Origin of the sequence: Nocardiopsis mangrovi (genome assembly GCF_042653925.1) — a bacterium.
GTDB classification, from domain to species: Bacteria; Actinomycetota; Actinomycetes; order Streptosporangiales; family Streptosporangiaceae; genus Nocardiopsis_B; species Nocardiopsis_B mangrovi.
The window spans coordinates 1-87,407 of record NZ_JBHSFQ010000032.1; the positions used below are offsets into that span (position 1 = coordinate 1).

Sequence of the window (87,407 nt, forward strand, 5' to 3'; positions counted from 1 at the left end):
CTGACAAGGTCTTCTTGGTCGTTGACCCGTCTACCGGAGGCTTCACTCATCTGCGGGGTGACACGCCCGACTATGCCGTTGTGATGCCGTTCATCCCTACATGACCCGGTTTCCAGACACGCCCTAGCACCCAGCAGATCGAGGACCGACTGCTCGCGTTCGTGCGCCTCGATCTTGGCCACGGCGATCATCTCGGCGGTGACCCTCTGCATCCGCCCGAAATCGCTGTCCCACTGCTGGTCGGGCGGCAGCGCCTTGAACCGATCGGGTATGAGTGTCATCAGGCGACGGGGTCCATCCGGCCCCATCCATTCACCGAGGCACTTCCAGTCGGAGTCAGGCAAAGAGGTCATCGACCGCCTCCGCCGTGATGGCGCGACGCATCCACTCGTTGAGCTGGTCGACGTCGCCGCAGGCGTTGTTCCGCGCGCGCTGGACCTCGATGATGATCGCCATCTCGCGGTCCTTGTTGCTGACGCTGATGGCCATGTCGGCCCGGTACTCGGTGGGTCGGACGTCGGTCAGGTCGACGTTCTCGACGTCGGTCTTGGTGTGGTCGGGAACATCGACTCCGAGGATGCCGGACAGCACCTCCGGGGCCAGCTCCGGTTCTTGGCGGAAGAGGTCGATGAGGACCTCATGCTCGTATGAGGGCATGCGCCGCAGGCTACCGAGGGTCACCGACAGAACATTCAGCGTGACGCAATGAGCGATTAGGCCACCAGATGAGAGGTTCATGGTTGATTCGCGCCGGGTGTCGCTGGCATCCCGCTCTACTGGGTAGTAACATCGAATTGTTACCAGTCAGTAGATCGCGTGTGCCCCGGGCACAGCGGACAGGAGACGGCGGAGCGCGCCATGACGCATTACAAGAGCAACCTCCGTGACCTCGAATTCAACCTGTTTGAGGTGTTCAGGCGCCAGGACGTGCTGGGTGAGGGCCCGTTCGAGGAGCTGGACGAGGACACGGCCCGCACGATTCTCGACGAGGTCGACCGGCTCGCCACCGGGGTCGTCGCCGCGTCGTTCGAGGACGCCGACCGCAACCCGCCGGTCTACGACCCGGCCACCCGGACCGTCGCCCTCCCCGAGAGCCTGAAGAAGTCCTACCGCGCCTACATGGACGCCGGCTGGTTCAACCTGGACCTCCTCCCGGAGCTGGGCGGCATGGGCGCGCCGCGGTCGCTGGCCTGGGCGACCGCCGAACTCATCCTCGGCGCCAACCCCGCCGTGCACATGTACGCGGCCGGCCCCGGGTTCGCCAACGTCCTCTACCGCGAGGGCAACGACGCCCAGAAGCGGTTCGCCCGGCAGGCCGTCGACAACGGCTGGGGCGCCACCATGGTGCTCACCGAGCCCGACGCGGGCTCCGACGTCGGCGCGGGCCGCACGAAGGCGGTCGACCAGGGCGACGGCACCTGGCACATCGACGGCGTCAAGCGGTTCATCACGTCCGGCGAGCAGGACATGACCGAGAACATCTTCCACCTGGTGCTCGCGCGCCCCGAGGGCGCCAAGCCGGGCACCAAGGGGCTGTCGCTGTTCCTGGTGCCGAAGTTCCTGGTGAACGAGGACGGGTCGCTCGGCGAGCGCAACGGCGCCTACGTCACCAACGTCGAGCACAAGATGGGCCTCAAGGCGTCGACCACCTGCGAGCTGACGTTCGGCGCCGAGCACCCCGCGATCGGCTACCTGGTCGGCGACAAGCACGACGGCATCCGGCAGATGTTCCTCGTCATCGAGAACGCCCGGATGATGGTCGGCACGAAGGCCATCGCCACGCTGTCGACCGGCTACCTCAACGCCCTGGAGTACGCCAAGGAGCGCAAGCAGGGCGCCGACCTCACGCAGATGGCCGACAAGACGGCACCCCGCGTGGCCATCACGCGCCACCCCGATGTGCGCCGCAGCCTCATGACGCAGAAGGCGTACGCCGAGGCGCTGCGCGCCCTGGTCGTCTACACCGCCACCCAGCAGGACGCGGTGCAGATCGCCGAGCACGGCGGCACGGACCACTCCGCCGCCGACGCCCTCAACGACCTGCTGCTGCCGATCGTCAAAGGGGTGGGATCGGAGCGCTCCTACGCGCTGCTCGCGGAGTCGCTCCAGACCCTCGGCGGGTCCGGGTACCTCCAGGACTACCCGATCGAGCAGTACATCCGCGACGCCAAGATCGACACCCTCTACGAGGGCACCACGGCGATCCAGGCGCAGGACTTCTTCTTCCGCAAGATCGTGCGCAACAACGGCCAGGCGTTCGGCGCGCTGATGGGCGAGATCAAGGGGTTCGCCGGGGGCGAGGCCGGGAACGGGCGCCTGAAGGAGGAGCGCGCCGCGCTGGCCGACGCCGCCGCCGACGTCGAGAAGATCGTCGAGATCATGGTCGGGCACGCGCTCGGCTCCGCCGAAGACCCCCGGGAGCTGTACAAGGTCGGGCTGAACACGACCCGGCTGCTCATGGCGGTGGGCGACGTGGTGCTGGGCTGGCTGCTGCTGCGCCAGGCCGAGGTCGCCCTGGCCGCCATCGACGGCGCCGGACCGGCCGACGCCGACTTCTACACGGGCAAGATCGCCGCGGCGCGGTTCTTCGCCGACCAGGTCCTGCCCCGTGTCGCGGCCGAGCGCGCGATCGCGGAGAACACCGCGCTGGACCTGATGGACGTCCCCGAGTCGGCCTTCTGACCCGCCGTACCCCTGCCCCACCAGGGGTGCGCTCCACGGGCCGGGGGCGAGGGCGCCGACCGACCGCCCACGCCTCCGGCCCCTCGGCTCCGCCACCGACACCGCCCCGTTGCGCGCCGTGATCCGGACGCGCAACGGGGTAAGCCAAGAGGGAAGCGCGCTACTCGCCACCCCCCAGCGGAGGCAGCAGATGGGAATCGGGCTCGGAATCTTCCTGATCGTCGTCGGGGCGGTACTGAGGTACGGCATCACCGCCGACATCGCCGCGTTGGACCTCGGGGCCATCGGCGTGATCTTCATGCTCGCCGGTGCCGCCGTCATCGTCCTCACCCTCGTGGTGATGGTGACGCGCGGACGCGACGAGGAGCGTCCGCGCCCGCGGAGCGATACCGACCTGCTGTGACCGTCAGGGCCTGGGGTAGCGCCACAGCATCGCGACGGTGACCGCCGCGGAGACCACCGTGGTGGCGGCGACCGGGATGAACGCCGCCTGGAAGCCCCCGCCCGCCTGGAGGATCACCCCGGCGCTGACGGTCGCGACCACTGTTGTGGTGAACCCGCTCATGTTCACCAGTCCCGACGCCACGCCGGTGCGGTGCGCGGGCAGGCCGTCGCGTGCGAAGTCGAAGGACAGCGCGGGCGCCATGACCTGGCCGGCGGCGCTGACCACGAGGACGGCGACGACCACCCCGGTGGGCGGCAGGCCGCCCGGCCAGGCCACCAGGAGCGTCCAAGCGACGGCGAACAGGGCCACCAGCGCCATGGCGAACGGCCGCCGGATCCCGGGTGTCCTGCCGACCAGGGCGCCCAGCAGGGGCGAGAGCCACAGCACCCCCATCCCCAGGCCCGACAGCAGCAGCCCGGCCGTCGAGGGCGCGATCCCCACGCCCTCGACCAGGAACGGGTACCCCCAGAGCACCGCGAGCATGGTGTAGGGCGCCATGACCGCGGCGTGGTGGGCCATGCCGACCCGCGGCCCGCGCGCCTTCAGCGCCTCGGTGATGCTCGTCCACGCCTTCACCGGGGCGTGGGCGGGCGCACCGCCCCTCCCGTACGGGTGGTCGCGGACGGCCAGCAGCACCAGCACCATCATCACCAGGCTGACCGCCGACGCGCCGAGGAACGCCCACGTCCAGCCCAGGCCGTGGAGGGCCGCGGACAACGGGGCGACGCTGGCGACCTGGCCGATACCGCCGACCAGCCCGGTGAGCGAGCTGACCAGGGCGTAGCGCGCGCGGGGGAACCACAGGGCGCCGATCCGGATGACGTTGAGGAACGTCACCGCGTCGCCGAGGCCGATGAGCACCCGCCCGGCGATCGCGACCCGGATGTCGGGGGCGATCGCGAACATGGCGACGCCCGCCGCCATCGCGGCCAGCCCCATCAGCAGCGACGCCCGGGGCCCGATGCGGTCGGCCATGAGCCCCGCGGGGACCTGGAGCACGACGTAGACCAGGAGCTGCACCATCGGCAGCATGGAGAGCAGGGCCGGGCCCACGTCGAAGCGCTGCTGCGTCTCCAGCGCGGCCACGGCCATCCCGTTGCGGTGGAACATGGCCAGGAAGTAGACGCCGACCGCGATCCCCCATACCAGCCAGGCGCGCGCACCGCCCGGGGGTTCGGCCGGGCGGGCGGGGGCCGTGTTGGCGGGGGAAGAGGAAGAAGGCGTCACCCCATCACCGGATGACCGGCCCCGTAACCGTTCCCCCGTTGCATCGGCGCTCACCGGCGGGCTCCCAGCAGGCGCGCCGCGGCGTCCATGTGCGCCTGGACGGCGCCGCGGGCGGCGGCGGGGTCGCCGTCGCGGACGGCGGCCAGGATCACGCCGTGCTCCTCGATGTTGGCGCGCATGCGGGCCACCGTGCGGGTCCCCTCTTCCATCATCCGCAGCTGCCGGTCGCGCAGTGAGTCGTAGAGCGTCACGAAGATCTCGTTGCCGGCGGCCGCCACGATCGCCCGGTGGAAGTCGCGGTCGGCGACGATGAACGCCCGGCGGTCCGCCTCCGCCTCGACGCGCATCCGGTCGAGGAGCCCGCTGAGGAGTCCGGCGAGCGCCGCGCGCTCTTGGGGCTCCGCGGCGGCCGCGCGCTCGGCGGTGTAGCCCTCGATGAGCCGGCGGGTCTCGATGACGTCGTCGATCTCGGCCTGCGACACGGGCACGATCAGCGCGCCGCGCTTGGGGTAGAGGCGGACGAGCCCTTCGGCCTCGAGGCGCAGCAGCGCCTCGCGGACGGGCGTGCGCGAGACCCCCACGCCATCGGCGATGGCGCCCTCGCTCACGAGTTCGCCGCCCGCGTACCTGCGGGTGAGGATGGCGTCCTTGGTGTACCGATAGGCCCGATCGGTGGCGGATGGCGTTGTATGCATGTTGTATCTATGTTAGCCCCGCCTTGTCGCCATACGTCCGGCCGGGTCGCGACCGGCCCGGAGCGCCCCTCACCGACGTCCCACCCGGCGCTCACCCCGCTCTCGCATCCGCGCGGGAAAACCTGTGCCAAGGGCCGGGCAGTTCTCGCCATCGGGCAGGGAGCGGCCCCGGGACCGCAGCGGCGGCGTGTGACGATGACGCGATCGGGCGGCCCCGGCCCGCGGCCGGGCCCGCCCGCGCCGCCGAGCGGACAGGGAAGAGGGGGTGGCCGTGCAGGCGCCGCACACGCCGGCCGCCGCCCGTGCGCAACGGGCCTGGCCGAAGATCTTCCTGACCGGATTCGCGCTGTGGATCGCGACCGTGCTGGTCACCTTCCTCACCGCCAACACCACGCCGCTCCCCACGATCGTGCTCCTCGGCAGCTTCCTGGTGCCGGTGACGTTCGTCGCCTGGGCCCATGAGCACGACACCGGCGCGCACGTCACCGTCGAACTGCTGTTCTCCGCCTTCGTCATCGGCGGCGTGCTCGGCGTCCTGGGCGCGTCACTGCTGGAGACCTACCTGCTGTCGCCCTCGCCCCTCCGGTACGTCGGGGTGGGGGTGATCGAGGAGACGGTGAAGCTGCTCGCACTCGTGTTCGTCGCGCGCGGCATGGCCCGCCGCACGCCGCGCGACGGTCTGGTCCTGGGCGCCGCCGTCGGGTTCGGGTTCGCGGCGTTCGAAAGCGCGGGCTACGCCCTGAACTCCCTGGTGACCAACCGGGGGTTCGACCTGCTGTCGCTGGTGGAGACCGAGGTGCTGCGGGGCCTGCTCACACCCGTGGGCCACGGGCTGTGGACGGCCGTCGTCGGCGGGGTGCTGTTCGCCGCCTCACCCGGGCGGCGGTGGCACGTCACGGGCGGCGTCCTCGCGACGCTGGTGGGCGTGGCCCTGCTGCACGCCCTCTGGGACTCCGTGCACGGGCTGGCGATCATCGCGACCCTCGTCCTCACCGGGCTGCCGTGGCAGGAGTACCTGCCGCACGCGGGACGGATGCCCGACGCCACACCGGGGCAGGCCGCCCTCATCCTCATCCTCGACGTCCTGGGCCTCCTCGCGGTCGCGGCCGTGGGGATCGCGTGGCTGTGGGCCCTGGTGGCGCGGACCCGGCCGCCGGGCGGCCGTCGCCCCGGCGGGCCGGCCGCGAACGGGCCCGAGGACACGGACGGGCCGGGCGATCCCCCGGGCCCCCTCCCCCCGCGGCGGGACGGCGGCACGTCGGGCACGTTCTGAGCGGCCGGCCGGACCCGCCCCTATGGGACGGATCCGGCGCGCCGCGGCGAGTGCGCGCACACATGTGCCACCGCACCGGAACGACCCCGCTCCCGCCGGACGGCCGATGGCGCTCCGTCACTATCAGTGACGAATCCCGCCGCGTTCCGCCGCGCCGCGACCCGCCGGCCGAGGGGCGCGGACGGCCGCGGCGGCGCCGTCGCGGCAAAGGGGCTCCGACACCCTCCGAACAGGCCGTAGCCGTCGGCGACGACCCTGTCGCAGAGCGCTCCGCCCGCCACCCGCGGGCCTTTATCACTTCGGGGATATCACCGGATAACCCGACACGCCGGACACTTGGGTCATATCTTCGAATCATGGGCCGTGAGCTGCGAAAACATCTCCCCCACCCCGGCCGGCCAACCCTGTTTCATGTGACATGGACCACAATTCTCGGGGTCGACCCCTAGGGGTCTCTTCCTGCTACTATCCGGAGCGCGAAGAATAACCGGGAGGTAACGACAACCTCAGTTGCCGCCCAACTTCGTGGAGATCACAGGTTTGCACCTATGGTCCGGCCGCGCGCGAGTGGCCGCATCGATGGAGCGGCACCCCCGTCCGCGGTACCCGATCACTTCAGGAGACGTCGCTTTGAGTCACTGGCGTTTGAACAATCCCCGGGCCGACCGCGTCAAATCGGCTCTGGCGAACAGGGTCAAGCACAGACCACGGCACGCCTTCTGCGCCGAGCGCGCCATCACGGCGCTCTGGTACGAGCTGGTGGCGGTCGCCGCCCGGCCCATGTACCGCGCGGGCACCAGCGAACTCGCCGTCATCTCGGTCATGCGCGGCATCAACGTCTGGTGCCGCGACGGCAAGTTCGTCTGGAACGACACGCTCGGGGCCACCATCACCCACCCCGCGAGCGACCCCGCCGGCGCCGCCGCGCTGCTCAACCCCTACCCGCGCCGCCGCACGTTCCAGCGCGGACGCCACCACGCGGCGCTCACCGCCGCCTGATCCGCACTCCCCGCGGTCCTCTTCCGCCGGCGCGCTCCCGGCGCCCGGCGGCGCCCTCGCGCCCGACGGCCTCCCGGGTCACTCCGGCGCACCGGCGGACCGCGCGGCCCTGCTCCGGATGATCTCCTCGATGCCGTCGAGCAGGCGCTGGAGGCCGAATTCGAAGATCTCCTCGGGTCCCGGCATGCCGGACGCCATGGTCGCCCCGGCCAGGTGCGGATAGCGCGAGAAGTCGACGTGCCGCGCGAGGAATCCGTCGGTCAGCGACGTCCACGTACCCTCCGACACCCCGGACCGGCGTTCCGCCTCGGAGGCGTCCAGTGAGGTGCGCGCCAGCCCGCGCACATACCCGTCGACGACCTCGACCACCGTGGCCTTCTCCGGGCCGGTCAGGCCGGTCCCGTCGAGCGTGCGCACCGCGGAGTCGAACCAGGCGAGCGTGTTCGGGCCCGGGACGGGCCGGTCGGACGCGAGCCGCAGCACCCAGGGGTGCTCCCGGAAGTCCCGCCAGTCCTCGCGCGCCTGCCTCTCGAACCGCTCACGCCAGTCGCCCGGGAGGGTGTGCGGCAGCGCGCCCGAGCCGACGATCTTGTCGAGCATGAGCGCGTACAGCTCGGTCTTGCCCGGCACATAGGTGTAGAGGGTCGCGGTCCCGACCTCCAGCCGGGCGGCGACCTTGCGCATCGACAGGGCGGCCAGGCCGTCGGAGTCGGCGATCGCGATCGCCGCGTCGACGATCCGGTCGAGGGTGAGCCCCTGGCGCGGTCCGCGGCTCGGCCGCTCGCGCGTGCCCCACAGCAGCTCAAGGGCGCGGGTCGGGTCGGTGCCGGTGTTCTCGTCGCTGATCATCTTGCCTCATCCTAAAACTCCGTATAGCGTTCGGAGTACATCGAACGATGTTCGGAGTAGGCGGTCGTCCGGCCCGTGCCCCGGCCCCCGGACGGTCCCGGTATCCGCCCAGCGCCATCTCGCAGAGGAGAACGAACCCCCATGACCGACGAACCCGCCGTCCCACCCCTGCGACGGCCGCAGCGCGGCTCCGTGCGCTCCGGCGAACGCGTACTCGCCCCCGACGTCGCCCGCGGGCTGATGCTCCTGCTGATCGTGCTCTCCAACACCGGTTTCCACCTCTACGCCGCACAGCACGGCCCCAGCGGCTGGCACCCGGTGGACGGATCGGCACTCGACCGCGTCGCGCAGTTCGCCATGATCACCGCCCTCGACATGCGCACCTATCCCCTGTTCGCCTTCCTGTTCGGCTACGGGATGATGCAGCTGTTCCGCCGCCAGACGGCGGCCGGGACCTCCGAGCGGGGGGCCGCCGCACTCCTGCGCCGGCGCGGCGTGTGGCTGATCGTCTTCGGCTTCGCACACGCCGCCCTGCTGATGGCCGGGGACATCCTGGGCGCCTACGGTGTCGCGAGCCTGGTCGCCGGCATGCTCTTCCTCCGCCGCACCGACCGCACGATGCTCGTGGGCGCCGGCGTGCTGTTCCTGCTCCTGATCGTGACCAGCGCCCTCGGCGCCTACGGCACGGTGCCGGGTGACCCGGACGGGTCCGGCGTCGTCCCCTCCACCGTCTACTACGCCTCGAACGAGCCCGACGCGCTCGCCGCCGTGGGGACCCGGCTGTCCACCTGGCTGTTCGTCGCGTTCGGCGGCGGCCTGCTCGGCTTCTCCTTCCACACCGTCATGCTTCTCGGCTTCTGGGCGGCACGGAACCGGGTGCTGGAGGAGCCGGAGCGGCACCTCACGCTCCTGCGCACGACCGCCGTGGCCGGCGTCGCCGTGGGCTGGGCTGGCGGCCTTCCCCAAGCCCTCGCGCACGTCGGCGCCATCGACGTCCCGGCCGCGATGATCGTCGAAGCGGGCCCGTTCGCCGCGATCCAGACCGTGACCGGCGTGTTCGGCGGTCTCGGCTACGTCGCCGCGGTGGTGCTGGCGTGCCGCGCCCTGCCGGTACGGCTGCGGCAGGGCACCGCCGTCACGGCGGTGGCCGCGGTGGGCAGGCGGTCGCTGTCCTGCTATCTCGCCCATTCGCTGGTGTTCGCACCGGTGCTCGCGGCGTGGGGGCTCGGCCTCGGCGCGGTCATGGGCAGCGCCACCGTGGCCCTCTTCGCCTTCGGCGTGTGGCTGCTGACCGTTGCCGGCGCCTACGCCCTGGAACGCAAGGGGTGGCGCGGTCCCGCCGAGGCCGTCCTGCGCCGGCTCGTCTACGGCCGCGTGGAACGCCCCCACGAGCCCGCACCGGTGCCCGCGGAGCCGCGGCCATGATCGACGCCCCGAACCCGCCCCTGGACCCGTGGGAGCCCCTTCCGCCCGCGGAGGCGGCCGCGCTCTTCGGCCGCCTCACGGTCCCCGGGTGGGTGGCGGGGGGAATCGCCATCGAGATGGCCGTGGGCCGCCCGCTGCGCTCCCACGGCGACCTCGACGTCCGGCTGCCGCCCCGCGGCCGGTCGGCCGTGCGGCACGCGCTCCGCGGCTGGGAGCCGTGGGCCGCCGATCCCCCCGGCCGGCTGCGGCCGCGGCCGCCGGCCTGAACGCCGCGCGTGCAGAAGGGCCGCCCCCGGAGGGGCGGCCCGATGGTGCGCTCAACGGAGCCGGGGTCGGACGGGCTCAGCTCCAGATGAGGGCCGTCGTCTTGGGGTCCTCCAGCATCGCGCCGACGTCGCGCAGCACCTTGGACCCCAGCTCTCCGTCGACCAGGCGGTGGTCGAAGGAGAGCGACAGGGTGGTCACCTTGCGCACCGCGAGCTCCCCCTTGTGCACCCAGGGCAGGTCGCGGATCTGCCCGAAGGCGAGGATGGCCGCCTCGCCCGGGTTGATGATGGGGGTCCCCGCGTCGACACCGAACACGCCGACGTTGGTGACGGTGATGGTGCCGCCGCTCATGTCGGCCGGAGCCGTCCTGCCCGCGCGGGCGGTGGCCGTGAGCTCCTGGAGGTCGGCGGCGAGTTGCGGGAGCGCCTTGGTGTGGGCGTCCTTGATGTTGGGGACGACCAGGCCGCGCTCCGTAGCCGCCGCGATCCCCAGGTTGACGTAGCGCTTGACGACGATCTCCTGTGCGTCGTCGTCCCACGAGGCGTTGACCTCGGGGTACCTGCGCACGGCGGTGAGCAGCGCGCGGGCCACGAGCAGCAGCGGCGAGACCTTGAGCCCGTCGAACTCCGGGCGTTCGCGCAGCTTGCGCACCGTCTTCATCGTCTTGGTGACGTCGACCTGGAGGAATTCGGTGACGTGCGGAGCGGTGAAGGCGCTGCGCACCATCGCGGCCGCGGTGTGCTTGCGCACCCCCTTGACGGGGATGCGCTCCTCGCGGGCCCCCGCGCCCGCGGCCCCCGCCGGTTCGGGCGCGGCCGGGGACTCCGCGGCGGCCGGCGCGGCCGGCTCCGCGGCCCGCTGGACGTCGTCGCGGGTGATGATCCCGTCCTTGCCCGTCGGGGCGACCGACCGGAGGTCCACCCCGAGATCCTTGGCGAGCTTGCGCACCGGCGGCTTGGCGAGCACCGCCACGGCACCCCCGTTGAGCGCCGCCGGGGCCGGTGCCACCGGTGCGGCGGGCGCCTCGGGAACGGACCGCGGCACCGGAGCGGGCGCCGGCGAGGCGGCGACGGCGGCGCGTTCCGCGCCGCCCGGCGCGGGGCGCCGGCGCGGACGCCGCCGGGTCGAGGCGGCCTTCTCGCCGTAGCCCACGAGCGGCTTCTCGCGGACCTCCTCGGGCCCGTCCGCCGCGTCGCCCCCCGTGCCGTCGTCGACGGCGATGATCGGGGTGCCGACGTCGACCGTCCGCCCGGCCTCGACCAGCACCGCGTGCACCGTCCCCGCGTAGGGGCTGGGCAGCTCCACCGCGGCTTTGGCGGTCTCGATCTCGCAGATCACCTGGTTGACGGTGACCTCGTCGCCGGGTTGCACGAACCATTGCAGGATCTCCGCGTCGACCAGGCCCTCGCCGACGTCGGGCAACCGGAATTCCCGCACACCTCGCTGAACCGTGTTCACCTGTCGCCTGCCTCTCTGAATCCCGGTTGCCTAGAACGCGAACGCGCGGTCGACGCCGTCGAGCACCCGGTCCAGGTCCGGCAGGTAGTGCTCCTCCAGCCGGGACTGCGGGTAGGGGGTGTCGAACGCGCCGACCCTGATGACGGGTGCCTCCAGGTGGTAGAAGCAGGACTCGGTGATCCGGGCGGCGATCTCGGCGCCCACGCCGTGGCTGACGGGCGCCTCGTGGGTGACCACCAGCCGGCCGGTGCGGCGCACGGACTCCTCGACGGTGTCGTAGTCGACGGGCGCCAGCGAGCGCAGGTCGATGACCTCGATGTCGTGGTCGGTGTCGGCCTCGGCGGCCTGCAGGGCGGTCTTGACCATGGGGCCGTAGGCGAGCAGCGTGATGTCGGTGCCCGAGCGGGCGACGCGCGCCGCACCCATGGGCGCGGCCGACCCGAGGCCGGCCTCCGTGTCGATGTCGGCCTTGTCGTAGTAGCGCCGCTTGGGCTCGAAGAACACCACGGGGTCGTCGGAGACGATCGCCTGCTGGATCATCCAGTAGGCGTCCACGGCGTTGGCGACGGTGATGACCCGCAGCCCGGCCGTGTGGGCGAAGTAGGCCTCGGGGGACTCGCTGTGGTGCTCGACCGCGCCGATCCCGCCGCCGTAGGGGATGCGCACGACGACCGGGACCCGCAGGGCGCCTTCGGAGCGGCGCCGCAACTTGGCGAGCTGGGTGAAGGTCTGGTTGGTGGCGGGGAAGAAGAAGCCGTCGAACTGGATCTCGCACACCGGGCGGTAGCCGCGCAGGGCCAGCCCGATGGCGGTGCCGATGATGCCCGACTCCGCGAGGGGGGTGTCGATGACGCGGTCGGCGCCGAAGTCCTTGTAGAGCTGGTCGGTCACGCGGAACACGCCGCCGAGCTTGCCGACGTCCTCGCCCATGACCAGGACCTTGGGGTCGTTCTCCATGGCGCGGCGCAGGCCCGCGTTGATCGCCTTGCCGATCGTGAGGGTGGTCGTCATGGCTTACCGGGCCCCTTCCGCGGCGGCGTCCTCGAAGGAGGCCAGGTAGTCGGCGAACTCCGCGCGCTGGCGGTCGATGTGGACGTTGGGCTCCGCGTAGACCTCGCGGAAGATGTCCAGCGGCTCGGGGTCGGGCAGTGCGCGGCAGTCGCGGCGCAGGTCCTCGCCGATCCGGTCGGCCTCCTCGTCGATCGACGCGAAGAACGCGTCGTCGGCGAGCCCTTCGCCGTCGAGGTAGGCGCGCACCCGCGCGATGGGGTCCTTGGCCTTCCATTCCTCCAGCTCCGCCGAGACGCGGTAGCGGGTGGGGTCGTCGTTTGTGGTGTGGGCGCCCATGCGGTAGGTGAACGCCTCGACCAGCATCGGGCCCTGCCCCTCGCGGGCGTGCTGGAGGGCGGCGCGGGTGACCGCCAGCGAGGCGAAGACGTCGTTGCCGTCGATGCGCACGCCGGGGAAGCCGAAACCGGCGGCGCGCCGGTACAGCGGCACCCGGGCCTGGCGCTCGCTGGGCTCGGAGATGGCCCACTGGTTGTTCTGGCAGAAGAAGACGACGGGGGCGTTGTTGACCGCGGCGAAGTTGAACGCCTCGTTGGTGTCGCCCTGGCTGGTGGCGCCGTCGCCGAAGTAGGCGATGACCGCGGTGCCGTCCTCGCCGACCGCGCCGTCGCGCTGCACGCCCATGGCGTAGCCGGTGGCGTGCAGGGTCTGGGCCCCGATGACGATCGTGTAGAGGTGGAAGTTGTGCTCGTGGGGGTCCCACCCGCCGTTGGTGGTGCCGCGCCAGGTGCTGAGCAGGGCCCGCGGTGCGACGCCGCGGCACCAGGCCACGCCGTGCTCGCGGTAGGAGGGGAAGACCACGTCGTCGGGGCGCAGGGCGCGCCCGGAGCCGATCTGCGCCGCCTCCTGGCCCAGCAGTGAGGCCCACAGGCCCAGTTCGCCCTGGCGCTGGAGCGCCACCGCCTCGGTGTCGATGCGGCGCACGAGCACGAGGTCGCGGTAGAGGGCGCGGACGTCTTCGGCGCTGATGTCGAGCGGGTAGTCGGGGTGGTCCTTCAGCTTCCCTTCGGGGGTCAGGAGCTGGACGAGCTCCGGTTCCTCCTGCGCGGTGTTGTTCGACACCTGTCGCTCCTCGGGTTCTCAGGGCCGACTTCGCGGGGTGCCGCTGGTCGGCCGGATCTCTGCCCGATCACCCGGGGTAACGGGTATGGACGGGCAGCCCTACCGACATCGTGACAGAACTCACCACGTGCGGCGCAAGCCCTCAGCGGCACCTTTTCGGCTGTCGCCTCATGATCCCCGAGAACCCTGAAAGCGCAACTACCAGGACTTCCAACCATTTTCAAGGCCGTCCGAAGAAAAAATCGGACGACCGACGAACGGCGGACGGGCGCGGGGGCGCACCTGGGAAAGGTGACGGAGCAACGGGGGGAATGTCACTCTACGTAGTTGATTTCTCGGGCGCGGACGGCCGGCCGGTCGGCCCGGCCCACCCGCGGGGCGGGGGTCAGCACCGCCCCCTGCGGGGCGGGCGGCCTCAGGCCGCCACGGCGAACCCGCGCTCCCGGGCGTAGTCCGCGAGCTGCTCGCGCAGCTGCCTGCGGGCGCGGTGCAGGCGCGACATCACGGTGCCCAGCGGCGTGCCCATGCGGGCCGCCACCTCCTTGTAGGAGTAGCCCTCGATGTCGATGAGGTAGACGACGAGCCGGAACTCCTCCGGCAGCTGCGCCAGCGCCTGGCGGATGGCGAAGTCCGGCAGGTGGTCGAGCACCTCGGTCTCGGCCGAGCGCGACCCGGAGGACGCGTGCGTGTCGGCCGCCGCGAGCTGCCAGTCCTTGATCTCGTCGGTGGAGTCCTGGCGCGGCTCGCGCTGCTTCTTGCGGTAGCCGTTGATGAAGGTGTTGGTGAGGATCCGGTACAGCCAGGCCCGCAGGTTGGTCCCGGCCCGGAACTGGTGGAAGTTCGCGAACGCCTTGGCGAAGGTCTCCTGGACCAGGTCCTCGGCGTCGGCGGTGTTGCGGGTCATGCGCAGCGCGGTCGGGTAGAGCTGGTCCGCGTACGGCGTGACCGCCGTGACGAAGTCCAGGTCCTGGGTGTTCTCCGCGCTCTCGGTGCGCTGTCGTTCGATGGTCGCCAAATTTCCCCCTTAGGGACGACCTGATGATGCGCTTCTCTCTGATAGACGTATGGAAAGCCGCCCAATGATGACATCGACCTACGTGATGAGTGTCACCAAACGCCGAATCCTGCCTCCGGACACGTGAAGGTGCGGTAAAGAACCCCCCGCGATCCCCGTCGGGCGGCGGCATGTATGCAGGTGTCGTACGCTTTCCCTGCCCCTTCCCCCGTGTGCGGAAGGCGTCAGCCCGTGGCAGTGAAGTGCGGCACAACTGTGGAGGACCCCGTGGCCCGCGTCGTCGTTGACGTCATGCTCAAGCCGGAGATCCTGGACCCCCAGGGCCAGGCGATCGTGGGGGCCTGCGGGCGCCTCGGTTTCGACGGTATCGACCAGGTCCGCCAGGGCAAGCGCTTCGAGGTCGAGGTCGACGGCGACATCGACGACGCCAAGCTGGCCGACATCCGGCGCCTGGCCGAGACCTTGCTCGCCAACCCCGTGATCGAGGACTTCGACCTCCGCGTCGAATAGCCCCTCACCGGCCCCTACCTGCCCCCACCTGCCCCATGTCCACTTCAGGACGGTTTCACCGATCCGTCCTCGGGAACTCTCCCACAGAGAGAAGAATCGCTCGTGGGGGACTCTTGCCAATGGACGTGAGATTCGAGATCGCACTCCCACGCGAGGCCTACACCGTCGCCGTCATGCGGGACTTCCTCGGCGAGGCGCTTCGCGCGAACGGGATCTGCGACGACTGCGCATTCAAAATCCAGCTGGCGGCGTCGGAGGCGTGCAGCAACGCCGTCGACCACGGTGCTCCCGCCCGGGAGTACACCGTCACCACACACCTCGACTCCAGGTCGTGCGTCCTGGAGGTCAGCCATAGCGGGCCCGCGTTCAGCGCGGCCACCGTGCCCCTGCCGGCACTCGATTCCGAGTCGGGCAGGGGCATTCTCATGATGCGGGAGCTGGTCGACGAGGTCGCCTTCCACGGCGCGGGCGACGGCCGCACCACCGTGCGGCTGAGCACGCACCTGCGGCACGGCCTCGAACCCGCGCAGCAGGACCGCCCGACGGTCGTCCTCTGCTGAGACGCCGGCCCCGGGTGCCGCCCGCCGCATCCGCGTGGCGGGCGGGACCCGTGCGCCCGCGCCCGCGGGCCCCTCCGCGGGTCCGCACCTCGCGGCGCCGGGAGGCGAGGTCAGCGGGTAACCTCGTGTGCGGAAGCGCCGGTCGCGACGGCCGCCTCCGCCCGAGACTCCCGCCGACTTACTTCGGAGAGTGCCCATGACAGCCCGTGTGGGCGTCGTCACCTTCCCCGGTTCCCTCGACGACAGGGACGCCGCACGCGCGGTCCGCATCGCCGGAGCCGAACCGGTCGCGCTCTGGCACGACGACGCCGACCTCAAGGGCGTCGACGCCGTCGTCCTGCCCGGCGGCTTCTCCTACGGCGACTACCTCCGCTGCGGCGCCATCGCGCGGTTCGCGCCCATCATGACCGAGCTGGTGCCGGCCGCCGCGTCCGGCAACCTGCCCGTCCTGGGGATCTGCAACGGCTTCCAGATCCTGTGCGAGAGCCACCTGCTGCCCGGCGCGCTCACCCGCAACCGGTCGCTGCACTTCATCAACCGCGACCAGGTGCTGCGCATCGAGGCCGCCGGCACCGCGTGGACCAACCGCTACACCCCCGGCCAGGAGATCCTGGTCGTCCTCAAGAGCGGCGAGGGCAACTACGTCGCCGACCCCGCCACCCTGGACGAACTCGAGGCCACCGGCCGGATCGTGGCCCGCTACGCCGGCGCCGCCCCCAACGGATCGCAGCGCGACATCGCGGGGGTCGCCAACGAGCACGGCAACGTCGTCGGGCTCATGCCGCACCCCGAGCACGCCGTCGAGGCGCTGACCGGCCCCTCGACCGACGGCCTGGGGTTCTTCACCTCACTCCTGGCCCACCTGGCCGAGGGCTCCCCACTGGCGGGCGCCCCGACCGGCTGACCCACCCGACCCCGCGACACCCCTGGGGGGCGTTCCCACGATGCTGGCCCTGCTGCGCTCACGGGCGACCATGTACATCACGGCCGCCCTGGTGACCCTCGGCCTCGTGGCAACGGGGGCGGTCGGCCTGTTCAACGCGTTGAACGCCCCTCCGCAGCCCGATGCCGCCCCCGGCGCCGGCGCGACCCCGTCCGGGCCGCCCGCGCCGCCGCTCGACGCCATCGGCGAGGCGCCCGGCGGCGCCGCCTACGCCGACCTCGGCGAGCAGTGCCAGAACGGCGAGTGCTTCCGGCTCGTGGGGATCACCGCCGACGACGAATCCGCCGACGGCACCGAGGTCATCGACACCGTCTACGGCCACCTGCTCGACGAGGGGTGGGCGCGGGTCCCGCCGCCGGGAGTGGACGACCCCGACGACGCGCCGATGGCCGACAGCTACCTGACCGACGGCAGCGTCATGCTCCAGGGCAGCACCGAGCCCTTCGCCCCCGGCTCCACGGCGGGGCTGATGCTCGGCCACGCCCAGGAACCCGTGCCGTGACCCGCCGGGTACCGGCAGGCCCCGCCGGGCCCCGCACCGCCGGCCACCGCACCCCGGACCACCGCGCATGATCAGCACCAGCACCCCGAACGGACACCGCATGCCCGAAACAGCACGGCTCGACACGGTCAGGACGGCCGAGAGCACACCGGAGACCCCGCAGCCCTACGCCGAACTCGGCATGGCCGATGACGAGTACGCGCGGGTCCGCGAGATCCTGGGCCGCCGCCCCACGTCCGCGGAGCTGGCCATCTACTCGGTCATGTGGAGCGAGCACTGCTCCTACAAGAGCTCCAAGGTGCACCTGCGCCAGTTCGGCGAGAAGGCGCCCGAGAACGACGCCCTGCTCGTCGGCATGGGCGAGAACGCCGGGGTGGTCGACGTCGGCGACGGCCACGCCGTGACCTTCAAGATCGAATCGCACAACCACCCCTCCTACGTCGAACCGCACCAGGGCGCGGCCACCGGGGTCGGCGGCATCGTCCGCGACATCCTCACCATGGGCGCCCGGCCCATCGCCGTCATGGACGCGCTGCGCTTCGGCCCCATCGACGCCCCCGACACCCGCCGGGTGCTGCCGGGCGTGGTCTCGGGCATCTCGTTCTACGGCAACTGCCTGGGCCTGCCCAACATCGGCGGGGAGCTGGGCTTCGGCGCCGGCTACGCCGGAAACCCGCTGGTCAACGCGTTGTGCGTGGGCGTGCTGAAGCACGAGGACATCAAGCTCGCCCAGGCCCCCGGCCCCGGCAACAAGGTCGTGCTCTTCGGCTCCACCACGGGCCCCGACGGAATCGGCGGCGCCTCCGTGCTGGCCAGCGCCACCTTCGACGACGAGAGCCAGGCCAAGCGGCCCAGCGTCCAGGTCGGCGACCCGTTCATGGAGAAGCTCCTCATCGAATGCAGCCTGGAGCTGTTCGCCGAGGACCTCGTGGTCGGCATCCAGGACCTCGGCGCCGCGGGCGTCTCCTGCGCCACCACCGAGCTGGCGGCGGGCGGTACCGGGGGGATGCGCATCGAGCTGGACCGGGTGCCGCTGCGCGACTCCCGGCTCACGCCCGAGGAGATCCTGATGAGCGAGTCGCAGGAGCGCATGATGGCGATCGTGGAGCCGGGCCGGCTCGACGACTTCATGGCCACCTGCGGCAAGTGGAACATCCTGGCCACCGTGATCGGCGAGGTCACCGACGTCACCGCCGAGGAGGCCGCCCGTGGCGGCCGGCTGGTCATGACCTGGCACGGCGAGACCGTGGTCGACCTGCCGCCGCGCACCGCCTCCGACGAGGGCCCGGTCTACCAGCGCCCCTATGCGCGCCCGGCCCACCAGGACGACCTCCAGGCCGACGGCCCCGGCCGGCTCGACCGGCCCAAGACAGACGACGAGCTGCGCGAACAGGTCCTGCGGGTGCTGGCCGCGCCCGGTGTCTGCGACGCGACGTGGGTCACCCAGCAGTACGACCGCTACGTCATGGGCAACACCGTGCTGGCCACCCCGCACGACGGCGGGATGGTGCGGATCCGCGAGGACGCCGACCGGGGGATCGCGCTGGCCACCGACGGCAACGGCCGCTACACCCGGCTCGACCCCTACACCGGCACCCGGCTGGCCTTCGCCGAGGCCTACCGCAACGTCGCCGCCACCGGTGCCCGCCCGCTCGCGGTGACCAACTGCCTGAACTTCGGGTCCCCGGAGGACCCCGCGGTGATGTGGCAGTTCGCCGAGTCCACCCGCGGCCTGGCCGACGCCTGCCAGGAGCTGGGCACCCCGGTCACGGGCGGCAACGTCAGCTTCTACAACCAGACGGGCGACGTCGCGATCAACCCGACCCCGGTGATCGGCGTCCTGGGTGTGATCGACGACGTCAACGACCGGCTGGCCACCGCGTTCACCCCCGACACCGACGGCGCCAAGATCTTCCTGCTCGGCACCACGCGCGACGAGCTGGGCGGCTCGGTGTGGGCCGAGACCGTGCACGGCCACCTCGGCGGGCTGCCCCCCGAGGTGGACCTCCCGGCAGAGGCCGCGCTGGGCGAGGTGCTGGCCGGGGCCGCCGAGTACGGCGTGGCCGCGGCGGCGCACGACCTGTCCGACGGCGGGCTCGCCGTGGCCCTGGCGGAATCGGCGATGCGCGGGGGGACCGGCTGCTCGGTGCGGGTCGACGACCCGTTCGTCGCCCTGTTCAGCGAGTCCGCGGGGCGCGCCGTCGTGGCCGTCCGCCCCGACGCCGAGGCGGCCTTCACCGAGCTGTGCCGGCGCCACGGCGTCCCGGCCGCGGAGATCGGCACGGTCGGCGGGCGGGCACTGTCGGTGCGGCACCCCGACGGCGGGTTCGACATCGAGCTGGCCGACCTGCGCACCGCCTACGAGTCGACCCTGCCGTCGGTGTTCGACGCCGACTAGGCACCCGCTCCCGCACGGACGACGCGGACGACGCGGACGGCCGTGGCCCGGACCCTGATGGGTCCGGGCCACGGCCGTCCGTCGTCCCGGGGCAGGGGCGGGGCAGCGGGGTCACTCGTCGTCGCGGCGGGCCTCGGGGTCGGTGGCGGGGCGGCCGTCGTCGTCCACCATCGGCTCGCTCTCCAGCTCCTCGTGCATGCGCGTGGGCCGGTTGGCCTGCTGGACGCTCTTGAACTCCTTGCGCATGTCGTCGTCGACCTTGGCGCTGTGCTTGTCGCTTCCGCGTTCCATCGCTCGGTCCCCCTTCGATGATCTGCGGCGGTCCTTGGGGACCGCGCGCTACCCGGGGGGACCGCATTCGAAACACCACTGCGCCGCGGCGAGCCGACGAGCGAGCGCAGGCGGCCCTGCCCCGCCGAAGCCCCCGCGGGGCCGCCGAAGCCGAGCGAGAAGGCGAGCGCGGCCAAGGAAACACCACGGCGAGCCGACGAGCGAGCGCAGGCGGCGCCGCCCAGGCCGAAGGCCCCACCCGCCGGGCCGCCGAAACCGAGCGAGGAGGCGGGCGCGGTCGAGCCGACTCACGGCGAGCCGACGGGCAGCCCCAAGTGGTGGCGCGGGCGGGGCCGTGCGGTGTCTCGGGGCGCGAACGGCGGCGGGCCCGGCCGCATGGGGCGCGCCGTCGCGGGCAGTAGGGATCCAAGGGGCGTATGAGGCACCAGGGAGGTGAGCCGGGCCGCCCGACGCGGGCGGGCCCGCACGCCATGGAGCTCGGATTCCTCGAACCGCTGTACCGCGCGGCCGACCCGGTCGCCACCGTCTACCTCGACACCACGCGCGGCTCGGCCGACGCCACGCACGGGATCGGCCGGCGCTGGCGGGCGCTGCGCGCGGGGCTGGAGGGGCACGGCGCCGACGAGGCGACGCTCAGGGCGCTCGACGGCGCCGTGGGCGGCGCGACCGGGGTGCCCGGACCCCAGGGCGAGGCGCTGTTCGCCTCCGGTGGCGAGTTGATCGCGGCCTACACGCTGTCGAGGCCCCCGGCGGAGGACCGCGCGTCGTGGTGGCCGGTCGCCGACCCGATCGAGCTGGTCGCCGACCTCGACGACACGCTCGCCTACGTGTTCGTCGCCGCCGACCGCTCGGGAGCCGACATCCACGCCTACCCGGAGAACGGCGGCCCCTCCGGCGAGCGGCACTTCAACGGGGCCACACTGCACATCAGCAAGGTCCGCGGAGGCGGCCGGCGGCACGAGTACGACCGGCGCGGCACCGAAGGGGTGTGGTCGGACGACGCCGCCCAGACGGTCCGCGAGGTCGAGAGGGCGGTGGACGAGATCGGCGCCGGCGTGGTCTTCCTCGGCGGCGACGAGCGCGCGGCCGGCATGATCCGCGACCGCTTCTCCGAACGCACGCGGCGGATCCTGGTCGAGGTGCGGGCGGGCGGCCGCGGCGACCGCGGCGCGATGGTCGAGCTGCGCAGCGCGGTGGAGCAGGGCCTGCGGGAGACCGCCGTGGCACTGCGCGCGGGGGTGGTCCTCGACTTCCTCGGGGACCTGGAGCACCCGGGCCTCGCCGTCCAGGGGTTCGCCGACACCGCGGCGGCCCTGCGGTCGGGCGGGGTGGGCCGGCTGCTGCTGAGCGCCGGCCGGCGCGACGAGCCCACCCTGTGGGCGTCGACCTCCGATCCGCTGGAGCTGGCCCGGACCCGCGCGGAGCTGACCGAGCCCGGCGAAGCGCTGGAGGCCCCGGCGAGCGCCCTCCTGCTGCGCGCCGCCCAGGCCACCCGCTCGGCGTTCACCCTGCTGCCCGAATCGGCCGACGCCACCAACGGCGCGGGCGCGCTCCTGCGCTTCTCCCCGGTCAGGGGATGAGTTCGCCATGGGCCGCTCCGTCGAGCGGGCCGCCGAGGGAGGACGGTGCCGCCCGGCGGTCCCCTATGGCCGGGGGACACCGGCGGAGGCCGGCCGGAGGCGCGTACGACCGGGGAACGCGGGGGCTTCGCGGAGCCCGGGGAACGGCGGTCCAGCCTGGCGAGTCGGCGGGGCCGGCGGACCGCCCCCGTCCGGCGGTGCGGCACCGCCGGGCTCTACGATGGCCGCGCCGCAGTGGGTGCGGACGCGGGGACGATGGACACGGACGAGCCCGGGAGGGGACATGCGTCGCGGACGGCTGAAGGGGCCTTTGGGCAGCCACGAGCGCCCGGCCAGCCCGTTGGGGTTCCGGGTGGTCCTGGCCGTGTTCGGGATGGTGGTCCTGTTCGCGGGCACGGTGCTGGCGATCGTGTGGGCGCATTCGGTGCCGCTCGCCGTCGTTCTGGCCGCGGGCTTCGTCGCGGCCTGCCTGAACGTGTACTGGGTCGGCCAGCGGCTGCGCCACGAGCGCTGATCCGCTCGGTCCGCCGGCCGGGTCTCCCCGTCTGCGGTCTCGCGCGCTCGCCGTCACAGTCGAGTGGATGAGCTGTCGACGAACTCCTGCGTCCGCTGAAGAAGAGGGCGTCGAGTGCGGCCTGCCGAGCGACCGGCGATCCGCTGCCGGCGCGGCTTCGCCGCTCCCGACGACCCTCACGGACCCGGCCGCGGTGCACACCCACGCCCTCGACGGTGCGGCCGCCCGTCACCCGGGAGTTCACCGGCCGGGAGGCCCACGGGCACGGCGGTTCCGGCGTGGATCCGTCCCCGGCGCCGGGGACGCGCGCGCTCCTGCGGTTCATCCGGGGAGCCCGCGGTGCGCCGACCGGTCCGGAGGTTCCGCCGGACCGCGGCGGCCGGCGCGAGCCCTGCGCCCGTGCACGTCGAAAACCGACGAGGGCGTCCCGCCGCGCCGGGTCGAAGATCGCGCCGAAACGTACCCAGGGCAGGCCCGCGCCGGCCCGCACGCCCATGGCAGCGGCGCGGCCCGCGCATCGCGCGCCGCGCCGCTGTGTCCGGATCACCGGCGTTCTCGGATCGCCCTCCCTCTCGCCTCGCGACTCCGGTCCCGGGGCGCGGCCCCGGGACCGGAGCGGCGCCGGCCACGCTCTCGCGCCGCCTCGGCGTGCGCGTTCCGTGCCCGGCCGCCGGTCGGCGGTGCCGCGCCGGCACCCGCTGTTCCTGCCCAGAACGGGGATGTGCAGGAACCTCGGTACCCGGCCGCGCCGCCGTCGGCCCCGGCGGTCGCCGTGCCTTGAGGCGCCGAGCGGCGATCAGAGCGATATCAGTTCGTCCACCCCTTCCATGATGCGGTCGACCGCCTCCGGCCAGGTCTCCTCGCCGTCCCCAGTGGGAGCGAACGGATCCTGTTCCTCCGCCGGGGGGAACGCCTCCTGTTGCCGATCCCAGGGATCGTCGACGTCATTCGCCGCTTCACCGGATTCGCATTCCGCGTCGCCTCGGAGGGGGCAGAAGACGGAGTCGACGAACGACGCCGCCTGCTGCGGAAGGCCCAGGCCCACCGCAGCGACCACCACCACCATGAACAGCACGAATTTAAGCTGGAATCCGCCCGAATCGGCGCGCCGCACCCGTCGCACGCCTTGTCCTCCCTGCTACATGGGTCACGCCATAAAGGCCCTACTCCACATCCTGGGTGCGGCCCGAGGGGGTGCACAGGGCCCCCGGGCCCAATTCCGGGCTCACATTCGCCCAGGCACGTGTACGCCCGGCTCCCCGTGGGAAGGCGGGCCGCGCGCGGGCCGCGCGCGGTACGCACCCGTCCCTCTCCGCAGCCGGCCCGGCGCCACCACGCCGGGCCGCCGAGCCACCGGGGCAGGTCAGGCCGGGTCAGCGGGGAAGGTACTTGGCCGACGCTTCGGCATGGCGTTCGCGCAGGCCGGGTGTTGGCGGCGCCTCGTAGGACTCCGCGGCGCCGGCGGGATCGGCCCACTGCGGCGGCGCGTCCGCGCCGCCCAGAACCCAGGCGGCCTGCCGGGCGGCGCCGTCGGCGACGCGCTCGCCGGGCGCCGGCACCAGCACCGGGACGCCGAACACCGCGGGGGCGATCCGGCGCACCGCCTCCGACCGGGCCGCGCCGCCGATCAGCCGCACGCCCGTCGCGTGCACCCCTTGGCCGGCGAGCGCCGCCAGGCCGACCGCGAGCCCGCCGAGCATGCCCTCGACCGCGGCCCGGGCCAGGTTCTCCCGGGTGGAGTTGGCGAGGGTGAGGCCGTGCAGCGCGCCGGTGGCATCGGGCAGGTCGGGGGTGCGCTCGCCCTCCAGGTAGGGGACGAGGGTGAGCCCGTCGGCCCCGGGCGGCGCGGCGAGGGCGAGGTCGCTCAGTTCGCCCAGGCCCACCCCCAGCATCCGGGCGGCGGCGTCGAGGACCCGGGCGGCGTTGAGCGTGCAGACCAGGGGCAGGAACGCGCCGGTCGCGTCGGAGAACCCCGCCACCACGCCGGTCGGGTCGGCGGCGCGGTGCTCGGAGCGCGCGAACACGGTTCCGGACGTGCCCAGCGACACCACCACGTCCCCGCCCGCGTCCAGGCCGAGCGATGCCGCCGCGTTGTCGCCGGCCCCCGGGCCGATGAGGATGCCGTCCGGGCCCGGACGGGCGGCCGCGGGCGCCGCCACCTCGGGCAGCAGCGCGTCGTGGCCGAGGGCGCGGACGAGCAGGTCGCGGCGGTAGGTGTTCGAGCGGCCGTCGAAGTAGCCGGTGCCCGACGCGTCGGACCGGTCGGTGACCAGGTCGGCGAGGTCGGTCGACCCCGAGAGTTTCCAGGTCAGCCAGTCGTGCGGCAGGCAGACGGCCGCGGTGCGCGCGGCGTTGCCGGGCTCGTGCTCGGCGAGCCAGCGCAGCTTGGTGGCGGTGAACGAGGCCACCGGTACCACGCCGACGGCGTCGGCCCAGTGGTCGGCGCCGAGTTCGGCGACGAGGTCGGCCGCGGCTCCCGCCGAGCGGGTGTCGTTCCACAGCAGTGCCGGCCGGACGACGGCGCCGTCCTCGTCCAGGCAGACCATGCCGTGCTGCTGGCCGGCGATGCTGATCGCGTCGACCCCGTCGAGCCCGCCGGCCTCGTGCAGGGCCTTCTGGAGCGCCGCCCACCAGTGGGCGGGATCGGTCTCGGTCCCGTCGGGGTGGTCGGCCCGCCCGCTGCGCACCAGCCGTCCCGTATCACCGTCCCGGATGACGACCTTGCACGACTGGGTCGAGGAGTCCACACCGGCGACAAGTCCCATGGCCGTCCGCCACCAATCCGCTGTCCGTGTCCGCTCACGCCACGACCGGGTCCCGGCAGCCGGTTCCCCGGCGAGATCCGGTCCGGCACCGGGCGCGTCTCGTGATGTTCCACCGCAGAGAGGACGAATCGGTCCGGTGCCGACATGTGCATTGGAGCACACCGCGACGCCGTCCGCACCCTCGCCCCCCGGGGCGCGATCAGCCCGGCGCCAGTGCCTGCGCCGCGGCGGCATCGGTCACCAGCGTGGAGATCAGGCCGGTCTTGAGGGCGACGCCGATCGCCTCCGCCTTGTGTGCTCCCCCGGCGACGGCGATGACCTCGGGGACCTTGCGCAACTGGTCCGCGCTGACGCTGAGCACCCGCTCGTCGAGCTCGGTGCGGACCCGGGCGCCGTCGGCGTCGAAGAACTGCGCCGAGATCTCCGCGCGCACCCCCAGTTCGGCGCAGCGCTCGCGGACCTCGGGGTCGAGGCTCTCGAAGACGGTCGACGACCGGTCGTCCCAGCCGCCGATGGCGACGACCGCCGTGGTCAACCGGTCGAAGTGGGCGAACGCGGCGGCGATGCCGGGGTCGGCGCGCAGGGTGCGCGCGGTCGCGGCGTCGGGGAGGATCAGCGGGGCGTAGACGGGGTAGGCGGGGCCGCCGGAGAGCCGGGCGGCGCGGCGCACGGTCTCGACCGAGCCGGCGGTGTCGGAGCGCGCGGACAGGACGCCGTTGAGCTGCACGGTGGTACAGCGGGCCAGCCGGGTCAGCTCCGCCCCCATGACCTGGAGGGTCCGCCCCCAGGCCAGGCCGAGGACGTCGTCGTCCGTGACGATCTCGCCGAGCAGGTCGGCCGCCACCGCTCCGAGCTGCTGCCGGCTGTGAACGGGGTCGTCCGACGCCGACACCACGATGGCGCGGCGCAGCCCGTAGGCGTCGCGCAGCCGGTCGGAGAGCTCGGCGTCGAGCCGGGCGGGCAGCCTGATGTCGATGCGCACGATGCCGCTCTCGCGCGCGGTCTCCAGCGCCCGCGCGACCTTGAAGCGGCTCAGCCCGAACTCCTCGCCGATCTCGACCTTGGAGCGCCCGTCGACGTAGAAGCGCCGGGCGATCGCCGAGACGAGCACCAGCTCCGCGGGGCCCTTGACCATGGGCTTCTCGGCGCCCGCCGGCGACCTGGCCCCGTCGTCGGAGGGACCGCCCGCGGGACCGCTCATGTGAGTCCAATCATGCTCATCCGTGAATCATACGTTGACATTCGGCTTCCCGCAGGTTTTCAATGAGCTGAATCACAAGTGTGATCCCCATCGCTCATATGAGCGGTCACCAGGTGGTGGTGGGGCCCCGGACCATGACATGAGGAGCCGCCGTGCGCGCAGCGATCATCGAGACGCCCGGACAGATCGGCGTCGGAGAGCGCCCCGACCCCGAACCCGCCGCCGACGGCGTGGTGGTCCAGGTGGGCGCGTGCGGGATCTGCGGCACCGACCTGCACATCGCCGACGGCGAGTTCCCGCCCAGCCCCTATCCGCTGGTGCCCGGCCACGAGTTCGCCGGCGAGATCGTCGCGGTCGGCTCCGCCGCCCCCGGCGGCCTCCGGGTGGGCGACCGGGTCGCCGTCGACCCGTCGCTCTTCTGCGGCCACTGCTCGTTCTGCCGGGCCGGCCGCGGGAACCTGTGCGCCAACTGGGGCGCGATCGGCGACACCGTCGACGGCGCGTTCGCCGAGTACGTCGCCGCCCCCGCGGTCAACTGCCACCGGATGCCCGACGGCATGACCTTCCGCGAGGCCGCGATCGTGGAGCCGCTCTCCTGCGCGGTGCACGGCGTGCGGCGCATCGGGGTCTCGGTCGGCGAGCGCTTCCTGCTCATCGGCGCCGGCACCATGGGCCTGCTGCTCCTCCAGTTGCTCCAGAGAGGCGGCGCCGACGTCACCGTGGTCGACCGCAACACCGAGCGGCTCAAGATCGCCGCCGCGCTCGGCGCGGCGACGACGGCCACCGACGTCGCCGAACTGGACGGCGAGCGGTTCGACGCCGCCGCCGACGCCACGGGCCACCCGCGGGCCATCGAGGCGGCGTTCGGCGCGCTGCGCCGCGGCGGCCGGCTCCTCGTCTTCGGCGTCGCCGCCGCCGAGGACCGCGTGGACCTGTCCCCGTTCCGCATCTACAACGACGAGATCACCGTGGTCGGCTCCATGGCCGTCCTCAACAGCTACGGCGCCGCCCTGGACCTGATCGGATCGGGCGCGGTCCAGACGGAGCAGCTGCTGACCCACGCCGCCCCGCTCGCCGACTTCCCCGCGGCTCTGGACCTGATGAGGTCCGGGGCGGGCGTGAAGATCCAGGTCGTGCCCTCGGGCGACACCTTCCGGTAAGGGGCGCCCCCATGAACCCCCGAGGAGGACCGACCAGATGCGCACCCTGATGCGTCCGGCCGCGGCGCTGGGATCGGCCGCATTGCTGCTGACCGGCTGCGCCGGCGCGGGCGCCCTCTCCGGCGCCGGCGACGGCACCCGCCTGGTCATCGCCATCGTCGCCAACCCGCAGATGCAGGACGCCATCTCGCTCCAGTCGGAGTTCACAGCTGAGAACCCCGGCATCGAGGTCGATTTCGTCGCCCTGCCCGAGAACGAGGCCCGCGCCAAGATCACCACCTCCATCGCCACGGGCGGCGGCGAGTTCGACGCGGTCATGATCAGCAACTACGAGACCCGGCAGTGGGCCGAGTACGGCTGGCTGGAGAACCTCCAGCCCTACATCGACGCCACCGAGGGCTACGACGACGCCGACTTCATCCCCTCCATCCGCGAGGACCTGTCCTACGAGGGCGACATGTACTCGGTCCCGTTCTACGGGGAGTCGTCGTTCGTCGCCTACCGCCGCGACCTGTTCGAGCAGGCCGGGGTGGAGATGCCGCAGAACCCCACCTGGGACGAGATCGCGCGGCTCGCGGCGGAGCTCGACGACCCCGAGGGCGGGGTCTCCGGCATCTGCCTGCGCGGGCTCGCCGGATGGGGCGAGGTCCTGAGCCCGTTCAACAGCGTGCTCAACACCTTCGGCGGGCGCTGGTACGACGAGGACTGGAACGCGCAGCTGGAGTCCCCCGAGTTCCGGGCGGCGGCCGAGTTCTACGTCGACCTGGTCCGCGAGCACGGCCAGCCCGGCGCCGCCACCAGCGGGTTCGGCGACTGCCTGAACCACTACAGCCAGGGCGGCGCCGCCATGTTCTACGACTCCACCGCCATGGTCAGCACCACCGAGGACCCCGACTCCAGCACGGTCGTCGGCGACAGCGGCTACGTGGCCGCGCCGGTCGCCGAGAGCGACTACGGGGGCTGGCTCTACACGTGGTCCCTGGGCATCCCCGCGACCTCCGAGAACAAGGACGAGGCGTGGCGGTTCCTGTCCTGGATGACCGACAAGGACTACATCCGCACCGTGGGCGAGACCTACGGCTGGCAGCGGGTCCCGCCCGGCAACCGGCAGTCGACCTTCGAGATCGATGACTACGCGCGGGCCGCGGAGTCCTACTCCGCGCCGATGCTGGCGGGCATCGAGGACGCCGACCCCGAGAACCCCTCGGTGCAACCGGTCCCCTACACCGGTATCGGCTTCCTCGCCATCCCCGAGTTCCAGGACCTGGGCACCCGGGTGAGCCAGCAGCTCAGCGCCGCCATCGCCGGGCAGATCAGCGTCGACGAGGCCCTGGAGCAGAGCCAGCGCTACGCCCAGAGCGTCGGCGACACCTACGCGGAGGAGGGCCGATGACCGGCGCGACGACCATCGCGAAACCGCGGCGGGCCGCCGCGAAGGCCGGGCGCACCGGCGACTGGTCCCGGCGCGCCCCGCTGCTGCCGGCGCTGGTGTTCATGCTGGTCGTGACCCAGCTGCCGTTCCTGTTCACGGTCTTCTACTCGGTGCAGTCGTGGAACCTGCTGCGACCGGGCTCCCGGTCGTTCGTGGGCCTGGCCAACTACCTGGCGGTGTTCACCGACGCCCAGTTCCTCTCCGCGGCCCTCAACACGATCGTCATCACCGCGTCCTGCGTCCTGGTGGCGATGCTGCTGGGGATCGGCCTGGCGATGCTGCTGGACCGCAGGTTCCTGGGCCGGGGCATCGTGCGCACCCTGCTCATCACCCCCTTCCTGGTGCTGCCGGTGGCCACCGCGCTGCTGTGGAAGAACATCATGTTCGACCCGGTGTTCGGCCTGATCGGCTTCCTGCTCACCCCGTTCGGACTGGGCGGCACCGACTGGATCTCGCAGTACCCGGTGGTGTCCGTGGTGACGGCGCTGGTCTGGCAGTGGACCCCGTTCATGATGCTGCTGGTGCTGGCGGGGCTCCAGAGCCAGGGCCGCGACGTCATCGAGGCCGGCCAGGTCGACGGCGCCGGCCGCTGGCAGATGTTCGTCTCGATCACCCTGCCGCACCTGCGCCGCTACATCGAGCTGGGCGTACTGCTGGGGTCGATCTACGTGGTCAACACGTTCGACGCCATCTACATGATGACCCAGGGCGGCCCCGGGACGGCCAGCGCGAACCTGCCGTTCTACATCTACCAGCGGGCCTTCCTGGGCTTCGACATCGGCCAGTCCGCCGCGATGGGGGTCGTGGTCGTCGTGGGCACGATCATCGTGGCCACCCTCGCGCTGCGCCTCATCTTCCGCTCGTTCATGTCCGCCCAGGAGGGGATCTCGTGACCACCGCAGCCCCCGCACGCGCGGCCGCCCGGACCGGGCCCGCGCCGCACCGGACATCGGGATCCGCTCGGCGCCGCGGCAACGGCGGCGCCCGCGGGACCGCGCTCACCGTGCTCACCTGGGCGATCGGCCTGCTGTTCGTCTCGCCGGCGCTGTGGCTGGTCATGACGGCGTTCAAGCAGGAGAGCGACGCCGTGACGACCCCGCCGCAGGTGCTCTTCGCGCCCACGCTGGACCAGTTCCGCGCGGTGATCGGCGCCGACTTCCTGCCCTACCTGGGCAATTCCGCGATCGCCACGCTGGTCTCCACCGGGCTGGTGCTGGCCTTGGGCGTGCCGGCCGCCTACGCGCTGTCGATCCGCCCGATCCGGCGCACCCGCGACGCGCTGTTCTTCTTCATCTCCACCAAGATGCTGCCGGTGGTGGCGGTGGTCGTCCCGCTGTACGTGGCCGCCGCCCAGGTCGCGATGCTGGACAACATCTGGACGCTGGTCATCCTCTACACCGCCATGAACCTGCCGATCGCGGTGTGGATGCTGCGCTCGTTCTTCCTGGAGGTGCCGAAGGGGGTGATCGAGGCCGCGCAGATGGAGGGCGCCGGCCTGGCCCGGGTCCTGTGGTCGGTGATGCTGCCGATCATGGCCCCCGGCATCGCCGCCACCGCTCTGATCTGCATGATCTTCTCCTGGAACGAGTTCTTCTTCGCTGTGAACCTGACCGCCGCGCAGGCCGCGACGGTCCCGGTGTTCATGGTCGGCTTCATGACCAGCGAGGGCCTCTTCCTGGCCCGGCTGTCGGCCGCCGCCACCCTGGTGTCGCTGCCGATCGTCATCGTCGGCTGGATCGCACAGCGGCAGCTCGTCCGCGGCCTGTCCATGGGCGCGGTGAAATAGGCCCTCCCGGGCCGCCCCGCGGCCCCCGTGGAACGGACCGGAGGAGCGCCTGCGCGGCGCTCCTCCGCCTCCGCGGGACGCACCCCTAGCGGTCGACGCTGGCCGGGAGCCAAGGGCGCCACGCATCGGGGTTGGCCTCCACCCAGGCCGCGGCGGCGTCCTGGGGGTCCATCCCCTGGTCGGCGATCATCTTCGCGACCGCGTTCTGGTCGGCGTTGGACCACTGCCAGTTCTTCAGCAGCTCGTAGGCCGGGCCGCCCTCCTCCGCGAAACCGGTGCGGAAGATCTTGTTGAGGTCGTAGGCCGGGTAGTCGCACGCCACGTCGTCGAGGTCGGCGTCGCAGCCGTCGGTGTACTCGGGGAACTCCACGTGCACGAGGTCGAGCTCCTCGAAGAGCCACTGGGGCTCGTAGAAGTAGAAGAGCACGGGCTCCTCGGCGGCGTAGCGCTGCCGCACCTCGGTGATCTGCGCGGCCTCCGATCCGGCGTAGACGACCTCCAGGTCGAGCCCGAAATGGTTGATCATGCCCTGGTCCTGGGTGACGAACGCCGGGTCGCCCGCGAGGAACTGCCCGGTCTCGCCGCCGGTCTCGGGGGTCGCGAAGATGCCGGCGTGCTCCTTCACCCCCTCCACGGTGTCGATCCCGGGATAGTCCTCCACCAGGTACCGCGGCACGTACCAGCCGAGCGTCCCGTCGTTGCCGGTGGACCCGCCGTCGACGACGGTGCCGTTGCCCTCGGGGCCGTACAGCTCCATCAGGTCCTCGTGGCCCCAGTTCTCCACGACCATGTCGACCTCGCCCTGGTCCATGGCCTGCCACGACGGCTGCTCGTCGACCCGCACGAGCTGCACCTGGTAGCCCAGCTCGTCCTCCAGCAGCGTCTGGAGCACCGCGGCGCTGGCCTCATAGCCCACCCACCCGTTGAGGGCGATGCGGACGGTGCCGGGGTCGCGCAGCACCGACGTCGTGCGCACGGCGCACGACGACACGAGGGCGACCGCGAGCGCCACCGCGGTGGCGCGCACCAGCGCGGAGCGGAGCCGCCTCTTCCGCCGCGGCGCCGGCCGCGCGCGGCCGGCGGCGGGGGGCGCGCTCATCGGCGTCGCGTCATCCATGGCTCCTCCGTCCCTGGGTCACCCGGTCGAGGGCCAGGCCGAGGCAGACGATCGCCAGCCCTGAGGTCAGGCCGAGCCCGAGTTGGTTCTGTTTGAGGCCGAACACGACGTCGTAGCCGAGCGATCCGGCGCCGACCAGGGCGCCCATGACCACCATCGCGAGGACCATCATGATCCCCTGGTTCACCGCAAGCAGCAGCGACGAGCGCGCCAGCGGAAGCCGCACCTTGGTCAGGAGCTGGGCACCGGTGGAGCCCTGCGACACCGCCGCCTCCACCGCACCGGCGGGCACCCCGCGGATCCCGTCGTTCACCAGCCGGATCACCGGGGGCAGCGCGAAGATGACCGCGGCCGCCAGCGCGGGAACCCGGCCGATGCCGAACAGGGCGACCGCGGGGATCAGGTAGACGAAGGGCGGCAGGGTCTGCATCGCGTCCAGGACCGGCCGCAGAACGGCGGCGAGCACGTCGCTGCGCGCCGCGAGGATACCGATGAGCACGCCGATCGCGATCGTCACGGCGGCGGCCACGAGCACCTGGGAGAGGGTGTCCATGCTGTTGTCCCAGACCCCCAGCAGCCCGGTGGCCGCGATCGCGGCGCCGGAGGCGACCGCGGCGCGCCACCCGGCGAAGACCGCGCCGAACCCGGCCGCGGCCAGCACCACCAGCCACCACGGCGACCCGGTGAGGACGGCGCTGAGCGGGTTGAGCACCCATTGCAGCAGCAGGTCGCCCGATGCGGCGGTGGCGCCGCCGATCGCCGCCTGCACGGCGTCGTTCGCGGCGTTGACGGGAGCCGCCACGGTCACCGACCACCCGTCGGGCCAGGCCGTCGCGTCGAGCGCGTGCGCCGCCGCGGTGGCCGCGGCGACGGCGGCCAGGCCGGCCGCGGGCACCAGCAGCCGCCGTCGGCCCGGCGCCGTGCCCGTCCCCTCGCCGTTCCCGGCCGCGCCGGTGACCCGGTCCAGGGCGATGGCCAGCAGGACGATCGCCAGGCCCGCCTCGACCGCCTGGCCGACGTTGACCTTGGACAGCGCCTGGTAGATCGCGTCGCCCAGGCCGCCGGCGCCGATGACCGAGGCGATGACCACCATGGACACCGCCAGCATGATCGTCTGGTTGACCCCCAGGAGGATGGTGCGCCGGGCCAGCGGCAGCTGCACCTTGGTCAGGAGCTGCCAGGGGGTGGAGCCCAGCGAGGTGGTGGCCTCGACCGCGCCGGCGTCCACCCCGCGGATCGCCAGCGCGGTGATGCGCACCGCGGGCGGGATCGCGTAGACCGCGGTGGCCACCGCCGCCGCCGGGTTGCCGATCCCGAACAGCAGGACCATCGGCATGAGGTAGGCGAAGGCGGGCATGATCTGCATGAAGTCCAGCACCGGCCGCATGAGCCGGTCGAACCCGTCGCTGCGGCCGGCGAGGATGCCCAGCGGGACCCCGGCCACCAGAGCGATCAGCACCGACGTGATGATCAGGGCGAGCGTGGTCATCGCCTCGGCCCACAGCCCGGCCAGCCCGAAGACGGCGAAGGCGGCGAGGACGACCGGCACCGTCCGCCACCCGGCCGCCCGCCAGGTGGCCAGGGTCCCCAGGACGACCACGCCGGGCCAGGCGAGGAACGTGAGCGCCTGGTTGACCAGGACGACGGCCGATCCCAGGCCCACGGAGACGTAGTTGAAGCCGTACAGGAACAGAGGGCTCGTGTTGCGGTTGGCGACGATCCACGCGTAGACGCCGTCGAGGCGCGCGATGAGCCACTGGCCGGCGGTGTCGGGGAATGGGCCGAGCCAGGCGGACGGCCCCAGCACGCGGGCGGCGGCGAACCCGGCGAGGAGCACGGCGGCCACGGCGAGCGCCTGGACGGGGCGGCTGCGCGCCAGGGCGGCGGCGCCCGAGGGCCCCGCGGCCTTCGCGGGCGGGGCGGCCGCCGGCGGCGCCGGCGCGGGAGCGGGGCGGGCGGAGGTCGCGGACATCGTCACGCCTCCGCCGGCGGGCGGGCGGGCGCACCGGCGGGGCCCGCCGGGCCGGCGGCGGAGCCGCCTCCGCTCGCCGTGACGTCGGCCAGGTCGTCGGCGATGGCGCCCAGCACGTCCTCGCGGCCCACCACGCCCAGCAGCCGGTCGCCGTCCATGACCCGCACGGGGGCGGTGCTGTGCGACAGCACCCGCACCACGTCGCGGACGACGGTGCGGGGTTCGGCCGCCGGCCCGTCCAGGGGCTCGCCGTCGCGGGGCGGGCGCATCAGCCAGCGCACCGTGAGCACGTCGGTGCGGTTGACGTCCTTGACGAAATCGCGGACGTAGTCGTCGGCCGGCCGGCCGACGAGTTCCTCCGCGGTACCCAGCTGCACGAGCGCGCCGTCGCGCATGATCGCGATGCGGTCGCCGAGCTTGAGCGCCTCGGACAGGTCGTGGGTGATGAAGACGGCGGTCTTCTTCAGCTCGCGCTGGAGCCGCAGCACCTCCTGCTGCATGTCGCGGCGGATCAGCGGGTCGAGCGCGCTGAACGGCTCGTCGAACAGCAGGACCCGCGGGTCCACCGCGAGGGCGCGGGCCAGCCCGACCCGCTGCTGCATCCCGCCGCTGAGCTGGCCGGGCCGCGCGTCCTCGTAGCCCGTCAGGCCGACCATGTCGATCATCTCGCGGGCCCGGGCGTAGCGCTCGGCCCTGCCCGCTCCGCGCACCTCCAGCCCGTAGGCGACGTTGTCGACGACCCTGCGGTGCGGGAGCAGCCCGAAGTGCTGGAAGACCATCGCCATCTCGTAGCGGCGCAGCTCGCGCAGGCGCTGCGGACCGCACGCGCCGATGTCGGCGCCGTCCAGCAGCACTTGGCCGGCCGTGGGCTCGATCAGCCGGGTCATGCAGCGGACGAGCGTGGACTTTCCGGACCCCGACAATCCCATGACGACGAAGATCTCGCCGGGATGGACGTCGAAGGACATGTCGCGGACGGCGACGGTGCACCCGGTCCGCTCGCGGATCGTGTCGCGGTCGAGGTGTTCGGCGTCGCCCCCGATGATCGTGTGGGCGTTCTTGCCGAAGACCTTCCACAGGTTGCGGACGGAGATCCGGGGCTCCCCGGTGTTCTCGCCGCCGGGCGGCCGCTCGGCCGCCGGTGCTGGGGTGGGCATCGTCAGGTTCTCCTCCGGCCGCCCCGGGTCGGGGATCGGGGCGGCCCTTCGTCGGAAGGCGGAAGCCGGGCGGGGCGCCCTAGCGGTCCGCGCGGATGAGGTCGGCGGCGCGCTCGCCGATCGCGAGGACGGTGACCATCGGGTTGGGCGACGGCATGGTCGGGAACACCGACGCGTCGGCGACGCGCAGCCCGGACAGGCCGCGCACCCGCAGCGCCGGGTCGACGACGGCCATGGGGTCGCCGTCGGCACCGATCCTGCAGGTGCCCGCAGGGTGGTAGACGGTGTGCGCGGCGCGGCGGCCGTACTCCGACAGCTCCTCGTCGGTGGTGACCGCGGGGCCGGGTGCGACCTCGCGCTTGATCCAGGACTTGAACGGCTCGGTCGCGGCGATCTCCCGGGCGATCTTGAGGCCGTCCACGATCGTGGTGGCGTCGTAGTCGTCGGGGTCGGTGAAGTAGCGGAAGTCGAGGGCCGGCTTGACCGCGGGGTCGGAGCTGGTGAGCCAGAGCTTCCCGCGGGACCGCGACCGCGGGATGTTCGGCGTCATGCAGATGGCGTTGCGGGGCCCCGGCGAGTCGTAGCCGAGCCGGGCCGTGTTGTCGTCGAAGGGGATCTGGTAGATGTGGAACATCAGGTCCGGGCGCGGGTCGGTGGTGTCGCGCCGGATGAACAGGCCGCCGTCGGAGTCCATGACCGTGTTCTCCGGCACCGGCCGCACGGTCTCCCACATGATGATCGACTCCGGGTGGTCGAGCAGGTTCTCCCCCACCCCCGGCAGGTCGTGCCGCACGCCGATGCCGACCTCCCGCAGGTCCGCCGCCGGCCCCACCCCCGACAGCAGGAGCAGGCGCGGGGTGTCGATCGCCCCGGCGCACAGGATCACCTCGCGATCCGCGCGCACCGTGCGGCGCTCGCCGTCCGCGGTGGTGACCTCGACCCCGGCCGCGCGGTCGCCGTCGAACACGATCCGGTCCGCCCAGGTCTCCAGCATCAGGGTGAGGTTGCCGCGCCGGCCGAGCACGGGGTGCAGGTAGGCGACCGACGCCGATGACCGGTGCCCGGTGTGGGGGTCGTAGGCGATCGACAGGAAGCCGACCCCGTCGGCGAAGCCGCCGCCGTGGGAGGTCGCGGCGTTGAAGTCCTCGATCACCGGGACCCCGGTGGCCTTGGCGGACGCGTCGATCCAGTCCCGCACGATCTCGTTGCGGTCCTTGGCGGCCACCGGGGTGATGTTGCACTTGATCCGGTCGGCGTAGGACTGGACGGTCGCGTTGTCCCAGCCGTCGGCGCCGGCGGCGACCCAGTCGTCGAGGTCGCGGGCGAAAGGGCGGAAGCTGATGAGCGTGTTGTGCGAGGAGCAGCCGCCCAGCACCCGGGCGCGCGAGTGCACGATGTGGGAGTTGCCGCGGGGCTGCTCGACGGTGGTGTACCCGTAGTCGAGGTCGCCGCCCAGGAGGCCCAGCCAGTCGCGCAGCTTGAGCACGCGCTCCAGGCCGACGTCGGAGGGCCCGCCCTCGATGACGCAGACGCTGGTCCCGGGGTCCTCGGTGAGGCGAGCGGCGATCACCGAGCCCGCGGTGCCCCCGCCGACGATCACGTAATCGTAGGCGGACGCGGGTGGCGGGGATGCTGACACGTGCGGCTCCTTGTCGTGCGGGGGTGCGGCCGGGGTGCGCGGCGGGCCGGACGGCGCCGGCCGCGGGTCACCGCCTTACGGGAACCAGCGCTGCGGGACGGGGTTCAGGTTGCGGTAGACGTGCTTGGCCTCCCGGTACTCGTCGAGCCCGGCCTGGCCGAGTTCGCGGCCGATCCCGGAGCGCTTGAAGCCGCCCCATTCGGCGCCCGGGAAGTAGGGGCCGAAGTCGTTGATCCACACGGTGCCATGCCGCAGCGCCGCGGCCACGCGCTCCCCGCGCCCGGTATCGGCGGTCCACACGGCGCCGGAGAGGCCGTAGTCGGTGTCGTTGCCGAGTTCGACCGCCTCGGCCTCGGTGCGGAAGGTCTCGACGGTGGCCACGGGGCCGAACACCTCGGTCTGCACGATGTCCATGCCGCGGTGGCAGCCGGTGAACACGGTGGGGCGGTAGAAGAAGCCCTTGGCGAGACCGGGGTCGTCGGGCCGGGCGCCGCCCGCGACGACGGCGGCCCCTTCGGCGATGCCCCGGGCCACGGCGGCCTCGACCTTGTCGCGGTGCTCGGCGGAGACCAGCGGGCCGCACCGCACGCCTTCGTCCTGGCCTCGGCCCAGGCGGACGCGGTCGGCGCGGCGGGCCAGCTCCGCGGTGAAGGCGTCGTGGATCTCCTCGTGCACGATGATGCGGGAGCCGGCGGAGCACACCTGGCCGGAGTGGAAGAACGCCGCGGTCATCGCGTAGTCGACGGCGGTGTCGAGGTCGACGTCGGGGAAGATGATGTTCGGGTTCTTCCCGCCCAGTTCGAGGGCGACCTTCTTCACGGTCGCGGCGGCCGAGGCCATGATGCGCCGGCCGGTGGCCAGGCCGCCGGTGAAGGACACGAGGTCGACGTCGGGGCTTTCCACCAGCGCGGCGCCCGCGCCCGGACCGGCGCCCAGGACCAGGTTGGCCACGCCGGAGGGTACGCCGGCCTCGGCGCACAGCTCGAACAGCTTGCACGTGGTGACCGGGGTGATCTCGCTGGGCTTGACGACCATGGTCGCGCCGGCCGCGATGGCGGGGGCCATCTTCCACGAGAGCTGGAGCAGCGGGTAGTTCCAGGGGGTGATCATGGCGCAGACGCCCACGGGCTCGTAGACGACGCGGCTGGAGACGCCTTCGGGGGCGGCGATGACGCGGCCGGCGTCCTTGTCGGCGAGGCCCGCGTAGTAGCGGAAGACGGCGGTGACGTCGTCGACGTCGATACCGCCCTCTTCCAGGGTCTTCCCGGTGTCCAGCGATTCCATCAGCGCGATCTCGGCGCGGTCGCGCTGGAGCAGGTCGGCGATGCGGCCCAGGATCTCCCCGCGCTCCGCCGCCGGGCGGCGGCGCCAGCCGCCGTCGTCGAACGCGCGCCGGGCGGCGGCGACCGCGGCGCCGGCGTCGGCCGGGCCGCCCTCGCTGACCACGGACAGTACCGAGGCGTCGTAGGGGTTGACGACGTCGCGCACGGCGCCGTCGGCGGCGGCGGTCCAGACGCCGTCGACGTACAGGCTCACAGCCGATTCCGAACCGGGCGCAGACAGGTACGGCTTATCCGGCAGGGTTACGTAGGGTCGCATCACGGAACCGTCTTCCCCAGGAAACTTCCCCACAAACAGCCCGTTTACCTTCTTTACCGTCACGAGACAGCTCCGAGCACCGCCATGACCTGCATCGACCAACCGTTTCCGATGGCGGTGCAGTACCGCGGTCCGCCCACTTCGCGGGCATGGATATCACGCAGCGTGAGGACTCCAGGGTCGCGCCCGCGCGATCGAGTCGCGGTGCCGCGCGCCCGGTCTCGGAGAGGGTGGTGTTGCACACAGCGGGCGCCCGGGGCCGCACCCCTCCGGCTCCCCCGCGTTCCCCGGCCGGCCCGCGGGACGCCTGCGCGGCCCGGCTGCTCCGGCCCGCCCGGCGCTCGCCGGCCGGCTCGCGGGGGTGCCCGGGGGCGCCGGCCGGGCCGGCACCCCCACCCCATCGCCCCCGGGTGCTCCGCCAACCCCTGGACAAGCACACCCCATGTCGGGTTAACGTGGATTAGGTGTGCCTAACCGAACGCTCCGTGTGCGTCCGGCCCGGCGCCGCGCCACCGATCCCACCCTTCGAGGAACCATGCTGCTGGAGCACGAACGCAGGGACGTCTGCCTGACCGCCCGCCGACTCGCCGATAGCGGCATGGTCGCCGGCGACGGCGCGACCGTCAGCGCCGGCACGGTCAGCGTGCGCGCGGGCCGGCTGTTCGCGGTCACCCCGGCGGGTGTGCCGCTCGACCGGATCGACCCCGCCGACTGCCCGGTCCTGTCGCTCGACGGCGGCGTGCTGGAGGGGCGCCGCGAACCCGCCGCCGAGACCACGCTGCACAGCGCCGTCTACCGGGTCACCGATGCCACGGCCGCCGTGCAGGCCCACAGCGAGAACGCCGCCGCGGTGTCGGCGGCCATGGTGGAGCTGCCGCCGATCCACCACACCGCCGCCCGGCTCGGCGGCGCCATCCCGGTCACCGGCTACGCCACCTACGGCACCGGCGAGCTCTCCGACCAGCTCGTCAAGGCCCTGAAAGGGCGGCGCGCGGCGCTGCTGGCCAACCACGGCGGCCTGGCCGTGGGCATGGGCCCCGACCAGGCGTTCGAGTACGCGCGGCTGCTGGAGTGGCTGTGCGGCGTCTACATCCGCGCCCGGGCCATCGGCGAGCCCCGGGTGCTCTCCGAGGACGAGCTCGCCGAGATCCGCACCCGCGACGGCTACGCGTGGGGCGGCCCCGACGTCTTCTTCTGACCTTGGTGCCCGCCCGGGCGCTCACCCGGGTCAGGGGCGCGGCCCGGCGGTCGGCGCGGCCGCCTCGTCGTCCTCATCGGGAACCTCGTCGGGCAGGTTCCAGGCGAGGTGCGCGGCCGGGTAGCAGAAGTGCAGCATGGCCAGCAGGAAGACGGTCGGCGCCAGCACGGCGGCCGGGACCGCCACCGCCACCTGCCCCACGGCCAGCAGCACGACCAGCGCCACGAACAGCACGGCGGCCGTCACGTGGTGGCCGATCCGCAGGGCGCGTTCGTGGTCGGCACGCTGGCGCTCATCGAGCCCGCGGTAGCCGGCGACCCACCGGCTGGCCAGATTGACCTGGGTGCCGAGGAACGCCCCGAGGGCCATCAGCGCCAGGAAGGCGATCAGCAGCGCGAGCCCGCCGTAGGACAGCTGTACGGCGGCCAGCACCAACGCGCCGGCGACCGCCACCGCGGCCTCGGCCGCGACCAGCGCGCGCCGGCGGCCGCGCCGCGCCCAGCGGAGCCTGACCCGCTCGTTCTCCACCCGGGCCCGCATCTCGTCCTGTGTGCGCTCACCGAAGGTGCCCGTTCCGCGGGCGCCGGCGGAGGCCGGTCCGGTCATGGTCCTCACTCCTGTCCGATCCTGGGGAACGGTGCGGTCGAGAAGACGACCTCCACCGGTACTTCGAAGTACTGCGCGATCCGCAGCGCCAGGTGCAGGCTGGGGCTGTACTCGCCCCGTTCGAGGTAGCCCACGGTCTGGTAGTGCACGCCGAGCGTCTCGGCGAGCTCCCGCCGCGAGACCCCCCGCTCGGCCCGCAACACGGCGATGCGGTTGTAGATCTGCTCGCCGGCGCCGCCGGCCTTGGCCCGGCCGCGCGCCGTATTGCCCGCTGTGGTCACGGTGCTCCTTCCGCTCGTCGTCCATCGCCGGCGGGCGGGTCGGCCGGGTGGACGCGGCCGACCCGCCCGCCGCCGGCGTCAGCCGACACGCTGGACCGACCGCTGCTTGCGGGCCTCGACGGCCGAGCCGGACTCCCGCCGTGCCATGCGGCGCAGCACGATGGGGGCGATGACCAGGCCGGCGACCGTCCACACCCCCAGCACGCCCGCGGTCTCCAGGTGCCGCCAGGACCCGCCGATCTCCAGGGCGGCCGCGGCGTCGGGCAGCAGCGCCGAGCGCATGCCGAGGCCCAGCCAGTACATCGGGAAGACCTGCGCGATGGCCTGCACCCACACGGGAAGGACGGTCACCGGCCCGAAGATCCCCGAGATGCCGATCAGGCCCATGATCGGCAGCATCCCGAGCCCGCCCACGGTGCGCGGGCTCTCGAAGAGCGACCCGAGCACGGCGCCGATCGGCAGCGTCGCGGCCAGGCCGAGGGCGAGCACCCAGACGAGGGTGGGCCAGCCGCTCGCCAGTCCCCCTGTGAGGCCGTCGAACAGGAAGAGGCCGGGGACCAGGACGACCAGGATGTTCAGCAGGATCACCAGCGACTGGGAGACGACCTTGCCGACCAGGTAGCCGAGCATGCCGCGCGGCAGGGCCTTGGCCCGCAGCAGGGTGCCGTCCTCGCGCTCGGTGGCCAGCAGCATCGCCGTGCCGATCAGGCCGCTGGTGGCGATGAGCATCCCCAGCACCCCCGGCAGCGACACGGCGCCGGCGGTCAGGGAGGTGCCGTCGGCGGCGGCGCTCTGCAGGAAGTAGAGCACGGCCAGCAGGGTCCCGCTGGTCATCAGGTTGGAGAGGGCGTCCTGCCGGTTGGTGAGGAACGCGCGGAAGTCCAGGAGCCCGCGGGCGCCGCCCATCCGCAGGGCGTGAACGGTGGTGTTCACTTCGCGGCCTCCCCGAACCCCGTGGCGGCGGTGGCGCCCTGCCCGGTCTCGTGCTCGTGCACCATGGCCATGTAGACGTCCTCCAGCCGCGCGCGGCGGACCTCCAGGTCGGCGACCTCCTCGCCGTACTGCGCGAACAGTTCGCGGACGAACGCGGTGCCGTCCTCGGCGGCGTGGACGAACCGCCGGCCGCCGCGGGTCCACAGCACTTCGGTCTCGTCGCCCACCTGCCGGGCCAGCTGCTCGGCGCTGCCGTCGGCGACGATCCGGCCGCCGGCGAGGATCAGGATGCGGTCGGCGAGCTTCTCGGCCTCGTCGAGGTCGTGCGTGGTGAGCAGGATGGTGGTGTCGTCGTCATCGGCCAGCCGGTGCACCATGTCGTGGAATTCGCGGCGGGCCTCGGGGTCGAACCCGACCGTGGGCTCGTCCAGGAACAGCACCTCGGGTCGGCCGACGATGCCGATCGCGACGTCCAGGCGCCGGCGCTGGCCGCCGGAGAGGGTGGCGACCCTCTTGCCGGCGTGGCCGGTGAGGCCGACCGTGTCCATCAGCTCGTCGACGTCGCGCGGGCGGGGCCGACCGGGGGCGGAGTAGGGGGCGTAGTACGCGGCGGTGTGCGCCAGCAGCTCGCGCACCCGCCACTTGCCGTGGTCGCGCCAGGACTGGAGGACGATCCCGAGCCGGGCGCGCCAGCGCTCGTCGCCGGCGGCGGGGTCGGTGCCGAGCACCGCCGCCTCGCCGGCGGAGCGCATCCGAAAGCCTTCCAGGATTTCTATGGTCGTGGTCTTGCCGGCCCCGTTCGGACCGAGCAGGGCAAGCACCTCGCCGCGCCGAGCGTCGAAGTCGACCCCCGCGAGGACGTCGGTCGTCCCGTAGCGCATCCGTAGACCGCGGACGCTGACGGTGGTGTCGGTCCCCGTCGCTCCGGCAGCGGACGCGCGGGGGGATCCCGCGTCGTTCACCACTGTCATGTGACCCGTTCCTTCCGTACTTCTCCTACTGCGATCGATAGTACATGTACTACATACTTACGCGTGCATACTACGTTCGTCCAGATCACCGCGCACCGTTGGGCGGTGTCCGCAAGCGGACACCGCCGGGTCCGGCCGTCGAGGAGGGTGCCGGGGCGGCGCGGCGGTACCGGCGGGCGGGCGCCGCGGCGCGGCCGCACGCGCCGGGGACGCTCGGGCGTCAGGCGCCGAACACGGCGGCAGCGGCACCGCCCAGGGCGAACGCGCCCAGGCCGGCGGCCACCGAGCCGGCGGCATTGGCGAGCGCCAGAAAGCGCGCGCGGGTGCGCAGCAGCCGGAACGTCTCGTATCCGAAGGCGGAGTAGGTCGACAGCGCGCCGAGCAGCCCGGTGACGACGAGGGCCGCCGCCCATCCGGGCAGGGCGAACGCCGAGACGAACCCCAGGACCAGGCAGGCGGCGGCGTTCACCGCGAGCGTCCCCCAGGGGAACACCGAGTCGTGGCGCGCGGTGACGGCGCGGTCGGCGAGGTAGCGCAGCGGCGCGCCGACCGCGCCGCCCAGGACGACCATCAGTAAGGTCACCGGCCGGCCTCCCCTTCGCTCACGTCCGTGGCGGCGGGTGCAGGGGCCGCGGCCCGCAGGACCCGCTCGGCCAGCGACCAGCCCGTCCACACCGCGCAGAGCCCGCCGATGAGGGTGGCCGCGAGGTAGGCGAGCGCAGGGCCCGGGGCTCCGGCGGCGAGCATCGCCTCGGCATCGCCGACGTAGGTGGAGAACGACGTGTACCCGCCGAGGACCCCCACCCCCCAGAAAGGGCGCAGCAGGCGCGCGTCCGGCCACACCCCGACCACCAGGACCATCAGCACACCGATGAGCAGGCAGCCGGAGACGTTGACCAGCAGCGTCGACCAGGCGAACGCCCCGGGCGGCGCCGGCAGCGCGGCGGCGGCCCCGTAGCGCGCGCACGCGCCCAAGGCCCCGCCCGCGGCGATCGCGGCCAGGACGTCGGCCCGGACCCGGGGCGGGACCGGGGCGGCCGGGGGCGCGGCCGGTGCCGGGACCGGCCCGATGTCCGGGTCGATCGGGGCGCGGCGCTCGACGGGGTCGGGGACGTGGTCCACGCTGGACTCCTATCAGCCATTCCGCCAAGGGCGGCGACGGGAACTGATAGGGACCGTTGGCGGCTCGTGCCGCGGTTCCGCCGCCGAAGGCGGCCGTGGCGGGCCCCACCGCCACGACCGACCCTACCCGGCTCCCGCGACCGCCGGCGGGCGACATCCGGCACGGGGCGCCGACCCGTCAGCGGGCGACGTGCTCCATGAGCAGTTCGTTCACCCGGTCGGAGCGCTCGATCCCGGCGAGGTGCGCCGCACCCGGGACGACCTCGAACCGCGCCCCCGCGATGGCGTTGGCGAGCCTGCGCCCGTGGCCGGGCGGCAGCAGCGGATCATGGGCGGCCGACACCACGAGGGCCGGCGCGCGCACGGCGGCGAGCACGCGGCGCTGGTCGAGCCCGGTGATGGCCGCGCAGTATCCGGCGTAGCCCTCGGCGGAGACGCCCTCGAACTCCTCGGCCAGGCGGCGGACGACATCGGGGCGCCGCTCGGCGAACGCCGGGGTGAACCACGGGGCGGTGACCTGCTCCGACACCGCCGGCATGCCGTCGCGGCGGACGCGGTCGGCCAGCGCGCCGGAGTCGAACGTGCGCGGTGTCCCGGCCGCGCAGGCGATATAGGCCAGCCGGCGGATCCGGCCGGGGATGGTCGCGGCGAGCCAGGTCGCGAGTGCCCCGCCGAAGCCGCATCCGACGACGGAGACGCGGTCGAGCCCGCACGCGTCGAGCAGCGCCACCAGGTCGGCGCCCATCTCGTCGACCGTGTAAGGACCGCCGGGAGCGGGCGAGGCGCCGTGGCCGCGCAGGTTGACCCGCAACACCCGCATGCTGCGGGTGAGCTCGGGCATCTGCGGTTCCCACACCGACCACTTGGCACCCGGCGGCGGCAGGAGCAGGACCGCACGGGCGTTCCCGGGCCCGTCGATCCGGTACTGAAGTGGGACGACGGCCATGCGCCACCTCCGGAGACGGCAGGTGAAAAGCGTACCCGGAGCCGTCCAACGGGAATCGGGGTATCGCGACGGCGGCGGGGGCGCCCCGCACCGCCCGAGGAGAATCAGCGTCCCCGGCGGGACGGCGATCCGGGGAATTCGGCGACCGAATCCCCTATCCGAGCGAAATTGACGTCAGTCCGAAAAACGCGTCACCCAAAATCCGACGGACATTACCGGCATATCCCCGCTGCTCTCCGAAACGCGTTCGCGCGAACTCCTAGCCTCACCCCATGCCCTCACAAGCACATGAATTCCCCCTCGATCTGATCCGGCACCGGCCGGATATCGTGGTCGAACTCCTCTCCATCGTCGATGCGTCGGAATTTCCGGAATTCACCCGAATCAGGTGTGAATCCGGCGACGCAACGACGACCGCCCCGGCGGAGCTCCGGTGCGACTCGGTCGTGGTGTGCGAGGACGACGGCGGCACGCCGGTCCTGGCGATCATCACCGAGAACCAGCTCGGGAAAGACAACGACAAGCATTTCAGCTGGCCCCAGTACGTCACCAACGTCCGGGCCCGCCTGCGCTGCCCGGTCGCGCTGCTGATCCTGGCGCCGGACGACCGCGTCGCCCATTGGTGCGCCACGCCGATCGACGTCGGATGCGGTCACATCCGGCCCGCGGCATTGTCCCTGACATCCCTGAAACCGTTCACCGACGCCGAAGAGGCCTGCCGCCACCCGGAGCTGGCCGTCCTCGCACTCGCGAGCAACCCGACGGACGACCCCGTAATCCTGAAAGCGCTGGCCCCGGCGATGCGGGCCCTTAAGGCGTCGTCGGGATCCCTGTACGCTGACTACATGCTCGCGGCCCTGCCGGCCGCGGCCAAGAAGTACCTGGAGGACGCTGTGAAGCAGGGCACCTACGAGTACCAGACCGACCTCTTCCGCCGCCCTTTCCTTGAAGGCGAAGCGGAGGGCAAGGCGAACGCCGTCCTCCTCGTCCTCTCCGCCCGGGGGATCGACGTCACCGACTCCATCCGCGAACGCGTCAACGCCTGCACCGACATCCCCACCCTCGACACCTGGATCGGCCGAGCCGCCACCGTGGACAACGCCGAAGAACTCTTCGCCTGAGCCTGCCGAACGCGAGAGAAGGGCCGGCGGACGATGAAGCAGGGCACCTACGAGTACCAGACCGACCTCTTCCGCCGCCCCTTCCTCGACGGCCGCAAAGAGGGCGAGGAGTTGGGCGAGGCTAAGGGCCAAGCGGAGGGCAAGGCGAACGCCGTCCTCCTCGTCCTCTCCGCCCGGGGGATCGACGTCACCGACTCCATCCGCGAACGCGTCGACGCCTGCACCGACATCCCCACCCTCGACACCTGGATCGGCCGAGCCGCCACCGTGGACAACGCCGAAGAACTCTTCGCCTGACGTTCTCGCGGACGGGGCGAGCGGTTTCCGAGGGCGCGCATGCGGCCGAGGACGCCCCTCGCGTGAGCAGGGGAGCCCGGGCGACGCCGCGGGGCTGCCGTCGATGGCTTCCACGGGTCTTGTCCGGGCCCACGAGTATCGGGGACGCATCAGAAGAGCCGATCCGAGCGGATCTGAAACCGGCGCCACAGCGATGACCTGCACGAATACCCGAACATGCAAAAGCGCGAAGGCCGCCTCCGTGTCCCCCCTCAAAATCACGGAGGCGGCCTTCGCTTGGGAACGGTCGCAGACTCCTCCCCCCTGGAGTCGCGACCTGTGAAAGCTCGCTAAGCGCGTTTTCAGTGACTTCCTGTCGCGCTGGTACATAGATTACCCACGACGACCTGGCTCAACAACCCTCCGTCACAATAAATTACTTAAAGTAATCACCATTCTCGGGCCTGCGCGCGGCCAAGTGCGTCGGTGCAAGGTCAACCGGGGGTCAGAGGCGGCCTCCGGTGAGACGGACATAGCCTGGGGAGGTGCGCTTCCTGTTGCTGCGACCCCGCTGGATCGGCCTCCACCTGGTGGCCCTGCTCGCCGTCGCCGTGTGCACCGGCCTGGGCTACTGGCAATTCGTGCGCGCCCAGGAGCCGGACCGCGAGGCGATCACCAACCCCGTCGAGGACCTCGCCGGCGCCGCACCCATCGGCTCCGTCCTGGAGCCGGGCGCCTACATGTCCGAGACCGAGGCCAACCAGGCGGTCTCCGCCACGGGCGTCTACGACCGCGACGACCCGATCCTCGCCCCCGCTCTCTCCCCCGAAGGGGACGAGGGCTACTACGTCCTGGTGCCGCTGGTGACCGGCGACGATGCCGCCCTGACCGTCAACCAGGGCTGGATCCCCGAGAGCGACGCCGACGCGATCGACGGCCTCCCGGCCCTGCCCGAGGGCGAGGTCGAGGTCACCGGGTGGCTGATCTCCCCGCAGAAGGAGCGGGACGGCTACTCGCCGCTCTCCGTCCCGGAGGGCCAGGTCGCGCGCATCGCCCCGTCGCTGCTGGTCAACGAGTGGCCGTACCGGCTCTACGAGGGCTACCTGACCCTGGCCGAGCAACGGCCGGCGAGCACCGGCGGCGACATCGCGGCGCCCCGCGAGATCCCGCCGCCGGATCCGCCGCAGGGCATCGTGTGGAACTGGCGCAACGTGAGCTACGCGGCCCAGTGGTGGGTCTTCGGCGTCGCGGTCCTGGTGTTCTGGATCTCGCTGATGCGCCGCGAGCTGGCCGACGCCGATGGCGGCACCGGTAGCGGCGGCCCGGATGGCGGCGGCCCGTCCGGTGGGACCGGCGACGGCGGCGGATCCGGGGCCGGCGCGCCGCCCGCGCCCGTCGCGGTACCGGCGTCGCCGGGACGCTGACGCCGTCCTCCGCGAGCCCGCCACAGGTGCGGGACCAGTCGTGTGCGGGGACCGCTGCGCCGATACGGCGCCCCGGGGCCCGCGCCGCGAGCGGCGGACGCGGGCCCCCGGGGCGGTTCGGTCAGGCTCCGGCGGCCGGGGCTTCCCGGGGCTGCTCGGCCGGGGAGACGGCGGCGGCCTTCTCGGCGGTGGTGAGGCGGTGTTCCAAGATCATGCCGACGAAGGGGATGGTGCCCGCCAGCGCGACCCCCACCGTGCGGCCCACGTTCCACCGCCGGTCGATGGCCAGCCACAGCACCACCAGCACGTAGACCATGTAGATGTAGCCGTGGGGGATGGCGACGACCGCCATGAGCACGGAGTCGTCACCGAACCACTGCTCCAGTCCGGCAGGCGCGCCCACCAGGGAGAACCGGGCGGTCTCCCCGATCAGGTACTTCGCGGGCATGGCCACGAACGTCAGCAGCAGCAGGAAGACACCCGTCACGTAGGCCAGCACTCGGTAGAGCGTGAACGGGAGACGCTTCTTTTCCACAGGGGGCACCTCGTGGGTTCGTCGGCGCGGACCCCGGCCGCCCCTGGTGGCGTCTCCGGGATCCCTTGTCCTTCGAGCCTAAGTGCTGTATGGCGCGACCCTCATGCGGGTCCCGTCACACCGTCCCGCCCGCCCCGCACCACCGACGGTCCAGGTCACAGCCGGGTGGCCGCCCGGTTCGGGCTCTTCCAGCGCCCGTTGGAGCCCACCGTCCACGCCTGGGGGATGGTGCGCAGCGTCAGATAGGCGTCGATCACGCGCACGGGCAGGAAGAACAGCCCGTAGACCAGGTAGCCGGGCCGGCGCCGGACGACCGCCAGGACGCACGTGACGATGTAGTCGGGAACGAACAGCCCGACAGCGACAGCGGTGAGCGGCAGCGCCGCCGTCGCCGCGCCGTAGCCGTCGGCGTAGACGTCCCACCGCAGCACCAGTCCTCCGGTGGCCTCGGGGAGCAGGAGGAACGCTCCCAGCACGACGGCCGCCAGCAGCAGCGTGGCGACCAGCACCACTTCGAGGATGTAGAAGGAGAGGGCGAACCAGAACAGCCCCGGCCACACGCCGTGCCGCCGCACGGTCTGCCAGAACCCCAGCGTCCACCGCCGCACCTGGCTGATGTAGTCGCCGAGGGTGAACGGGTCCTGGCTGTAGGCCTTGGTCCCCGGGTGCATGGCGATGCGGCCCAAGCGTTTGCGGTGCACCTCGAAGGTCATGTTGTAGTCCTCGATCACCAGCCCGCTGGGGTTGATGTCGATCTTCTTCAGCGCGCTGGAGCGGTAGGTGCTGGCGAACCCCGGGACGATGAAGGGGACGCTGGTGCGGCGCCAGGTCTGGCCGTAGCGCATCAGGTATTGGAGCATCCAGTACAGGCGATCCCGATAGGCCGAAATCAGCCGACCGACGACGGTGCGCTGGTCGGGCTTCCATTCGGCGACGACGAAACCCGCCACCGCCGCCACGTCGGGCTCGCGCAACTGTCTGCGCACCCCTTCGACGTAGTCGGCGTGCAGCTCCGTGTCGGCGTCGAGGATCACCACCCCGTCATAGGTTCCGGTCAGATCGAATTCCTCGATGACGGCTTCGAGCGCCCCGGCCTTGCCGCGGTTGTTGAGGAGTTCGAGCACGTTCACGCCGGTCTCGGCGGCGATGTCGGCGGTGGAGTCGTGGGAGCTGTCGGACACGACGTAGATGTCCCAGCGGTTGAAGAGCCGCAGCGCCGAGGCGATCGCGCCGTCGATGACCGGCTCTTCGTTGTGCGCCGGGATGACCACCGCCAGCGACAGGGGCGCCGGGCCGGCCGCGGTGCCGCCGCCGTCGGCGCCCACCCCCGCGGCCGCCGGGTGGGCCGGGGGCCCGGAGGGCCCGTCCGCCGGATCCGGAGCGAGCCCGGAGCCGGCCGCGCCTCCGGCGCCCACCCCCGCCGCGGACGCGCCGACCAGCGCGGATCTTCGGTCCGCGACGCGGCGGGCGGCCGCGGTTCCTCCGGGTCCTGGCAGCGCGGCGGGCGCCCGCCGCGCTGCCAGGACCCGGAGGGAGTCGTCGCCGAGCCGGACCAGCCCGACGAGCGTCCAGACGAGCAGGTTCACCCCGACCACGAGCCAGAGGAAGAGGGGGGCGGGGTCGGGGCCGCCCGCGGCCCCGAGGCCGTAGCGCAGCCACAGCACGAAAACGGTCGCGGTGACGGCGAAGGCGATCAGTCCGGCCAGCCAGTTTCCGATGAAACGCGCCGTTCGCACGGGGGAGCCTCCAGGGGTTCGGTTTCGGCGGCCGGCAACCGACATGACCGGCATTAGGCTGACGTTTCTCCTTAGAGAGAAGTTCACGCGCCGCGGCGACCAATGTAGGCCAGGCAAATCCTATGGCCGGACTTGCGGCGGTTGAGGACCGTTGATGCAATACCGGAAGACGGGGACGCCGCGCCCCCTTCCACGAAGTCCACTCGTATTCGGGCACCTCGCCGTTGCGCCCCACACCGCCCGATCCGATCATCCGATCCCCTCCCTCAGAGGACGGACAAGAGGTCTGACCAGGTACGACCGGATCCCGGCCGCACACCGCGAACCGCGCGGGGTCCGTCCTCAGAGAGGAACCGCAGTGCGCGTCGCCATCCATCAGCCGCATTACCTGCCGTGGCTGGGCCTCATCGATAAGATCGACCGGAGCGACCTGGTCGTCGTTCTCGATCACGTCCAATACGAGCGCCAGGGGTGGCAGAACCGGAACTACCTCGCATCGAAGAACGGTCCCGTCCTGTTGACGATCCCGTTAATACGGGGGCGTTCACGCGACCGGATTTCGGACAAAGAGATCGATAACTCGTCCGACTGGCGGGAAAAGCACCTGCGAACCCTCACGGAACACTGTTACGGGAAGGCGCCGTTCTGGCCGGAGTTCCAGGAGGGAATTCAGCGCTTCTACGCCACCGAGTGGGACCGCCTCGTCGACGTGTCGCTGGCATCGACCCGCCTGGTGCTCGACGGGTTCGGCATCGCCACCCCGATCGTGCGCGCGGGTGAACTCGGGGAGTTCCCCGGCCGCAAGAGCGAGCTCCTGGCCCAGATCTGCGCCAAGGTCGGGGCGACCAGCCTGCTCTGCGGAGGGGGCGCACGCCACTACATCGACCGCCAGGTGTTCCGGCGCTACGGGGTCGGCCTGGAGTGGCAGGACTTCCGGCACCCCCACTACGCGCAGACGGGCCGCGGGAGCGGGGACTTCCTGCCGCGCATGGCCGCCCTGGACCTCCTGCTGAACGCTGGGCCCGGCGGCGTGCGGCTGCTGCGCGAGGCCCGGGACACCGGTCCCGCCGGCCCGTCCGCCGACTCCGCCGCCCCGTCCGCCGGGGCCGGCGGCAGCGCCGCCTCCTCCGGCTAGCCGGGCCGCGTCCGGCTCCGCGCGGGCGCGCGCCTCCAGGGCGGCCCATGGCACCGCCCGCCGCCCCATCCCCCTCGCTCCAAGGACGTGGCATGACGATCGACTGGGCACGACAGCGAATCCTGATCCTCGCCCCGCACCCCGATGACGAGACCCTCGGCTGCGGGGGCCTCATCAGCAAGGCGAAGGCCGCCGGCGCCGAGGTCTACGTCCAATTCCTCACCGTCGGCGACACCGCGGACCACTCCGAGCGCGGCTTCTCCACCGCCGGCGAGCGCTACGCGGAGATCAAGGAGGTCGCCGACCACTTCCGGTGGGACGGCTGGCACATCGCCTTCCCCGGTGACGACCACCACCTGCGGCTGGACGTCCTGCCGCGCTTCGAGCTGTCCAACGCGATCGAGCGCCACAGCCCGCTGTCCATCGCCGCTCTGGAGCCCACGGTCGTCCTGTCCCCCCACCGGTCGAGCTACAACCAGGACCACCAGGCGACGGCCGAGGCCGTGCACACGGCGCTGCGCCCCTCGGACCGGCGGGCGCGCCACCACCCCCCCGTGGTGCTGACCTACGAGGAGGCCGCCGACCAGTGGCACGACGGCGCGGTGCCCGCGCCCGGCCTCCTGGTCGAGCTGGCGGAGGCCGACCTGGAGGCCAAGCTCGCCGCCATGCGGCTGTACGGCACGCAGGTCCACGACCACCCGCACACGCGGTCGGCTCTCACGTTGCGGAGCCTGGCCGTCCTGCGCGGGATGCAGGGCGGGGTCGCGCTCGCGGAGGGGTACCACGTGCTGCGCTGGCTGGCCTGAGCGGCCGGTACGCGTCGCACCCCGCATTCCACACCGAACCAGCATCCGCACCCTTGGGAGGGGAACGAACGTGAAGGCCGTTGTGACCGGCGGAGCCGGATTCATCGGGTCGCACCTGTGCGACCACCTCGTGGCGCAGGGGCACGAGGTCATCGCACTGGACGACCTGTCCACGGGCAGCAGGGCCAATCTGGCGCAGCTCTCCGGCGACAGCGCTTTCGAGCTGGTCACAGGGTCGGTCCTGGACGCACCCCTGGTGGCCGATGTGATCGCCGAGTGCGACACCGTGTTCCACCTCGCGGCGGCGGTGGGCGTCCACACCATTGTGGACAAGCCGCTGCAATCGCTGCGCACCAACCTCCACGGCACCGAGATCGTGGTCGAGGCGGCCGTCGCCCGCGGGGCCCGGTTCCTCGTCGCCTCCACCAGCGAGGTCTACGGCAAGAACGACTCCCCCGGCCTGACCGAGGACGCCGACCGCGTCCTCGGCTCGCCCCTGAAGAGCCGCTGGTCCTACGCCGCCGCCAAGGGGCTGGACGAACTCGTGGCCTATGTGCACGGAAGACAGACCGGGCTGCCGTGCGTGATCACCCGGTTCTTCAACATCGTCGGCCCGCGCCAGACCGGCCGCTACGGCATGGTGGTGCCGCGCTTCGTGTCGCAGGCCCTGGCCGGCGACCCCATCACGGTCCACGGGGAGGGGACGCAGAGGCGCTGCTTCGGCTCGGTCGCCGACGTCGTCCCGGCCATGGTCCGGCTGCTGGACACCCCGGCCGCCCACCACACCGCCGTCAACCTCGGCGGGCTGGAAGAGGTCTCGATCAAGGGACTGGCCGACCGCGTGATCGCCCTGACCGGCTCCCCCAGCCCGATCCACTACGTCTCCTACGCCGACGCCTACGGCGAGGGGTACGAGGACATGCAGCGCCGGATGCCCGACACCACGCGTGCCCGCGAGCTGATCGGCTACGAGCCCCGGCACCGGCTCGACGACATCATCTCCACCGTCGTCGAGCACCAGCGGGCGGCGTCGGCCGGCCCGCGCGTGGCGCTGGCCTGAGTCCCGCCGGGACGGTCCGGCCCCGCCCGGCCCGTCCCCCGCCGCCCCGGACCGCTCACGTCAGGAAGGCGCCCACCGCCACGGCCCCGGCGAGGCCGGCGGTCCCCAGGCTGAGCAGGACCAAGGCCCACGGCCGGGCCACCGGGGCGACCGGGTACCCCCGGTCGTCGCCGTGGCGGCCGTGCCCGGTGGCCCGCCAGCGCCGGCGCAGGTGCGCCATCACCACACAGGCGACGGCCACCAAGGCCAGGACGGCCGCGATCCGGTACATCGGGCCGGGTGCGGCCGCCGCCCAGGGGACGAGGGGGTCGCGCAGGTACAGCAGGCCGACCGCCGTGACCCCGATGATCGTGCGCTGCCAGGCGAGCAGGGTGCGCTCGGGCTGCAGACCGGGGTCGGGGCTGGGGTGCTCGGTCATCGCCAGTAGTTCCCCAGCAGGATCGCCGCGCACACGACGGCCACGCCCACGGTGGTGACCACGGGGAGCGCGCTCACGGGCAGCGGCAGGCCGTGGCGCATGGCGCGCTGCACGCGCATCCACCGCAGCGGGGCGTAGACGGTGATGGCGGCGGCCAGCGCGGTCAGCGCCAGCCCCACCGCCATGCGCACTCCCGGCCGCCAGTCCAGCGGGACCAGGTGCAGCACCGCGACGGCGCCGGCGATCAGAGCGAGGGCGGTGCGGATCCAGGCCAGGAAGGTCCGCTCGTTGGCCAGCGTGAAGCGGTAGTCGGGCTCGCTGCCGCCGTCCCCGCCATCGGGCGGCCGCCCGTCCCCCGAAGCCATCGTCCTCCCCCTCCCGACCAGGCGGCAGGTAGCCGCTCCCCACCGACACTAAGCACGATCGCCTTTTCCTCCCAAGTCGATATGAAGTGGGTGTTTTGTCGGAAATCATCGCCGCCTCCGCGCCGGCGAATCCCCCTCGGCGCGCAGGCCCCCGCCCCGCCCGGCGGCGTTCCGCGCCCGGACCACCGCACGGGCCCCTGCCCCGACCGTCGCGCCCGGCGGCCGGGGCCGGGGACGCGCGGATCGGACGGTGAACAAGGCTCCACCTGTAGACGGATCGGGTGCGTGTGGAACAAATCCGCGGGTACGACCGCTCTACCAATCAGCACGACATCGACCCGCAACCCAGGAGATCTCCGTGGCCACCATCGAGCTCACCAAGGACAACTTCAACGAAACCCTGGCCGAGAACGACTTCGTCCTGATCGACTTCTGGGCTTCGTGGTGCGGCCCGTGCCGGCAGTTCGCCCCGGTGTTCGAGACGGCGTCGGAGCAGCACGAAGACCTCGTCTTCGCCAAGGTCGACACCGAGGACCAGCAGGAACTCGCCGCCGGCTTCGAGATCCGGTCGATCCCCACGCTCATGGTCGTGCGGGACAAGACCGTCATCTACTCCCAGCCCGGCGCCCTGCCCCAGGAGGGGCTGGAGGACCTGATCCGCCAGGCGCGCGAGCTGGACATGGACGAGGTCCGCAAGGAGATCGAGAAGCAGCAGGCCGAGGGGCCCGGCGCCGCCGAGGCGTGACCGCGGGCCGCACGACCCGGTGGGGGCGCGCCGCGGGCGCGCCCCCACTTCTGTTCCGCCCCGCCGCGGGCCGCCGCCGCGCCCCGGGGGCGGCTCAGGCGAGTTCGGCGGCCAGGTCCCCGGCGCGCCGGCGGGCATCGCGGACCTCCGCGGACTCCCCGGCGCCCCGCACCCGCCCGGCCCGCGCGAGCAGGTCCGCGGCGAGCTCGGCCCGTCCCTCCCGGAGCGCGAGATCGGCGCGCAGCACGAGCAGCCGCAGCAGCTGGTCGGGGGCCGGGACGGCATCGCCGTCGAGGGCGCGGTCGACCACCCTTGCCGCCGCCGGGACGTCGCCCTTGGAGTCGCCCAGGAGGCCGGCGATGTGCAGGGCCCGCGCGATCGGCTCCTTGGGCGCCCGCGGATACTCCGCCGGCCCGCCGTTGGGAGTGCCCAGGCGGATGGTGTTGCCGCCGGGATCGGTCATCAGGAACTGGCGGACGCCGTAGGGCATGTCCTTCACCGGGCCGAGCCGCGGCAGCCCCCGGGTCGGTACGCGGCCCAGTTCGCGCTTCAGCCCGGACCGGAACGCCTCGTAGAGCGCGTCCACATCGTCGGAGAGCACGTAGCACGTGCTGTAGGACGCGGCGGGGTCGTACCCCCTGATCGTGAAGAACTGGAACCGGATGTCCCCGCGCTCGACCACCGCGAAGGGGTTGGGGCGCGTCTGCTCGTGGGTCACCTCGAAGCCGATCGCGCGGTAGAACGCGAGGACGTCGGCGATGGAGGCGCAGGGCAGGATCGGAATCACGGTCTCGCTCATCGCTCGACTCTAGGCCGGAACGGGGCATTACTCAAATTTGAGTAACGGCCCTGCGGGCGGCCCCGGACGGCCCGCGCCGCCGGGGAATCAGTTGTGGGAGCCGCCGTCCACCCGAACCTCGACACCGGTGAGGTAGCCGGCGTCGGGCGAGCCCGCGAACGCGATGGTCGCGGCGATCTGCTCGGCGCGGCCGAACCCCACCAGCGGCATGATCCGGCCGTAGAAGGACGCGTCGACGTCCTCGGGGAAGCGCACGGACCGCACCAGCGGGGTGTCGACCCCGCCGGGCGAGACCGCGACCACCCGCACCCCGTCCCGCGCCACCTCGGCGGCCAGGCTCAGCGTGAACGCGAGGACCGCGCCCTTGGAGGCCGCGTAGGCCGTCATCCAGGGGTGGGCGTGGGTCGCCGCCGTCGAGGCGGTCGCCACCACCGCGCCCCGGCTCGCGATCAGGTGCGGCATGGCCTCGCGGCAGAAGAGCATCGTGCCCAGCGCGTTGACGTCCAGTTGCCGCCGCCATGCGTCGACGGTCAGGTCGGCCAGCGGCACGACCCGGTGGAACCCGGCGACCGTCGCCAGCAGGTCGATGCGGCCGAACCCGGCCGCCGCCGCCGCGACGGCCGATCGCACGGCGTCCTCGTCGCTGACATCGGCGACGGCGGACAGCGCCTCCGGCGCATCGGGGCCGTTGCGCTCCCGGAGCAGGGCGGCGGTCTCCGCGAGCCCGTCCTCCGCCTGGTCCACCAGGAGCAGGCGGGCCCCTTCGGCCGACAGGCGGAGCGCGGTCGCGCGGCCGATCCCCGATGCCGCCCCGGTGAGGACGGCCACGCGCCCCTCGTACCGGCGCCCGGGAGGGGGCAGCGGGACTCCCGCCCCTTCCCGGGGGCGGTGCGGGCCGTCGTCCGGCGAGACGGGCGCGCGGCCGGCGGGGCTGCCGGCGCCGGCGCCGGCGCCGGCGCCCGGATCGTCGGAGGCGGGGTTCTCGGGCACGTCCATCCGCGGCTCCCGGGGGTCACACCGACATCCGTGGGTGCATGTGCGCATTATCAAGCATGCGCTCGGTCAAAACCAGGGGGTGGCGCCGCCATTGCGGCCCTCGGCTCCGCCCCCGGGCGGGGGCTCACCCGCCCCCGGTACCGCGCACCAGGTAGACGACGTCGGGCTCCCCCCGCCGCACGGGGACCTCCACGGTGCGGACGGCGCCGAAACGCCGCTCCAGCAGATCCGCGAACGCGGGCGCGCGCATGGCGCTCCAGAAGGCGATCACCCCGCCCGGCCGCAGCACGCGGTCCAGCAGGTCCAGCGCCGCCGGCTCATAGAGCCGGCGGTTGCCCTCGACCACGGTCCAGTCAGGGCCGTTGTCGGTGTCCAGGCAGACCGCGTCGAACCGCGGGCCGCCGGGAGCGGCGGCACGCTCCAGCCAGCCCGCGAGGTCGGCACAGGTCAGCTCGCAACGGGGGTCGGCGGTCAGGTCGCCGGCGACCTCCGCGAGGGGACCGCGGTGCCATTCGATGACCAGCGGCTCCAGTTCGACGACGCGCACCTGCTCCACGCGCGGGTCGTCCAGGGCGCTGCGCGCGGAGAACCCCACGCCCAGCCCGCCGATGAGCACCCGTACCCCGGTCCGTTCCGCGGGCAGCGCGGCCAGCGACGCGCGCACCATCTCGCGCTCCGACGTGCCGTCGCGGGTATCCATCAGGAAGATCCCGTTGTCGATGATCTCAAGGGCGGAACCCACTCGGCGGAGCACCAGCTCGCCCCCCGTCTCGCCGACGGCACGCGCGATGACCCGCGGTTCCCCTGCGCCCTCCTGCCCCACCACCGGCTCCCTTCGACGCGCACCGGCCCGCGCCCGCGGGCGGGGCCACCACTCTGCCATCACCCGCCGCGGCCGGACCCGGCGCCTCCGCGGCGGGGAGGCGGGCCGCCCGGCCCGCCTCCCCGCCGCTTCACGGGGCACGCGTTCCCGAGGGGTCGGGGCACGCGCCGGACCACCGGCGCCCGGGGTGCGGCCGGTTCAGACGCGGCAGGCGTAGATGTCGGTCACCAGGATGGCCCGCGCCCCCACGTTCCAGAGGTCGTCCATGATCCGCTGCGCGGACGCGCGCGGCACCATCGCGCGCACCGCCACCCAGCCCTCGCGGCGCAGCGGGGAGACGGTGGGCCCCTCCATCCCGGGGGTGAGCGCCACCGCCGTGTCGAGCGTGTCGGTGTGGACGTCGTAGTCCATCATCACGTAGTCGCGCGCGACCAGCACGCCCCGCAGACGGCGCAGCAGCCGCTCCACCTGCGGATCGTCCTCGAAGCCCGTGCGGCGGATGACCACGGCCTCGGAGGTGAGGATCGGGTCGCCGAACAGCTCCAGCCCCGCGTTGCGCAGGGTGGTGCCGGTCGAGACGACGTCGGCCACGGCGTCGGCCACACCGAGCTGGATGGAGCTCTCGACGGCGCCGTCGAGGTGGATGACGCGCGCGTCGATCCCGTGCTCACCCAGGTAGCCCTCCAGCAGCCCCTCGAACGAGGTCGCGATGCGCTTGCCCTGGAGGTCGGCGAGCTTCATGTCCGCGCCGCCGCGCGCCGCGAACCGGAAGGTGGACCCGCCGAAGCCCAGGGGCAGCACCTCCTCGACCGGGGCGCCGGAGTCGAGGAGCATGTCGCGGCCGGTGATGCCGGCGTGCAGGATGCCTTCGCCGACGTAGACGGCGATGTCCTTGGGACGCAGGAAGAAGAACTCGGTCGAGTTCTCGGGGTCGACGAGGACGAGGTCGCGGGAGTCCTTGCGCTGGCGGTAGCCGGCCTCGCGCAGCATGGCGCTCGCGGGTTCGGCGAGCTGCCCCTTGTTGGGCACGGCGATACGGAGCTGGTCGGGCATGGGAAGCATCCCCCTGGTGGGTCTACATGCTGATCTGTACGGTCGGTGGCGCGGCCGATCGCGGGTCGGGCGGCCCGGATCGACCTACAGATGCTTGTAGACGTCCTCCAAGCGCAGTCCGCGCGCCAGCATGAGGACCTGGAGGTGGTACAGGAGCTGGGAGATCTCCTCGGCCGCTGCGGCGTCGGACTCGTACTCCGCGGCCATCCACACCTCGGCGGCCTCTTCGACGACCTTCTTGCCGATGGAATGCACGCCGGCGTCGAGGGCCGCGACCGTCCCCGAGCCCTCGGGGCGGGTGCGCGCCTTCTCGGACAGCTCGGCGAACAGCTCTTCGAAGGTCTTCATGATCACTTTCCTCAGGCGGCGTGCCCTCCTAGGGTAGGCGCACATCGCCCCCGGTCGGGACCCGACGGGTGAACTCGGGGAGACCGGCGGGGGGCGCCGCCCGCCGTCCGCGCCGGGCCCCGGGCACGCGCACCGCACCCGCCGGCCCCCGCACGCGCCGCCCCGCCGCCCGGATGTCAGGAGATGCGGCGTATGACGGCTCGGAAGAGGCTCCGGGGCACCGCCCGGAGCAGTCCGTCGGCGGCCTTGTACTGGGCGCTCGGCACGACGACGGTGCGTCCCGCCGCCCACGCCCGCAGCGACTCGCGCACCACGAGGTCCTTGGGGATGAAAGCGAAGTCGGGCACGCCGCCCTCCTGGGCGCCCCGGGACATGTCGGTGCGCACGTAGCCCGGGAGCACCACGGTCACGTGCACCCCGTGGGGAGCCGCCTCGATGGCCACGCTCTCGCTCCAGACGTTGAGGAACGCCTTGCTCGCGGCGTAGACCGACCCGCCCGGGTTGGCGGTGAAGCGCCCGACCACGGACGACACGTTGATGACCCCCAGCGGCCCCTTGAGACCGCGCTCGCGCCGCGCGATCTGCACCGGGAGCACGGCGCGGGCCAGGCGCACCACGGCGCGCACGTTGACGTCGAGCACCGCGTCGACGGCGTCGGGGTCCAGTCCGGTGAACGGCCCGCCGTCACCGCGCCCGGCGTTGTTGACGAGCAGGTCGATAGGGCGGTCCCCGCCGTCGCCATCGGCGCGCACGCGCTGCTCGACGCGTTCCAGGCCGGCGGGGTCGGAGAGGTCGGCCGGCAGCACGCTCACGGGGACGCTGTGGTTCTGGCGCAGCTCCGCGCCGAGGTCCTCGAGGAGGTCGGACCGGCGGGCGACCAGCACCAGGCCGAAGCCCAGTTCGGCGAGCCTGCGGGCGTATTCGGCGCCGATCCCGCTCGACGCTCCGGTCACCAGTGCCGTTCGTGTGTGTCGCGAGCCGCTCATGGAGTGGCATGTTACCGGCCGGTCGGCTCCCGGCCCATGGTCCGCGGGGGCGACACGCGCAGGGTCCGGACGGGCGGGGGCGGCCGGTAGGGTCCGAGTGACCCAGCTAACCCACGGCTTACTCAGAAAACGGCTACCTTTCCTAGCATGGCAGCGACACAGAGCCCTTCCGAGCCCGCAGGTCTGGACACGCGAATGCGCGACGTCGCGCTGTTCGTCCGCCAGGCCTTCCGTACGTTCCGCGCCACGGGGGCCGTCGCCCCCAGCGGCCCCGCCCTGGCACACTCGCTGGCCAGGTTCATCGACGAGCGCGAGGACCCCGAGGCCCCGCTCTCGATCATGGAGGCCGGCGCCGGCACCGGCCCGGTGTCCCGCGCGATCGCCGAGCACATGCGCGACGGCGACACCGTCGACCTCGTGGAGTCCAACCCGGATTTCGCCGACTACCTCCGCGGCCTGCTCGTCACCGACCCCCACCTGTCGGCCCTGGGCGACCGCGCACGGGTCCACCAGTGCCTGGTCAACGACCTCGGCCCCGACAAGCGCTACGACGTCATCATCTCGGGGCTGCCCTTCGCGAACTTCACGGCGAGCGAGGTGCGCGAGATCATGGAGTACTACTTCAGCGTGCTGCGCCCCGGCGGACACCTGTCCTTCTTCGGCTACCTCTACACCAAGCAGGTGAAGGCCGTCATCGCCCCGCGCGCGGACTACCTCCGCCAGGCGCAGTCGAGCTGGGTGGTCGAGGAGTGGGTCAACCGCTACGGGATCGGCACCGAGCGCATCCTGCCGAACCTCCCGCCGGCCTGGATCCACCACCTGCGCAAGCCGCTGGACTCCTGACCCCGCCCCTGGCCACGACCGCCGAACGGCCGCCACGGCCCCGCCGCGCCTGACGCGCAGCGGGGCCGTCGCCGTGTGGGACCACAAGGGCGTCAATAAAAGTTGACTCGATGCGATCGTCAATCTAAATTGACGACAGAAGTCGTCAACAAAAATTGACGAGTCGATGCGAGCGATCGCGCCGTCCCCTTGGAGGACCACCATGTTCGAGCGATTCACCGACGACGCCCGCCGGGTCGTCGTCAGCGCCCAGGCCGAGGCGCGGCAAGCGGGGCACCGGGGCATCGGCACCGAGCACCTGCTGCTGGGCCTGTTCACCGGGCCGGACGGCTCCGGCGCCCGGTCCCTGCGCGAGCACGGGCTGGCGGCGCCAGCGCTGCGGGAGGCGGTGGGGCGCACGGCCGCCCTCGCCGGCCCCGCCCGCAGGCGCGTATGGACGGGCGGGCACGTCCCGTTCAGCGGACCCGCGAAGAGGGCGCTGCGGCTGTCCCTGCGCGCGGCACTGGCCGCCGACCACCGGACGATCCACAGCGGCCATGTCCTGCTGGGGATACTGGCGACCCCCGGAGCCGGGGCGGCCCGGATCGTCGCCGACGCCGGGGTGGACATCGACGCCCTCCGCAGCACGGCCCGCGGCCTGCTGGAGCCCTGAGGCCGGAAAACGGGGCGGCGTGCGCGATGGCGAGCACACCCGGGACGCGGAGAACGCGAATACGGAGGCCGATTCCTTCGCGACCTCCATGTCTCCTTTGGCGATTTTCCGCCGGTTCCCGGACCGCGCTCGGGCGCCCGGTCCGGGAGCCGGCCCCGGGCACCGCCCGGCGCGCCGCGTGGGCCGTCCGGCCGGATCGGACCGGATCCGGCGGACGGCCGGCGGCGGCGCCCGCCCGCACCGGCGGAGGGGCCTCACCCGGGCGTGCAGCCGGTTTCGCCCGATCGCGCGGACGCGCCGTCGAGGATCGCGCGCGTCCATTCCGCCAGCGCCGGGTCGCCGGAGCCGGCCCGCACCGCGTCGTGCAGGCTCCGCCACACCCCGGCCCGGCTCCAGCGCAGGAACCAGCGGTGCGCCGTGGGCACCGCCACCCCGAAGTACGGCGGCAGCAGCTGCCACGCCGACCCGCTGGTCACCACGTAGACGACGGCGGTCAGCACGGCGCGGCGGTCGGCCGTCGACCGCCCGCCGCCCTGCGGGCGGCGGGCCGGTCCGGGCAGCAGCGGATCGGCGATGGCCCACAGCTCATCGGGCACCAACCGGCGGGCGAGACCGTCCATGACCGCCGATCATCCCAGCCCGCCGCGGCCGGGCCAAACGAGACATCGGCTCATGTGCGTACCCCGGGGGACCTGGGCTAACTTCGGCTCGCCCAGGGGCCGGCCGCGGCCCCGGGAATCCCCAACGACAAGGGAGGACACATGTTCCTGGTGACCGGAGCGACCGGCACCGTCGGCCGCGTCGTCGTCGACCGCCTGCTCGCAGCGGGGCGTCCCGTGCGGGCGCTGACCCGCGACCCGGACGCGGCGGGGCTCCCCGACGCCGTGGACGTCGTCGCCGGAGACCTCACCCGGCCCAACGGACTCGCCGGGGCCCTCGACGGGGTCGAGGGGGTCCACTTCCTGCCCGCGATGGCCGACGTCGAACAGGCGGTCGCCCACGCGGAGGTGTTCCTCGGCCTCGCCGCGGCGGCGGGCGTGCGCCGCATCTCGGTCCTGAGCGGCGGCTCGGTCACCATCAGGCGGCCGGGCAGCTACGAACTCCTCCTGGCACTGGAGCAGGCGGTCGAGGCGTCGGGGCTGGAGTGGACCCACGTCCGCCCCGGGGAGTTCATGGTCAACAAGCTGGACGTCTGGGGGGAGTCGATCCGCACCGAAGGGGTGGTCCGCAACGCCTACCCGGCGGGCACCGGCGTGCCGATCCATGAGGCCGACATCGCCGAGGTGGCGGTCGCCGCGCTGCTGGAGGACGGCCACGCCGGGCGGGCCTACACGCTGACCGGCCCGCAGCGCCTCACCCACCGGGAGCAGGCCGCCGCCGTCGCCGAAGGTCTCGGACGCCCCCTGCGGTTCGAGGCCCAGACCTACGGCCGGGCCCGCGCCGCCCTCATCACCGCGGGGGCTCCGGCGGAGATCGCCGAATACGTGCTGGGCTACCAGGCCGAATACGCCGAGGAGCCGCCCGCGGTCTCGCCGGTGACCGAGCAGGTGCTCGGCAGGCCCGGGCGGACGCTGGCCCAGTGGGCCGCCGACCACGCGGCGGACCTGACCTGAGCGCGGCCCCCGGACACTGCGCCCGGAGGGCACAGGCAGCGGGCGCGGAAAGGGGCGGGCATGACGAGAACACCCCCCGAGAAGGTGGAGCGGCATGGCAGGAAGAGGGAGAGGCGGAGGCCCGACATGACGATTCTGGTGACCGGAGCGAGCGGCAACATCGGCCGGCACGTCGTGAGCGGCCTGGTGGGAGCGGGACAGCGCGTCCGCGCGATGACCCGCACGCCCGGGGCCGGGCGGCTGCCGCACGGTACCGAGGTGGTGTACGGCGACTTCGACGACCCCAAGACCTTCGACGCGGTGCTGGAGGGGATCGAGCGGGTCTACCTGTTCTCCGCCGCGACGGCCGGGTTCGTGGACCGCGCCCGTGCGGCGGGCGTCGGGCGGTTCGTGGTGCACTCGGCCGCGGCGGCGGCGTTCCCGAACGGTGACGACCCCGGCGACCCCGGGATCAGCGCGCTGCGGCGCCACCTCGCGGACGAGCGGGTGGGCCACCGCGCGATCGAGCGCCTGGCCGAGGAGTCGGGGGCGGAGTGGACGCACGTGCGCATGGGTCTGCTCGCGGCGAACGCCCTGGACTGGGCCGACCCCATCCGGGCGGGCGAACCGGTGCGCGGGCCCTACGGCGGCGCCGGCGAACCGCTCGTCCACGAGGCCGACGTCGCCGAGGTGGCGGTCGCCGCCCTGCTCACCGACGCCCACATCGGAGCGGCCTACACCCTCACCGGACCGGCGAAGGTCACCCAGTCCGAACAGGTGCGAACGATCGGCGCGGCCATCGGACGCCCCGCCGCCTTCGAGGAGATCACCCCGGAGCAGGCCCGCACGGAGTGGTACGACCCCGACAACGGCATGGACGACGACGTGCTCGACTGGCTCCTCGAACTCCACGCCGCCTCGTCCGATGGCCCGAGCGTCCTCACCCCGACCTCCACCTACGAACAGATCACCGGCCGCCCGCCCCGCCCCTTCACCCGATGGGCGGCCGACCACGCGGACGACTTCCGCTAGCAACCCCCCGGGTTCCCGGCTCGTGCCGGGAACCCGGGCACACCGCGGGTTCCTCGCGCTTTCGCACACGGATTGCCTGTCATTGCAGGCGTACCCGGCGTGTTCGGCATGGACCGGCGCGCGGGTGTCCCCAGGCGGGTGCGGATAGCCGATGCGCTGGAGACCACCAGGCGCCCCCGGTGCCGCCGGTCGGCGGCGGCTGTCGAGCATGAGACCCACGCTCGAGAGCACGAGCCCGGCCCCGGCGACCACGGTCGCCGGTAGGAGCACGAGTCGCAGGACCGCGGTGATGGTCATCAGGTGGCTTCCCCGGGTTCGCGCAGCAGGGCACGGGCGACGGCCGGCGCAGGGGCGAGAACATGGTGTGGACCGCGTACATGTCCCTGCTGTCCCCAGGCCGAACAGGCGCGACATCGACGCCTCATCGGGGATGCCCCGCCGCCCCCTACGCGCCATGACCGCGCGGAGGCCGCGCCGATCAGGAGGCCGGCGCGCGTCACCACGTCATCACCGCGTCACCAACAGGGTCGGGCCACTCCCGATCACCCGGGAATCAGAGGTGGCCCGAGACAAGCCGTTCGACTCTCATTCACCCCGTCTGAACTGGTAAGACGAACCGGGCCGGACTACCCCGGAACCGCGCCTCATCAGTGTCTGAAGTGGACGAAGAGGCGGCCGAAGTTCTTGCTGTCCTTCTCGACACGGTGGTAGCGGGCCTTGACGTCCTTGCGGTCGAGGTAGCGGAGGACGCGTTTCTTGAGTTGGCCGGAGCCCTTGCCGGGGATGATCTCGACGGTGGCGGCCTTGATGCGGACGGCCTCGTCGATGATGTCGCGCAGGGCGCGGTCGATGTCGGTGCCGCGGTTGTAGATGTCGTGCAGGTCGAGCTTGAGCTTCACGGGGATCCCTTCTCGGCGACGAAGATCGCGGTCCCGGGGAGGTAGCGCCCGCGGACCGGCCCCCAGCCTCCCCACACCTCATCATTGCCCTCGGCCCACTCCGGTTCCACGAGGTCGCGCAGCAGCAGCCCGGCCGATGCCAGCGCGCGGACCCAGTCGCCCATCGTGTGGTGGTGCTCGACGTAGACCGCACGGCCCTGGCCGTCCTCCTCGACATAGGCGCGGCGGTCGAAGTAGGAGCCGGTGGCGGTCAGGCTCTCCGGGTCGTCGGGGAAGCCCCAGCGGATGGGGTGCACGACCGAGAACACCAGCCGCCCGCCGGGCCGCAGCACCCGCGCGCACTCCGTGAGCACGGCCGCGGCGTCGGGCACGAACGGGAGCGCGCCGAACGCCGAGCAGACGATGTCGAACGCCTCTCCCGCGAACGGCAGCCGCTGGGCGTCGGCCTGGACCGCGGGGACGCGCCACCCGGTCTCCTCGTCGATGCGGCGGGCGTGCTGCAACTGGCGGTAGGACAGGTCGAACCCGACCACTTCGCGCACGCCCTGGGTGCGCAGCCAGCGGGAGCACTGGGCGGCGCCGCACCCGACCTCCAGGACCCGGGCGCCGCGCACCCGCTCCGGCGGCCCGAGCAGGCGGGCGTCGGCCTCGACGAGCCCTTCGGGGCCCCACATGAACCCGGTGTCCTGGAGGAACCCCCCGTGCTCGGCCTGGTAGTCGTCGGCCGAGCGCTCCCACCAGGCGCGACTGGCGCGGGCGCTCTCGGCGGGCCCGGCGGTCCGCCGTTCGACCCGCGCGATGCCGGAGGGGGCCGGGGCGTCGCTCTGCATAGGGCCATCCTGACACCCCGCGGCGGCCCGCCCACCCGCCACCCGCGACTCCGCGCGCCGCGGCGCGGCTCGGGGGACGGGGCCGGCGCCTCCCGCGGAATCCCGGCCGCCCGGGATCGGTAGGGTGACCGTCATCGGGGCCGTGTTCCCCGGTGACGGCCCGACCCGGGGCCGGGCCGGCGGCCTCTCCCCGATCCCGGTCGTCGGCGGGGTCCTCGCGCTGGAATTGGGAGCCGCGCATGACGGCGAGCGAGCTGATCGGCCGCGATGGGCGGCGCTACCCCCTGGACGAACCGCGCTGGCGCGGGGACGACGGATCGCCGCTGATGGTCACGCCCCAGCAGGGGCTGACGCGCGCGGACGTCGATACATCGGTGCGCTCGCAGTGGCGCTACGCCGCGGCGCTGCCCTTCCGCCCCGCCCCGGTGTCGCTCGGCGAAGGGTGCACCCCGCTCCTCGACGTACGCCTCTCCGGCATCGCTCTCGCCGTGAAACCGGAGTGGTTCAACCCGACGGCCAGCTTCAAGGACCGCGGCACGTCGGTGATGGTGTCGGTCCTCGCCCACCAGGGCATCGGCGCGATCCTGGAGGACAGCAGCGGCAACGGCGGGGCCTCAGTGGCCGCCTACGCCGCCGCGGCCGGGATCCGCGCGACGATCCTGGCTCCGGAGTCGACGTCTCCGGCGAAGACCCTGCAGAGCCGCGTGCACGGCGCCGAGGTCGAGCGGGTGCCCGGCACCCGCCAGGCGACGGCCGACGAAGCCGTCCGCCGCTCGGCCGGCGTGTTCTACGCGAGCCACAACTGGCACCCGTTCTTCCTCCAGGGGACCAAGCTGATCGCCTACGAGATCTGGGAGGACCTGGACTTCCGGGCGCCCGATGCGGTACTGCTCCCGCTGGGTGCGGGCAGCCTCGTCCTCGGCTGCGCGATCGGGTTCGCCGAGCTGGTGCGTTCGGGCGCCATCGAGCGCCCGCCGCGCCTGCTGGCCGTCCAGCCCGAGAACTGCGGCCCCCTCGCCCGCGCCTTCGCGGCGGGCGCCTCCACCGTGTCGCCCGCGGAGTGGGCCGCGACGGCGGCCGAGGGCACCTCGATCGCCCTGCCGGTCCGCGACCGCGAGGTCCTCGACGCCGTGCGGTCGTGCGGGGGCGACATCGCGGCCGTCCCGGAGGACGAGATCGCGCCCGCCGTACGGCGGCTCGCCGCCCGCGGCCTCTTCGCCGAACCGACGAGCGCCCTCGTCGCGGCGGCCCTGCCGCGGTTCGCGGACAGCGGGGCGATCGCCGGCTCGGACACCGTCGTCGCCGTCCTCAGCGGGTCGGGCCTCAAGGCGCCGCTCGCCTTGTCCCGCGTCCTGGGGCACGAGGCGTGACCCCCGTCGCCCACCGCGTCCGCGCCCCGTTCCCCCGCTCCTCGGCCGACCCCGATCGCGCCCTCGGCCGCCGGGGTGATGACCGGAGTCAGGGGGAACACGGGCCGGAAGTTGACCGTCCCGCCTTGTGCCGGTGCTCCCCCTGTGGGTACCCGGCCTGCATCGATGTCCGGACATCTTCGGATGCGGGACGTGCGGGGAGGATGACATGCAGATCCATACGAACGGTCGGCGCAACGCCGTGCCCTGGAGACGCGGGGCGCTTGCGCTGGCGCTGGCCGTGCCCGCCGCGGTCGCCGCGGCCGCCGCACCCGCTCAGGCGGTACCGGTGCCGGAGGGCGGTGCACCGACGGCGACGCGCCCCTGCCTGGCGCGGGACTTCAAGATCATCGAGAACAGCCGCGAAGGCGCGGCCGGCACCACCCACATCGAGTTCGCGCTCATCCGGATCACCGGCGGCCCCGACGACCCGGACAACCCGACGCACCAGCCGTGCCTGCTCAAGCGCGAGCACAAGGTGCAGTGGGTGAACGACGATGAGGAGCCCGTGGGGGCCGAAGCGACCTTCGAGGGCGATCCGGGCGACCCGTTCCTCATCCCGGTCGAGGGCACGGCCCGGCTGAACCTGGCCCAGCCCAATGCCGGGAACTACGATCCCGAGGTCTGCGAGCCCACCGATGTCCGCGGGATCCAGGTGTGGTTCGCGGACGGTGCCACCGTCGCACCCACGGGCGGCCAGGACACGGTCTGCGCCAACTCCGAGGTCGCGATCCCGCGCTACTCCGTCGCGGAGGCGCCGGACTGACACCGGCCGGCCGGCGCGGACCGGCCGCGCCGCACCACCGGGCCCGAGGCGCCGAAGGCGGCCGCGCCGCGCGTGCGCGGTGCTGCGGGCCGCCGGGGCCCGCCTGGACGCCGCGGGGCGGACGGGCGGCTCCGCGCTCAGACGCGGGCTTCGGGGCGCGGGCCGCTGCCCGCGGGGGTGGTTCCGCCGCTGTCCGGCGGGCCGCCCTGCGCGGGGCCGCCGGGTGGCGCGGCACCGTTGCCGGAGCCGCCGCCCGCGGCCGCGGCGTCGGCGACCTCGCGGCGCATCAGGACGATCCAGCCGCAGACGGCGATGACCGTGAACACCCACCACTGCACCGCGTAGGACAGGTTCATGCCCAAGTTGGTCTCGGGCGCCGCCACTTCCTCGGGGGCGGGGTCGGAGGCGGGCTCCTGGTCGGTCAGCTCGACGAATCCGCCGTAGACCGGGTAGGGCAGCCCTCCGGAGATCTCGGCGACGTCGATGATCATGATCTGGCCGTCGGGCAGGCCGCCGCGTTCGCGGATGCCCGTGTTCGCGGGGGTCTCGCTGAACTGGATGCGACCGGTGACCGTCACCTCGCCGTCGGGGGCGGCGGGGACCTCGGGAGCCGACGTCGCCGTTGCGGGCTGCGGCACCCAGCCCCGGTTGACCAGCGCGGCAGTGCCATCGGCGCCGACCAGCGGCGTGAGCACGTACAGCCCCACGCCCTGGGAGCCGTCGCGGTTGCGGACCAGGAGCTCGTGCTCGGTGTCGTAGCGTCCGGTGACGGTGACCGGCCGCCAGCGGTCGGCGCGCTCGACGTCGGATCCGACGGCGCTCAGCTCCCCGATGGGGACCGGGTCGGAGTTGATGTTGGCCGTTTGCAGGTCGGCCGCCGCCGACTTGTCCTCCCACCGGCCGAGCTGCCAGAACCCCAGCCAGGTGAATGACGGCACGATCAGCAGCACCAGCGCGTGGAACGCCAGCATGCGCGAGGACAGCAGGACCCGGAACACACCATCGAGGCTATGAGATCCCCGGGGGCGGCCGGCATCGCCCCCGGGATCAGGGCCCCGCGCGGCCGCCGGGCGCACCGGGGGCGGTGCGCCCCCGGGGCCCGGCCGCCAAGGTCGGAGGGTCAGGACTCCGGCGCCCCATCGGCCGTCGCCGCCGGGCCCCGTACGCCGTCGGCGTCAGCGGTACCGGCCGCGGCGCGGCGCCTGCGGACGGCGTACATCACCCCGGCACCGCCGCCGAGTGCGGCCAGGCCCGCGGCGACCAGGCCGCCCAGGGCCGCGCCGGTCATCGGGAGCCCGCCGGGCCCCGCTGTGTCCGCCACGGGCTCGGTGGGGGTGGCGGGGTCGCCGTCGCCCCCATCGGCCCCGGAACCGGTGCCGGAGTCGCCCGGCGGACGCTCGCCGTCGCCGTCGCCGCCGTCCTCACCCGAGCCGCCCTGCGGGTCGCGGTCGCCGCCGTCGTCGTCCTCGCCCTCCGATCCGTCCCCGCCGTCGCCGCCACCGTCGCCGGGCGGTTCCTCGGAGATCGTCTCCAGGCAGCCGGCCTCGGAGATCCCGACCACGGAGACGGCGTTCCCGCAGATCGGGACGGCCACGTCCACCGGGACGGTGATCTGGTTGCCGCTCGCCGCACCGCCGGAGCCGTCGGTCCGCGGCCCGCCGCCGTTGTCGGGCGACTCCTCGATGGCGTCCACCACGGCGGTGCAGTCGGCCTCGGAGACGCCGAGCACGGAGATGGAGTTTCCGCACACGTTGACCGCCACGTTCACCGGGATGCTGATCTGGTTGCCGCTGAGCACCCCGCCCGAGCCGTCGGTCCGCGGCGCGTCGCCGCCCGCCTGCTCCGCGGACTCCTCGGCGAGCTTCTCGGCGATCTCGATGCACCGCGCCTCGGAGACGCCGCCGATCGCGGCGGAGTTGCCGCAGACGTCGACCGCCGCGTCGACCGGGATGTCGATCTGGTTGCCGCTTGCGATTCCGGCGGACCCGTCGGTCCGCGGTCCGCCGTCCTGCTCCTGGCCCGCGGCGTAGAGCACGCGGGAGACGTCCGTGCACTGGGCCTGGGAGATGCCGAGGACCGCCAGCGAGTCGCCGCAGATCCCGGCCTCGACGTCGGCCGGAACGCTGATCTGGTTGCCGCTGAGTACCCCGCCCGAGCCGTCGGTCGCGGGGTCGGCGGACGCCACGGCGGACGCGCCGCCGACCAGTCCGGCCGCCACAAGGGCGACGGAGGCGGTGGAGGAGAACCTGATGCGCATGTTCGAGCGGAACCTTTCACGGATGAGGGGAACTGTCGGTGGGCATCCGGGGGCGGTGCGTGACCGCGGCCGGGCCGGGTGGGCCGCCTGCCGCGCACACCGCCGCACACACGCGGATGCCGGGGACTGTGCTGCGCGCCGTGATGACGGCGGTTCCGGCGGCACCGCCCCATTCCCGGGCCACGGGAATGGGCGGACGCGATCCGCCGACGCCTCGTTACGCTAGCAGCTCCGGGTCTGCTGTCATGCAATTAGCGGAGTAATTTTGAAATCCCGGAAAAGATCGGACATCAACCCCTCACCTGGTGCATCGATGCGCAGCTCACAGCTTACGCAACACCCGTCTCCCGCGACCCCACCCCGGTTCCGGGCGATCCGCGCCGCGAATCCCCCTTATTTCCCCACACCGCATCGGACAGCGCGATCGACCGAATAATTTCCGCCTGATGCCGATTGCGCGAAGTATCGCCCGTCATTCTTTTTGCCGCCCATATCCCATTGTCCGGGCGTTTGGGGGAATCCCGCCCGCGGGCACGACGACGCCCCGGGCGCGGATCGTCGATCCGCGCCCGGGGCGTGCGGTGCCCGATGGCGGGCCGGCCGTGCCGCTAGGCGGGGGTGCCCAGGCCCGCGGCGACACCGGCGCCGAGGTCGGGGTGGACGTTGGTCCAGTACTCCACGACGCGCTTCTTCATGTCGGCGGTGACCTCGGGGGCCGAGGCGTGGCCCACGATGTTGGCCACCATGTTGGCGCGGTCGCCGGCGGAGAGGACGTCGTCCCAGAGCGTGCGCGCCTGGCCGAAGTCATCGTCCTCCTTGTGGAGCCGGTAGGCGGACCGGACGATCTCGCCCGTCACGTGGTACTCCTCGCCGCTGTACGGCGCCCCGTCCGCGGCGGCGCCGCCGGCGGTGTTGGGCGCGTAGACGGGGTCGGCCTGGTTGGCGTAGGCCATCGGACCGTCGAAGTTGTAGCTGCGCACCGGCGACGTCGGGGCGTTGACCGGCAACTGCTGGTAGTTCGGGCCGATCCGGTAGCGGTGGGTGTCGGGGTAGGAGAACAGCCGCCCCTGGAGCATCTTGTCGGGGCTCGCCCCGATCCCCGGCACCAGGTTCGAGGGCTCGAACGCGGCCTGCTCGATCTGCGCGAAGTAGTTCTCCGGGTTGCGGTTCAGGGTGAACCGGCCGATGGTGATCTCCGGGTAGTCGCCGTGGGGCCAGACCTTGGTGAGGTCGAACGGGTTGAACCGGTAGTCGGCGGCGTCCTCGAACGGCATGACCTGGACGTTGACGGTCCAGGACGGGAAGTCCCCGCGCTTGACGGCCTCCCACAGGTCGCGGCGGTGGGCGTCGGGGTCGGTCGCCTCGAGCGCCTTGGCCTCGCCCGCGGTGAGGTTCTCGATGCCCTGGTCGGTCCGGAAGTGGTACTTGACCCAGAACTTCTCGCCGCCGGCGTTGTACCAGAGGAAGGTGTGGCTGCCGAAGCCGTGGACGTGCCGCCAGCTCTTCGGGGTGCCGCGGTCGGTCATCAGGAAGGAGACCTGGTGGGCCGACTCCGGGTTGAGCGTCCAGAAGTCCCACTGCATGTTGTGGTCGCGCAGCTGGTTGTCGGCGCGGCGCTTCTGCGAGTGGATGAAGTCCGAGAACTTCGAGGGGTCGCGGACGAAGAAGATCGGCGTGTTGTTGCCGACGATGTCGTAGTTGCCGTGCTCGGTGTAGAACTTCAGGGCGAAGCCGCGCGGGTCGCGGGCGCTGTCGGCGCTGCCCAGCTCGCCGGCGACCGTGGAGAAGCGCAGCAGCAGCGGGGTCCTGCGGCCCTTCTGGAAGAGGTCGGCCTTGGTGAACTGGCTGACGTCCTCGGTGATCTCCAGTTCGCCGAACGCCCCGCCGCCCTTGGCGTGCACGACGCGCTCGGGCACCCGCTCCCGGTTGAAGTGGGCCATCTTCTGGATGAGGAAGTGGTCCTGGAGCAGCAGCGGGCCGTTGGCGCCCACCGACTGCGAGAAGCCGTCGCTCGGGGCCGGATGGCCGGCGTCGTCCGTGCTGTAGGGAACCGTCACTGATCGCACCTTTCGGGAAGTGGGTGAGCGGGCGGGAACGGCGGCGCCGCGGAGACCGGCCCGGGCGGCGCCGCCCGGCCTCCGGAGCGCGGCCGCCGCGGCCCGCTGGTCACGTCATGTCATGGGCGGGCGCCGCCCGCGCCCCGGTCCGCGTTCTGGTCCCGGCATCCCGGGCAGACGCCCCAGAACACCACCTCGGCCCGGTCGACGGCGTAGCCGTGCGTGCGCGACGGTTCGAGGCACGGGGCCTCGCCGATGACGCAGTCGACGTCGGTGACCGCCCCGCAGCGGCGGCAGACCAGGTGGTGGTGGTTGTCCCCGACCCGGGCCTCGTAGCGCGCGGGCGGGCCCGCCGGTTCGATGCGGCGCAGCAGCCCGGCCCCGGTCAGCGCGTGCAGGGAGTCGTAGACCGCCTGTGTCGACACGTGGCCGACCTTGTCCCGGACGCCGCGCGCGATGTGGTCGGCGTCGAGGTGGTCGCCGGACCGGACCGCGTCCAGGATCGCGAGCCGGGCGGCGGTGACCCGCAGCCCGGCCGCACGGAGATCCGTGGCGTCGTCCATGGGCCACAGCCTAGGACAAAAATTGGATCCCTTCAAGAAAACGATCTGATCCAGTATGACCGGATTCGATCACTCTGACCTGCACCGACCCGCGTCACCCATGGGCGTCGACGGCCGCGGGCCGGGCCGCGGCCGTATCCGGAGGCGGCCCGGCCCGCGGCCGGCCGCTCAGCCCCCGTGCTCCGCGAGGAGCGCGTCGATCTCGGCCGTGAGGGCGGCCTTGGCCGGCGCCTCGAGGAAGGACGCCGCCACGCCGTTGCGCGCGAGCAGCGCCAGGTCCCCGGCGCCCAGGCCCAGCCGGTGGGCGGTCCGGTACTCGTTGAGCAGATCGGTGCCGAACATGGGCGGGTCGTCGGTGTTCAGCGTGACCACCAGCCCGGCCTCCAGCATGCGCGGCAGCGGGTGGTCCTCGATCGCCTCGATGGCGCGGGTGCGCAGGTTGGAGGTGGGTGAGACGTCGACCGGCACGCCGCTCTCGCGCAGCCGGTCCACCAGCGCCGGATCGCGCATCGCGTCGATCCCGTGCCCGATGCGCTCGGCGTGCAGCAGGTCCAGCGCCTCGCGGACGCGCTCGGGGCCTCCGTTCTCGCCGGCGTGCGGCAGGCTGCGCAGCCCCGCCGCGCGGGCCCGCGCGAACAGGTCGGCGAAGGGGGCGCGCGGCACCTCGATCCCGCCCACCCCGAACCCGATGACGCCGTCCGGCCGGTGCGCGAGCACCGCGTCCAGCGTCTCCTCTCCGGCCCCGGCCCCGTAGTCGCCGGGGAAGTCGGGGATCCAGCGCAGCCGGATCCCGTGCGTGCGCTCGGCTTCGACGCGGGCGTGCTCGATCCCCGCGAACACCACCGCCGCGGGCACCCCGCGCATCATGTGCCCGTAGAGGCTGACGTGCACCTCGGCGTAGCGGACGTTCTGCGCGGCGAGCCGGGCCGCGACATCGGCGGCGAGCAGGGCGAAGTCCTCCTCGTCGCGCAGCGCCTCGACCGAGGTCAGGTACACGTCGATGAAGTGCGGGAAGTCGCTGAAGGCGTACCAGTCGCGGATCCCCTCGATCGTCGTGGGGATGCGTTCGACACGGTGCTTGCGCGCGAGTTCGAGCAGCGTCGCGGGCTGCATCGACCCCTCAAGGTGGACGTGCAGCTCGACCTTGGGCAGGTCGCGGATGAACGCCTCGATAGCGGGTGCGGTAAGGAGTGTGGGTCGGTCCATGCGGCGACGCTACGCAACCGCCGCCCCCGCTCCAACCGCTCGCGGCCGATTCTGACGCGGATCCGTCCGAATCGGTCGCGAGCGGCGGATCAGGCGGCCTCGGGGCGGCCGTCGACCCGGCGCGGCAGCCCGAGCGGGTTGCCGTCGCGCAGCGCCTCGGGGAGCAGCGCGTCGGGCACCGACTGGTAGGCCACCGGGCGCAGGAACCGGCGGATGGCGGTGGACCCCACCGAGGTGTGCAGCACCGACGTGGAGGCCGGGTAGGGCCCGCCGTGGTTCATAGCGTGGGTGACCGCGACCCCGGTGGGCCAGCCGTTCCACAGCACCCGGCCGGCGCGCGCGGCCAGCTCGGCGAGCAGGCGCGGCGCGACCGGGTCGGCCTCCTCGGCCTGCACGGTCGCGGTGAGCTGCCCCTCCAGGGCCGCGGCGACCGCGATGAGCGACTCCTCGTCGTCGTAGCCGACGACCAGCGACGCCGGGCCGAAGCACTCCTCCAGCAGGGCGCCGGGGTCGGCGAGCAGCGTGCCGACATCGGTGCGCAGCAGGGACGGGGTCCAGCCCGCCTCTCCGCCGGCCCCCTCGACCAGCACCTCGGTCCCCGGGTGGGCGGCGAGCGCGCCGAGCCGGTCCGCGAAGCCGCCGGCGACGCGGTCGTTGAGCAGCGGTGCCCCCGCCCGGGCGCGCAGGTCCGATACCAGCGGGTCGAGCCGGGCCTCCCGCGGGACCAGCAGCACCCCCGGCTTGGTGCAGAACTGGCCCGCCCCCAGCGTGAAGGAGTCGGCGTAGCCGGCGAGCACGGAGTCGCCGCGCGCCGCGATGGCCGCGCGGGTGACGAACACCGGGTTGACGCTGCCGAGCTCGCCGTAGAACGGGATGGGGTCGGGGCGCGCGGCCGCGAGGTCGTGCAGCGCCCGGCCGCCGGGGATGGATCCGGTGAACCCGACGGCGCGGACCGCGGGGTGGCGCACCGCGCGCCGCCCGGTCTCCTCGCCGTAGACCACGGCGAAGACGCCGTCGGGCGCCCCCGCGCCGGCCAGCGCCCGGGACACGACGGCGCCGGTGCGCTCCGCGAGACGGGGGTGGCCGGGGTGCGCCTTGACGACGACGGGGCTGCCGGCGGCCAGCGCCGACGCGGTGTCGCCGCCCGCCGTGCTGAAGGCGAAGGGGAAGTTGCCGGCGCCGAAGACGAGGACCGGGCCCAGCGGCTGGAGCATCCGCCGTACATCGGGGCGCGGCCCCATTCCCCAGTCGGGGTCCGCGCGGTCGATGGCGGCCTCCAGGTAGGAGCCCTCCTCGATGTGGTCGGCGAAGAACCGGAGCTGGAAGGTGGTCCGGCCCAGCTCCGCGCGGCAGCGCGCCTCCGGCAGGCGGCTCTCCTCTTGGGCGATCGGCACGAGGTCGTCGGCCGCGGAGCCGAGCGCGTCGGCGACCGCGCGCAATTGGGCCGCGCGCGCGGCGGGGCGCAGGGCCCCGAAAGCGGGGGCGGCGGCAGCGGCGGCGGCCATCACGTCGTCGAGCCCGGACTCGGTGGTGTCGGCGGGCGGGGCGGCGGTCTCGGTCATTCTCAGAACCCTCCAGAACGGTTCGTCCGACGCGGCTCCCCGCAACCCGCTACCGCACCGGCCGGGCCGCGGAGGGGCCTTGCGGCCGGCGGACCGGCCGCTGTTCGGCCGGGCCCCGGGGCTCCGCGCCGCCGTGGCGCGAGGGGCGGTACCCGCGGCCCCGCGAGCGGCGGCCCGCGAGGCAGGGACCAGCGTACCGACCCGCCGGTTCCCGCCCCCGCGGGCGTTCCCCCACCGCGGAGGGCCGCCGGTCCGCACGCCGCGGCGGGTGCCGGCCGCGGGCCCCGCCCGGCCGGGCCCCGCCTTCCGGTACCTGTCGTCGGCCCCGGCTACCCTTGCGGATCCGCCGTGGGAAAGGGCGGCCCGGCCGCAGATCGCCGCGCGGCCGGGCGCCGCGCACGATATTCCGCACCGGACGGCCGAACGTGGCCACAATGGGCTCCGCGGCGCCCCGCAGCAGATCAAGATCTCGAAACCGAATTATTACGGGAACCGTTTGAATCCGGAAAGGCATCATAGGAGCGTGATGACAACCTCCCGCAGCTCCACCTCCGCCACCCCGCGACAGCGGCAGCCGGCCGATGCGGTCGACGCGTCCGGTGCGCGGCTGGAGAACGACCCGAAGGTCCCCGTCCACGCCGCCGAAGCGTCCCTGGCCCACGCGCCGCTGCGCAGGCTCCCGGCCCAGCAGCGAAGCATGGCCCGCGTCCAGCGGATGCTCGACGCCTGCGCCGAACTGCTCGACGAGAGCGGGTACAGCGAGCTGTCGACCACCCGCATCGCCGAGCGCGCCGATGTGGCCATCGGCTCGGTCTACCAGTTCTTCCCGGACAAGAGGGCCATCACCCAGGCGCTGGGCCTGCGCTATCTCGACATGTTCAGCCTCCGGGTCACCGAGCGCCTGTCCGAGGGCGCGTTCGGGCACTGGACCGAGGCCGTCGACGTCGTCATCGACGAGTACCTCGACATGCACCGCAACGTCCCCGGATTCCGCAGCCTGCACTTCGGCGACACCGTCGACGTCCGCCTGCTCGACTCCGTCTTCGACAACAACAGGGTGATCGCCGACCGGCTGCGGGAACTGCTGACCTCCATCGCCGGCGTCGACGAGAGCGACACCCTCGACACCGCCATCACGGTGGCCGTGGAGTCCGCCGACGCCGTCCTCAAGCTCGCCTTCCGCCGCGACCCCGACGGCGACCCCCGCCTCATCGGCGAGACCAAGCTGCTCCTGCGCGGCTACCTGGGGCAGCACTTCACCGGAAACCAGCCTGAAATAGGCTGACACCGCCGCCACGCGCGTGCGGGACCCACGACGCGCGGCAGAGCGCCGAACGCCGGCACCAACGGCGTTCCGACACGGGAGGAAACCTCGGTGGCAGCTGACATCGCGCTCACCCGGCCGGTCACCGGAACCGCGGCCGGCATCCCCTTCGTGGCCGTACCCCCCGCCACCACCAACGACCCCGCGCCCATGGTCATCGGGCTGCACGCCTTCGAACCCCCGCGCAGCGAACTCGCCCTCGCGGGCACCCTGCCCCTGGCGTCGCTGCCGGCCTGGCGGTTCTACCTCGGCCTGCCGCTGTTCGGCTCCCGGCTCCCCGAAGGCGGGATCGCCGAGGTCAACCGGCGCGGCCAGGACGACTACCTCATCCAGCTCTACGGGCCCGTGGTCGAGCAGGCCGCCGCCGAGATCCCGCGCGCCATCGCCGAACTGCGCTCCCGCTTCCCCGTGCTGGACGACCCGCCCGGCCTGATGGGCGTCGGCGCCGGAGGCGCGGCCGTGCTCCTGGCCCTCGCCGAGAGCCGGATGCCGATCGCCGCGGCGGGCGTGGTCAACCCGATCGTCGGGCCGGGCCCGGTGATCGCCGCGCGCTCCCGCCGCCTCGGGGTCCCCTACGAATGGAGCGCCACCGCCCGCGACGTCGCCGCCTGGCTGGACTTCACCGGCCGCGCCCCCGACCTCGCCGCGCGCCGCCCGCAGGCGCCCCTGCTGATCGTCAACGGCGGCAACGACGACGTCATCCTCCCCGAGCACGGCCGCGCGCTCTACGACGCCCTCGCGCCCCTCTATCCGCCGCACGCGGTCCGCCACATCCTGGTGCCCGACCTCGCCCACACCATGGGCCCGGAGCCCGGCCTCGAACCGGGCCCGCCCGCCCCCGGCAACGTCCTCGCCGACCGCGCCCTGACCGAGTGGTTCCACCAGCACATGCGCGCCGACGACGAGACCACCGTGCGCCTCGGCTCCTTCTGAGCGCCCCGCAGGCTGAGCGGGGGGTCCACGCACCGGTCAGCCGCGGGCGGGCGGGCGGCCCCGCTCGGCGAGCTTGCGGGCGGCGATCAGCACCGGGTCCCACACCGGCGAGAACGGCGGTGCGTACCCGAGGTCCATGCCCGCCATGTCCTCCACCGTCATGCCGTTCCACAGCGCGGTGGCGATGACGTCGATGCGCTTGGCGGCGTTCTCCCAGCCGACGATCTGGCCGCCCAGCAGCCGGCCGGTGCGCTGCTCGGCCAGCAGCTTCACGGTCATCCAGGTGGCACCGGGGTAGTAGTCGGCCCGTGTGGTCGAGCGCAGGCCGGCGGTCTCGAACTCGAACCCCGCGGCGCACGCCTCGCTCTCGTTGAGCCCGGTGCGGGCCACCTCCAGGCCGCACACCTTGGTGATCGCCGTGCCCAGGACGCCGTCGAATCGCGCGTAACCGCCCCCGATGTTGGTCCCGGCGACCCGGCCCTGCTTGTTGGCGTGGGTGCCCAGGGCGATGGCGACCGGTGCGCGGGAGACCCGGTGGAAGGTCTCGACGCAGTCGCCCGCCGCCCAGACGCCCTCCGCCGAGGTCCGCATGCGCGCGTCGACGACGATCCCGCCGGTGGGCCCGATCCGCAGCCCCGCGGCCCGGGCGAGGTCGCTCCCGGGGCGCACCCCCATGCCCAAGACGACGATGTCGGCCGGGTACTCCCCCTCGGCGGTGCGGACGGCCCGCACCCGCCCGCCCTCGGAGCGCAGTTCGGTCACCCGCTCGCACCGGCGCACGTCGACGCCCATCCCGATCAGCGCCTCGCGCACCTGGACGCCCATATCGGTGTCGAGCGTGCCCATGGGCTCCTGCCCGGCGTCGGCCAGCACGACCCGCAGGCCCCGCTGCACGAACGCCTCGGCCATCTCCAGGCCGATGTAGCCGCCCCCCACGATCGCGGCGGTCTCGGGCCGCTCCTCGTCGACGAACCTCCGCACCGCTATGCCGTCGGCGAGGGTCTGCACGCCGAAGACGCCCTCGGCGTCGGCGCCGGGCAGATCGGGGCGGACGGGCACGGCCCCGGTGGCGATCATCAGTTCGTCGAACGGCTCCTCGGCGACCGATCCGTCGGCGGCGCGCGCCGTGACGACGCGGCGTTCGACGTCGATCGCGGTCACCTCCGTCTCCGTGCGCACGGAAATGGCATATTTCTCGGCGAAAGTCGCGGGGTCGCGGGCCACGAGCTCCTCCGCTGTGGATACGGTTTTCCCTACCAGGTAAGGAATCCCGCACGCCGAGTACGAGGTGTGGCGGCCACGCTCCAGGGCCAGGATCTCCAGATCCCCCGGTCCGCGCCACCGGCGCGCCTGCGACGCGGCGCTCATCCCGGCCGCGTCGCCGCCGACGACGACCAGTCGTGGCCGCGCGTTCACCGCTCGCTCCATGCCGCCTCCCCTACCGGATGCTCCTGCGTCAGCCGGCCGCCGTTCCATGGGATCATCCCTGTGACGGCCGGGCTTCCCCCTGGTTTCTACGTGATCATCCATTGTGCTAGGAGGGCGACTTACGTGACGGAACCGGCACCGGTGTTTGCCAGCGGGGTCGACCACGAACGGCTCACGGCCCAGCTCCGGTTCATCTTGGAGACCGACAAGCTCAAGCGCATCCTGCGGCGCAACGAGCTGGTCGACGGTTCCCGCAGGGAGAACGACGCCGAGCACTCGTGGCATCTGGCCCTGTCCGCCCGGATCTTCGCCGAGTACGCGCCTGAAGGGACCGATATCGACCGCGTCGTGGAGATGCTCGTTCTGCACGACATCGTCGAGATCGACGCCGGCGACACGTTCGTCTACGACGTCCAGGAGTCCGTCTCCCAGATCGAGCGCGAACGCGCCGCCGCCGACCGCATCTATGCCCTGCTGCCCGAGGACCAGGCCGTCCACACGCGCGCGCTCTGGGAGGAGTTCGAGGCCCGCGAAACCCCCGAGGCGCGCTTCGCCAAGGCGATCGACAGGCTCGCGCCCATGCTCGCCAACTGGCACACCGAGGGCGGGACGTGGGTGCGCTTCGGCGTCTCCCGCGAGCAGGTACTGGAGAAGGTCAAGATCATCGCCGAGGGGTCGGAGGCACTGGGCTCCTACGCCGTCGCCCTGATCGAGGACGCCGACCGCCGCGGCTACTTCCCCCGCCGCTGACACCCCCTCCCGCCGGGCGGATGCGCGACACCGGGCATGCCCGCGGGGCGCCGCCGAGGCGCCCCGCGGGTCCCCGGACACCCGGACGGGCGTGCCGGGGAGGTGTCTTCGAGCGCCCCCGGAGGCTGAGCGGGAGACCCCGAGCGGGCCGGAGGCTCAGAAGCGCTCCATCACGAGCTGCACCGCCGCGGTGAGGCCCACCGCGACGATCAGGCCGCGCAGGGCGAACGGCTTGAGCTTGCGGCCCAGCCGGGCCCCGGTGTAGCCGCCGATGACCGAACCCACCGCGATCAGGCCGACCACCGGCCAGGACGGCTCGGCGAAGACGATGTAGAACACCGCGGCGGTGGCGTTGACGATGGAGGTCAGCGCGTTCTTCAGGGCGTTGAGGCGCTGCATGTCCTCGTCCAGGGCGGTGCCGAGCATGCTCATCAGCACGATCCCCTGGGCAGCGGCGAAGTAGCCGCCGTAGACGCCCGCACCGTAGACGCCGAAGGGCAGCAGCGGGCCGCCGTCGGGGCGTGCGGGGCGGCGTCGGCGCAGCCACAGGGCCAGGCGGGGCTGGATGAGGATCAGCACGCAGGCGAGGCCGATGAGCACCGGCACCACGAGCTCGAAGACGCCGGGCGGCAGGGTGAGGAGCAGCGTCCCCCCGGTGATCGCGCCCACGCAGGACATGGCGCCGAAGCGGAGCAGCCGCTTGCCCTGTCCGCGCAGCTCCTCGCGGTAGCCCACGGCTCCGGTGAACGACCCCGGGGCCAGGCCGATGCTGTTGGAGATCGTCGCGGTGATCGGCGGAAACCCGAGCGCGAGCAGCACGGGGAAGGTGAAGAGGGTGCCGGAGCCGACGACGGCGTTGATCCCGCCGGCGCCGATGCCCGCCGCCAGGACGGCGAGCGCCTCCCAGACATTCATTGATGAGCCTCGCACTCAGATGGAACGGGCGGTCGCGCCCGGAATCGGATGCCGAAAAAGCCCCCGTTTGGGCGATTTTCCTGCATACAGTCTACGTACCACCCGGAGGGCCCACCCCTGGCGGACCCACCCTTCCCACGCCCCGGAACCTGCGGCGATCCACAAAGGGTGACAACTAGATCACCAAACGTTGCACTGGCTATGGCCCACACGGGCTATTTCAGAAATGGGCCTATTGGGGCCTGTCGGAGGCCCGCAACGATCCGTAGTTTCGTCCCCAGTGGTGAGCAACGACACAGCGCGCCGAAACCGGCGATCCCTGAGCGAACCGGCCCCGGCCCGAAGGCCGCGCGGGTCATGTCTCGTGCCATCTCACCACTGCGCGCCGGCGACCGCGCCCGCCGGCGCATGACACACATGCTGATCTTGGGGAGTGGGGCAACATGTGGACTTCGGAGATGACCGAGCACGCGCTGTGCCGAGGGGTCGACCCCGACGCACTTTTCGTCCAGGGAGCCGCGCAGAACCGGGCCAAGATGATCTGCCGGGGATGCCCGGTGCGCACCGAGTGCCTGGCCGAAGCGCTCGACGAACGCATCGAGTTCGGTGTCTGGGGGGGAATGACCGAACGGGAGCGCCGCGCCCTGCTGCGCCGGCGTCCCGATGTCGACTCCTGGTCGGAGCTGCTGACCGCCGCACGCGAACGCTACGAGCGCAGCGGGCCGGTGGGCGGCCCCGAACCCGGTGACGACTGGGATCCCCGCCCTCTCGCCGCCTGAGCCCTCGCAGCGACCGCCCGGCAGCGAAAACGGCCCCCGCCGCGGCGGGGGCCGTTGCGCGGCTCTGCGCGGCCGGGGCCGCGGGCGCGCTCAGTCCTCGCGGCGCTCGGCGGGCTCCTCGCCCACCCGGGCCGTGTGCCGCCCGGTGGAGGAGTCCGGGAAGCCCGGCCCGCCCGGGTTCGCGCGCACGGCGTCGGCGATATCGCCCAGGGACTCCTGCTGCCCGAACAGGTGCCACGGGGCGTTGGCGCCCATCTCGCTGGGCACGATCCACACCTTGTTGGAGTCGCCCTTGGCGATCTCGGGCAGCTTCTGCAAGTACTGGTAGGCGAGGAGCTCCCGGCTGACGTCGCCCGAGTGCAGCGCCTTGAACACCATGGTGATGGCGTCGGCCTCGCCGCGCGCCCGCACGGTCATGGCCTCCGCCTCGGCCTTCGACCGCACCTTCTCGGCCTCGGCCGCACCCTGCGCGGTGAGCACGGCCGCCGACTGCTCGCCCTCGGCCCGCAGGATCGCCGACTGCTTCTGCCCCTCGGCGGTGAGGATCTCGGCGCGCTTGTCGCGGTCGGCGCGCATCTGCTTCTCCATGGCCTCCTGGACCGACTCCGGAGGCTCGATGCCCTTCAGCTCGACCCGGCTGACCTCGATCCCCCATTCGGCCGTGGCCTCGTCGAGGACGGCGCGCAGTTCGCGGTTGATCTGGTCACGCGAGGTGAGGGTCTGCTCCAGGTCCATGCCGCCGACGACGTTGCGCAGGGTCGCCGAGGCCAGCTGCTCGACCGCCGTGATGAAGCTGGCGACCTTGTAGGTGGCGTTGTAGGGGTCGGTGACCTTCACGTAGACCGCGGTGTCGACGTTCACCGACAGGTTGTCCTGGGTGATGGCCGCCTGCGGCGGGAAGCTCACCACCTGGATGCGCATGTCGATGCGCTCGCGCACGTGGTCGACGAAGGGGATGACGATGTTGAACCCGGAGTTGAGCGTCCGGTGGTAGCCCCCGAAGCGTTCGACGACGTCCGCCATCGCCTGGGGGACGATGCGGACGCTGCGCCAGGCGATCACCGCCAGGATCGCCACGAAGATCAGCAGAATGATGACAACGGTACCCATCGAGGCGGCTCCGGCTCTCCTGTCGGGGGGTGGCACAGGCAGTCGTGGTGGCCCGTCCGCGAAACGGACGTCCACGCGGCGATCATAGAGGTCGCCGACCCGTGCGTTCCCGCAGTGGGGCGGGGAACTCGCCCCGGACGCAGCGCGATTGGCCACATGCGGACAGCGAATCGATTTCCGGATTTCCGGATGTAGCGGTTACGGTCCGCTCCAACACGCGGGGGTCAGGCCGAACGCGCGCTCCACCGCTCGCCGGCGCGCTCCACCTTCACCGGCAGGCCGAAGGTCTCGCCCAGATTCTCGCCGGTCATCACCTGCTCCAGCGGCCCGGCCGCCACGACCGCGCCCTCGCGGATCAGCAGCCCGTGGGTGAACCCGGGCGGGATCTCCTCGACGTGGTGCGACACCACCACCAGCGCGGGCGCGTCGATGTCGCCCGCCAGGTTGGCCAGCCGCCGCAGCAGGTCCTCCCGGCCGCCGAGATCGAGCCCCGCGGCCGGCTCGTCGAGCAGCAGCAGCTCGGGGTCGGCCATCAGCGAGCGCGCGATCAGCACGCGCTTGCGCTCACCCTCGGAGAGGCTCCCGAACCGGCGCTCGGCCAGCGCACCCACGCCCCACGCCGTCAGCAGCGCCCGTGCCCGGCTGAGATCGGGGGTGCCGTACTCCTCACCGAACCGCCCCAGATACCCGTATGAGGCGCTGATCACCAGATCCAGAACGACACTGGAATCGGGGACCCGGTTGGCCACGGCCGCCCCGGCGAACCCGATCAGCGGCCGCAGCTCGCCGATGTCGGCCGCCGCCAACGGCTCCCCGAGCACCGAGACCTCACCGGAGGTGGCCGCCGTCTGCGTGGCCGCCACGCTGAGGAGCGTGGTCTTGCCCGCGCCGTTGGGGCCCAGCACCACCCACCGCTCGTCCTCCTCGACCGTCCACTCCACATCGCGCAGCAACTCGGCATCGCCGCGGCGCACCATCACGCCGCTCATGCGCAGCACCTGGCCGTCCATCACACTCCCTGTCGCCGTCCGCGCGGCGCACCGGGCCGGTCCGCGCGATCCACGCCGCGGCACATCCCGTGTGCTCCACACATGCTCACCGCTGTTCCCGATGCGAACCTAGCGGACGCTCCTGTTGGTCCGAACATCGATCTACGCTGAGGCAATGCTGCGAGAACTGTCATCGGCCCAGCTGGTCGCCTGGGGCAACGCCTGGATCGCCGGCCAGGCCGGGCTCGACGACGCCGTCGACGCGGTGGAGCGGCGCACCGGCCCCCACGTCGTCGGCACCGTGCCCGGCGACCTGCCCTTCGAGAGCGGGGCCCCGCTGCGCTCGGCGCTGGCGCGGCTGCGCTCCCACGGGCTCGCCTCGTTCCGGCTGTGCCTGCCCGTCCCCGGCGACCCCCTGGGCCTCGTCGGAGACGCCGACCTCAACCGGGCGGCGATCGACGCGCGCGAGGCGGTCCTCATCCGCCTGGCCGACCGGCAGATCGGGCTCGTCCCCGGGGAGGACCGCCGGGGGTCCTCCTACGTGGGCGTCGCCTGGACCCCCTACCCCGCCGCCGACGCGCCCCCCGAACCCGTCCCCCTCGCCGAGGCCGAGCACCGGCTCACCCTCGCCATCCGCGAATGCGCGGCCCTCTTCGGCCGGATCGACGACATCAGCAGCTGGGGCCCCGAGGTCACGCGCGCCCTGGCCGACCTGCGCGACTCCGGGCGCGCACCCACCGAGGGCCTGGCCCCCGGGCACCCGCAGCGCGCCCACCGGCTCGCGGCCCAGGCCGACCGCCTCGCCGTGGTCGTCCGGCTGGCCGGCGGCGACGACGGGCGCGGCCTGACATCGACGCAGATGGACGCCCGGCACGAGGCCCTCCGGCTCCTCGACGGCGCGGTGCGCCGGGCCCGCGTCGCCGCCTACGGGGCCGCCGCCCTCACCTGACCCCCGAGTGCCGCGGCCCCGGTATCAGGGGAAAGCCAGGGACGGTTCCCGATCCGCCCCGGCCGATGTCGGCGGATACTCGTTCTATGAACGACACGGCCCCGCCCGACCGAACCGCGGCCCCCGCGCTGCGCGCCTCCGACGCCGACCGCGACCGCGTGGCCGAACTCCTCGCCGGCGCCCTCACCGACGGCCGCCTCACCCAGGACGAGCACACCGAGCGCCTGGAGTCCGCCTACGCCGCCAAGACGCTGGCCGAACTCGCGGAACTGACCGCCGACCTGCAACAGGGCACCCCGGCGGGCGCCGCGTCCGCGTCCCTGCCCGGCGACCACGAACTGCGCGCAACCGGTACCGGCCACGAGAACATCGTCGCCGTGCTGGGGACCGCCAGCCGCTCCGGCCGCTGGCTGGTCGAACCCCGGACCAACGCGTCGATCCTGTGCGGCTCCGTCGAGCTGGACCTGCGCAAGGCGCTGCTCTCGCAGCGCGAGGTGGTATTGCAGTGCGCGGTCATCCTGGGCAGTCTCAGCGTGGTCGTGCCGCCCGGCGTGCGGGTCGTCGACCGCTCATCGGCCATACTGGCCGCCACCGACCTGAGCAAGGTCGACGGCACCGGAGCGGACGCCTCGGGCGCCCCGACCGTGAGCATCCGCGGCGTCTCCATATTGGGCTCCATCGACGTGCGCACCGCCGACATTTCCACCGGCGGAGCGTGATGGCGGGCCATCGTGCGGTAGACGGATCTGTAGCCGGCGCACCCCTGCCGACCTGCACGGAGAATCGGATGATCGCGGGAGGCGGACATGGAACCTGAGCAGATGCGCGCGTCCGACGCCGACCGCGACCGCGTCGCCGGGCGGCTGCGCGAGGCGCTGGCTGAGGGGCGGCTGACGCAGGAGGAGCACGAGGAACGCCTCGATTCGCTCTACCGGGCCAAGACCCTCGGCCAGCTCGCGGCCCTCACCGAGGACCTTCCCATCGGCGGCGATCCCGATGCCCCCGGCGACCCGGTCGGCCTCACCATCTCCTCCGAGGAGGCGCGGACCATCGCCGCCGGCAGTTCGGGGCGCGAGAACATCGTGGCGGTCTTCGGCAGCGCCGAGCGCACCGGGCGCTGGCTGGTCGAACCGCGCACCAACGCGTCCGTTCTCTGCGGGGGCGTCACACTCGACTTCCGCGAGGCCGTGCTCACGCAGCGCGAGGTGACCGTGCAGTGCGCCGTCATCTTCGGCGGCGTCGACATCACGGTGCCCTACGGCGTCCGTGTGGTCAACAACACAACGGCCATCATGGGCGGGACCAGCATGCACGGCACCGACAGCGTGACGGACCTCAACGCCCCGACGATCCGGCTGACCGGAACCTGCATGTTCGGCGGGATCGACGTCAAGGCCAAGGGCCCCAAGAAAAAGAAGAACAAGAAGCGGAAATGGACACACTGAGTACCGGAATGATCACCCGAATGGACATCAGGTGAACAGGGGCCGGATCTTGAGAGCCCTGCCCGGCACCGCCATGAACAGGCCGAGTACCGTGGTTCACGAGATGAACGATCACTCCAGCCTCCTGATTACGGTCAGCGGACGCGACCGGCCCGGTGTGAGCGCACGGCTGCTCAGCACCCTGTCGGTCTTCCCGGTGACCCTCGCCGATCTCGAACAGGTCGTCATCGGCGGCCGACTGGTCCTGGCCGCGCTCCTCGTCGTCGACGAGAGCGTCGCGCCGGGCGTGAGCCATGAGCGCGTCTTCGAAGAGGTGCGCAACGCGATCGAGAAGACCTCCATCGACCTCGACATGGACGTCGAGTTCTCCTACGGCAACGACCGCGTCGGGGCGGCCTCCGCCGAGCAGCTGCACGTCACCATCCTCGCCGACCCCCTGCGGCCGGGAGCGCTCGGCGCGATCGCGTCGTGCGTGGCGCGGGCCGGCGCCAACATCGACCGGATCGAGCGCCTGGCGAGCTATCCGGTCACCTCCATCGAGCTGGACATCTCAGGCGCCGACCAGGAACGCCTGCGGGGCGACCTCGCCATGGAGGCGGCCACCCAGTCGATCGACGTCGCGGTACAGCCGAGCGGCCTGCACCGGCGCGCCAAGCACCTGATCGTGATGGACGTCGACTCCACCCTGATCCAGGGCGAGGTCATCGAGCTGCTGGCGGCCCACGCCGGGTGCGCCGAGGAGGTCGCGCGGGTCACCGAAGAGGCCATGCGCGGCGACCTGGACTTCGAGGAGTCGCTGCGGCGCCGCGTCGCCCTGCTGAAGGGCCTCGACGCCTCCGCGATCGACGCGGTGCGCGACCAGCTGGTCCTCACCCCCGGCGCGCGCACCCTCATCCGCACCCTCAAGCGGCTGGGCTACGAGTGCGCGATCGTCAGCGGCGGGTTCACCCAGATCACGGACGCCCTGGTGGAGCGGCTGGACATCGACTACTCGGCGGCCAACACGCTGGAGGTCGTCGACGGCAAGCTCACCGGCGGCCTCGTCGGGCCGGTCGTCGACCGCAAGGGGAAGGCACTGGCGCTGGAGCGGTTCGCGGCCGAAGCCGGGGTGCCGCTGAACCAGACCGTCGCGATCGGCGACGGCGCCAACGACCTGGACATGCTGCGCACCGCCGGCCTCGGCGTGGCGTTCAACGCCAAGCCGGTGGTGCGCCAGCAGGCCGACACATCGGTCAGCGTCCCCTACCTGGACACGATCGTCTTCCTGCTCGGGGTCTCCCGCGAAGAGGTCGAGGCGGCCGACAGGAGCGCGTGACCACCGACCCGGTGTCCCAGGCCCCCAGGCGGGCGGTCATCGGGGCCACGAACCGACGGGGGACCCGGCGCGGCCGGGTCCCTTTCCTGTTCTCGCCATGCCATCCGTGTTCCAAGGCTTCCGTGTTCCATGGCTTCCGCGGGTTCTCCGGCGTAGGGTGAACGCTCCCGCCCGAGCCCCGGCGGGCGCCCGTCGAAGGAGGAGCAGAATGTCCGATCACCCGGCCGGCCGACTCGAACTCCCGCCCTTCCGCGCCGACCACGTCGGCAGCCTGCTGCGCCCACAGCCGCTGCTGGAGGCCCGGGCGGCGCATGCGGCGGGCACGATCGACGCCGACGGGCTCCGGGCGGCCGAGGACGACGCCATCCGCGAGGTCGTCCGCCTCCAGGAGGAGGCCGGACTCCAGTCCGCCACCGACGGGGAGTTCCGCCGGTCCTCCTGGCACATGGACTTCATCTACCGGTTGGAGGGCGTCACCCGGGCGGCGGACACCCTCACGGTCACCTTCCACAACAACGAGGGCGACATCGAGTTCACCCCCGCCGCCCTGCGCGTGGACGGGCGGATATCGGTACGCGACACGATCTTCGCCGACGCGTTCGAGTTCCTCCGGGACACCGTCACCACCGCCGCTCCGAAGATCACCATTCCATCGCCGAACATGGTGCACTACCGGGGCGGTCAGGCGTCCATCGACACCGCCGTCTACCCCGATATCGAGGAGTTCTGGTCGGACCTGTCGTCGGCCTACGCCGAGGAGATCAGGGGGCTCGCCGCGCTGGGCGCGCGCTACATCCAACTCGACGACACCAGCCTCGCCTACCTCAACGACCCGCGCGAGCGCGCGGTCGTCGCCGATCGGGGAGAAGACGCGGAGCACCTGCACAAGCGGTACATCCGCCAGCTCAACGCGGCCGTCGGCGACCGTCCTGAGGGCGTCCGGGTGACCACCCACATGTGCCGCGGGAACTTCCGGTCGTCCTGGGTGGCCTCGGGCGGCTACGACTTCGTGGCGGAGGAGCTGTTCAACGAGCTGGACGTGGACGGGTTCTTCCTGGAGTTCGACGACTGGCGCTCGGGCACGTTCGCGCCGCTGCGCTTCGTCCCCAAGGGGAAATACGTGGTCCTCGGGCTCGTCACGACCAAGAAGGGCGAGTTGGAGTCGAAGGACACGCTCAAGAGACGCATCGACGAAGCGGCAGCATACGTGCCGCTGGAGCAGCTCTGCCTGTCGCCGCAGTGCGGATTCTCCTCGACCGTGGAGGGCAACAGCCTGAGCATCGAGGAGGAGCTGGCGAAGCTCAGGCTGATCGTGGAGACCGCTGAAGAGGTCTGGGGCTGAGACGGCGGTCTTCACAAGTTCACAATCCACGGCAACAAAAAAGGTGGGGGTAGGAACCGAAGCTCCCACCCCCACCAAAAAAATGTCCGGCGGCCACCTACTCTCCCACCCCACCACAGGGCAGTACCATCGGCGCAAAGAGGCTTAACGACCGGGTTCGGAATGAGACCGGGTGTTTCCCTCCCG

88 protein-coding genes and 1 rRNA gene are annotated in these 87,407 nt (G+C 72.8%); 40 read left to right on the forward strand and 49 right to left on the reverse strand.

From position 1 onward, the window contains the following. Both ACFO4E_RS24635 and ACFO4E_RS24640 read right to left on the reverse strand, forming a co-directional pair. Window positions 1-281 (reverse strand): hypothetical protein (locus tag ACFO4E_RS24635; protein ID WP_378578685.1); only part of this gene is annotated, 281 nt, incomplete at its 3' end. Between the two features lie 55 nt (window positions 282-336). Next, window positions 337-657 (reverse strand): hypothetical protein, encoded by a 321-nt coding sequence (locus tag ACFO4E_RS24640; protein ID WP_378578686.1) that lies wholly within the window; start codon window positions 655-657, stop codon window positions 337-339. Between the two features lie 201 nt (window positions 658-858). Here ACFO4E_RS24640 and ACFO4E_RS24645 point away from each other — a divergent pair, with 201 nt between their 5' ends. Continuing rightward, a complete protein-coding gene (locus ACFO4E_RS24645) occupies window positions 859-2,682 on the forward strand; it encodes an acyl-CoA dehydrogenase (RefSeq protein WP_378578688.1) in 1,824 nt (607 codons plus the stop codon). A 190-nt stretch (window positions 2,683-2,872) separates the two neighbouring features. Next, entirely contained in the window at window positions 2,873-3,085 is a 213-nt protein-coding gene (locus ACFO4E_RS24650) for a DUF6458 family protein (RefSeq protein ID WP_378578689.1), read from the forward strand. Between the two features lie 3 nt (window positions 3,086-3,088). On the opposite strand, the gene ACFO4E_RS24655 is transcribed toward ACFO4E_RS24650, so the two are convergent. Further along, window positions 3,089-4,354 (reverse strand): MFS transporter, encoded by a 1,266-nt coding sequence (locus tag ACFO4E_RS24655; protein ID WP_378578691.1) that lies wholly within the window; start codon window positions 4,352-4,354, stop codon window positions 3,089-3,091. 50 nt (window positions 4,355-4,404) lie between these two features. Beyond that, window positions 4,405-5,049 (reverse strand): GntR family transcriptional regulator, encoded by a 645-nt coding sequence (locus ACFO4E_RS24660; RefSeq protein WP_378578693.1) that lies wholly within the window; start codon window positions 5,047-5,049, stop codon window positions 4,405-4,407. Between the two features lie 265 nt (window positions 5,050-5,314). On the opposite strand from ACFO4E_RS24660, the gene ACFO4E_RS24665 reads away from it, so the two are divergent. After that, entirely contained in the window at window positions 5,315-6,322 is a 1,008-nt protein-coding gene (locus ACFO4E_RS24665) for a PrsW family intramembrane metalloprotease (protein ID WP_378578695.1), read from the forward strand. Window positions 6,323-6,952: 630 nt separating this feature from the next. After that, a complete protein-coding gene (locus ACFO4E_RS24670; protein WP_378578697.1) occupies window positions 6,953-7,321 on the forward strand; it encodes a hypothetical protein in 369 nt (122 codons plus the stop codon). Window positions 7,322-7,399: 78 nt separating this feature from the next. Here the strand turns inward: ACFO4E_RS24670 and ACFO4E_RS24675 are convergent, their stop codons facing one another. Next, window positions 7,400-8,170 (reverse strand): TetR/AcrR family transcriptional regulator, encoded by a 771-nt coding sequence (locus ACFO4E_RS24675; RefSeq protein ID WP_378578698.1) that lies wholly within the window; start codon window positions 8,168-8,170, stop codon window positions 7,400-7,402. 141 nt (window positions 8,171-8,311) lie between these two features. Between ACFO4E_RS24675 and ACFO4E_RS24680 the strand changes: the two genes are divergently transcribed. Together ACFO4E_RS24680 and ACFO4E_RS24685 are read left to right on the forward strand one after the other, a co-directional pair. Further along, the gene (locus tag ACFO4E_RS24680; RefSeq protein WP_378578700.1) at window positions 8,312-9,595 is read left to right on the forward strand and encodes a DUF418 domain-containing protein; all 1,284 of its coding nucleotides are present in this window, start codon (window positions 8,312-8,314) and stop codon (window positions 9,593-9,595) included. After that, window positions 9,592-9,861: a nucleotidyltransferase domain-containing protein gene (locus tag ACFO4E_RS24685; protein ID WP_378578702.1), complete on the forward strand. Its 270-nt coding sequence runs from the start codon at window positions 9,592-9,594 to the stop codon at window positions 9,859-9,861. The genes ACFO4E_RS24680 and ACFO4E_RS24685 overlap by 4 nt, the downstream gene beginning before the upstream one ends. Before the next feature lie 76 nt (window positions 9,862-9,937). Here ACFO4E_RS24685 and ACFO4E_RS24690 read toward each other — a convergent pair whose 3' ends face one another. The 4 genes from ACFO4E_RS24690 to ACFO4E_RS24705 form a co-directional block, all read right to left on the reverse strand. Next, window positions 9,938-11,284, reverse strand: a complete 1,347-nt coding sequence (locus tag ACFO4E_RS24690; protein ID WP_378578705.1) for a dihydrolipoamide acetyltransferase family protein — start codon at window positions 11,282-11,284, stop codon at window positions 9,938-9,940. A gap of 66 nt (window positions 11,285-11,350) precedes the next feature. Continuing rightward, window positions 11,351-12,331, reverse strand: coding sequence for an alpha-ketoacid dehydrogenase subunit beta (locus ACFO4E_RS24695; protein WP_378578707.1), 981 nt, complete (start codon window positions 12,329-12,331; stop codon window positions 11,351-11,353). A gap of 3 nt (window positions 12,332-12,334) precedes the next feature. Next, window positions 12,335-13,450: a pyruvate dehydrogenase (acetyl-transferring) E1 component subunit alpha gene (gene pdhA / locus ACFO4E_RS24700; protein WP_378578710.1), complete on the reverse strand. Its 1,116-nt coding sequence runs from the start codon at window positions 13,448-13,450 to the stop codon at window positions 12,335-12,337. A 415-nt stretch (window positions 13,451-13,865) separates the two neighbouring features. Then, window positions 13,866-14,465, reverse strand: coding sequence for a sigma-70 family RNA polymerase sigma factor (locus tag ACFO4E_RS24705; RefSeq protein ID WP_378578713.1), 600 nt, complete (start codon window positions 14,463-14,465; stop codon window positions 13,866-13,868). 267 nt (window positions 14,466-14,732) lie between these two features. On the opposite strand from ACFO4E_RS24705, the gene purS reads away from it, so the two are divergent. From purS to purL, 5 genes are all read left to right on the forward strand, one after another. After that, a complete protein-coding gene (gene purS, locus ACFO4E_RS24710; protein WP_378578842.1) occupies window positions 14,733-14,975 on the forward strand; it encodes a phosphoribosylformylglycinamidine synthase subunit PurS in 243 nt (80 codons plus the stop codon). Window positions 14,976-15,094: 119 nt separating this feature from the next. After that, window positions 15,095-15,535 carry an ATP-binding protein gene (locus ACFO4E_RS24715; RefSeq protein ID WP_378578715.1) on the forward strand — a complete coding sequence of 147 codons (441 nt, stop codon included), beginning with the start codon at window positions 15,095-15,097 and terminating at the stop codon, window positions 15,533-15,535. Window positions 15,536-15,731: 196 nt separating this feature from the next. After that, window positions 15,732-16,439, forward strand: coding sequence for a phosphoribosylformylglycinamidine synthase subunit PurQ (gene purQ / locus ACFO4E_RS24720; protein ID WP_378578717.1), 708 nt, complete (start codon window positions 15,732-15,734; stop codon window positions 16,437-16,439). A gap of 40 nt (window positions 16,440-16,479) precedes the next feature. Further along, a complete protein-coding gene (locus ACFO4E_RS24725; protein ID WP_378578719.1) occupies window positions 16,480-16,980 on the forward strand; it encodes a hypothetical protein in 501 nt (166 codons plus the stop codon). Window positions 16,981-17,080: 100 nt separating this feature from the next. Then, window positions 17,081-19,378 (forward strand): phosphoribosylformylglycinamidine synthase subunit PurL, encoded by a 2,298-nt coding sequence (gene purL, locus ACFO4E_RS24730; RefSeq protein ID WP_378578721.1) that lies wholly within the window; start codon window positions 17,081-17,083, stop codon window positions 19,376-19,378. A 111-nt stretch (window positions 19,379-19,489) separates the two neighbouring features. On the opposite strand, the gene ACFO4E_RS24735 is transcribed toward purL, so the two are convergent. Further along, window positions 19,490-19,669, reverse strand: a complete 180-nt coding sequence (locus ACFO4E_RS24735; RefSeq protein WP_378578723.1) for a hypothetical protein — start codon at window positions 19,667-19,669, stop codon at window positions 19,490-19,492. Window positions 19,670-20,085: 416 nt separating this feature from the next. On the opposite strand from ACFO4E_RS24735, the gene ACFO4E_RS24740 reads away from it, so the two are divergent. Then, entirely contained in the window at window positions 20,086-21,249 is a 1,164-nt protein-coding gene (locus tag ACFO4E_RS24740) for a baeRF2 domain-containing protein (protein ID WP_378578726.1), read from the forward strand. A 283-nt stretch (window positions 21,250-21,532) separates the two neighbouring features. Continuing rightward, entirely contained in the window at window positions 21,533-21,763 is a 231-nt protein-coding gene (locus tag ACFO4E_RS24745) for a hypothetical protein (RefSeq protein WP_378578728.1), read from the forward strand. Between the two features lie 796 nt (window positions 21,764-22,559). Here the strand turns inward: ACFO4E_RS24745 and ACFO4E_RS24750 are convergent. The 3 genes from ACFO4E_RS24750 to ACFO4E_RS24760 all read right to left on the reverse strand — a co-directional run bounded on the left by ACFO4E_RS24750 (window position 22,560) and on the right by ACFO4E_RS24760 (window position 25,642). Then, on the reverse strand, window positions 22,560-22,886 hold the full coding sequence (locus ACFO4E_RS24750) for a hypothetical protein (protein WP_378578730.1): 327 nt from the start codon (window positions 22,884-22,886) through the stop codon (window positions 22,560-22,562). 250 nt (window positions 22,887-23,136) lie between these two features. Continuing rightward, complete coding sequence (gene xylB / locus ACFO4E_RS24755) at window positions 23,137-24,528, reverse strand: xylulokinase (protein WP_378578732.1); 1,392 nt, start codon at window positions 24,526-24,528, stop codon at window positions 23,137-23,139. 199 nt (window positions 24,529-24,727) lie between these two features. Beyond that, on the reverse strand, window positions 24,728-25,642 hold the full coding sequence (locus ACFO4E_RS24760) for a sugar-binding transcriptional regulator (RefSeq protein WP_378578844.1): 915 nt from the start codon (window positions 25,640-25,642) through the stop codon (window positions 24,728-24,730). Window positions 25,643-25,881: 239 nt separating this feature from the next. Here ACFO4E_RS24760 and ACFO4E_RS24765 point away from each other — a divergent pair, with 239 nt between their 5' ends. The 4 genes from ACFO4E_RS24765 to ACFO4E_RS24780 are packed head-to-tail and all read left to right on the forward strand — an operon-like array spanning window position 25,882 to window position 30,107. Beyond that, a complete protein-coding gene (locus ACFO4E_RS24765) occupies window positions 25,882-26,889 on the forward strand; it encodes a zinc-dependent alcohol dehydrogenase family protein (protein WP_378578734.1) in 1,008 nt (335 codons plus the stop codon). A gap of 37 nt (window positions 26,890-26,926) precedes the next feature. After that, a complete protein-coding gene (locus ACFO4E_RS24770; protein WP_378578736.1) occupies window positions 26,927-28,282 on the forward strand; it encodes an ABC transporter substrate-binding protein in 1,356 nt (451 codons plus the stop codon). Continuing rightward, window positions 28,279-29,214 carry a carbohydrate ABC transporter permease gene (locus tag ACFO4E_RS24775; RefSeq protein WP_378578738.1) on the forward strand — a complete coding sequence of 312 codons (936 nt, stop codon included), beginning with the start codon at window positions 28,279-28,281 and terminating at the stop codon, window positions 29,212-29,214. The genes ACFO4E_RS24770 and ACFO4E_RS24775 overlap by 4 nt, the downstream gene beginning before the upstream one ends. Next, window positions 29,211-30,107, forward strand: coding sequence for a carbohydrate ABC transporter permease (locus tag ACFO4E_RS24780; protein ID WP_378578740.1), 897 nt, complete (start codon window positions 29,211-29,213; stop codon window positions 30,105-30,107). Before ACFO4E_RS24775 ends, ACFO4E_RS24780 begins: the two co-directional genes overlap by 4 nt. An 85-nt stretch (window positions 30,108-30,192) precedes the next feature. Here ACFO4E_RS24780 and ACFO4E_RS24785 read toward each other — a convergent pair whose 3' ends face one another. The 5 genes from ACFO4E_RS24785 to ACFO4E_RS24805 form a co-directional block, all read right to left on the reverse strand. Next, complete coding sequence (locus ACFO4E_RS24785; RefSeq protein WP_378578846.1) at window positions 30,193-31,206, reverse strand: ABC transporter substrate-binding protein; 1,014 nt, start codon at window positions 31,204-31,206, stop codon at window positions 30,193-30,195. A 10-nt stretch (window positions 31,207-31,216) separates the two neighbouring features. Continuing rightward, window positions 31,217-33,196, reverse strand: a complete 1,980-nt coding sequence (locus ACFO4E_RS24790) for an ABC transporter permease (RefSeq protein WP_378578742.1) — start codon at window positions 33,194-33,196, stop codon at window positions 31,217-31,219. Window positions 33,197-33,198: 2 nt separating this feature from the next. Continuing rightward, window positions 33,199-34,353 (reverse strand): quaternary amine ABC transporter ATP-binding protein, encoded by a 1,155-nt coding sequence (locus tag ACFO4E_RS24795; RefSeq protein WP_378578744.1) that lies wholly within the window; start codon window positions 34,351-34,353, stop codon window positions 33,199-33,201. A 79-nt stretch (window positions 34,354-34,432) separates the two neighbouring features. Next, on the reverse strand, window positions 34,433-35,992 hold the full coding sequence (locus tag ACFO4E_RS24800; RefSeq protein ID WP_378578746.1) for a GMC family oxidoreductase: 1,560 nt from the start codon (window positions 35,990-35,992) through the stop codon (window positions 34,433-34,435). 75 nt (window positions 35,993-36,067) lie between these two features. Continuing rightward, window positions 36,068-37,591, reverse strand: a complete 1,524-nt coding sequence (locus ACFO4E_RS24805) for an aldehyde dehydrogenase family protein (RefSeq protein WP_378578748.1) — start codon at window positions 37,589-37,591, stop codon at window positions 36,068-36,070. A gap of 535 nt (window positions 37,592-38,126) precedes the next feature. Between ACFO4E_RS24805 and ACFO4E_RS24810 the strand changes: the two genes are divergently transcribed. After that, window positions 38,127-38,789, forward strand: a complete 663-nt coding sequence (locus ACFO4E_RS24810; RefSeq protein ID WP_378578750.1) for a class II aldolase/adducin family protein — start codon at window positions 38,127-38,129, stop codon at window positions 38,787-38,789. A 30-nt stretch (window positions 38,790-38,819) separates the two neighbouring features. Here ACFO4E_RS24810 and ACFO4E_RS24815 read toward each other — a convergent pair whose 3' ends face one another. The 7 genes from ACFO4E_RS24815 to ACFO4E_RS24845 form a co-directional block, all read right to left on the reverse strand. Continuing rightward, window positions 38,820-39,395: a hypothetical protein gene (locus ACFO4E_RS24815; RefSeq protein WP_378578752.1), complete on the reverse strand. Its 576-nt coding sequence runs from the start codon at window positions 39,393-39,395 to the stop codon at window positions 38,820-38,822. A gap of 5 nt (window positions 39,396-39,400) precedes the next feature. Continuing rightward, the gene (locus ACFO4E_RS24820) at window positions 39,401-39,676 is read right to left on the reverse strand and encodes a helix-turn-helix transcriptional regulator (protein ID WP_378578753.1); all 276 of its coding nucleotides are present in this window, start codon (window positions 39,674-39,676) and stop codon (window positions 39,401-39,403) included. Between the two features lie 78 nt (window positions 39,677-39,754). Then, window positions 39,755-40,609 carry an ABC transporter permease gene (locus ACFO4E_RS24825; RefSeq protein WP_378578755.1) on the reverse strand — a complete coding sequence of 285 codons (855 nt, stop codon included), beginning with the start codon at window positions 40,607-40,609 and terminating at the stop codon, window positions 39,755-39,757. After that, window positions 40,606-41,580, reverse strand: a complete 975-nt coding sequence (locus ACFO4E_RS24830; protein ID WP_378578757.1) for an ABC transporter ATP-binding protein — start codon at window positions 41,578-41,580, stop codon at window positions 40,606-40,608. Before ACFO4E_RS24830 ends, ACFO4E_RS24825 begins: the two co-directional genes overlap by 4 nt. Before the next feature lie 220 nt (window positions 41,581-41,800). After that, window positions 41,801-42,163, reverse strand: a complete 363-nt coding sequence (locus tag ACFO4E_RS24835) for a fluoride efflux transporter FluC (RefSeq protein WP_378578759.1) — start codon at window positions 42,161-42,163, stop codon at window positions 41,801-41,803. Next, complete coding sequence (locus ACFO4E_RS24840; RefSeq protein WP_378578761.1) at window positions 42,160-42,702, reverse strand: fluoride efflux transporter FluC; 543 nt, start codon at window positions 42,700-42,702, stop codon at window positions 42,160-42,162. Before ACFO4E_RS24840 ends, ACFO4E_RS24835 begins: the two co-directional genes overlap by 4 nt. 178 nt (window positions 42,703-42,880) lie before the next feature. Continuing rightward, the gene (locus tag ACFO4E_RS24845; protein ID WP_378578763.1) at window positions 42,881-43,648 is read right to left on the reverse strand and encodes an alpha/beta fold hydrolase; all 768 of its coding nucleotides are present in this window, start codon (window positions 43,646-43,648) and stop codon (window positions 42,881-42,883) included. 272 nt (window positions 43,649-43,920) lie between these two features. Between ACFO4E_RS24845 and ACFO4E_RS24850 the strand changes: the two genes are divergently transcribed. The 3 genes from ACFO4E_RS24850 (at window position 43,921) to ACFO4E_RS24860 (ending at window position 46,469) form a co-directional block, all read left to right on the forward strand. Then, complete coding sequence (locus ACFO4E_RS24850; RefSeq protein WP_378578764.1) at window positions 43,921-44,769, forward strand: hypothetical protein; 849 nt, start codon at window positions 43,921-43,923, stop codon at window positions 44,767-44,769. A gap of 33 nt (window positions 44,770-44,802) precedes the next feature. Then, window positions 44,803-45,066, forward strand: coding sequence for a hypothetical protein (locus tag ACFO4E_RS24855; RefSeq protein ID WP_378578766.1), 264 nt, complete (start codon window positions 44,803-44,805; stop codon window positions 45,064-45,066). Window positions 45,067-45,590: 524 nt separating this feature from the next. Further along, the gene (locus tag ACFO4E_RS24860; RefSeq protein ID WP_378578767.1) at window positions 45,591-46,469 is read left to right on the forward strand and encodes an SURF1 family protein; all 879 of its coding nucleotides are present in this window, start codon (window positions 45,591-45,593) and stop codon (window positions 46,467-46,469) included. Window positions 46,470-46,590: 121 nt separating this feature from the next. Here ACFO4E_RS24860 and ACFO4E_RS24865 read toward each other — a convergent pair whose 3' ends face one another. Together ACFO4E_RS24865 and ACFO4E_RS24870 are read right to left on the reverse strand one after the other, a co-directional pair. Next, window positions 46,591-47,004, reverse strand: a complete 414-nt coding sequence (locus tag ACFO4E_RS24865; RefSeq protein ID WP_378578768.1) for a DUF3817 domain-containing protein — start codon at window positions 47,002-47,004, stop codon at window positions 46,591-46,593. A 155-nt stretch (window positions 47,005-47,159) separates the two neighbouring features. Beyond that, on the reverse strand, window positions 47,160-48,740 hold the full coding sequence (locus ACFO4E_RS24870) for a glycosyltransferase family 2 protein (protein ID WP_378578769.1): 1,581 nt from the start codon (window positions 48,738-48,740) through the stop codon (window positions 47,160-47,162). A 358-nt stretch (window positions 48,741-49,098) separates the two neighbouring features. On the opposite strand from ACFO4E_RS24870, the gene ACFO4E_RS24875 reads away from it, so the two are divergent. The 3 genes from ACFO4E_RS24875 to ACFO4E_RS24885 all read left to right on the forward strand — a co-directional run bounded on the left by ACFO4E_RS24875 (window position 49,099) and on the right by ACFO4E_RS24885 (window position 51,741). Beyond that, the gene (locus ACFO4E_RS24875; protein ID WP_378578770.1) at window positions 49,099-49,875 is read left to right on the forward strand and encodes a WbqC family protein; all 777 of its coding nucleotides are present in this window, start codon (window positions 49,099-49,101) and stop codon (window positions 49,873-49,875) included. A gap of 92 nt (window positions 49,876-49,967) precedes the next feature. Then, window positions 49,968-50,681, forward strand: coding sequence for a PIG-L deacetylase family protein (locus ACFO4E_RS24880; RefSeq protein WP_378578771.1), 714 nt, complete (start codon window positions 49,968-49,970; stop codon window positions 50,679-50,681). A 70-nt stretch (window positions 50,682-50,751) separates the two neighbouring features. Beyond that, window positions 50,752-51,741 carry an NAD-dependent epimerase/dehydratase family protein gene (locus tag ACFO4E_RS24885; protein ID WP_378578773.1) on the forward strand — a complete coding sequence of 330 codons (990 nt, stop codon included), beginning with the start codon at window positions 50,752-50,754 and terminating at the stop codon, window positions 51,739-51,741. Window positions 51,742-51,796: 55 nt separating this feature from the next. Here ACFO4E_RS24885 and ACFO4E_RS24890 read toward each other — a convergent pair whose 3' ends face one another. Then, window positions 51,797-52,159 (reverse strand): DUF202 domain-containing protein, encoded by a 363-nt coding sequence (locus tag ACFO4E_RS24890; protein ID WP_378578775.1) that lies wholly within the window; start codon window positions 52,157-52,159, stop codon window positions 51,797-51,799. Then, window positions 52,156-52,524 (reverse strand): YidH family protein, encoded by a 369-nt coding sequence (locus tag ACFO4E_RS24895; RefSeq protein WP_378578777.1) that lies wholly within the window; start codon window positions 52,522-52,524, stop codon window positions 52,156-52,158. Before ACFO4E_RS24895 ends, ACFO4E_RS24890 begins: the two co-directional genes overlap by 4 nt. Before the next feature lie 358 nt (window positions 52,525-52,882). On the opposite strand from ACFO4E_RS24895, the gene trxA reads away from it, so the two are divergent. Continuing rightward, entirely contained in the window at window positions 52,883-53,269 is a 387-nt protein-coding gene (trxA, locus tag ACFO4E_RS24900; protein ID WP_378578778.1) for a thioredoxin, read from the forward strand. Between the two features lie 94 nt (window positions 53,270-53,363). On the opposite strand, the gene ACFO4E_RS24905 is transcribed toward trxA, so the two are convergent. From ACFO4E_RS24905 to ACFO4E_RS24930, 6 genes are all read right to left on the reverse strand, one after another. Beyond that, window positions 53,364-54,068, reverse strand: a complete 705-nt coding sequence (locus tag ACFO4E_RS24905; protein ID WP_378578780.1) for a bleomycin resistance protein — start codon at window positions 54,066-54,068, stop codon at window positions 53,364-53,366. An 87-nt stretch (window positions 54,069-54,155) separates the two neighbouring features. Beyond that, on the reverse strand, window positions 54,156-55,064 hold the full coding sequence (locus ACFO4E_RS24910; protein ID WP_378578781.1) for an SDR family NAD(P)-dependent oxidoreductase: 909 nt from the start codon (window positions 55,062-55,064) through the stop codon (window positions 54,156-54,158). 124 nt (window positions 55,065-55,188) lie between these two features. Next, a complete protein-coding gene (locus ACFO4E_RS24915) occupies window positions 55,189-55,887 on the reverse strand; it encodes a spermidine synthase (protein ID WP_378578784.1) in 699 nt (232 codons plus the stop codon). A 198-nt stretch (window positions 55,888-56,085) separates the two neighbouring features. After that, the gene (hisG, locus tag ACFO4E_RS24920; protein WP_378578785.1) at window positions 56,086-56,940 is read right to left on the reverse strand and encodes an ATP phosphoribosyltransferase; all 855 of its coding nucleotides are present in this window, start codon (window positions 56,938-56,940) and stop codon (window positions 56,086-56,088) included. 84 nt (window positions 56,941-57,024) lie between these two features. Continuing rightward, window positions 57,025-57,288 carry a phosphoribosyl-ATP diphosphatase gene (locus ACFO4E_RS24925; RefSeq protein ID WP_465263142.1) on the reverse strand — a complete coding sequence of 88 codons (264 nt, stop codon included), beginning with the start codon at window positions 57,286-57,288 and terminating at the stop codon, window positions 57,025-57,027. A 176-nt stretch (window positions 57,289-57,464) separates the two neighbouring features. After that, the gene (locus tag ACFO4E_RS24930) at window positions 57,465-58,274 is read right to left on the reverse strand and encodes an SDR family NAD(P)-dependent oxidoreductase (RefSeq protein WP_378578791.1); all 810 of its coding nucleotides are present in this window, start codon (window positions 58,272-58,274) and stop codon (window positions 57,465-57,467) included. A gap of 147 nt (window positions 58,275-58,421) precedes the next feature. On the opposite strand from ACFO4E_RS24930, the gene ACFO4E_RS24935 reads away from it, so the two are divergent. Both ACFO4E_RS24935 and ACFO4E_RS24940 read left to right on the forward strand, forming a co-directional pair. After that, window positions 58,422-59,117 (forward strand): class I SAM-dependent methyltransferase, encoded by a 696-nt coding sequence (locus tag ACFO4E_RS24935; RefSeq protein WP_378578792.1) that lies wholly within the window; start codon window positions 58,422-58,424, stop codon window positions 59,115-59,117. 202 nt (window positions 59,118-59,319) lie between these two features. Continuing rightward, window positions 59,320-59,769 carry a Clp protease N-terminal domain-containing protein gene (locus ACFO4E_RS24940; protein WP_378578795.1) on the forward strand — a complete coding sequence of 150 codons (450 nt, stop codon included), beginning with the start codon at window positions 59,320-59,322 and terminating at the stop codon, window positions 59,767-59,769. A 254-nt stretch (window positions 59,770-60,023) separates the two neighbouring features. Here the strand turns inward: ACFO4E_RS24940 and ACFO4E_RS24945 are convergent, their stop codons facing one another. Further along, window positions 60,024-60,389, reverse strand: a complete 366-nt coding sequence (locus ACFO4E_RS24945) for a transposase (RefSeq protein WP_378578796.1) — start codon at window positions 60,387-60,389, stop codon at window positions 60,024-60,026. A 141-nt stretch (window positions 60,390-60,530) separates the two neighbouring features. Between ACFO4E_RS24945 and ACFO4E_RS24950 the strand changes: the two genes are divergently transcribed. Then, entirely contained in the window at window positions 60,531-61,382 is an 852-nt protein-coding gene (locus ACFO4E_RS24950; protein ID WP_378578799.1) for an NAD(P)H-binding protein, read from the forward strand. Between the two features lie 126 nt (window positions 61,383-61,508). Continuing rightward, entirely contained in the window at window positions 61,509-62,393 is an 885-nt protein-coding gene (locus ACFO4E_RS24955) for an NAD(P)H-binding protein (RefSeq protein ID WP_378578800.1), read from the forward strand. 647 nt (window positions 62,394-63,040) lie between these two features. Here the strand turns inward: ACFO4E_RS24955 and ACFO4E_RS24960 are convergent. Then, window positions 63,041-63,292 carry a Smr/MutS family protein gene (locus ACFO4E_RS24960; RefSeq protein ID WP_378578802.1) on the reverse strand — a complete coding sequence of 84 codons (252 nt, stop codon included), beginning with the start codon at window positions 63,290-63,292 and terminating at the stop codon, window positions 63,041-63,043. Then, window positions 63,289-64,122 carry a class I SAM-dependent methyltransferase gene (locus tag ACFO4E_RS24965; protein ID WP_378578804.1) on the reverse strand — a complete coding sequence of 278 codons (834 nt, stop codon included), beginning with the start codon at window positions 64,120-64,122 and terminating at the stop codon, window positions 63,289-63,291. Before ACFO4E_RS24965 ends, ACFO4E_RS24960 begins: the two co-directional genes overlap by 4 nt. A gap of 239 nt (window positions 64,123-64,361) precedes the next feature. Between ACFO4E_RS24965 and ACFO4E_RS24970 the strand changes: the two genes are divergently transcribed. After that, window positions 64,362-65,492 carry a threonine synthase gene (locus ACFO4E_RS24970; protein WP_378578807.1) on the forward strand — a complete coding sequence of 377 codons (1,131 nt, stop codon included), beginning with the start codon at window positions 64,362-64,364 and terminating at the stop codon, window positions 65,490-65,492. Between the two features lie 208 nt (window positions 65,493-65,700). Then, complete coding sequence (locus ACFO4E_RS24975) at window positions 65,701-66,297, forward strand: hypothetical protein (protein ID WP_378578809.1); 597 nt, start codon at window positions 65,701-65,703, stop codon at window positions 66,295-66,297. A 137-nt stretch (window positions 66,298-66,434) separates the two neighbouring features. Here ACFO4E_RS24975 and ACFO4E_RS24980 read toward each other — a convergent pair whose 3' ends face one another. From ACFO4E_RS24980 to ACFO4E_RS25005, 6 genes are all read right to left on the reverse strand, one after another. Beyond that, the gene (locus ACFO4E_RS24980; RefSeq protein WP_378578810.1) at window positions 66,435-67,295 is read right to left on the reverse strand and encodes an SURF1 family cytochrome oxidase biogenesis protein; all 861 of its coding nucleotides are present in this window, start codon (window positions 67,293-67,295) and stop codon (window positions 66,435-66,437) included. A 122-nt stretch (window positions 67,296-67,417) separates the two neighbouring features. Further along, window positions 67,418-68,554 (reverse strand): chaplin family protein, encoded by a 1,137-nt coding sequence (locus ACFO4E_RS24985; protein WP_378578812.1) that lies wholly within the window; start codon window positions 68,552-68,554, stop codon window positions 67,418-67,420. 608 nt (window positions 68,555-69,162) lie between these two features. Next, window positions 69,163-70,611: a catalase gene (locus ACFO4E_RS24990; protein ID WP_378578813.1), complete on the reverse strand. Its 1,449-nt coding sequence runs from the start codon at window positions 70,609-70,611 to the stop codon at window positions 69,163-69,165. A 119-nt stretch (window positions 70,612-70,730) separates the two neighbouring features. Next, window positions 70,731-71,174, reverse strand: coding sequence for a Fur family transcriptional regulator (locus ACFO4E_RS24995; protein WP_378578815.1), 444 nt, complete (start codon window positions 71,172-71,174; stop codon window positions 70,731-70,733). A 168-nt stretch (window positions 71,175-71,342) separates the two neighbouring features. Then, on the reverse strand, window positions 71,343-72,380 hold the full coding sequence (gene add / locus ACFO4E_RS25000) for an adenosine deaminase (RefSeq protein WP_378578817.1): 1,038 nt from the start codon (window positions 72,378-72,380) through the stop codon (window positions 71,343-71,345). 89 nt (window positions 72,381-72,469) lie between these two features. Continuing rightward, the gene (locus ACFO4E_RS25005) at window positions 72,470-73,942 is read right to left on the reverse strand and encodes an aldehyde dehydrogenase (NADP(+)) (RefSeq protein WP_378578819.1); all 1,473 of its coding nucleotides are present in this window, start codon (window positions 73,940-73,942) and stop codon (window positions 72,470-72,472) included. Window positions 73,943-74,639: 697 nt separating this feature from the next. Here ACFO4E_RS25005 and ACFO4E_RS25010 point away from each other — a divergent pair. Together ACFO4E_RS25010 and ACFO4E_RS25015 are read left to right on the forward strand one after the other, a co-directional pair. After that, window positions 74,640-75,227: a TetR/AcrR family transcriptional regulator gene (locus ACFO4E_RS25010; protein ID WP_378578848.1), complete on the forward strand. Its 588-nt coding sequence runs from the start codon at window positions 74,640-74,642 to the stop codon at window positions 75,225-75,227. A 90-nt stretch (window positions 75,228-75,317) separates the two neighbouring features. Continuing rightward, a complete protein-coding gene (locus tag ACFO4E_RS25015; RefSeq protein WP_378578821.1) occupies window positions 75,318-76,199 on the forward strand; it encodes an alpha/beta hydrolase family protein in 882 nt (293 codons plus the stop codon). 36 nt (window positions 76,200-76,235) lie between these two features. On the opposite strand, the gene ACFO4E_RS25020 is transcribed toward ACFO4E_RS25015, so the two are convergent. Further along, a complete protein-coding gene (locus ACFO4E_RS25020) occupies window positions 76,236-77,627 on the reverse strand; it encodes an FAD-dependent oxidoreductase (RefSeq protein WP_378578823.1) in 1,392 nt (463 codons plus the stop codon). Between the two features lie 123 nt (window positions 77,628-77,750). Here ACFO4E_RS25020 and ACFO4E_RS25025 point away from each other — a divergent pair, with 123 nt between their 5' ends. After that, a complete protein-coding gene (locus ACFO4E_RS25025; RefSeq protein WP_378578825.1) occupies window positions 77,751-78,377 on the forward strand; it encodes an HD domain-containing protein in 627 nt (208 codons plus the stop codon). 156 nt (window positions 78,378-78,533) lie between these two features. Here the strand turns inward: ACFO4E_RS25025 and ACFO4E_RS25030 are convergent, their stop codons facing one another. Continuing rightward, window positions 78,534-79,292, reverse strand: coding sequence for a sulfite exporter TauE/SafE family protein (locus ACFO4E_RS25030; protein WP_378578827.1), 759 nt, complete (start codon window positions 79,290-79,292; stop codon window positions 78,534-78,536). Window positions 79,293-79,735: 443 nt separating this feature from the next. Between ACFO4E_RS25030 and ACFO4E_RS25035 the strand changes: the two genes are divergently transcribed. Continuing rightward, window positions 79,736-80,071, forward strand: coding sequence for a WhiB family transcriptional regulator (locus ACFO4E_RS25035; RefSeq protein ID WP_378578829.1), 336 nt, complete (start codon window positions 79,736-79,738; stop codon window positions 80,069-80,071). Window positions 80,072-80,161: 90 nt separating this feature from the next. Here ACFO4E_RS25035 and ACFO4E_RS25040 read toward each other — a convergent pair whose 3' ends face one another. After that, window positions 80,162-81,181 carry an SPFH domain-containing protein gene (locus tag ACFO4E_RS25040; RefSeq protein ID WP_378578831.1) on the reverse strand — a complete coding sequence of 340 codons (1,020 nt, stop codon included), beginning with the start codon at window positions 81,179-81,181 and terminating at the stop codon, window positions 80,162-80,164. A 224-nt stretch (window positions 81,182-81,405) separates the two neighbouring features. Then, complete coding sequence (locus tag ACFO4E_RS25045) at window positions 81,406-82,191, reverse strand: ABC transporter ATP-binding protein (protein WP_378578832.1); 786 nt, start codon at window positions 82,189-82,191, stop codon at window positions 81,406-81,408. A 154-nt stretch (window positions 82,192-82,345) separates the two neighbouring features. Here ACFO4E_RS25045 and ACFO4E_RS25050 point away from each other — a divergent pair, with 154 nt between their 5' ends. The 5 genes from ACFO4E_RS25050 (at window position 82,346) to ACFO4E_RS25070 (ending at window position 87,221) form a co-directional block, all read left to right on the forward strand. Continuing rightward, window positions 82,346-83,119, forward strand: a complete 774-nt coding sequence (locus tag ACFO4E_RS25050) for a hypothetical protein (protein WP_378578833.1) — start codon at window positions 82,346-82,348, stop codon at window positions 83,117-83,119. Between the two features lie 86 nt (window positions 83,120-83,205). Further along, window positions 83,206-83,838 (forward strand): DUF1707 SHOCT-like domain-containing protein, encoded by a 633-nt coding sequence (locus ACFO4E_RS25055; RefSeq protein ID WP_378578834.1) that lies wholly within the window; start codon window positions 83,206-83,208, stop codon window positions 83,836-83,838. An 87-nt stretch (window positions 83,839-83,925) separates the two neighbouring features. Then, entirely contained in the window at window positions 83,926-84,564 is a 639-nt protein-coding gene (locus ACFO4E_RS25060) for a DUF1707 SHOCT-like domain-containing protein (RefSeq protein ID WP_378578835.1), read from the forward strand. A 103-nt stretch (window positions 84,565-84,667) separates the two neighbouring features. Further along, window positions 84,668-85,879: a phosphoserine phosphatase SerB gene (serB, locus tag ACFO4E_RS25065; protein WP_378578838.1), complete on the forward strand. Its 1,212-nt coding sequence runs from the start codon at window positions 84,668-84,670 to the stop codon at window positions 85,877-85,879. A 208-nt stretch (window positions 85,880-86,087) separates the two neighbouring features. Next, complete coding sequence (locus tag ACFO4E_RS25070; RefSeq protein ID WP_378578840.1) at window positions 86,088-87,221, forward strand: 5-methyltetrahydropteroyltriglutamate--homocysteine S-methyltransferase; 1,134 nt, start codon at window positions 86,088-86,090, stop codon at window positions 87,219-87,221. 84 nt (window positions 87,222-87,305) lie between these two features. Here ACFO4E_RS25070 and rrf read toward each other — a convergent pair. Further along, window positions 87,306-87,407: ribosomal RNA gene (gene rrf, locus ACFO4E_RS25075) — 5S ribosomal RNA — on the reverse strand; the annotation flags it as partial.

Excerpts from the sequence above, each read along its gene's own strand:
- ACFO4E_RS24950 (WP_378578799.1), top strand. The coding sequence starts at position 60,531 with ATGTTCCTGGTGACCGGAGCGACCGGCACCGTCGGCCGCGTCGTCGTC.
- ACFO4E_RS24695 (WP_378578707.1), bottom strand. The coding sequence starts at position 12,331 with ATGACGACCACCCTCACGATCGGCAAGGCGATCAACGCGGGCCTGCGC.
- ACFO4E_RS24740 (WP_378578726.1), top strand. The coding sequence starts at position 20,086 with ATGAGGCACCAGGGAGGTGAGCCGGGCCGCCCGACGCGGGCGGGCCCG.
- ACFO4E_RS24975 (WP_378578809.1), top strand. The coding sequence starts at position 65,701 with ATGCAGATCCATACGAACGGTCGGCGCAACGCCGTGCCCTGGAGACGC.
- ACFO4E_RS24745 (WP_378578728.1), top strand. The coding sequence starts at position 21,533 with ATGCGTCGCGGACGGCTGAAGGGGCCTTTGGGCAGCCACGAGCGCCCG.
- ACFO4E_RS25060 (WP_378578835.1), top strand. The coding sequence starts at position 83,926 with ATGGAACCTGAGCAGATGCGCGCGTCCGACGCCGACCGCGACCGCGTC.
- ACFO4E_RS24985 (WP_378578812.1), bottom strand. The coding sequence starts at position 68,554 with ATGCGCATCAGGTTCTCCTCCACCGCCTCCGTCGCCCTTGTGGCGGCC.
- ACFO4E_RS24940 (WP_378578795.1), top strand. The coding sequence starts at position 59,320 with ATGTTCGAGCGATTCACCGACGACGCCCGCCGGGTCGTCGTCAGCGCC.
- ACFO4E_RS24815 (WP_378578752.1), bottom strand. The coding sequence starts at position 39,395 with ATGACCGGACCGGCCTCCGCCGGCGCCCGCGGAACGGGCACCTTCGGT.
- ACFO4E_RS24890 (WP_378578775.1), bottom strand. The coding sequence starts at position 52,159 with ATGACCGAGCACCCCAGCCCCGACCCCGGTCTGCAGCCCGAGCGCACC.
- ACFO4E_RS25035 (WP_378578829.1), top strand. The coding sequence starts at position 79,736 with ATGTGGACTTCGGAGATGACCGAGCACGCGCTGTGCCGAGGGGTCGAC.
- purQ (WP_378578717.1), top strand. The coding sequence starts at position 15,732 with ATGACAGCCCGTGTGGGCGTCGTCACCTTCCCCGGTTCCCTCGACGAC.
- ACFO4E_RS25070 (WP_378578840.1), top strand. The coding sequence starts at position 86,088 with ATGTCCGATCACCCGGCCGGCCGACTCGAACTCCCGCCCTTCCGCGCC.
- ACFO4E_RS24775 (WP_378578738.1), top strand. The coding sequence starts at position 28,279 with ATGACCGGCGCGACGACCATCGCGAAACCGCGGCGGGCCGCCGCGAAG.
- ACFO4E_RS25005 (WP_378578819.1), bottom strand. The coding sequence starts at position 73,942 with ATGACCGAGACCGCCGCCCCGCCCGCCGACACCACCGAGTCCGGGCTC.
- serB (WP_378578838.1), top strand. The coding sequence starts at position 84,668 with ATGAACGATCACTCCAGCCTCCTGATTACGGTCAGCGGACGCGACCGG.
- ACFO4E_RS24685 (WP_378578702.1), top strand. The coding sequence starts at position 9,592 with ATGATCGACGCCCCGAACCCGCCCCTGGACCCGTGGGAGCCCCTTCCG.
- ACFO4E_RS24930 (WP_378578791.1), bottom strand. The coding sequence starts at position 58,274 with ATGAGCGGCTCGCGACACACACGAACGGCACTGGTGACCGGAGCGTCG.
- ACFO4E_RS25050 (WP_378578833.1), top strand. The coding sequence starts at position 82,346 with ATGCTGCGAGAACTGTCATCGGCCCAGCTGGTCGCCTGGGGCAACGCC.
- ACFO4E_RS24795 (WP_378578744.1), bottom strand. The coding sequence starts at position 34,353 with ATGCCCACCCCAGCACCGGCGGCCGAGCGGCCGCCCGGCGGCGAGAAC.
- ACFO4E_RS24895 (WP_378578777.1), bottom strand. The coding sequence starts at position 52,524 with ATGGCTTCGGGGGACGGGCGGCCGCCCGATGGCGGGGACGGCGGCAGC.
- ACFO4E_RS24905 (WP_378578780.1), bottom strand. The coding sequence starts at position 54,068 with ATGAGCGAGACCGTGATTCCGATCCTGCCCTGCGCCTCCATCGCCGAC.
- ACFO4E_RS24880 (WP_378578771.1), top strand. The coding sequence starts at position 49,968 with ATGACGATCGACTGGGCACGACAGCGAATCCTGATCCTCGCCCCGCAC.
- ACFO4E_RS24845 (WP_378578763.1), bottom strand. The coding sequence starts at position 43,648 with ATGGCCGTCGTCCCACTTCAGTACCGGATCGACGGGCCCGGGAACGCC.
- ACFO4E_RS24770 (WP_378578736.1), top strand. The coding sequence starts at position 26,927 with ATGCGCACCCTGATGCGTCCGGCCGCGGCGCTGGGATCGGCCGCATTG.
- ACFO4E_RS24955 (WP_378578800.1), top strand. The coding sequence starts at position 61,509 with ATGACGATTCTGGTGACCGGAGCGAGCGGCAACATCGGCCGGCACGTC.
- purL (WP_378578721.1), top strand. The coding sequence starts at position 17,081 with ATGCCCGAAACAGCACGGCTCGACACGGTCAGGACGGCCGAGAGCACA.
- ACFO4E_RS24830 (WP_378578757.1), bottom strand. The coding sequence starts at position 41,580 with ATGACAGTGGTGAACGACGCGGGATCCCCCCGCGCGTCCGCTGCCGGA.
- ACFO4E_RS24785 (WP_378578846.1), bottom strand. The coding sequence starts at position 31,206 with ATGAGCGCGCCCCCCGCCGCCGGCCGCGCGCGGCCGGCGCCGCGGCGG.
- ACFO4E_RS24675 (WP_378578698.1), bottom strand. The coding sequence starts at position 8,170 with ATGATCAGCGACGAGAACACCGGCACCGACCCGACCCGCGCCCTTGAG.
- ACFO4E_RS24650 (WP_378578689.1), top strand. The coding sequence starts at position 2,873 with ATGGGAATCGGGCTCGGAATCTTCCTGATCGTCGTCGGGGCGGTACTG.
- ACFO4E_RS24790 (WP_378578742.1), bottom strand. The coding sequence starts at position 33,196 with ATGTCCGCGACCTCCGCCCGCCCCGCTCCCGCGCCGGCGCCGCCGGCG.
- ACFO4E_RS24945 (WP_378578796.1), bottom strand. The coding sequence starts at position 60,389 with ATGGACGGTCTCGCCCGCCGGTTGGTGCCCGATGAGCTGTGGGCCATC.
- ACFO4E_RS25055 (WP_378578834.1), top strand. The coding sequence starts at position 83,206 with ATGAACGACACGGCCCCGCCCGACCGAACCGCGGCCCCCGCGCTGCGC.
- ACFO4E_RS24995 (WP_378578815.1), bottom strand. The coding sequence starts at position 71,174 with ATGGACGACGCCACGGATCTCCGTGCGGCCGGGCTGCGGGTCACCGCC.
- ACFO4E_RS24925 (WP_465263142.1), bottom strand. The coding sequence starts at position 57,288 with ATGAAGACCTTCGAAGAGCTGTTCGCCGAGCTGTCCGAGAAGGCGCGC.
- ACFO4E_RS24910 (WP_378578781.1), bottom strand. The coding sequence starts at position 55,064 with ATGGACGTGCCCGAGAACCCCGCCTCCGACGATCCGGGCGCCGGCGCC.
- ACFO4E_RS25040 (WP_378578831.1), bottom strand. The coding sequence starts at position 81,181 with ATGGGTACCGTTGTCATCATTCTGCTGATCTTCGTGGCGATCCTGGCG.
- xylB (WP_378578732.1), bottom strand. The coding sequence starts at position 24,528 with ATGGGACTTGTCGCCGGTGTGGACTCCTCGACCCAGTCGTGCAAGGTC.
- ACFO4E_RS24850 (WP_378578764.1), top strand. The coding sequence starts at position 43,921 with ATGCCCTCACAAGCACATGAATTCCCCCTCGATCTGATCCGGCACCGG.
- ACFO4E_RS25030 (WP_378578827.1), bottom strand. The coding sequence starts at position 79,292 with ATGAATGTCTGGGAGGCGCTCGCCGTCCTGGCGGCGGGCATCGGCGCC.
- ACFO4E_RS24660 (WP_378578693.1), bottom strand. The coding sequence starts at position 5,049 with ATGCATACAACGCCATCCGCCACCGATCGGGCCTATCGGTACACCAAG.
- ACFO4E_RS24715 (WP_378578715.1), top strand. The coding sequence starts at position 15,095 with ATGGACGTGAGATTCGAGATCGCACTCCCACGCGAGGCCTACACCGTC.
- hisG (WP_378578785.1), bottom strand. The coding sequence starts at position 56,940 with ATGCCCGACCAGCTCCGTATCGCCGTGCCCAACAAGGGGCAGCTCGCC.
- ACFO4E_RS24805 (WP_378578748.1), bottom strand. The coding sequence starts at position 37,591 with ATGCGACCCTACGTAACCCTGCCGGATAAGCCGTACCTGTCTGCGCCC.
- ACFO4E_RS24645 (WP_378578688.1), top strand. The coding sequence starts at position 859 with ATGACGCATTACAAGAGCAACCTCCGTGACCTCGAATTCAACCTGTTT.
- ACFO4E_RS24855 (WP_378578766.1), top strand. The coding sequence starts at position 44,803 with ATGAAGCAGGGCACCTACGAGTACCAGACCGACCTCTTCCGCCGCCCC.
- ACFO4E_RS24640 (WP_378578686.1), bottom strand. The coding sequence starts at position 657 with ATGCCCTCATACGAGCATGAGGTCCTCATCGACCTCTTCCGCCAAGAA.
- ACFO4E_RS24970 (WP_378578807.1), top strand. The coding sequence starts at position 64,362 with ATGACGGCGAGCGAGCTGATCGGCCGCGATGGGCGGCGCTACCCCCTG.
- ACFO4E_RS24810 (WP_378578750.1), top strand. The coding sequence starts at position 38,127 with ATGCTGCTGGAGCACGAACGCAGGGACGTCTGCCTGACCGCCCGCCGA.
- ACFO4E_RS24725 (WP_378578719.1), top strand. The coding sequence starts at position 16,480 with ATGCTGGCCCTGCTGCGCTCACGGGCGACCATGTACATCACGGCCGCC.
- ACFO4E_RS24735 (WP_378578723.1), bottom strand. The coding sequence starts at position 19,669 with ATGGAACGCGGAAGCGACAAGCACAGCGCCAAGGTCGACGACGACATG.
- ACFO4E_RS24935 (WP_378578792.1), top strand. The coding sequence starts at position 58,422 with ATGGCAGCGACACAGAGCCCTTCCGAGCCCGCAGGTCTGGACACGCGA.
- ACFO4E_RS25020 (WP_378578823.1), bottom strand. The coding sequence starts at position 77,627 with ATGGAGCGAGCGGTGAACGCGCGGCCACGACTGGTCGTCGTCGGCGGC.
- ACFO4E_RS25010 (WP_378578848.1), top strand. The coding sequence starts at position 74,640 with ATGGCCCGCGTCCAGCGGATGCTCGACGCCTGCGCCGAACTGCTCGAC.
- ACFO4E_RS24965 (WP_378578804.1), bottom strand. The coding sequence starts at position 64,122 with ATGCAGAGCGACGCCCCGGCCCCCTCCGGCATCGCGCGGGTCGAACGG.
- add (WP_378578817.1), bottom strand. The coding sequence starts at position 72,380 with ATGGACCGACCCACACTCCTTACCGCACCCGCTATCGAGGCGTTCATC.
- ACFO4E_RS25045 (WP_378578832.1), bottom strand. The coding sequence starts at position 82,191 with ATGGACGGCCAGGTGCTGCGCATGAGCGGCGTGATGGTGCGCCGCGGC.
- ACFO4E_RS24680 (WP_378578700.1), top strand. The coding sequence starts at position 8,312 with ATGACCGACGAACCCGCCGTCCCACCCCTGCGACGGCCGCAGCGCGGC.